We start from the raw sequence: 115,343 nt of genomic DNA on the forward strand, positions 1-115,343 counted from the left end.
ATCGAAAAGCTTTGCTACAAGGTCAACTTCCTTTGTGTTCTTCTTTCTTCCCTTGTTCTCCTGTGGAACATCAAGAACTGGGTAAAGAGTCTTAAGAAGCTGTCTTCTTGCGTGCATACGTGAAGGCATATCCTTCTTGATTTCCTTCTTAACAGTTGTATACTTAGTAACCTTCTTGCCGTCAACTACTTCCTTTACTCTCTTGCCATCTTTGTCCTTCTCAGGAACCTTGCAATCTACTGTAAGTGTCTCGTAGTTGTCCTTCTCCTTAGCTGCAAGAGTGATCATAGGCTCTACGATCTTCTTGATTTCCTTTGCTCTTGCCTCTGTAGTAACAATCTTTCCGTTGTAAAGAAGTGCTGTTACCTGGTTACGAAGAAGTGCTCTTCTAGGTTTTGTTGCTTTTCCAAGCTTTCTGTACATTGCCATGATATTAATTCCTTTCTCATCAGCAGGCTTCCCCTGCATGTTAACATAAGGAAATGCCCATCGGACTTACTCCCCAAATGCTGTTGATAATTACTATGAGAATCCGCATCGGTACACATCGGATTTACCCTCCGCGGATATTCATTTAAAGATATTACTTATTCGCCATCTGCTCTGAGTGAAAGTCCAAGCTCATCAAGCTTAGCAAGAACTTCCTCAAGTGACTTACGGCCGAGGTTACGAACCTTCATCATATCATCAGGAGTCTTGTTTGCAAGTTCCTGAACTGTATTGATTCCAGCTCTCTTGAGGCAGTTGAATGAACGAACTGAAAGTTCAAGTTCATCAATAGACATCTCAAGAACCTTACCCTTCTCATCATCTTCCTTCTCTACCATAACTTCTGCAGTCTTGGCATTTTCAGAAAGATCAATGAACAGGCTAAGATGCTCTGAAAGAACCTTTGCTGCAAGGCTCACAGCCTCGTCTGGAGCAAGTGTTCCATTTGTGTGAACATCAAGTGTAAGCTTATCAAAATCAGTAACCTGACCTACACGAGTATTCTCAACAGTTACGTTTACTCTCTCTACAGGTGTGTAGATAGAATCGATAGCGATCACTCCGATAGGAAGATCAGCACTCTTATTCTTGTCTGAGCTTACATAACCTCTTCCCTTAGTGATAGTAAGCTCCATGTAGAGCTTAGCATCCTTTCCAGAAAGTGTAGCGATTACCTGATCAGGATTCATGATCTCGATATCCTGATCTACCTGAATATCAGAAGCTCTGACAACACCCTCACCATTGAACTCGATATAAGCTGTCTTTGGTTCGTTAGTATCAGAAGAATTTCTAATAGAAAGATTCTTGATATTCATAATGATCTCAGTTACATCTTCCTTAACACCAGGAATTGAACTGAACTCATGCAGAACGCCTTCAATCTTAACCTGGCTAACTGCTGCACCAGGTAATGAAGAGAGCATAATCCTGCGAAGGGAATTGCCCAGTGTAATACCGTAACCTCTCTCAAGAGGCTCAACTACGAATTTACCATACTTCTTATCATCTGAGATTTCAGCAACTTCAATATTTGGTCTTTCAAAATCAAACACTGATATACCCTCCTTAAGTGGTTTGTTAACAAGTTAATTATATCATTATTTAGAATACAACTCGACGATAAGCATTTCGTCTACTGGCACGTCGATAACTTCTCTTGATGGAAGTTCCTTGATTGTACCCTTAAGGCCATCCTTGTTAACATCAAGCCATTCAGGAACAAGTCTACCTGCTGTGATCTCAGCGATATCCTTAAATCTCTGGATATTCTTAGCTGCTTCTTTAACTTCAACTACATCGCCAGCCTTGATAAGGTATGAAGGAACGTTGATTGCCTTTCCATTAACTGTGATGAACTTATGAAGAACGATCTGTCTAGCTTCTCTTCTTGTTCTTGCGAATCCCATTCTGAATACTACGTTGTCAAGTCTTGACTCAAGAATTGTCATAAGGTTTGCACCTGTCTGACCCTTCATTCTATCAGCTCTCTCATAGTAGTTTCTGAAAGGCTTCTCAAGAACGCCGTAGATGAACTTAGCCTTCTGCTTCTCGCGGAGCTGAAGTCCGTACTCGCTCATCTTCTTACCAGCTCTAGCTGATGTTCTCTTTGACTTCTTGTCATATCCAAGGAATGTTGGATCCAAATCAAGTGATCTGCATCTCTTTAATACTGGAACTCTGTTTACTGCCATTTTTTGGCTCCTTTCATTATTATCAGATAAATTTCATTCTGATGTTGTTTACAATGTTTGCTGAAACCTGTTCAGCATTTGCACCTTCGTCCAACGAGTTAAATTGAAAATTATATTAGCACATGTAACTCGCAACATATTGCGACAATATACTATCGCTCAAACTCTACGACGCTTAGGTGGTCTGCATCCGTTATGTGGTACAGGTGTTACGTCTGTGATAGATGTAACTGTAAGGCCACTTGCAGCAAGAGCTCTGATTGCAGCTTCTCTTCCTGATCCTGGTCCCTTAACGAATACATCAACAGTCTTAAGGCCGTGAATAAGTGCAGCCTTAGTTGCTGTCTCTGCAGCTACCTGTGCAGCATAAGGAGTAGATTTCCTTGAACCCTTAAATCCCAGACCGCCAGCACTTGCCCAGCTAAGAGCGTTACCTGCAGCATCTGTCAATGTAACGATTGTGTTATTGAAAGATGACTGGATGTGTGCCTGTCCGTGTTCAACGTTTTTCTTGACACGTTTCTTAGCAGCTGCCTTCTTTGCAGCTACTGCTGATTTCTGATTTGCCATTTTAAACTAACCTACTTTCTTCCTATTATTACTTTTAATATAGTTACTGTCTGAACCTGCCATGCCAGATTCAATTGGTCCCAATAGCTTAGCGGAAAGAATTACTTCTTCTTATTAGCGATTGTTCTCTTTGGTCCTTTTCTTGTTCTTGCATTTGTCTTAGTTCTCTGACCACGGCAAGGAAGTCCTCTTCTATGACGCATTCCTCTGAAACATCCGATCTCAGTGAGTCTCTTGATGTTCATAGCAACTTCTCTTCTGAGGTCACCTTCTACATCGTAGTCATTACCGATAATCTCGGCAATTCTCTTTACTTCTTCATCTGTAAGATCACGAACACGTGTGTCCGGATTTACTTTTGCTGCTTCAAGAATCTTGTTTGAGCTTGTTCTACCGATACCGTAGATATATGTCAAACCGATCTCTACTCGCTTATCTCTAGGTAAATCTACACCTGCAATACGAGCCATTCTAATTCCTCCATTTGAATAAAAATTAAATAATTATTTGTGAGAAGCTTTACTCCTCTTGCTCCTACCTATAAGTCGCGGGAGCTGTTACTTGTTTGATTGGGGTCACATCTCATCGACCCAATCGGACAAAGTATAATCCGATCTTTCCAATACACATTGGTATCAAAAAGTAATCCGAAACGGCTCGAATTATCCCTGTCTCTGTTTGTGCTTAGGGTTGTCACAGATTACTCTGATAACGCCCTTTCTCTTAATAACCTTGCACTTCTCGCACATAGGCTTAACAGAAGACCTAACTTTCATTGTTTCTCCTTTCCTGCATGGTAACAGAATAATGCCTGAAAAAGGGCATAATTACCCCTTTTCCTAAAAAGACCATTTAACATCATAGCACATGCCAAATCAATAATCAACAAGTTTTTGTAAAAAAATATCAGGATTTCGATAAATATTTTCACCAAAATCCTGATATCAAAAATCACTTATGAAATTATATTAAGATTACTCTTTAAAGAATGGATTAGCAAACATTGCAATGTCTGCAGGGGTTCCACTCATTCCAGAATAGAAGTCTTCTGTTCCAGAAAAGCTTGTTGCTGGATCTCCGCCATATCCCTGGGCGCATCCACATATATATCCATTTTCATCTACAGCGATGAGCCTTACAAAACCTAAGTCCATGCTTTTATCACCTGTAAGATTCCACTGAACTGCATAATTGCCATTGGCATCTGTTCCAAGCTGCCAATCGCCTTCCCAAGGTACATACTCTCTTTTTGCCTCTTTTACCTCGATTGTTTCCCAGTGAATCTCACCTGTTGGAGTTCCCTTACATTCAACATCGTAAAGAACTGAGTTACCAGAACCAATTGTGAGTTCATATCCACTTACACTACCAATCTTGTTTCCGTTTGCATCCACAGCATCTCCTCTGGCATTTACAAATATCTCTTCATTATATAGATTGGTAAAAGCTATAAGAAGACGAACTGTCTCGCCATCCATGTAAGGAGCAATTGAGATTGCAAATCCATCCATTCCATCAGGTGAATAAACAACGCCCCATTTGATCTTGTTATAATCTGACTCAAGGTTAGCAAGTACCTGCATAGCTTCATCTGTAACATAATAATCTGTGCCATCGATAGTTGTACTGTTTACAGCGCCTGTTCCATTTCCTTCTAATGAAAGTCCATCTTCAGAGCTAGCCTCTTCTACTGCCTCCTCTGAAGTAACCTCTGTAGCTTCCTCTTTTTCAGGTTCTTCTGTAGTAACCTCTTCATTAGTATCTTCTACTATTGTTTTTTTGCCACCCTTAAACTCTGAATCAGGTGATTCTGGATTCTTTGATGAGTTTGATCCGCATCCTGCAAGACATGTGACTGCAAGCAAAACACATAAAAGCTTTCCAATCTTCTTCATATTTCCACCTCTTTGTTAACAGATTCGTAATATTGTACTATCAAAAACATACTACACGCAACTGGATTTTAGATAAACCCAAGCCTTTGCAAAAAGCTTGCTGCTATTTCTCTGATTGTGGGAAATAAAAAAGACAGCCACCGGATATCAATAACCGGAGCTGCCCTTTTATTTTTAACTTATTATATGTAAACAATCAAACTGCCTCGTGGTTATTAAAACTTACACCTCTGTTGATGTCGCCCTTGTGATTCTCACCGAAGTTATAATCATTTCCTGGAAGGACTGCATTGAGCACGATACCAAGAAGAGCTGCTATAGCAAGTGATGTAAGAGTTACAGGTGTGTTACCGATTGTAAATGTGATACCGTCTGAGAAACCAAGACCTGAAACAAGGATAACAGCTGCAACTATGAGGTTTCTTGACTTTGTGAAGTCTACCTTATTTTCAACTACGTTTCTAACACCGATAGCTGAGATCATTCCGTAAAGCACGAAGCTGATACCACCGATGATGGCTGTTGGCATTGTTCCGATAACATCGGCAACCTTAGGAATGAAGCTTACTACGATTGCATATACAGCAGCAATCTCTACTACCTTAGGATCATAAACCTTTGAAAGTTCGAGAACGCCTGTATTTTCACCGTATGTTGTATTAGCAGGGCCTCCGAAGAGTCCGGCAAAAGCTGTTGCAAGTCCATCTCCGAAAAGTGTTCTGTGAAGACCTGGATCTTCAATGAAGTTCTTACCTGTTGTAGCTGAGATAGCTGAAATATCCCCAACATGCTCCATCATTGTTGCAATGGCGATAGGAGCCATAACAAGAATTGCTGTAATATCGAACTTAGCGATAACAAAAGGAGGAAGTCCTACCCAGCTTGCCTCTGCAACTGGTGCAAAGTTAAGTATTGGAGATCCATCTACATTTGTGATGCCTGCAGCATTCATGATGAGTGCTACTACATAAGAAATAACTACGCCCATGAGGATAGGAATGATCTTGAACATTCCTTTGCCCCAGATGTTAAATCCGATAACAACAGCAAGTGCTACGATAGCAAGTGGCCAGTTAGCAGATGCATTTGAAACTGCTGATGGTGCAAGTGAAAGACCGATGCAGATGATGATAGGTCCAGTTACTACTGGTGGAAGGAAGTGCATAACCTTCTTGACACCTACAAGCTTGATGATAACTGCAAGAACCAGATATAAAAGTCCAGCAACAACAATACCGCCGCACGCATATGGAAGCTTCTCTCCATAAGTCATGTCTGCATATTTACCAGTATTTAAATTAGCAACAGTGGCAAAACCACCAAGGAATGCGAATGATGAACCCAGAAATGCGGGAACCTTGAACTTAGAAAATAGATGAAATAGAAGTGTACCAACACCTGCAAAAAATAGTGTTACTTGGACTGAAAGTCCTTCCCCGTTAAAATAGCCGTTGACCAAAATTGGAACTAAAATAGTTGCTCCGAACATTGCAAACATATGCTGCAATCCCAGAAGCGCCATTTTAGGCTTGCCCAACGTTGTGGCATCATAAATAGCCTGTCTTTTCTCTCCCATGTCTCTCCTCCATATTTGATTTTCAAAAAAGATTAAAATGATTTTACGATTTTTTCCAAATCGCCATATGGATTATATCACAACCTACCTCGTCCGTCATGAATTTTTTCACTATTTTTTTGATTTATTTTTCGCTTTATTCTAGTACCATAACAATGTAAAATGTTGAAAAGATATTTCTTTTTGGAGGACTATTATGTATACCGCAAACGACAAAAGATACGACACTATGAAATACAATAGATGTGGCAAAAGCGGTCTTTTGCTGCCAGCTGTTTCTCTGGGACTATGGCACAACTTTGGTGACAATAGTGACTACGAGAACATGAAGGCTATGTGCTTCACAGCCTTCGACAACGGGATCACACATTTTGACCTTGCCAATAACTACGGCCCATCAGAGGGTGCCGCAGAGATAAACTTCGGCAAGATTCTTAGAGAGGAGCTTGCTCCTTACCGTGATGAAATGATCATTTCCACCAAGGCTGGTTACTACATGTGGCCAGGTCCTTATGGTGACTGGGGTAGCCGAAAATATCTCATCTCTAGTCTTGATCAGTCCCTTAAGAGGTTGAACCTTGATTACGTAGATATCTTCTATCATCACAGAATGGACCCTGACACTCCACTTGAAGAGACAATGGAAGCCCTTGATCAGATAGTTAAAAGCGGCAAAGCTCTTTATGTAGGTATTTCCAACTATGATGGTCCTACTCTTGAGAAAGCTACTGCCATATTAAAAGAGCTAAAGACTCCATTTATCATCAATCAGAACCGTTACAATATCTTTGATAGAACAATTGAAAAGAACGGACTCAAAGAAAAGGCAAAAGAGCTCGGAAAGGGTATTATCTGCTTCTCTCCTCTTGCTCAGGGTCTTTTAACAGACAGGTATTTAAATGGCATTCCAGAGGACAGCAGAATCCGTACAGATGGACGCTTCCTAAAGGAAAGTCAGCTTGATCCTCAAAAGCTCGAGAACATCAAGGCGCTTAATGAGATTGCCAAAAGACGTGGTCAGACACTTGCGGAGATGGCACTTGCATGGAACCTTAAGGATGACTATATTACTTCTGTTATCATAGGCGCTTCCAAGCCATCGCAGATCCTTGATAATGTCAAAGCTATCGAGAATATAAACTTCACAGAAGAAGAGATCAGGGAGATTGACAAATACTCTATCTGATACCCCAAAATAAAAACCTTAATTGCAGTATATTCGCACCTGCAATTAAGGTTTTCTTTTTTTACTGATCAAAGCTCGATCTCATCCACATATTTCATATCAAGCTTATCGCCGCTAAGTTCAAGTGGATACACAACGTATGACGATTCAAAATACTTTTCACCATCTCCGCCCCATCTATCACCAACGTAATAGTATTTACCATCTTTTTCCAGGATAAATGCTGCCTGGCTCTGGTAAGTTGTCTCATCGCCAATCTCCATAAGGTCACTCCATCTGCCCTCAATAGAATCAGCCACAGCGTACTTACACTGATTAGGCGCCCATCCTGTGCAGAAAGATGAGAGCATATAATATTTCCCACCCATCTTCATCACAGCAGGCGCTTCTCTGTATTCACCCTGCCACAGCTTATGAATAAGGCTATCAACATTCATATAATCTTCTGACAATCTGTACACATGGAGGTCTGCATTGTCTCTGGCTGCTGAAATAAAGTAAGCTGTGCCATCATCATCCTTAAACAGTGTACAGTCTCTTGACATATAGCCATATGGATTAAAGTGTCCGTGATATGTGAAGTCTCCATCAGGTGTATCGCAGCTTGCTATTCCAATTGCCGCATCATGATAGTTCTTTCCATTTTCAAAGTGCACCCAAAGGACAAATTTTCCTGTCTTTTCATTGTAAAGAACCTTCGGTCTTTCAAGATTGACCTTGCTTCCATCTTCATTTGAAAGCATCATCTTTGTTCTTACTCTGTAGCCTTCCATCTTGGAATCGGTAGTAAGCACATGGTTCCTAAATTCCCAATCGGTAAGGTTTGATGAGCGATAGCAACTTACATACTTGTTGTCTCTTCTGTCCTCGCCATACCAGTAGTAATAACCGTTATAAAAAATTATATATCCGCCGTGAGCATGAATAGGATTCCCCTTAATATCAAGCCACAACTCTCCGTTTTTTAATATGCTCATGTTTACTTCTCCAAAACAAATCTTTTTTCTAATCTGTATACCTTAGGTGAGATACCATACTTGTCTCTAAAGAGCTTTGAAAAATACTGATACTTGTGATAGCCAAGTCTTGTCACTATGTCTGCAACTTTCATATCAGTCTCCTCAAGGAGCTTAGCCGCTCTTTGCATCTTAGCATCAGTTATGTAAGAAAGCAGTCCAACTCCAGATACTTCTTTGAATATCTTGGACAGGTACGCTGGATGTAAATGTACTATTCCACTTAACATCTCAAGCGAGAGTTCTTCTTCACAATTATCAATTACATACTTTTGAACAAAAGAGACCACATCTTTCTTATCCTTCAAAACTCCGCTATTTTCACCTGTTTTGCATTCTTTTGAAAAATACTTTTCCATGATCCTGTTTATGGTCTCCTGAAAATCATCCTTCAAAATAGGCTTCACAAGATAATCTGTAACTCCTAAATGCACTGACTTTTGTGCATACTCAAAATCACTATAACCAGTAAGGATCACAACCTTGGTATTTAGCTTGTTCTCATCTATATACTCTGCAAGATCAAGCCCTGATATCCTCGGCATCTTGATGTCCGTTATCAAAAGTTCAGGGCTGTGCTGCTTGATAAGATCAAGAGCAAGAGACCCTCCTCCTGCAGTCAATACCTTATCAAAGCCAATCTGCTGCCAGTCCAGTAGACCTGCAATATAATCAACCATATATGGTTCATCATCCACTATAAGTAGTGTCATTTCCATCCTCCGGCCTAAATATGAAATAAACTCTGAGCCCGCCCCACTGACTCTTTGTAAACTGTAGTCTAGCGGTTTCATCATAATAGTTTATGAGACGCTGATTTACATTCCAAAGTCCAACGCTCTCTTCAGCATCCCGTGTTTTTTTGCTGATCTGCTTTTCAAGCTTTTCTATTGCTTCATCGCTCAGGCCATGACCGTCATCAGACACTTCTGTCCTGATCTCTCCGGTTCCCATCATATACATCTTGACCTGAATATGCTTGGCATACTCTCTTTCCTCTATACCATGCTCAATAGCATTTTCTATAAGAGGCTGCAAAATAAGTGGAATTATCCGCACATTGTAAAGACTCTCTGGAACATCCAGGTAATACTCAATATTTTTTCTCATGGCGATTATGGAAAGATATGACTTGGCATAGCCTATCTCTTCTCCGATGGTAGCCCTTGTCTTATTCTTAGTGCAGTATCTGTAGTAATTAGCCAGGTGTGCTGCCATTTCAGTCACTGCCTTTGGCTTATCTGCAACTGTCACAATATAGGACAAAGAGTTATACAAAAAATGTGGATTTATCTGAAGCTGCAGCTGTCTAACCTCTGCCTGATTTCTTAGCTGCTGCTCCTTGATACTGGAAGCAAGAAGCTCTCTTATCTTGTTTACCATGCTGTTAAACTGCTTAAACACATAGGAAAACTCATTATCCGGAAGCTTATCCTTATCTATCTGAACGGTTAGATCACCGCTTTCAAGCTGCTTTAACTTTTCAGTCATCATATTCAGCTGCAACAATATATGCCTATAGTACTGTAGCATGATGAAGGTTCCAACTATGAGCACTGCCAAAAGAGATATACCAATGATCCAGGTAATAGAATTGATAGGCTTATTCATTTCATTGATAGGATAATATGAAATAAGATATAGTCCATTAGCTGACTCTTTTGACTTAACTACTCTGTAATCCTGGCCATCAATTTTGATGATGTAGTACTGAATATCAAGTTTTTGATGAGAAAGCTCAGATAAAAGAGTCTTCTCTTTTTCTGAAGTTGAAAAGATGCTGTTATAATCGCCATAAAGCAGCATTGTTCCGCCATTACCAAGATTGACAGTCATGTTCTTTATCTTGTATAGGTAGTCACCATCCATCTTGATGATAAGATAAGGTTCATCATCATTCTTATCCCAGCTTGTAGTATATTTTCTAAAGTAATATATCTCATTTCCATATATTACCCACTTGTTATCCTCTAAATCATCAAAAAGGCCAGAGCTTATACTCGCCCCAGCCACATTTGAGATGATACGCCCTGAGCGAGGCCAATAAAGAACAAAGAATGCCATGCCAACATTACTTGACTGTCTGTCATTCAGATATCCTTTCATTGTCCTTGCTGCAGAGACGAAATCGTATACATCCGTTCCTTCTGTCAATGCAAGCTGCAGGTTCTTGAGATTTCCACTGTGTAAGATACCGTCAGCTTCAATCTCAATTTCTTTTACCTTGTTACCAATCAAGAGAGTAGAATGCTCCATCTGACTAATGGCAACGCTTGTAAGAGATTCCTGCAACGTGCTGGTGCTGTAGATATAGATAAAACTAAAGCTCAGCACCACCATCATTAAAAAAATAATGAAGGTTATATATATAGAACGAATCTTTTTTACTTCATGGTTTTGTACCATTCGTTTACTTCCTGTGTAATCTGTTCTCCGCCCTGAGCTTTCCAGTCTTCTACAAACTTATCAAATGACTCAATAGGCTCTTTTCCGTAGATTATATTAGTGTAAACCTGAGCCTCCATAGTCTGCAACTGTTCCCAGCACTTTTTCATAGTAGGTGTTGGTTCTGCATTGTAGAGGTTAGGAATGAGCTCTTCTCTGTTATCATTAGCAATTACATAGCCTTCTGCCATATCTGGAGCTGATTCGAAATCAGCAGCTGCTCTGATCTGTGCACCAGTCTCAGTCTTACCAGCCTTGGCATCAGCATACTCCTGCATTCTGTCGATCATAGGAGTGTTCTTAAGTACTGTTGATTTTCCTGGAAGGAATGGATCTGTAACTGCAGGGTCAAACTTAGATGTATCAAATACAACCTCGCCGTTTACTATATCATAATCATAATCTTCCATGAAGCCATACTGGAAATCACCTGTACCGAATGCTACATCATAGAGCCAGTCGTAATATGTGAAGAAGGCTTCCATATTGTCGAAATCCTTGTTGAACATAAGCCATCCATCAGTTGTCTGAGCTGACTGATATGTGCACTCTCCATTATCCTGCTTGATGTTAGGATAGCAAGCGATCACTGCGTTAGGATCAACTGATGTAACGTCTCTTACTGAGCCTACAGCCCATGGTCTTCCGATAAAGATACCAGCCTTACCTTCTGTGAACTGACCCATAGCATCCCAAGCGCCTGTTGCAGCAGCTTCCTGGAATGTCCATCCATTTGCATGCCACTTAGCAAGAAGCTCAAGAGTTTTTCTGTTACCCTCGTCGATTGAACCATAAACAAGGTTTCCGTTCTCATCTTCCTGCCAGCTTCCTGGAATGTGCTTACCAGAATTAGCTGAGAAAAGAGCTACTGGATCTGAAACCCATCCTGTGTTGTATACGCCAGATCCTGAATATGTGAATCCGTATGTATCCTTCTTACCGTTTCCATCTGGATCATCCTCTGTGAATGCCTTGATGACCGCTTCAAACTCCTCAAGATTTGTAGGTGCCTTAAGTCCAAGATTATCAAGCCAGTCCTGTCTGATGATCATGACCTGTCCCTCTGTAAGAGTTGGAGCACAAGCGATACCGTATGTCTTGCCATCCTTCATTACAGGGTAAAAAGTCTCTGGATACTTATCATAGATCTCTTTTAATCTCTCAGGCATGTATTTCTCGATATCTTCATCGATTGCCTTTACTCTTCCTGATTCGATCATATCTGCAATCATCTGTGTTCCATATACAGGGAATACATCTGGAAGCTCCTCAGAACCTGTAAGTGCAAGTCTGAGTTTTGTATCATAGTTGCCAGCATCTCCACCAAGAAGTGTTGTCTCAAGCTTGATTCCAAGCTTTTCTTCAGTAAGCTCTACCATAGGGTTCTTGTTGATATCATCACCCTCAGCATATTTACCAGCATTCTCATCAAGCTGTTTTGCGATTGTGATAGTAAGTGTTGGTTCGTACTTACCATCTGCATTCTTTGTGCTCTGCACACTGTTTTTCTTCTGATCTGCGCTTCCGCACGCAGCAAGAAGCATAGAAGCTGTCAGAAGTGTTGCAATTATTGCCCTTCTCTTTTTCATTGTTTCTTCCTCCGAAAACATTATATTATTCTTTTACTGCTCCAACTATCATTCCTTTTACAAAGTATTTTTGCAGGAAAGGATAAACAAGCAGAATAGGCAAAACGCCTATAAAGATCTGTGAAGCCTTGATGGTCCTCTCGGACATGGCTGCTGCCGATGTCGGATCAAGAGCTAGATCCTGCTGATTACCCTGAACTACGATTACCTGTAGAAATGAAGCCAATGGGTAGTTCTTGGTATCTGACATATATAGGATTCCAGTAAACCACTCATTCCAGTGACCTACCATTGTGAAAAGAGCCACAGTGGCAAGACCTGCCTTTGAAAGCGGTAAAAAAATCTTTAAAAGTACATCAAAAAAGCTGGCGCCGTCAATAAGTGCTGCCTCTTCAAGCGCCTTTGGGATTGACCTGAAAAAGTTCATGATAAGTATCAGATTGTAGCAGCTAAAAGCTCCTGGAAGAATATAAACCAGAAAGTTATTCTTAAGACCAAGAGATGTATTTACCATATATGAGGGGATAAGTCCACCTCCAAAGAGCATGGTAAACACGAAAAACCACATAAGAGGCGTTCTGCCTCTAAAATCCTTTGAAAGTGCGTAACCTGCTGTTGTGATCACGAACATAGAAAGCAGGGTTCCAAGAATTGTTCTTGCAAAAGAAATTTCAAGTGATCGTACAAAGTTACTGTTTTGAAGTGTCTTTTGATATGCCAGTATTGTTGGATCAACCGGCCAGAATGTTACGATTCCACTGTTAGCTGCTGCTTTTCCACTAAAAGAAATAGCAAGAAGGTTAATAAGTGGAAGTACGCACAAAAGCGCAAGTGAAACCAGAAAAATAGTATTTATTACAACAAATATCTTTCTACTGAATGAAACTCTCCTCATGATATTCTCCTTAGACCTTAGAAAATTCTGTAGCCAGCAAACTTATATGCCAGCTTATAAGCTATTACTGTCAGCATGAAGCTGATTCCTGACTTAAAAAGACCAACCGCTGTACCAAAGCTGTACTGGCCATTTATCAGAGACTGTCTGTACACATAAGTGTCAATGATATCTCCAGTACTGTAAGTCAGTGGAGAATATGTATTATAAATCTGATCAAATCCTGCATTAAGCACGTTTCCAAGACTAAGGGTTGCCATAACAATGATCATTGGCGCGATGCCAGGAAGTGTTATGTGAAGTGTCTGCTGAAATCTGTTGGCACCATCCATCTGTGCTGCCTCATAGAGACTCTGATCGATATTGGATATGGCTGCAAGATAAACGATCATTCCAAATCCGAAACCTTTCCAAAGGTCAGACAATACTATGATCTGTCTATACATACCTGCTTCACCAAGGAAGAAGATTGGCTCCATGCCAAGTCTCTGGATCGCTGAGTTTACGATACCATCAAGACCAAGAACATCTCTCATCATTCCGGCAACAGTTACCCATGACAGGAAATGAGGAAGATATACAAGAGTCTGAATGCCTTTCTTTAGTCCTACGTTACTTACCTCATTCAGCAAAAGAGCTATGACAATAGGAACAATGAGTCCTAATACGATCTTGCTGACCGCAATTATCAATGTATTGATTATTGCCTGATATGATTCCTGAAAAACAAAGATCTGTTTGAAATTCTCCATTCCGATAAACTCAGAACCTGTTATTCCAAGCCATGGCTTGTAGTTCTGGAATGCCATGATAAGCCCGCCCATAGGCACGTAGCAAAAGATGATTGCAAGAACAAAAGCTGGCATGATCAGAACATATAATGCCCAGTTCCTTTGAATTTCCTGCTTCCAGCTTCGTTTTGGCTGCAAATATTTTTCCTTATCTTTTTCGCCTTTCATCATTTGTTTCCTCTCTATCTATAGGTTTTGGTATATGTAAATCAATTGATATAGGAAAATTATAGGAAACATTATTTTGGCAAAACATACCCTGATTTTTGGAAAGTGTCCTCATTTTTAATTACTTTAGTAATCAATAAAAAAGGTGGTGATCCGAAGATCACCACCCTCTCTATATATATTTTCACATCACAGTTCGAATTTAGAAACAAACTTCTGAAGTTCCTGAGCGTTCTCAGCAAGCTTATCGGAAGCTTCGGCAACTTCGTGGGTAGAAGCTGTCTGCTGCTGGGATGCTGCCGATACGTTCTGAGTCTCATCTGCTACACTTGTACTCATATCTTCGATCATTCTGATGTTCTCGGCAATAGTGTCAGTACCAGCTGAAAGCTGACCAACAATCTCGCTCATTCTCTCTGACTGTTCTGAAATTGAGTAAACCATGTCAACGATGTTACTGAATGTATTACCAGCCTCGTTAACAGTCTCAGTTCCTTCTACTACGTTCTGAGCGCCTACTCTCATAGCTTCTACAGCTTCTTCAGAATTCTTCATGATATCTTCGATAAGTACTGTAATCTTTGCTGCAGCTTCATTTGACTGATCAGCAAGCTTGCTGATCTCGCTGGCAACAACTGCGAAGCCTTTACCCATCTCTCCTGCTCTTGCAGCCTCGATAGAAGCATTAAGTGAAAGAAGGTTGGTCTGGCTTGCGATCTCAGAAATAGTTTCAACAAAACTATCAATATTCTTGAGCTGTTCACCAAGCGCATCTACAACTGATGCTGTATTCTCAACAGACTCTTTGATAGATCCCATCATGTTAGTAGCATTAGTCATATCATCAGCGCCCTTGGTAGCTGCTTCGTTTGTATTCTTGATCATCTCAGTAGTTCTATTGATAGCATCCTTGAACTCCTGCATATTCTCGATAAAGTGCTTAGTCTCATCACTTGCTCCAGCAACTGCTGTTATCTGTCCATTGCATGAATCAGCAACACTTGTACAGGAGTTAGCTACCATCTCACTGGCATCTGCTGACTGAGAAGCACTAGCTGAAAGCTCTTCAGATGCAGATGCAACATATGATGTTGTATCAGAAATCTTCATCATAAGATCTCTGATACTTGTATGCATTGTATCAAGGGCTTCAGAAATCTGTCCGATCTCATTATTTTCATTTGAAAGCTTACGCACTTCTTCCATCTCTTCACTGTCAGTAAAATCGCTATTAGACATCTTGGTCATCTGATCAGTTACAAGAATGATAGGCTTAGTGATCCTCTTACCAATATAAATTGCAATTATAGTACCTGCTATGATTAGTATGATAACAACTACTAATGAATTCCAAATATTATATTTAAGTGCAAGGCTGGCTGCGTTACTATACTCTGCCTCAAGAGAGTCAATATAGTCTACCCATACACCTGTACCCATAACCCAATCAAAAGGCTCATAATATGCTGTATAATTTACCTTTGGAAGAGGCTCTGTTTCATTTGGCTTAGCAAACATGAGGTTCGTATATCCACCGCCATCCTGCATACCATTTTTTATCATTTCCTGAATGAAATATGTTCCATTAGGGTCCTTTGCGTCCCATCTGGACTGCCCCTCTGTATCTCTTCCAAGAAGCACTACGTTGATACCCTTAGAAGTATCGATCCAAAAATAGCCTGATCCCTCATTATATTTCATTTCTCTGATGATATTTGCTGCCTGCTCTTTTGCTTCATCCAGCGTAATCTCACCATTCTGGTATCTCGCATACATATAAGCACAGACACTCATAGCACACTGGGTCTCGTTCTTAAGCTCAGCCATGATATCTTCTTCAAGTCTGCTTCTATACTCATTGGCCCTCTTAGTATTAGTACTTACGGTACTATTGATTGAAAAGATTTCAATGGACAGCGTAGTTATAACTACTGCCAAAAGAATCGCTGCAACTATAACGGTCATCAAAGAACCACGTTTCTTAGCCATATATAAGCCTCCTTAATATATATATAGGAACATAAAAAATGCGCGTTCCATACATAAAATTGTAGACTAATACATGTGTCAAAACAAGCGTTATAACGTTATTTTATATTTTGTTTATTATTATAAAATATAGTTATTTTCTGAGTTAGTATTCCATGATCTTTTCTAAGATATCCATCTGATTTACGCAATATTTTTCATATACTGAAGACATTGCTTTTCTAAAGCGCTGCTTTTCTGCTGGTGTGATGGCAATAACTGTAACTCCGCTCTTTTCTGCGATCTCTCTGGATGTTTTTTCTCTTTCTTGCCAAAGCTGTCTTTCGTAAAGAGCTGACTCTTTTGCACAATCCATGATTATCTGCTGATCAGATTCACTTAGCTGATTCCATATCTCAGCTGAGCAGATCTGCATTTCAGGAACTCTGGTATGTTCATCTATAGTGTAGTATCTTGCTACATTGTAATGATCCATAGCTTCATATGATGGCCAGTTATTCTCAGCACAGTCTACGATTCCCTGCTCAAGTGCTGAGTATACATCAGAATACACGATCTTTACTGGATTTGCGCCAAGAGCTGATACCATATCTGCCATCATATCTGATTCCTGGATTCTGATATTCATTCCCTGAAGGTCCTCAAGGCATGTGATAGGCTTGGTGCTATAGAAGTTTCTGGCTCCAGCATCATACCAGGAAAGCCCAACAAGATTGTACTCAGAAGCTTTAGAAAGGAACTCATCTCCTATCTCTCCATCCAGGACTCTCCACATGTGGTCAGAGCTTGAATAAAGGTAAGGCATCTGGAGTATGTTCATATCAGGAACATACTCAGCAATCTGAGAAATAGATACTCTGGCAAAAGCAATACCGCCATATCGGAGCTGCTGAATGACTTCCATCTCGCTTCCAAGCTCAGCTCCGTGCTTTACCAATATCTTTATTCTTCCATCTGTGCGTTCATAGACAAGATCAGCAAATTTCTCTGCTCCTAACGTTGTTGGATAATCTGCCGTCTGGTTCTCAGCATAAAGAAACACAAAATCAGGAGACTCGTTCTTGGCATTGCTTGTTTTCCACATATATATCCTGTTTCCAACAACACAAAAAACGATCAAAGCTATTATGAAAATTATTCCATATGCCCATTTTTTTTTCATGATCCTAAAACTCCGATTCTGTATTCGCTAGGCGTCATGCCTACCATACGCTTAAAGACTCTTGTAAAATAATTAGCGTCTCTATAACCTGCTTTTTGGCCAACATCTTTAATGTTTATAAGTGGATTGGCAAGAAGCTCTTTGGCCTTCGCCATTCTATATTCATTCAGATATGTGATAAAGTTCTTTCCAAAATTCTGCTTAAAAAGCTTACAGAAATACACATCTGAATATCCGAGCACGCTTGCTATATCCTGAAGGGCAATATCTTCGCTGTAGTGCTCGTCAATAAACGTAGTGATATCACTTATCAGTTTGTTCGACATATTTCCGCTTCCGTAAACTTTACAATGTTCAATTTCCTTGTCATTAAAACTATTTACACTAGTTGAAATGCTGGCCTTTTTATCACAAATATCAAAAGCTTCTTCAAGAACATTTATAAGATCTTCATCTGCCCCTGGCTTTAGAATATAATCTAATGCTCTTACTCCGATAGCTTTTTTTGCATAACTAAATTCGTCAAAGGCAGTCAAAAAGATAATGCTACAGCCTCTGTCTTTTTTCCTGATCTCCTCAGCCGCTTCAAGGCCGTTCATTCCAGGCATCTCAATATCAAGTATAGCAATCTGGCATGAATTTTCCTCAAAGCTCTTAACAGCTTCCAAGCCATTTTCAGCCATAAATATTTCCACCTGTCCAGGGAAAAAGCCTGCTATCTTTTTATTTATAACCTGTCTCTCGATAGGTTCATCATCTGCTACTAGTATTCTGTACATATGCATTTCTCCTAGGCTACATCTCCCTGCATTGGAATATCAATGATAATTGTTGTACCAACATTTTTAGTGCTTTCAATTCTAAGGCTTCCGCCTTTGTACATGGTTCTGATCCTTCGGTTAATATTTCCAAGGCCTATTCCGATGACATCTTTGTCAATGACCTTCTCATTTCCAATCTCCAGCTGAGCCCTTACTTTTTCAAGGAGATCTTCATCCATGCCTTCTCCAGTATCAGATACTTCGATATGGAGCTTATCTTCATTTTGCCTGATCTTTATAAGTATCTTTCCACCCTCAACCTTACGGGAAATGCCATGAATAATTGCATTTTCAAGAAGTGGCTGGAATGTGAATGTAGGAACGATAACCTTGTTTTCATCCACATCAGAATCTACTTCAAAAGACACTCTGTCTCCAAATCTCATTTTCTGAAGATACATATAGTCTCTGGAAATCTTGAGTTCCTGGGCAAGAAGTGCCTCTTTTGCCTGATTCTTGAGATTGTATCTAAAGAGAGAGCTAAGGGCCTCTATCATCTGCTCAGTAGTTGGAGCATCCTCAAGATTTGCTGTACCTGCAATCACGTTCAAGGTATTAAAAAGGAAGTGTGGATTGATCTGGCTCTTTAAAAGCTCTAGGTTCATGGTCTCCATCTGCTTTTCAATCTCCAGATTTTCAAGTTCCTTTGCATGTAGCTGGTCAAGAACTATCCTCCTGTCTTCCATACCTCTGATATACTCGCCGGTAGCGTATTTCATCTTGTTAAAGGCGGTTACCAGCTCACCCATTTCATCCTTGTTATCAGCCTCAACATCGTCAATGAAAAAGTCATTGGCTGCAATCTTTCTGGAAGCATTGGCAAGCTTTAAAACTGGCACGCTGATAGAATTGTCCATGATCTTAGACATCTTGTAGATCACAAGAACAATAATGACTCCAAGAGCGGCTACGAGAAATGGCACACTAATGATAACAGGCATCAGCTTTTTATAACTAAAATTGCCCTCTCGCATGGTCTTATCCACAAGTCTCTGAGCATAGACATTTAGATACTTTTGCATGTTATAAACATCATAAAGCTTGTCTATATCAAGATGACCTGATTGATACTGTTCTATTACCTCGTTTCGCGCCTGACTATAGCTTAAATAAGCTGTCCGGAGCGATGATAAAAGAGCGTATCTCTCCTCTCCAAGTCGCTTATAGACCAAAGGATTCTTGTCAAAGGCCTTTTGGGTAGCAGCGACACTCTTTTCCCATTCAGTGGTATCTACAGGATCCGATCTGTGAATGTAAGAATCAAAAGTATCTATCTCGCTTGATATGGCTGCAACCAGCTCTCCGCTGTGGGAATTGTCCTCCATGATATCATTAAAGTCCATCATGAAGAGCTTAATGATCCACACATCAAACAAAAGAGCTGCCAAAATAGCGATAAATACACTACTGGTAAAGGCTCTGATCTTATTTTTAATTGTTAGGTTTTTCCAAAAATTTCGTATTTTTATCATATGCTTAAAAAAAAGAGGCCGCGTTTGTTATAGAAATAATTATAGCGCTGCCTCTTTTGAATTACTATTTGAAACTACCCTTTAATTTTGCTACAGAGATACTGATAAAAGCTCTCTTTCTGGTCTCCCAGGACTCTGTTTGTGAACATATAACCATGTCTGTCATCTGACATTACTATGATCATATTGCTACGTTTGATGGCGTTAGAGATCTTTTTCCATCTGATATCCTCAGATTTACCGCCTGTCTCAACATGTACTCCTCTGTCATCAAATGACAACTCCATGTCCTTTGGCATGTCCTCGAGCTGCTTGGCACTCTTGCCATATGTTGCCAGAGGCTGAATAACTGGAAAAAGAAGACATCCTATGACCATCACACTTCTCATAAATGAGGAGGCTTCTCCCCAAAATCTGATCACAAGGGCTATCATAGCAACTGTAAATACTACATTTACTACTCCAACGATTGACTTGTAAGTGCGCTTCATAGCCATTTTCCACAGGTCTGATGCTTTAACGTCACATTTAAACTTATAATCCATAAAAAGACCTTTCAGCAAATATTACTTCATAAGCAGGTTTGGAAGGAACATGCTTATTTCAGGTATAAATGTAAGCAGTAAAAGAACTAAGATCATGCAAAGATAAAATGGTAATGTTGCCTTTACTACTTTTTCCATCTTAACCTTACCAACTGCAGATCCAATGAAAAGAACTGCACCTACAGGAGGTGTAAGAAGTCCGATACCACAGTTAAGTATGATCATTATACCAAACTGAATTGGATTGATACCAATTGATGTTGCAATTGGAAGAAGGATAGGTGTTGCAATCAGGATGATTGGAGCCATATCCATGATACATCCAAGTACCAAAAGAATAAGGTTAAGTAAAAGTGCTATAAGAACTGGATTTCTTGTAAGTCCAATTATAGCATTAGCAGCAATATCTGGAACATGAAGTGTTGTAAGGCAATATCCAAAGATACTTGATGTAGAGATAAGAATAAGCACGATTGATAGTGTGTCAACGCATGACTCAAGTGTTTTCCATACACCTTTCCAATCAAGTCCCTTATAGATGAATACGCTTACGATAAGGCTATAGATAACGGCTACGGCAGCTGACTCAGTTGCTGTGAATACACCACCTACTACGCCTACTACTACGATGATAACTGCTGCAAGAGCCCAGAATGAAGTTCCAAGCTGCTTAACAAATGCTTTGATGCTGAATGGTTTTCCCTTAGGATAATTGCGCTTCTTGGAAATAATATAAGAGCCGACCATAAGAGAAAGTGCAAGGAGTGCTCCTGGAACATATCCAGCAAGGAACAGGCTTCCTACAGAAACTCCACCAGCACTCATAGCATAAATTACCATGTTATGAGAAGGAGGAACAAGGAGTCCTTCGCAAGAAGATGTAATTGTTACGGCTGTTGAGAAATCATCGTCGTAACCCTGCTCAACCATCATAGGAATAAGGATACTTCCAAGTGAAGCAGTATCTGCAGCTGCTGATCCTGAAATTCCACCAAAGAAGTAGGATGCCACAATGTTAACCATGGCCATACCACCTGTCATCCAACCTACACAAGCATCCGCCAATGCAATAAGTTTTTCAGAGATACCACCCTGTCCCATGAGGCATCCCATGGTAATAAAGAACGGAACGGCCATAAGAGAGAAAGAACTGATACCCTTAACCATCTGCTGACAAACTGTTGTAAGTGGAAGTCCCTGATAAAGAAGACAGAGGATAGATGATAAAGCAACCGCGTAAGCAATCTGGAATCTTAAAAATATCATTACTAAGAAGCTAATAAGCAAAATAGCAATAGCAGTAGAATTAACGGTCATTATTTATCCTCCTCCTTTATAAAGAAACCTTTGATGTGGTTATAGATTGCCTCAAGCTGAAAAACGATCATGGCAAATCCAGCCACAGGAATTGGAAAATACATCCAAAACCTTGATAACTTTGGAAGAGAAACGTAAGATCCCTTGCTACCGATTGTTGAAGCATACTTCCAACCAACAATGAGCATTACAAATGCAAGGAATAAAATACATAAGTCTGAAAGCAAATCTAAAATCTTAATTACTTGTTTAGGTAGATATCTATCAAATGCAGTCATACGAATATGAGCACCGCGTCTGATTGCAAGTGCAGCTGATATAACAGCCATGTAAGCCATAAGTGTAAGGACAACCTCTTCACTCCAAGATGGATCTGGAATGAAAGAAACATATCTTCCAAGAACACTCATGCTGGTGATCAGAATGTCTGTCACCAGCAAGAGTTTACATACAAATAGCATTACTTTATAAGTAATATCGTATACAGGTTTGATCTTATCTACCGCTTTGAAGAAAGAATTCATAGTACCTCTTTTCTATAAAACGGTTTGATAAAGTTTAATTATTTCATGTCAACGATCTTCTGGTAGTAATCCTCAAGGCCCTTAATGTTCTCTTCGATTACAGGCTTAACAGCTTCCTGCCAAGGTGTGATGTCATCAACTTCGATGATTGTTACACCGTCAGCCTTGAGCTGCTCAAGTACTTCGTTCTCTTTCTCTTCTGAGATTGAACGGTTGTACTCAGATGCTGCCTTACCAGCCTCAACGAGGATATCCTGCTGCTCAGGTGTGAGCTTGTTCCAAGCCTCATCTGTGATAACAACCTGGATAGCACCAAGTGTATGGCCATCAAGGATCATGTATGGAGCAACTTCTGGGAATGCGTTTGACTTATAGTTAGCGATTGGCTGCTCAGCTGCATCAACTACACCAGTCTGAAGTGCACTGTAAAGCTCACCGAAAGCAACTACTGTAGGGTTAGCGCCAAGGCCTTCAACAAGACCATTCATAACAGGGTCGTTAGATACACGGATCTTCATGCCCTTGAATGACTCAATACCTGTGATCTCGTTAACTGTGAAGAAATGACGGAAACCTTCCTCACCATAGAAGAGACCTCTTACACCACTACCATTTTCTGAAGATTCCTGAAGGAATTCCTGAGCAAGGTCTGATGTAGCGAAGTTCCAGAAATGATCACGGCTTGTGAAAATGTATGGAAGTGAAAGAAGCATTGACTTCTGTCCGCCGTATGGTGTAAGAGCGAAAGCAGAGATACGAGACATATCAATTGTTCCGCCACCACCAAGCATTGTGTCAAGTACGTCGTTCTCTGAACCAAGAACACCACTTGCCTGAAGGTCAATGGTGATAGATCCATTTGATCTAGCCTCAACTTCTTCCTTGAACTTCAGATCTGTCATACCAACAATAGTATCAAGAGGGTTAACCTCAGCCATTACAAGAGTAATAGCATCTGCTGCAGGAGTAACTGCCTCAGCTGAATCAGCTGCAGGAGCCTCTGCTGTCTCTTCCTGTGTCTCTGCTGCAGGTGTCTCTGCAGGAGCTTCAGGAGCCTGAACGCCACATGCTGTCATTGAAAGAACAACAGCTGCTGTCATTAATACTGATACAAATCTTTTTTTCATTTTTCAAATAACCTCCCTTTTGAATAAAAAAAAATAATGACAATTGTCTTATCGACAATGTCATTATAAATTAGCGTTAGGCCATATAAAATCGGACATATTTAGCATGGCATAGCACATTTTTAACACATAAAAAAGCATGAATCCGGAGGAATTTCCTAATATATTAAAAAAGACTGCCGTATGCTGTATACGACAGTCAGTAAGATCTTAATTACTTATCTCTCCAGATGATTCTACCCTTTGTGAGATCATAAGGTGAAAGTTCAAGAGTAACCTTATCTCCTGGTAAAATTCTAATAAAGTTCTGACGAAGCTTACCGCTGATATGAGCAAGTACAACGTGTCCGTTCTCAAGCTCTACCTGGAACATTGTGTTAGGAAGCTTCTCAATAACCTTTCCTTCAATTTCAATTACATCAGCCTTTGACATCTTTATCCTCCTACTTAACTATCAAATGATTGTCAATATTTCTGGTTCACCATCAGTTATGGCGATTGTATTTTCATAATGTGCGGCCAGGGAACCATCAACAGTTACCACTGTCCAGTCATCATCCAGCCAGCCAACATATCTTTGGCCCATTGCTATCATTGGTTCCACACAGATTGTCATTCCTTTTTGTAGTTTAACACCTCTGCGCCACTGTTTAAAGTTCGGAACCATGGGTTCTTCATGAAGGCTTGTGCCTATTCCATGACCTGTAAGCTCTCTTACTATACCATATCCATAGGGCTTAATATAATTATCTATCGCTTTGGATATATCGTAAAGTCTATTTCCAGCTTTGGCCATTTTAATGCCTTCAAAAAAGCTTTCTCTGGTTACATCGATCAGCTGCTGAGCTTCATCACTGATCTTACCAACGCCCCAAGTTCTTGCAGCGTCTGAATGATAACCCTTATATATCAGTCCTGTATCAAAGGTAACAATATCACCTTCTTTAAGGATCTTATCGGCACTTGGTATTCCGTGAACTACTTCATCATTAACTGATATGCACACAGAAGCAGGAAATCCTTCATAATTCTTACAATTTGGTATCCCGCCTAGAGCTCTAATAGTCTTTTCGCCAATCTCGTCAAGTTCTAAAGTAGAGATTCCAGGCCTGACCGCAGCATGTAGCTCGTCGTGAACCTTAGCTAAAAGATGCCCTGATTCTCTCATAAGATTTAATTCTTCATCTGTCTTAATTGAGATAACTTTACGCATTCAAAATACCTACAATATTATCAAATACTTCCTGCATATCCTTAGTACCGTCAACAGTCTTTAAGATATTCTTCTTATCATAATAATCGATAAGTGGCTGTGTCTGCTCATGATATACAGATAATCTATTCTGAACTGTTTCAGGCTTATCATCATCCCTAAGAACAAGTTCGCTTCCACATTTATCGCATATTCCCTCAGTCTTTGGTGGAATATGTTTGATATGATAAGTAGCACCACACTTAAGGCATGCTCTTCTTCCTGACATTCTGTTTACGATGTTCTCATCAGGAACGTCAACGTTGATAGCATAATCAACCTTATCCCCAAGCTTTGTAAGCTCGCTATCTAATACGTCTGCCTGTGGTATAGTACGTGGGAATCCGTCAAGAACATATCCATTCTTGCAATCTTCATTTGCAACTCTGTCCAAAAGAAGCTCAACTGTAAGTTCATCTGGAACAAGCTGTCCCTTATCCATGTACTCTTTTGCTTTCTTACCAAGTTCTGTACCATTCTTGATATTAGCTCTGAAAATATCTCCTGTAGAGATATGTGGGATATTATACTTATCCGCGATCATCTGTGCCTGTGTGCCTTTTCCAGCACCAGGTGCACCCAACATAATTATCTTCATACTTTGCTTCCCCTTTAAAAAATACACTTAAACTAGAAAGAAGAGGCTCCAGGGCTACTAGAAGCCCCGTAACCTCTTTTTTTCATAAAATCAATCTTCCAGGAAACCTTTGTAATTACGTACAAGCATCTGTGATTCGATCTGCTTGATTGTCTCAAGTATAACGCTTACCACGATGATAAGGCTGGTTCCACCGAATGAAACCTTCGCACCGAACAAACCATTGAATACGATAGGTAATACGCCAATAATGATAAGGCCGCATGCACCTATGAAAATGATGTAGTTCAAAATGCTTGTAAGGTATTCGCTAGTTGGCTTACCTGGTCTGATTCCAGGAATAAATCCGCCCTGCTTCTTCATATTGTCTGCAATCTCAATTGGATTAAATGTAATTGATGTGTAGAAATATGCGAAGAATATGAGCAAGAGTATGTATACAACCAAACCAAGTGTATATACAGGGTGATTTGGATTGCACCAGTTACTCTGATTTAAAAATGCAACTGCCTTGCCCCAGAATCCTGATCCATTATATCCAACAAGCTGGGTAATAATGATCGGGAACTGGAAAAGTGACATTGCAAAAATAATTGGCATAACGCCGGCTGTATTAACCTTGAGAGGAATTTCAGAATGGTTTCCACCGTATGTCTTTCTTCCCTGAATCTTCTTAGCATACTGAACAGGAATTCTACGCTCAGCGCCGTTAAGAAGAACTACCAATACAACCATAAAGATAATAACCGCAATAATAACTATTGCTGATACTACTCCCCTTGCAATAGGCTTTCCGCTCACAAACTGACCGAATAGTGAGCTGATATCTGACGGCATTCTTGAAAGAATGTTGATAGTCAGAACTATTGATATACCGTTTCCAACCCCATTTTCCGTGATTCTTTCACCAATCCACATCAGGAATGCACTACCAGCTGTGAGTGCTGCAACAATCTGAACTACAAGGAATGGATTCTGTGAAGTAAGGAATCCTGTGTTCCTGTAAAAGCCGACTGCCATGGCTATTGATTCGATAAGAGCTAAAGCTACAGTGATATATCTTGTAAGCTTTGTAAGCTTCTTTCTTCCATCTTCGCCATCCTTCTGCCACTCCTCAAACTTAGGAATAGCAATTGTAAGGAGCTGAATGATAATGGAAGAAGTGATATATGGTGTGATATTGAGTGCCAAGATTGACATGTTCTCAAATGATCCACCAGTGAATCGATTCATAAAACCAAATGCATCACTCTCTGTCAAACCCTGAAACCAGTTCTTAAAAACTGTTGTATTCATACCTGGAACTGGAATAGCAGATCCAAGTCTGATAAGGGCTAGCATCGCAAGAGTAAATAGAATCTTCATTCTAATTTCTTTGACTTTTAATGCATTCATTAGGGACTTAAACATTAGATCACCTCTGTTGTTCCACCAAGTGCCTCGATTTTCTCTTTAGCTGATGCGCTGAACGCATTTGCTTTAACCGTAAGCTTCTTAGTAAATTCGCCGTTTCCAAGAATCTTAACACCATCAAGCTCTTTCTTGATGATTCCAGCATCCTTAAGTGCCTGAACGTCAACAACTGCACCGTTGTCGAATGCTTCAAGTGAGCTTAAGTTGATACCAACAATGTTCTTGTGGTTGATGTTCTTGAAGCCTCTCTTAGGAAGTCTTCTGAACAATGGCATCTGACCACCTTCGAAACCAAGTCTTGGAGCTCCTGAACGAGCCTTCTGACCCTTGTGTCCCTTACCAGCAGTCTTGCCGTTTCCTGAACCATGTCCACGGCCTCTTCTAAAATTATCGCTCTGTACTGAACCTTCAGCAGGTCTTAAGTTGGATAATTCCATGATATTCCTCCTTATACATACTGGGGCTTATGCCGCTCAGCGCAGTACACAATATACATTATATACCACTCGCGTACACTTAGAACAGCCCCAGTTACAATTAATGTTTCAATTATGTCGAGATTAGATCTCTTCTACCTTAACAAGGTGTCTGATCTGCTGAATCTGTCCTCTTGTTGCTGAGTTATCAGGAAGTTCAACAGAACTGTTAAGTTTCTTGAATCCCATTGATTTTACTGTTGCTACCTGCTTAGGTACAGCGCCAATTGTGGACTTAACCAATGTGATCTTGAGTTTCTTTTCGCTTGCCATTGATAATATCCTCCTATTATGCTGTTACTTCTGCAACAGACTTGCCGCGCTTAGCAGCAACTTCTTCAGGTGTCTTTAACTGAGCAAGACCGTTGATTGTTGCATAAACAACGTTCTGCTTGTTGTTAGAACCAAGTGACTTTGTTCTGATGTTTCTGATACCTGCAAGCTCACATACTGAACGAGCAGGACCACCAGCGATGATACCAGTACCTTCTGGAGATCTCTTAAGTAATACTTCAGCAGAGCCAAACTTACCTACGAAATCATGTGTAATACTGTTATTCTCGTCAAGAGGTACAGTAATGAGGTTCTTAGTAGCATCCTCTTTACCCTTACGGATAGCATCTGGGATTTCTGTTGACTTGCCCAGACCAACACCAACGTGTCCGTTGTTATCACCTACTACAACAAGTGCTGTGAACTTCATGTTACGTCCACCCTTAACAACCTTAGTAACACGCTTGATGGTTACAACTTTATCTGTCAATTCGAGCTGACTAGCATCTACGATTGTACGCTTCATATTGTGTTTTCTCCCTTCTTAGAATTCCAAGCCAGCTTCTCTGGCAGCATCAGCAAGGGCTTTAACCTTACCGTGATAAATATAACCGCCTCTATCGAATACTACGGCCTTGATACCTTTTTCAATTGCTCTCTTAGCAACTACATCACCGATCTTTGAAGCTGCATCAATGTCATCTGTATTCTTAAGCTCAGCCTTGATATCTTTTTCAAGAGTTGAAGCAGATACAAGTGTCTTACCAGCTACATCATCAATAACCTGTGCATATACGTGATTATTGCTTCTAAATACTGCTAAACGTGGTCTCTCAGCTGTTCCGCTGAAACGATTACGAATCTTCATGTGCTTTTTAACACGAATTTTCTGTCTTGATTCCTTACTAACCATTTTGCACTCTCCTTCTTAATTATTTCTTACCAGTCTTACCAACTTTACGTCTGATAACCTCATCAGCATACTTGATACCCTTGCCCTTATATGGCTCTGGAGCTCTCTTTTCTCTGATGATTGCAGCGTGCTGTCCAACTGCTTCCTTATCAATTCCCTTAACTGTAATTACCTGACCCTCAACAACTGTCTCGATTCCTTCTGGATCAACAAGTTCTACTGGGTGAGAATAACCAAGTGTGAGAGAGAGTGTCTTACCATTCTTAGCAGCTCTGTAACCTACACCGTTAACCTCAAGCTTCTTTTCGTAGCCATCTGTAACACCAACAACCATGTTGTTAAGAAGGCTTCTTGAAAGACCATGTAAAGCCTTTGTCTTTTTCTGATCGTCAGGTCTTTTAACCTCGATCTGTCCGTCTTCCTGTGAGAAAGAAATCTCAGCTGGGAAAACTCTTGTAAGAGTACCCTTAGGTCCCTTTACAGTCACCTTATTATTTTCTGCAACTTCTACTGTTACACCAGCAGGAACTGCGATTGGCATTTTTCCAATTCGTGACATGCCCGTACCTCCAATTTACCAAATGAATGCAAGAACTTCGCCACCAACCTGGAGCTCTCTTGCTTTTTTATCAGTTACAACGCCCTGGTTTGTTGAAATAATTGCAATACCAAGTCCGCCTAATACTCTAGGAAGCTCATCCTTGCCTGCGTATACACGAAGACCAGGCTTTGAGATTCTCTTAAGACCAGTGATAACCTTATCATTTCTGTCAGCACCATACTTAAGAGTGATGTGAAGATTCTTAAATGCTCCATCTTCTACTACATCAAGCTTCTTAATATAACCTTCCTCAAGAAGAATGTTTGCGATAGCAAGCTTCATCTTTGAAGAAGGAACATCAACAGTGTCATGCTTAGCAGTATTTGCGTTACGAATTCTTGTAAGCATATCTGCAATAGGATCGTTCATTGCCATTTTAAAATTGCCTCCTTAATTATTATTGCTTCGCCTTACTACTCCCCGAATTGAGCAGAGACACGAAGCCGCAATGCGCATTTAATGTTTCTAAATTTCTGTGACCTCCATCCCAGGTCACAAGGAAGTTCTGCTCTCGGGCTACGCCCTCGCCAGAACAAACTAGTACGCTAAGCTCGTGAAAAACCTCGCTAAGCGATTAGTTTTACCAAGATGCTTTACGAACACCAGGAATCTCGCCCTTATATGCAAGTTCACGGAAGCAAATTCTGCAGATTCCGTACTTTCTAAGATATGCATGAGGACGACCGCAGATCTTACAACGATTATAAGCACGTGTAGAGAACTTTGGTTTCATCTGCTGTTTAACCTTCATGGATAATTTAGCCATGTGTCTTATTCCCTCCTATTACTTTGCAAAAGGCATATTGAACAGTGTAAGAAGCTCACGAGCCTCTTCATCTGTCTTAGCTGTTGTTGTGAAAATGATGTCCATACCTCTTGTTTTGTCAATCTTATCGTACTCGATCTCAGGGAAGATAAGCTGCTCTTTGATACCAAGAGCGTAGTTACCTCTACCATCGAATGAGTTAGGATTGATTCCTCTGAAGTCACGTACACGAGGAAGAGCAAGGTTTACAAGACGATCAAGGAAATCGTACATCTTGTCACCACGGAGTGTTACTTTACATCCAATTGGCATACCCTCTCTTAACTTGAAGTTAGCGATTGACTTCTTAGCCTTTGTGTAAACAGGCTTCTGGCCTGAAATAATAGCCATATCGTTTGCAGCGTTCTCAAGAAGCTTTGCGTTCTCCTTAGCTTCTCCTACTGCCATATTGATAACGATCTTGTCGAGCTTTGGAACTTCCATTACGTTCTTGTAACCGAACTTCTTTGTCATAGCATCAACGATCTCGTTTTTGTATAAATCCTTATATCTACTCAACGCTTAATACCTCCTTCCTAAATTAGTCGATAACCTCACCAGTCTTTTTAGCGATGCGGTTCTTCTTTACAACCTTACCATTATCATCCTTTTCAACCTTGAAACCGATTTTAGTAGGCTGTCCGTTATGAAGATACACAACGTTTGAGATATCAAGAGCAGCTTCGCGCTCTACAATACCGCCATTAGGATTCTTTGCAGAAGGCTTCTCGTGCTTTGTAACCTTGTTAAGGCCCTCAACAACTACCTTTCCGTTCTTTACATCAACAGAAAGAACTTTTCCTTCTTTATCGATTTCTCTTCCGGCGATAACTCTTACCATATCACCCTTCTTAATCTTACTAGTTGACATCTGGGCGCCTCCTTATAATACTTCAGGAGCAAGAGAAAGAATCTTCATGAATTTCTTCTCACGAAGCTCTCTAGCTACTGGTCCAAAAATACGTGTTCCCTTAGGCGTACCATCTTCATTGATAACAACAGCAGCGTTCTCATCAAATCTGATGTAGGAACCGTCCTTACGACGTGTCTCTTTAACAGTACGAACGACAACAGCCTTAACAACGTCACCCTTCTTTACAACTCCACCGGGTGTTGCTTCTTTAACTGAAGCAACGATTGTGTCGCCGATTCTCGCATATCTTCTTGTAGATCCACCCATAACACGGATTGTAAGAAGCTCTTTAGCACCTGTGTTATCAGCGACTCTAAGTCTACTTTCCTGCTGAATCATGATATTTCTCCTTTTTTTGTATTACTTTGCACGTTCAATTATGGATACAAGTCTCCATCTCTTATCCTTGGAGATAGGCTTTGTCTCCATTACCTTAACTGTGTCACCAATACGGCACTCATTGTTCTCGTCATGAGCCTTAAGCTTGTAAGTTCTCTTTACGATCTTCTTGTAAAGAGGATGCTTAACATGGTCCTCAATGGAAACTGTGATGGTTTTGTCCATCTTATCGCTTGTTACTTTTCCAACACGCGTTTTTCTTAAATTTCTTTCCACGATCTTTTCTCCTTTTAGATTAGACAAAGGTATTAGTTAGCTGCCTTTGCGTTCTGTGTGATTACAGTCTGGATTCTTGCAATATTTCTTCTTACTTCTTTAATTCTTGCTGTATTATCCAACTGGTTTGTAGCGTTCTGGAATTTTAAGTTGAAAAGTTCCTTCTTAGCTGATACAAGCTCAGTCTGAAGCTCATCAGCTGACTTAGCCTTCAACTCATCTACATACTTATTAGTTTTCATTAGATACACCGCCTTCCAAATCAGCCTTTGAAACGATCTTGCACTTACAAGGAAGCTTATGCATAGCAAGACGAAGAGCTTCTCTTGCGTCGTCCTCGGCAACACCGCCGATTTCGAACATTACACGACCAGGCTTAACAACAGCTACCCATCTATCTACGGCACCCTTACCAGAACCCATACGAGTTCCAAGAGGCTTCAATGTGATAGGCTTGTCAGGGAAAATTTTGATCCAAACCTGACCACCACGCTTGATGAAACGTGTCATAGCAACACGGGCTGCCTCAATCTGATTTGAATTGATCCAGCAAGGCTCAAGCGCAACAATACCGAACTCACCATAAGTGATTGTAGTACCACGAGTAATTTTATGAGCCATTGAACCGCGGAACTGCTTGCGGTGCTTAACTCTCTTTGGCATTAACATTATTTATCGCTCCCTTCCTTATCTGAATTCTCACCTGCTTTAGTTGGAAGTACTTCACCCTTATAGATCCATACCTTTACACCAACCTTACCATAGGTTGTATCTGCTTCAGCAAAACCATAATCGATGTCTGCTCTAAGAGTCTGAAGAGGAATTGTTCCCTCGCTGTAGAACTCTGAACGAGCGATATCAGCACCGCCAAGACGGCCTGAGCAGCATGCCTTGATACCAAGTGCATCTGTCTTCATTGTTCTGCTCATGCATGACTTCATTGCTCTTCTGAATGATACACGGTTCTCGAGCTGCTGAGCGATATTCTCTGCAACAAGCTGTGCATCCTTATCAGGCTTCTTGATTTCTTTGATATCAACAAGAACTTTCTTGTCTGTGAGCTTTGAAAGCTCCTTCTTGGTTACTTCGATTTCAGCACCGCCCTTACCGATTACGACACCAGGCTTAGCTGTATAAACTATAACCTTAACTCTATCTGATGCTCTCTCGATCTCGATCTTAGAAACACCAGCTGCATATAACTTCTTCTTCAGAAATTTTCTGATATTATAATCTTCTACAAGATTATTGGCGAAATCGCCAGATTCAGCATACCACTTGGAATCCCAGTCAGCGATAACACCGACTCTGAGGCCATGAGGATTAACTTTCTGTCCCATTCTTAGGTTCTCCTTTCAATTATCTCTCGTCCAAAATAACAGTGAGATGGCTCATTCTCTTATTGATTCTGTATGCTCTACCCTGTGCTCTAGGCTGAATTCTCTTCATGATAGGGCCGTTGCTAGCAGTGCACTCAGCAATATAGAGATTTGATCTGTTCATACCCTTGTTGTTCTCAGCGTTAGCTACAGCGCTTGCAAGAAGCTTGTAGATTACGCTTGAAGCATATCTAGGATTGTACTGAAGGATTGCAAGTGCAGTCTCAACGTCCTTTCCTCTGATAGCATCCATGACAAAGCATGCCTTCTGAACTGGTATTCTTGCGTAAGATAACTTTGCAAAAGGTCTTGTTTCTTTATTGTCACGATTTCTTTCTCTTTTGATTTTTGATCTATGCTTGATCTCCATTTCCATGGATATAACCTCCTTTCGTTAAAACACTTCTTAGTTTACGCTGCTCTTTCTCTCTGCAGGAGAGTTTCCAGCATGTCCTCTGAATGTTCTTGTAGGAACAAACTCACCAAGCTTGTGTCCAACCATATCTTCAGTAACATATACAGGAATATGCTTTCTTCCATCATGAACAGCAATTGTGTGTCCAACAAAAGATGGGAAAATTGTAGAACGACGTGACCATGTCTTAACAATCTGCTTCTGGCCCTCTGCGTTCATAGCATCTATCTTCTTAAGCAGGCTTGCGTCTGCAAAAGGTCCCTTTTTAAGTGATCTAGACATTTTATTCCTCCTTATTTGATGGCTTTACCGTTTCTTCTTCTTACGATGAGCTTGTTAGAAGCCTTCTTAGCCTTACGTGTCTTATAACCAAGAGCTGGCTTGCCCCAAGGTGTGCTAGGACCAGAACGTCCGATAGGAGCTCTACCTTCACCACCACCGTGTGGATGGTCGTTAGGGTTCATAACAGAACCACGAACTGTAGGTCTGATGCCCATGTGACGAATTCTTCCGGCTTTACCATAGTTGATAAGGTTGTGATCACCATTTCCAACAACACCGATTGTAGCTCTGCACTCGATAGGAACCATTCTCATCTCACCTGAAGGAAGACGAAGTGTAGCGTACTTACCTTCTTTAGCCATGAGCTGTGCAGCGTTTCCTGCTGAACGAACCATCTGTCCGCCCTTACCAGGATAAAGCTCAATGTTGTGTACGTTTTCACCGACAGGAATCTGTGAAAGTGGGAGGCAGTTACCAACACGGATCTCAGCGTTAGCACCGTTCATAACTGTCATGCCATCTGTTAAACCGTTAGGTGCAAGGATATAAGCCTTTGTGCCATCCTCGTACTGGATAAGTGCGATATTTGCTGATCTGTTAGGATCATACTCAATTCCGATAACCTTTGCAGGCATATCATCCTTGTTTCTTCTGAAATCGATAATTCTGTACTTAACTCTGCCGCCGCATCCGCGATGTCTTACTGTGATCTTACCCTGGTTGTTACGACCAGCCTTGCTGTTCTTAGAAACAACGAGTGACTTCTCTGGTGTAGACTTTGTAATCTCTGAGAAATCTGATCCAGTCATGTTTCTTCTGGATGGGGTATATGGGCCGTATTTCTTAATTCCCATGATATTTTCTCCTTTTGTTTTATCACGCGTCTAGTGATTACTCACTTGAATCCCGGGCTCTTCTTGGATTCGCACGTATAATTATTAGTTATAAATTAGAGTCCCTGGAAAATCTCGATGTCCTTGCTATCAGCTGTAAGCTGAACGATTGCTTTCTTAGTCTTAGCTGTGAAACCAACAGTCATGCCACGTCTCTTCATCTTGCCGTTTGCATTAACTGTGTTAACCTTAGCAACCTTAGCTCCCTCGAACATCTTCTCTACAGCTTCCTTGATCTGAGTCTTGTTAGCTTCTGGATTAACAAGGAAAGTGTACTTCTTCTCGCTCATGCCAGCCATGCTCTTCTCTGTAAGAACTGGCTTAAGGATTACGTCATAATACTGTAATGCTGCCATTAGCAATACACCTCCTCTATCTTAGCAACTGCATCCTTTGTAAGGACGAGTGTTCTAGCGTTTACGATATCATACACATTAAGTGTGTTTGTAAGTGTTGTGTTTGCTTCAGCAAGGTTTCTAGCTGAAAGAACAACATTCTTATCATTATCTGCAAGTACTACAAGAGCCTTACGAGTAGCCTTGAGGTTGTTCATAACCTCTGCAAATCTCTTTGTCTTGATCTCGTCGAACTTAAGCTCGTCAACAACGATGATGTTGTTGTTCTGAACCTTATCTGTAAGAGCAGACTTAAGAGCAGCTCTCTTCTCTTTCTTGTTCATCTTGAAAGAATAATCTCTTGGAACTGGAGCGAATACAACTCCGCCGCCCTTCCACTGAGGAGCTCTGATAGATCCCTGTCTTGCATGACCTGTTCCCTTCTGTCTCCAAGGCTTTCTTCCGCCTCCTGAAACTTCAGAACGTGTCTTAGCTTTCTGTGTACCCTGGCGCTTGTCAGCGAGCTGCTGAAGAACTGCCATGTGCACAAGATGTTCATTTACTTCAACTCCGAAGATAGCATCGTTTAAATCGATCTTGCCAACTTCTTTGCCTTCCATATTGTAAACAGATACATTAGCCATCTGTATGGTCCTCCTTTCGCGTTCTTATTAGCCTATTGCCTTAACTGTTTCTTTGATAGCAACAAGTCCCTTCTTAGGTCCTGGAATAGCACCCTTAACAAGAATAAGATTCTTGTCAGCATCTACTCTAACAACCTCAAGATTCTGAACTGTTACTTTTACACTGCCCATGTGACCAGGCATTCCCTTGCCCTTGAATACACGGCTAGGATCTGAACTTGAACCATTAGAACCCTGATGACGGTGGAACTTGGAACCGTGTGCCATAGGTCCTCTGTGCTGACCATTCTTCTTAATAGCACCCTGGAATCCTTTTCCCTTTGAAACTGCTGTAGCATCAATCTTGTCGCCTTCTGCGAAGATATCAGCCTTGATCTCAGCGCCAAGAGCATACTCTGCAGCATTCTCAAGCTTGAACTCTCTTACATATCTCTTGCAAGAAACTCCAGCCTTCTTGAAATGTCCCTGCTCAGCCTTTGTAGCGCCATGACGGTGGTAGATTGTCTTGCTACCGTTCTTGTCCTTGTTAACAACTTTTTCCTTCTTGTCAACATATCCAACCTGAACAGCGCTATAACCGTCGTTCTCTACAGTTTTGATCTGTGTTACTACACATGGTCCTGCCTGAAGAACAGTTACAGGAACAAGTGAACCATCTTCTTTGAAGATCTGAGTCATTCCGACTTTAGTAGCTAAAATAGCCTTCTTCATGTTTTTTACCTCCTATTACGTCTACAGCGGATGCTTGGTTCGTTCGCAATGTCGCTTTAATTGTCTGCAACGTGACAATTCTCCAGTTTTCACGGCATCATGCGTCTCGCATCATACTAGTAGAGGTCAATGTTACTTAAATTATTTCATCTTGATGTTTATGTTTACACCAGCTGGCATCTCGAGTCTCTGAAGAGCCTCAACTGTCTTTGATGTAGGTGTGATGATATCGATAAGTCTCTTATGTGTTCTCTGCTCGAACTGTTCTCTAGAATCTTTGTACTTGTGAACCGCTCTTAAGATAGTAACAACTTCCTTCTTAGTAGGAAGAGGTACTGGTCCACTTACCTGAGAACCGTTCTTCTTGACTGTCTCGATAATCTTCTTGGCAGATGCATCAACAAGCTGATGATCATAAGCCTTAAGTGTAATTCTCATTACCTGATTTGCCATAAAAAAAGTCGCCTCCTTTTCGCACTTTTAATGAAGTACGACAAGCGGTGACTGTACACTCTCCCGTGTGTGTCCTAAACCTTAATACACAATAAGATCATGGATTTACTACACGTCGTTTCTGCCTTGGGTTAGTCGGCAGACTCTTTAATTACTGTACAGTGACTTGTCGTCAGTTTGGTTGGCCTTGGTTCGGCCTCTAGACATTCGCTCCACGGAAAACCTGCTTAACTGGATAAAGCAGCAACCTCACGCTTCATAGCTATCATGTCACAGCGTTTATGAGTATAAAACATTTTGTTATTTAATGCAACACCTTTTTAAAAATTAATCTCTTTTATGGTAAAATCAGCCTTTTTTGACTATTTTTCTTGATCAAAATTAATCTTTTTATTCATTTAGGTGACTATAAACAGGTGCTGTAGTACAATGTGACCTGCACATTATCGCAAATCATAACATTTATTAATAGAAAAAACTATTATCAGAGTTTAAACTATTATAAAGAATACATTATATGGAAGGAATTAGATCTATGTGGATTGCAGACGGATGGAAAGACTATGAAGTATTAGACACCTCAAGCGGTGAGAAGCTTGAACGTTGGGGCGACTATTTACTCGTAAGACCGGACCCGCAGGTTATTTGGAATACAGAAAAGAAACATTACGGATGGAAGAAATTCAACGGCCATTACCATCGTAGCAATAAAGGCGGCGGTGAATGGGAATTCCATAAGCTTCCAGAAGAATGGACTATTAATTATAAGGAACTTACATTTAATCTTAAGCCTTTTAGCTTCAAGCACACAGGTCTTTTCCCTGAACAGGCAGCTAACTGGGATTGGTTTTCTTCATTAATAAAGGAAGCCGGTCGTCCAATTAAAGTTCTTAACCTCTTTGCTTATACAGGTGGCGCTACTGTTTCTGCCGCCAAGGCTGGGGCAAGCGTAACTCACGTTGATGCCGCCAAGGGTATGGTCGCTTGGGCAAAAGAGAATGCGGCTTCATCAGGACTTGCTGATGCACCTATCAGATATCTCGTTGATGACTGTGTTAAGTTTGTTGAAAGAGAAATAAGACGCGGCAACAAATATGACGCCATCATCATGGATCCTCCTTCATATGGAAGAGGTCCTAAGGGTGAGATCTGGAAAATCGAAGAATCTGTTTTCCCATTTATTCAGTTATCTGCTAAGCTCCTTTCAGATAACCCACTGTTCTTCCTTATTAACTCATACACAACAGGTTTACAGCCAGCAGTTCTTTCTTATATGCTTCATACAGTCCTCGATCCTATTCACGAAGGAACTGTAGAGGCTAATGAGATCGGACTTCCTGTAAAAGGAAATGGTCTTGTACTTCCATGCGGAGCAAGTGGACGCTGGACAGCAAAATAAAAATCATATTTCTACATATAAAAAATGAAGCTTGGAAAAATCCAAGCTTCATTTTATTTGTCACATATTAGTTAAGACTTACTGATACTGCATGATAGTACTCATCAGAGCCACGCTCGATCACCACTGAAATATTCTTGTCCTGAAGGATTACAGGGCATCTTGAGAAGTTTGTAGCTGCATCAAGTTTGATCTGCATTGTTCCGCCGCTTGTTTCCAGATAAAGTGTATTCTCTGTTGTGCTTGAATTAACCTTACCTGAAACTGTAGTCTTGGATGAAGCATCCAGTGTTACTTCAGAAGCTGCACTAGCTGAGTTATTAACAAGCTTGGATGTATGATTCCATGCATCACTTCCTCTGTAGAAGTTAACTGTAATACTTTCGCCTGGCATAAGTACGCGGCAAGCACTTGCATCTGTTGCAAGATCAAGGACAAACTCCATTGTTCCTGCTGATGTTGAAAGATAAAGAATCGAAGAAGTAGTACCCTTCTCTACTGTTCCAGTTACACCGCTTCCTGAAGAAGTACCAGCTGCTGAACTTGATGTAGCAGAGGCTCCGCCATTACTTGAAATTGAAAGAGCATGCATATATGCATCTGATCCTCTTGCAACTACAACCTGAACGCTCTTACCGATGATGAGCATTGTAACACCTGAAAGATCTGTCTCATCATCCATCTTGATCTGCATTGTTCCGTTGTCTGTATTTAAATATAGAAGTTCTTCTGATGTACCTTTAGCAATAGTACCTTTTACTGTTGCTTTGTTGTTGGTATCAATTGTAACCTTACCAACCTTTGCTGTTCCAGTAAGAGTAGATGCATGCCAGTATTCATCACTTCCTCTATAGCATGAAGCTGTAATACTGCTTCCTGGAAGAATAAGCTTGGTTCCACTTACCTGAGTTGAACTGTCGATTTTGATTTCCATTGTTCCACCGCTTGTGGATAGATACAGGATATCTGAAGTTGTTTTATCAGAAACCGTTCCTGAGAATGTGGTCTCTGCTGCCTTTGTCTTTACAGGATATGTGAATGCTGTAGTCAATATCAGTATAAGCGTAAGCAGTACGCTTAATATCATCGATATTCGTTTTTTCATAATGTTTTTACCCCTTTCATACAACATCTTCCTTTTTCCATACTCTATTATACATCATATGGTATATGTTGCAAAGCATGTTAGTGTCCAGACCGGCGAAATAAGAAGAAGCTCGCACAAAAGTGCGAGCTTCTGATCACCATGGATGTTCTGGTCCTGAACCACCTGCGGTTTCTTCACCATTTTCATCATATTGGCCGTAATATTCCTGCTCCTCAGCTCTTTCATTAGCTGATTTAGTTCTGTTATCCTGAATCTCTTGAATCTCTTCCTGTGTCATAGGCTGAGGCTGATCCTGATTTTGGTTCTGTTCTTGCTCCTTTTCTTTCTCCTGCTCCTGCTGTTGTTGCTCCTGATCATTAGAATCATCATTACTATTTTGCTGTTGCTGGAGCTTCTCGATCATCTTATCGATATCTTCCTTGAGTTGCTGAGCAGTCGCATCAGTTCCAGTACCTTCATCATTGGCATATCCTTTTTCCATAAGGATATCTCTTGCTGTGTATAATACCTGCAGCGCACTCTGTATATCTGTATCAGATTTAAGATTATCAAAATCGATACTATAGCAAAGCGCCAATGCCAGATTTATTCTGATAGGGATATCCCTGTCTTGTGGAATATCTTCATATGAAAGAGCCTGATAATAATATGCCGCTGCAGTAGAATAGTCTCCCCCCTGGTAATAGCAATTACCAAGGTTGTAATACGGAAGATAGCTTTCAGGATGATTGAACATAGTCTCAAACTCCTGCACTGGCGCAGCATAAGTTTCGGAAGCATATGCCACAACAAAGAAATGGTTTAAAAGCACCTTCAACATAAAAAGGCCTGTGATCACAACAAGTACAATAGAAATAATAAAGGGTATCATAACCTTTAAAGGTTTCTTCTTCATAAATTACAATCTCCCCTTTCTTATTATTATGTACAATTCAAGTAACATCATAAGAGCCAAAGGAATAGCAAAGTAATAGTACATGTCTATATATCTCTCAGCACCTGTCTCTTTATCCATAACAGTCTTGCACTGATTCTTGACTTCTTCAATGATTCCCTTGATAGGACCATGTCCTGAGTTCATGTTAAAATAGCTGATATTAAGATCTGTAGCTACCTGCTGAAGATTTGCTTCATCGATCACAGAAACAGCATCCTTATGGGTAGAGCTGTCATATACATATCCCCAGCTGCCATCCTTCATCTTACCACCTTTTTCTGTACCATAGCCCAAAACAGCACCAGTATCCACAAATTCTGCAAGTTCTGCATAGGACTGGAGTTCTTCTCCATTAGTGATCTCACCATCACTGATGTAGAAAACCACTGTCTTTCTATTCTCTTTTTTTCTAGAAGAAGAAAGAAGCGATCTCATATCGTAGTATGGAAGATTAAGACTACTTCCAGCTGCATCATATGAATCAATCTGAGTAATAGTAGCCATAAGATCTTCGATATATCTAACATCCTGAGTAAATGGGCTTACTACCTTTGACTTGTTATCAAAAGTAACAATAGCAAAGTTACTTCCTGCAAGTTCATCGATAATATACTGGACATCCTTGAGCGCTCCGCTCATTCTAGTGTTTTTGCCACTGTAGTCTTCTGCCCACATACTAAGAGTAGTATCTACAACAAAGAGAACATCCAGATTCTTAGTAGCAAATTCTACATTATCGTCTACTGTAACAGGTCTAAGGCCAATGCACAGTACGAGAATATAGATAATGGATAATCTTGCTATAGAAAAAATCTTTTCTTTTAGTTTTAACTGATTCCTACAGATTATGATCACTGTTGCAGTCATCAAAATGACAAATATGGCAAGCAGCGAAAATATAGGTATAATAGGTAATATTCTCATCTTTGTAACACCAATCCTGCCGTTATTGAAGCCACAAAGCACATAAGCAATGTGACAAATGGTATAAACGGCATGTCTGTATATTCTTTGGAAGCAACAGTCTTAACAAGGAGTGCATCCTCCTTCTGAATGCTTCCAACAATATCTTTTACTGAATTATCAGCAGTTCTGATATAAAGCTTACCGCCTGTTATCTTGATAGCATTCTCAAACTCGCTCTTACATTCTTCGTAATCATAGAGATCTGGCATGTAGAAAACCTCTTCTCTAGGATAGATGCCATAAACAGTTACATCATTAACAGCGCAAGCCTCTGCTGCCTTCTCCACATCAACAACCTGTGGAGCAATGTTGCTAAGTTCATTGTCAGTACACATGATGATAACTCTTGTTCGCTCTGATTCTCCAAGGTATGGGAATGAATAAAGAGCTGTAGCAAGTCCTTCACCAATAAGTGATGAGCCCTTAACATCAGAGTTATATACTGTACCAGCATCATAATATGACAGTTTGATCGCCATCTTCTCATACTCTTCATATTCTTCATCAGTAAGATCAGAGTATTTCTTGCCATTATAGGTCTCCATGAACTCTTTTTGCAAAACAAAGTACTGCTCAAGTTCATCAAGCTTGTCTATAACATAATCATAATCGTCAGTAAGAGGTACATAGGTAACTGTTGAGGTATTGAATATGTTGATTCCAATCCTGTCTCCCTCAAGCCCTCTGACAAGTTCCTCAAGGTAATCTGTAACCTCGTAGTTAAGGTCATACAGTGAATATGAAACATCCAAACAGATGATGATATCTCTTTTCTTTATAGTGCTCTCGATCTCTTTTGTTTCAAAAGGTCTGGCTATAAGGAAAAGTGATGATAAGATACTTCCCACAAGTGAAGCAACCAAAATGCATCTAAGGATCTTGTATCTTTTCTCAAGCTTTTTATAAATAGCTGATTGCCTGATCCTTGATGTGTTCGCTGCCTTTATGCCTGTGGAATATGAATTTGCCTTGTGGCGCTGCACACCAAGTAGTGCAAACAGTACCACAGCAATAATAATGCCGCCGATAATGACAACACTTTTGTGCATCAATTCCATGTTTTTATCACTCCCATAGCGCTATTGCATGAAGCTTCAAAGCTCATCCTAGTAGCTCTGTTATCCTCAGCAAATTCAGGTACATAGTATTCCTCGATCAGCTTATTGAGCTTCTCAATCCCAAGTCCCTTGATCTCATAGAGAGTATAGTTTTCCACATTGATACCTGTAGTTTCCTGTACAAATCCTCTAATAATGATACTAAGCTTCTGATAGCCATCTCTTTTTGTAATTTTCTTTGCATTATAATCCGCTAGAACAGCCTGGATCATTCCAACATATCTGCCCTTTGCGTTTGTGACAACTCTCTGTGAAGGTTGGATGAAAACTGGGCCTTCCTTTGTAGCTTCTACCTGTGACTGAGCCTTTTTATAGAAATGTCTCATTATCAAAAGAAAAGCCACAGATAAGAGCAGCGCTGAAATAGCAAAAAGCCATACCCACAGATAAAATTCAAACGGTGGTTGTAATGTAACCGTAGTTTCCATGTCTGTACCTTTCTAGCAGAAGGATAATGTTATCAATGATCTCGCTTTCCTTTTTGATGGAAACGACAGATGCCCTACCCTGTCTGCAGTTCTCGTTTATAATATCAGCTTCCTCGGTCCTGATGTTCTGTTCAAGCTCTCTTAATTTAGCATTATGTGAAAAGAAAAATCTCTCATACCTTCCAATATCTAAATCGAATACGCTCTGGCCAGTAAGACCTGCATCCTGAATGCCAATAGCCACAAGGTCGTGGTCACTGGTAATAGCTCTGATGAGATTCTTATCAATTGTCGCCAAAGTGCTGACATCAGTAATAAGGAAAATGATCATTCTCTTATGAACATTGTTGATAACATCCTTAAGAGTCTTGGAAATATCCTGAGCTCCGTCAGTTGTGACGCATTTCTGATACTCGTAAAGCAGTTTTTCAAGATGATCAGCTCCTGATTTGAACATGCTCATAAATGCTCCACCTGCATTTGGAAAAGACAAAGCATAATCCGCGCCGTTTCTACCGGCAATATAAGCCATTGTTCCAAATGTCATAAGAGCAAGATCTTTCTTGGCTTCACCTGAAGGAGTATCACCAGTCATCTTGGTACCGCAGTCGCACACAAACATCATGTTGTGTCTTCTGTCAGTCATGTAACGTCTGACCAGGATAGTTCCCATTCTGGAAGAAGACTTCCAGTCAATATCATGGACCTCATCACCAGGAGTGTATTCCTTGAGATCCTCGAAATCCATACTCCTACCCTTGTGGATAGAATGGAAATCGCCCTCTAAGATGTTAGAGGTCTTTCTAGTTGTATAAAGAGTCACCGCTCTTCTAATTCTTGATAAATACTCATAATCTATGTTCATAGCTTCATCTCATCATGGTGTCTTAACAGAGTTTACGATTCCGTCAATTACCTGTTCAATGGTGATGTTGTCAGCAACTGCAGAATAATTAAGACCGATCCTGTGTCTGAGAACCTGATGTCTTACGAGCTTAACATCCTCTGGAGTAGCATAAGTTCTACCCTGCATAAGAGCTGCTGCCTTAGCCATCTTGAGGAATGCAATAGATGCACGAGGTGAAACACCGATACGAACATACTTGCCAAGTTCAAATCCAGGAATCTGGTTTGCTCTTCTGCTGGCAACTACGATACTTGAGATGTACCACTTAACAGCTTCATCTACATAAACCTGATCAACGATATCCTGAACCTTATCAACGTCCTTGATAGTAAGAACAGGATCATCAACTCTTGAGATAACACCTGACTCGATACGACTTAAGATTTCAACTTCTTCAGCAGCTGTAGGATATGTTATAACCTCTTTTACAAGGAATCTATCTGTCTGAGCCTCTGAAAGAGGATATGTGCCTTCCTGCTCGATAGGATTCTGAGTAGCGATTACTATGAAGATATCTTCTGGCATGCGATATGTCTCGCCGCCGATAGTAACCTGCTTTTCCTGCATTGCCTCAAGCATGGCAGCCTGAGTCTTGGCAGAGGAACGGTTAACCTCATCAAGGAGTACAAAGTTAGCAAATACAGGTCCTAGAATTGTCTCGAACTTGTTAGTTGCCTGATTATAGATCTGTGTACCTACTATATCACCAGGTAAAAGATCTGGTGTACACTGAATTCTTGCAAACTTTCCGTCTACAGCATCTGAAATAGCCTTAGCGGCTGTTGTCTTAGCAAGTCCTGGAACAGACTCTACCAAGATATGGCCATCAGCAATGATAGAAGCAATAAGTGAGAATTTAAGCTGCTTCTGTCCTACTACTTTGGCATCGAAGTAATCTGATAACTTTTTGATTACTTCCTGTGAGTAATTAAAATCTTCCTGACTAATGTTATTTTTTGCGTCCATTTTCTCTTTCCCTTTACTTTATTATTGTAGCCAGGTTGCGCATGATTCCTGCGGCAATTTCCGGCTTATTCATAGAATAAACGTGTATGTGGCTTACTCCATTTGAAATCAGATCAATGATCTGATCACTTGCATATATGATTCCAGCTTCCCTAAGCTTGTCAGGATCATCCGCAAATCTATCCACCATGATCTTCATCTTCTGAGGAATGGTTGAACCAGAAAGAGCCACACTTCGTGAAACCTGCTTCACATTTGTGATAGGCATGATACCTGGAAGAACAGGGACATCAATTCCTTTTTCTCTGATTCGATACAGGAACTGGTATAATGTTGAATTATCAAAAAACATCTGAGTTGTAAGGAAGTCACAGCCTGCATCCACTTTTTCTTTGAGATGAACGATATCTTCTGACTGACGGGCACATTCAACGTGTCCCTCTGGATAACAAGCTCCACCGATACAGCAATCGCTGTACTTAGATTTAATATCATAGATCAGCTGGTATGCATGATCATAGTCATAGCATACTCTACCTTCTTTTGGAATATCTCCCCTAAGTGCCATGATATTTTCAATTCTTTTTTCTTTGTATGCGTCGATCATTGAATCTACGTACTCTTTAGTAGAAGAAACGCAGGTAAGATGAGCAATCACATCCACACCATATTTGTTCTGCAGATCAGCCGCAATATTAGCTGTATTCTGGCTTGTTCCGCCGCCAGCTCCATAAGTAACACTCATGAAATCAGGCTTCAGAGCAGCGATTTCTGCTGCCGCCTTCTCAACTGCTGCATATCCGGCATCCGTTTTAGGTGGAAAAACTTCGAATGACAATGTGACATCTTTGCTATTTAGAATATCTATGATTTTCATACCGGTAGCCTCCTAAAAAATCCTCTTCGCTAGTCTATCAAATATACAAAAATGACGCAAGTTATCACCTGCGCCATTTAATGTCCTGTAATTTATATTATTTTGCAAAATCAAACATTGATCTCAGCCTTTACTCCAAGGTCATCCTTATTGGCATCAAGGATAGGATCAACAACCTCTGATAAGAACTTTTCAACCTGATGAGCACTGCATCCAACGTACTTCTTTGGATCCATAGAAGCCTTAAGTTCCTCAAGTGAAAGAGGAAATGCTGGATCTTCAGCTATAAGCTCAAGAAGGTTATTGTCCTTACCTTCAACCTTAACTGTCTTGCCAGCTTCCATTGAAAGCTCTCTGATCCTCTCATGAAGTTCCTGTCTATCTCCGCCGGCCTTTACTGCATCCATCATGATGTTCTCTGTAGCCATAAATGGAAGCTCAGACATAAGTCTCTTTTCAATAACCTTAGGATATACAACAAGTCCGTCTACAACGTTGAGACATAGATCAAGGATACCATCTGTTGCAAGGAAGCCTTCAGGGATTGAAAGTCTCTTGTTAGCAGAATCATCAAGTGTTCTCTCAAACCACTGTGATACCTCAGTAATAGCAGGATTAAGTGTATCGATGATGACATATCTTGCTAGAGAGCAGATACGCTCACTTCTCATAGGATTTCTCTTGTAAGCCATAGCTGATGAACCGATCTGGCTCTTTTCAAATGGCTCTTCAACTTCCTTAAGATGCTGGAGAAGTCTGATATCCTGAGCCATCTTAGTTGCTGATGATGCGATGCCTGCAAGAACGTTGATAACCTTCATGTCGATCTTACGGCTGTAGGTCTGACCTGAAACAGCCATGCATCCTTTGAAGCCAAGCTTTTCAGCAAGCATTGGATCAAGCTTATCAACCTTTGAAAGGTCTCCATCAAAAAGCTCAAGGAATGAAGCCTGTGTTCCTGTAGTTCCCTTTGAACCAAGAAGCTTCATATTATCAAGGACATAATCAAGGTCCTCAAGATCAATGGTGAAATCCTGAAGCCAGAGTGTAGCTCTTTTACCAACTGTTGTTGGCTGTGCTGGCTGGAAATGTGTAAATCCAAGTGTTGGCTGATCCTTGTACTTGTCAGCAAACTTAGAAAGCTCGTAGATAACATTAACAAGCTTCTTACGAACAAGCTTAAGACCTTCTGTCATGATGATGATATCTGTGTTATCGCCAACGTAGCAGCTGGTTGCACCAAGGTGGATGATACCCTTAGCCTTTGGGCACTGCTGGCCATATGCATATACATGGCTCATTACGTCATGACGAACTTCTTTTTCTCTAGCCTTGGCAACATCATAGTTGATGTCATCCTGATGAGCCTTAAGCTCATCGATCTGCTCCTGAGTTATATTAAGACCAAGCTCTTTTTCTATTTCTGCAAGAGCGATCCACAGCTTTCTCCAAGTCTTGAACTTCATGTCCTGGGAAAAGATGTACTGCATCTCTTTACTTGCATATCGCTCTGATAATGGGCTTGTATAACGATCTGTACTCATACTGTTCTCCTTTTATTCCAATTCACATAACTTCAGCAATACGGATTGCTCCGCTTCGCTCTCGCAATCCTACGGCCATTCGGAATCCGCACTATCGTGCTACTTCCTCATGTCCATTGTGTCTTCAAAACCAATTTTGTTTTTCTGCAAGCAGAAACAAAAATTGGTTTTTCATCCACTTATTGCTCAAACTCTCCTCTAATATCACCCTTAGGTGGATCTACCGGATATTTGCCTGTAAAGCATCCCTTACAGATTCCAAGCTTGCCGCCAACCATCTCTTCAAGTCTGTCGATTCCAAGATAAGCAAGTGAATCAGCACCAATGATCTTGCAGATATCTTCTACATTTCTGTTGTAGGCAATAAGCTGATCTCTAGCTGGAACGTCTGTACCAAAGTAGCAAGGCCACAAGAATGGTGGTGAACTTACTCTCATGTGGACCTCCTTGGCTCCGGCATCTCTAAGCATTCTAACAATCCTGTCAGAAGTTGTACCTCTTACGATAGAGTCATCGATCATGATGATCCTCTTACCTTCAACTGCGCTCTTTAATGCATTGAGCTTGACCTGAACGCTTGATTCTCTATTCTTTTGCTTGGGCTTAATGAAAGTTCTGCCGATATATGAATTCTTGACGAATGCCTGACCATAAGGAATTCCTGATTCCATAGCATAGCCAAGGGCTGCTACGTTACCCGACTCTGGAACACCTACTACAAGATCTGCATCAACCGGCGAATCCTTGGCAAGGAATCTACCTGCAGCAATTCTTGCATCATACACGCTTACGCCGTCAATATTACTGTCTGGTCTGGCAAAATAGATATATTCAAAGATGCATCTTGCATGCTCTTCCTTAGGAAGGCAAAGACTCTTATTGGACTGAATACCATACTCAGGTGAAATAGTAACGATCTCACCCGGTTCAACATCACGGATAAATGTTGCTCCGATAGTATCAAGAGCACATGTCTCAGAAGCAAGAACGTAGCAGTTCTCTCTTCGCCCGATCACAAGTGGTTTGAATCCATAAGGATCTCTTGCTCCAATAAGCTTTCTTGGTGACATGATAACAAGTGAATATGCACCCTTGATCTTGAGCATTGCTCTTCCAACAGCTTCTTCTACCGAAGTAGAAACAAGTCTTTCTCTGGCAATATGATATGCAATTACTTCTGAATCAATTGTAGTCTGGAAAATCGCACCAGTATAAGCAAGCTCCTGTCTGAGCTCTGGCGCATTGACAAGGTTACCATTATGGGCAAGTGCCAAGGTTCCCTTAACATAGTTTAGAACAAGTGGCTGAGCATTCTCTCTGGTACTGCTGCCAGCCGTAGAATAACGAACGTGACCTACACCGATGTCGCCCTTAAGCTTATCAAGTGTATCTGGTGTAAAAGCTTCATTTACAAGTCCCATGTCCTTGTAACTTACGATCTTACCTTTAGGCCCACTAGTATCACTTACAGCGATACCGCAGCTCTCCTGACCTCTGTGCTGCAAAGAGACAAGTCCATAGTAAATGGAACCTGCAACGTCTCCTCCATCAAAATCATACATTCCGAAAACACCGCACTCTTCCCCAAGATGCTTGTAGTTTTCCGTTCTGATATCGTTTCCCATCTAATCTCCTCAATTAATGAAAAGTTATGATTTCCACAAACAAAGAAATAATATCATCAACCGCATTTTCTGACAATGGAAAAATTGTATATATAATAAAAAAATCCAGACATGTTTTTTACATGTCTGGATATCTTTCTTCATATCTTGATACCATATCAAGTATCTCCTGAGCATATTGAGGATAAAGACGAGCTGTATCTTCAATCTCTCTCTTGGCATTACCGGCTACAACATCTTTGTTGTACTCCATTCTCTTTCTAAGAGACTGCCTGCGAACATTTAAGTTGTGCCTGATCTCAACCTCTTCATTGTGACTAAGAAGTGCTTCCGGCTGATGGATCCAGATCTCTGGATCTCTTACCCTAAAGTGTCTTAGCATATAGATCAGATCCTTCTGGTTTGAATCAAGAAGCTTTCTGGCATCCTCGTACCTTGCACGCTCCCTCTTTTCCCTGCTGTATCTCTCAAAAAGATCTGTAAGCTCACCCGAACTCATAACTCTGTACTTAAGGCACAGATAATCAATAAGGTTAGTATTGTTGACGTAACGGATCTTAACCTGATTCTGAAGCATTATAAGCCTTGAAATAGACTTTTTTACCGTCTTCATCTCAACTACAGCGTTAGTACTTTGGACATACAGCACAGTTATAGATATAGCCGCCAGTAGGATCGCCACCATGTAACCATATACTACATTGAGCTTAAGTCCAAACTGCAGTACCAGTAAAACAAATATTGCAAAAACAAGAGCTGTTCCTATGGCAATGATAAGCTTCTTGGAATTCTCCATAGTGTTCTCAAGCTCTTCCTCTCTAAAGAAGTAAGCTTCAAGTTCCCCATCAAGGCGCTTAAGATCGTTTCTTATCTTCCTCTGGAAATCTTCAGCTTCCATAAGTTTTTTCGAACCAGCCTGAGCTTCCGACTGAAGTCTTTCCATTCTTTCAAACTCCTCATCAGTCATCTTGCTCTTTCTCTTGCTGAACTTTTCCTGCTGATCCTGAGAATCAAGGATCTTCTGGGCACATTCATTGATCTCAGCTCTCTGTTCAGGTGGCAGCGCATCGATCTCTTCCATATCCCTTAAGTGGCTTGTAACATCGTTATACTCAAACTCCAGGGCATCAAGCTCCTTGGCTGCCTCCTCCATCTGTTGAAGGCAGCTTCCTATATATTCTCTTCTTTGAACAGGATCATCCATATCAAGAGACTTTCTGGTATAGACAATGTCATTCCAGTTTTCAAGTTCTACCTGCTGTTCCCATTCATCATCTCTTGAATTTCTAAAAATATTATCAAGAATCCCCATATCTTACTCCCTAAGACAAACCTTAGTTTTTGTGCTTCACAAGACTTCTGTATTCCTCTTTAAGTTCCTCAGCCATCTCACCAGCCATTGCGTAGTACTCGTGCATCCTGCCTTCAGCCTTGTATACTGAAAGAGTTCCAAGATCATGATTCTCCTTGGTGGCTCCATACAGCTCATTCGCTTCATTCATGCGCTTTTCAAGTTCAAGGGAAGCCTCATAGGCCTCTTCATTTTCTGCAATAAAAGAAACATATTCCTTGTCAGAAAGCTTCATCCTAACTGCTGCAAGATACTGCAGGTAAGACTCCCTGTCTCCGCCATCCTCATAAGCTCTAAGAAACATGTTAGAAGCCTTATCAAACAGGAACAGTTTTGCATACATAACACCTTCATTGTGCTCGATCCTTGCTCTCATGGACTTATCCAGGTCAGGAGTATTATTCAAAAGAAATTCATATTCCTTAAAAGCAAGACTGTACTTGTTATTTTTAATAAGAAACTCTGCTCTTGCAAGCTTCTTCATGTATACATCCATTCCAGCATTGGCTCTAAGGATTTCTTCAGTTCTATCTATCTCCTTGCGGCTGTTATAGCCAACGTAATCAAGTATAGTACCTGCAAGTGAAGCAATAGAACACCTTTTCAGATACATGCCACGAAGCTCATCTGCCAGTTTTTCCAGGGAACATTCCTTATCGATCCAGTCAAAAAGCTCATTGCCAAAAGAGTCCTCATCCAAAAGAAATGCATTATTAACAAGGCAGTAGCAAAGTTCTTCAATACAAAACACGTTTCTGCCCACTTTTTCTAAATGATATGGAGTTTTTGCATAAGTTCCGATACAAAGAATCGGTCTGCTCATAACTCTATCCTCTCATGTTACAATTCAATAACCTGCTCCCAAACCTTTCCTGTTGAAGGGAACAGTTCTCCAAAGCCAAGGTCTTGGACCTTGACTGCAACTTCGCTCACAGAATTCATAAACAGCGTGATCCGAAGTCTCGTGGTGCCTTCAGGTCTTTTCTCAAGGCCATCAAGATATAACTGCACCATCTTGGGCATCTTGCCCGTAAGAGGGGTAACCTCTATATTAAGGATGCCGCTTGGATCCATGATGATCTCAAGCTGTGCTCCAGCTTCATACCAGTTAGCACCTGCATCCAAAAGAGCGTAGTAAACTTCTGTGCCGCACTTTAAAAGTTTCATTCCAAGATTGGCCTTAAGCTTGTCTTCCCCAAGAAATACGTACTTCTTGGAATTGTCAGAAGGGTTGATCCTCTCTCTTGCTGCTATGCTGGCGCCCTTACTAAACATATTGTTTCCCTGAAACACACGCCTTGTCCTGCACAGGAACTCCAGCGAACGCTTTGGCCACTTCTCCTTGAAGCCATCTCCCAAAAGAAATACCGTAGAAACGATCCTATCCTCGCAGACCTTCTGCATGATGGTCAGGAATTCATCATCAAGCCTCTCACAGGTCTTGTGGAAAAGAGGTGCCTCCTTTGGAAATTCCTCGTTAGGAAGCCTTAGGTCGTCAAAGCTCTTTACATCTATAGTTGCAACAACCGGCGTAGTATTGTGATTAAGGTTCATCTCGTAAACATGAAGGTCATCAAGATCATAATCACAGGCCAGTATCGAATGATGCATCAGATCCTCCGGCTGATAGAGCATGTAGTTGTAAAAACTTTCCTCATGGCTCTGATAAAAGACATTCTGAGTCTTGAGCTCTAACGCTGATGTCACCGCATTTAAGACCTGAACCATTCTGTGATCAAGGCTCTTTGTGGTGAACATGATAGCGTCAACATTATCAAGTGACAGTTCCATTGCCAACAAGGACAAGCTCCTCTTGATAAACAGTGTCAAAAGAGCTATTGGATCATATTCAGCATCTCCAACTACCACTGCTTTTCCAGTTCTGGCCGCAGCAACAAGACCGGTAACAGCCACGCCATCACCATCTTCAATATGTCTCACAGCTTCTTTGCCGTAAAACCACTGGTTTACCTCATTTCTTTTGCAAAGAACTGTTGGGATATTATATAGTTCTGCTCCCGCAAGCACTGACAATGTCTCAGGCATATCCGCATCTGAAGCCAAATAGCTTATCTGCGAAACCTTATCCCCAAGATCATATCCCAGTACAAAGCGCTTTTCATCCGAACTTCCAAAAAGCATTAGTATCTTCCTTCTGTATTATCCAGTATTGGAGTAAAAAGTTTGTCACTTATAAATCTCTTTTTGTAGAACTCTGACATAAGCTTGTATGCAGTGTCATAATCCTGCAAAGTCTCACCGATCATAATGTCATTGATAATGCTGTATCTGCTGCTGCCCTGAATCTTGATGATATCACTCTTTTGGATAGTTCCGCTCTCAGTAAGAGCAGGCTCCTCAGCTCCTGTATCCTCAGTAATGTAGTACTGAAGCTGTTCCCCAAAGAAAAGGATAAATGAGCACACATAGATTCCATCGTACATTTCACGCATTTCCATGCTCTTGTACTCAGCATCAGGGTCATTATCAACTCTGTAGTTGATCACACATTTCCTTCCAGGTAAAGTCCTGTATTCCAACATAGTCTTGTCTGTAAACTGCACCATATCTGGAACCAGATCCTCATACTCTGTAAAGAATGGGAAATATACATTTTCATTCAAAAGCTTCTTGAGGAATGATGTCGCAACTTCTTCGTTGTATTCTTCCTCAGTTCTCTTCTCAGTTGCGTAATATCTAAGGTATGCAAGCCTTGACACATCCTGAAGCGGAACTCCTGTAAGGGCTAGCGCTTCAACTCTTTCGTAGATAAAGCTATCTGTAACCTTGCCTCTTACAAAGTAGTCATAGGAGCACATTGCAAGGAACGCAGTCTCCACATCAGTTCCCGCACCGCTTGAAACGTAAGACCTGAATATATCTATCTTTTCTCCTACATAGGAACCGCTGTACATCATCTGTATCAGCATCCTCTCAGAAAGAGCATAGGTATCAAGCTTAAAGGACTCAGCAGCCTTCCACACATCTCTCATTTCCTTGATGGTACCGTTAAAGTTCTCTACAAGATAAGCCAGGATCTGCTCATCATACTTGCTCTGAGAAAATGCGCAGTAAGCAATCTCAACTTCCTGCTCTCCATTTTCATAGATGCCTCTATCCAGCATTCTGCCACACATACGCATCAAAATCTTGGCATCGATAGAATGGGTGCCATAAGCCTTAACCCACTCAAGAGCCTTCTCATAAAGCCCTGCCATTACCATGAGTTCCAAAAGCTCATTTCTCTCAGTGCTGGTAATATTCAGCGGATCAACGTTAACCAGATACTCTGTCAGCTGCCTTGTAAAATCATTATCATAATAAAACTTGATGAGATTGCTGCGGATATCATTCCTATACTTTGCCCTAACAAGCTCAGACTCTGCAAGGTCTCTATATCTGCCCACATTCTCCATATCAATGTTATATGCATTTTTGCCAAGATCACTAAGGAAGAGGTCCAGATTCTCCTGTCCCTTCTGGATATAGGGGACAGCATAGCTTGTGAGCTTTCCAGGTACCATCATCTTCACATTAGAATATGGGATGCTGGCAGCATATCTGTTATCATCTCTATCTGTCAAAAGAACTGTGTAATCCGTTCCGTATAATGGCACATAGCATTTACCATCAACTACCGGATAACGCATCTCTTTTTCACACTTATCATAAACTACGCAAACACTGTTAACACGCTTGTCTGAAGTCTTGATCTCAGCAGTTGATACCACATACAGAACCTTGGCTGCATTGGCGGCATCCACCATCTGCTTGGTCAAAAGATTTCTGTAAAGATAGCCAAGATCCTTGTTGATCCTGCCCTTATCAAGCTGAGCCATAAGAAATTTCTCTATCTGAGGTACATAGGATTCGTAAAGCTCAGGGTATTCCTCTCTCTTTTCGTGAATATATCTGTAAAGGATGGCATTCTGCTCATAATCAAGGTCACTCTGATATGAAAAGTACATAAGTACCATCTTGTTGATCTCACAAGGTAAAAGTCCCTCGTCGTCAACATAGATTGACATCATGTAATACTCATAGAGTCTTGTGATCCTAAGCGCTCTCTCAACGCCCTTGGCATACCACTCAAAGGCCATTCTTGAAGTCTTTCCACCTTTTATCAAAAGAGCTACTATCTGCTCAAGTACTTCATCGCTGTCCTTGATCTCATAGGCTGCTCTAAGGATTCTAAAGAGTCTTTCATCGTAATTTCTTGCCCTGGCCGCAAGGTAAACGATCTGGTCTATAAGATTAAGACTGATGATCTGCTTTTTGGCACCGTATTCAAGAATATAAAGCTCGTAGTCATCAAGCCTTGTAAGGATAGATGGCGTCTCATTTAAAAGATTCATAGCTTCCAGGTACAGGATTGGACTTCTGCAGCCAAATGAAAACTGCTCTTCCAGAGACATCCATTTTCTAGGGCTGGATGAAACTGAATCATCTGATACATATTGAAGAATCCATGCAATTCGCCAGTTATCAGGATTTCTTCTGAATATTCCTTCAAGTCTCTCAGAAATATCGTTTATGACACTGTCCTCTTTACTGCAGAGGCTGGAAAGATACAGATAATAACTATAGATAGTATCTCCAGGAGCATCCAGTGCCTCTTTGGCCGCATGATCAAGGATCCACTTTCCCTCATTGACTCTGCCTACAGTTATGTAGTAGTGAGCCGTATAAAGCCTGAACTCAAGGTCCTTGTCATCTATAGCATTCATTCTTGATATGATCTTGCCTGTCTCAGAAAGCCATACCCTGGATGTGATCTTCTTACATCTATAACCCTCATAGACCTTAACAAGCTGGACTTTAAGGTTTTTCTTTTCCTGATAATCTGCAGTTGGATGCCTGTCATTAAGCTCAACTGATACAGTTACAGGAATCTCAGTTTTGACGAAAGCATTGCTAAATACGATCCTGCCAAAGTTATTGCCCTCGTGAAGCTTCTCTGTGCGAAGTCTCACCTTCATGTGGCAGGAACTTCCGCTAAAGCTCTCTTCACTTAGTTCATACTTATCAAGAGCTATGAAATCGCCGTCAACTTCGGCCTTCAAACGTGAATATCCCCAGCCATTTCTAGTGATAAGTAAACCATTATCATGGGTAAGCCCCGTGAAATCTATATGGATCTCATCCTGATCAACAAGAAACGCCATAGGCTGCTTCTTGTTAATGGCGATCAGGAATTCCTCAACATTCTGCTCATTATCAGGCACAGCAGCAAGGCCTCTGTAAAGGCTCTCGTACTGAGTATCATTTCCTTGAAATAAATTGATGAAATCCTTTGAATAAAAAAGACGTATAGCTTCCTGCCAATCAGTTTTGGCAAGGTTTGCAAAATGGAAAAGATTCTTGATATCACCAAGACTTGACGCAATGTGATCATGCCTTACAGTGACAACAAACGGAAGGCTATACTCACCCTGATTGGACACAATCCTGAAGGTACCCTGGATTACATCACCTTTAGAAAGTCCGTGGGCATCATATCTAAAAGAAACCTCATAAGGTGCTCCTGAAAACTCCTTGGTCAGGATCTCCATTCTAAGGTCACTTGAACTTACAACTCCAACAACAAGCCTGTTGTCAGGCCCAAAAATAGTAAAAGAACCTTCGACAGTCTCATCCGGCCCCAGCAGAAGTTCCACTCTGGGCGTAGAAAAATCAAGGCTCTTCTCGTCATATTCAAATTGTCCCTTCAACAGCCTGTCAACAATTTCTCTCACAACTCACCCCAAAAAACAATTATTCCATATTAGTATACCATAAAATCCCCAAATTTCTTTAACAAATCCACACCCGTTTCCATCATAAAAAAAGCCCGCATAAAGCGGGCTTGGATTACTCTGTTCTGAGGGCTTCGATTGGATCTAGCTTGGCTGCACGTCTGGCAGGGTAGATTCCAAAGAAAAGTCCTATGGCTGTTGAGATTGCTACTACTATTGCTATGAGTAGTGGGTTGACTACGAAAGCAAAATCGATCAGTTTGCAGATGAGGAAGGCCAGGGAAAGGCCTAGGGCTATGCCGATAAGTCCACCTGTGAATGTAAGAATAGCGGCTTCTGCAAGGAACTGAACAAGGATTGATGATGTTCTGGCTCCAAGTGACTTTCTGATACCGATCTCGCGGGTTCTCTCTGTAACTGATACGGTCATGATGTTCATAACGCCGATACCACCTACAAGGAGGGATATTGCGGCGATGATAGCTACTACTGAAGTGATGATGTTAAGGATCGTCTCTGTGGTCTGATCTGTACCATAGCCGGATGATACCTTAACAGCGTTCTCTCCTCTGATACCCAAAACGTTTTCTACAACTGATCTGGTCTGTTTGAGGACATCATTTTTGTATTCACTATCAAGATAGATAGTGATACTTGTAAACTCATCTATATTCCAGTTAAAGGCTGTAGCAAAAGATGTATAAGGTGCGCTTCCGATAAAATAAGGATCTCCGCCGTAACCAGCATAAGAAATATCCTGAGGAGTGTTTTCCGTCACGCCAACAATTGTAAACTCAGCTGTTCTATCGTCAAAAGTAAGTTCTATATTCTGCCCAACTACATCCTCATATCCAAAGATCTTTTCAGCAGCAATCTGACTTATGACGCACACAGGCTTACGGTCTTCCACATCGCCCCTAGTAAAGAATCTTCCATGAGCCAGCTTAACAGAGCCGCCCTCTTTAGCGGCTTCGGAAGTACCCTGCACCATCATCTCATACTGTGTGTGCTTTCCCTTGACATATCCCCAGGCAGTAAAGCTTGGCGCTACTCCGTATATATTCTTTAAGTTTTCTTCAACCTGATTTATTGCTTCCTGATCAAATGTCTTGTCAGTTTTTGTATTATCAAGATTTACTGAAATAGTGGTTGCTCCCATGGCATCAATCTCACCATTTACAGTCTCCTTCATTCCATCACCCAGCACTAGAACCGTAAGTACGGCTGATATACCGATGATGATGCCAAGCATAGTCAAAAAAGATCTGCCTTTATTGTTCTTTATGCTTGATAATGCACTTTTTATATATTCTCCAAAGGTTCCCATCTAGTTCCTCTTTCTTACAGTCTAAGAGCATCAATAGGCTTCATCTTGGCAGCTTTTCTTGCTGGATAAAGTCCAAAGAAAATACCTACCAGGATTGAGAAAAATGCTGCTCCAAGAACCGATGTTGGTGTAATGATTACCTTAAAGCCTATAACAGTACAGATAATGTGTGCTGCAACAATGCCCAGGATTATGCCAAGTACTCCGCCCAAAAAAGTAAGAATACACGCCTCAAACAAAAACTGTGACATAATTGCACCAGTCTTGGCTCCAATGGACTTTCTGATACCGATCTCTCTTGTTCTTTCTGTAACTGATACCAGCATGATATTCATAACGCCGATACCACCTACCACAAGTGATATTACAGACACCAGCAAAAGAAATGTGGATGCATATCCAAGGATGGTATCCAGTTGTTTTGAAAGATCAGCCATACTATAAGCAGTAATGGCATTATTAACACCTCTTAATCCATGCCTGTTTGTGAGAATGTCCTGAGCTTCTTTAACTTTTTTAGCAAGAACACCCTGATCTGCAAAAAGAACTACCATATCGTATCTGTCTGTATAATAGCCGAAATTCCCTGCCATTGCAGTATATGGAACTTCTATCTGGGCATAGTAATCTTGACCAGCCATAATGAACTCATACATTTCATTCATGTGGTCACGAAGGCCAACAATAGTATATGTTGCAGTCCTTCCCCAGCATGTGATCTCTACTTCTCTTCCGATACACTCCTCTGTTCCAAAGAGTTTTTTGGCATCATCAAGGAGCATAACGCAGACTCTCTGTCCACTTTCAACCTGCTGCCTGGTAAAATACTGTCCCTTTACCACCTCATTACCAAAGGCTCGTTCAAAAGATTCAGAGCCGCCCATAAGGTCGCATTCATAGGTTCCTCTTGTTCCTTTAACTTTTCCGCTGCCGCTATAGAAAGGAGACACACCTTTTATATCAGTGAGTTTTTCCTCTAAGATAGCAACATCATCTGGTCCTAGGTTATCTGATGTCTTTGTTCTATTAATACTGATTGTACCGTAATTACCTGCGATTCCATTGAGCTGACTCTGAACGAACTCAGTCATTCCGTTACCAAGAGCAACTACAGCGATTACCGCAGCAATACCTATGACGATACCAAGCATTGTCATAAGAGTTCGGTACCCATTACCTATTATCTGTTTAATCGCACTTTTAAAATATTCTTTAATCTGTCCCATGTTGTTACCGATTCATTACATGTTAACTACAGCTACAGCCATTCCTTCTGTAAGTAAAGAAGTATCTGATGTAATGATCTCATCTCCTTCATTAAGACCTGCTACGACCTGAGCATCTGTACTCGTTGTGATACCAAGCTCTACATCTCTTCTTGCAACTACGCCGTTATCAACTACATAAACATAATCACCAGTTTCATCTGTAAGAATGTACTCATAAGGAAGTACGATAGTGTTCTCAGCCTTTTCAGCGTGGATCTTGTTGTTTGCTTCTACTCCAAGGATAATGTCTGAATCTGGGTTTGTAACCTTAATGATAGTATCTACTACAGCAACGCCGTTGTTATTCTTGGTTGCTGCACCTGAGATCTTAGAAACCTCTCCAGCATATGCCTTGCCATTTATAGTGATATCAACCTTCTGTCCAACAGATATCTTAGGAAGGTCGCTCTTTGAAACCTGAATCGTGATCTCTACATTATCAAGATTTGCCATTGTAACAGTCTTAGTTCCAGCAGCAAGTGTTGCTCCCTCAACTACAGCGACCTCAGTTACAACACCATTGAACTCAGCCTTGATGCCTTCTTTTGCTTCCTGGATCTTGCTGATAGCATCTTCCTGTGTAAGCTGTGTTGACTCATACTGAGCCTTTGAAGCCTGAGCCTGTCCGCCATTGATCGTAGCAGCCTTAGCACTCTGAAGATGTGACTGTTCTTCCTGAAGTGATGTGATCTGTCTCTTCCATCCCTGAATCTCAGGATCATTTGCAAGAGCGTACTGAACGTCAGCAATAGACTCCTGTACTGCAAGTGACATCTGCTTGTTGCTCTCAGATATGTCACTATTGTTGTTATCATTTTCTCTTCTTGTGATATAGCCATCATTGCCATCAAGATATGACTCTGCTGAACCATCAGCGATACCATTCTGGTTGATATCAAGAGCTGTCTTCTGAAGGTCAGTAAGTGTCTGATTCATACGGCTTGTCTTATCTGTGATCTTGTTGTTAAGAGCATTGATCTCAGCTGTGATAGCATCAAGCCTTGCATTGATCTGATCTGGTGTCATTCCTTCAGCATACTTTCTGTCTGCTGCGCCTGTTCCAGAATATAAGCTGCTGTAAGAACCTTTAGCCTGTGTGATCGCAAGCTGTGCATTCTTCTCAGCAAGATCAAGACTGTCAGCGTCGTAAGTAAAGATAACATCTCCGCTCTTTACCTTGTCTCCAACCTTAACATTTACTTCATCAACTGGAGCTGCTACTTCAGAAAAATAAGTCTTTGTCTCTGCGCTCTGTACTGTTCCTGAGATAGAAAGGATATTTTCGATATCACTCTTTGCTACCTCTGTAGTCTGAACAGGCATTACCTGATTCTTTCCGCCAAATACAGTTTTTACAATAAAGAAAAGAACTATAAGCGCTACAACTCCGATGATCACATGCTTTTTCTTAAGCTTGAACTTCTTCTTTGCAGGCTTTCCCGCCTTTTCCTCATTTTCTTCCACTTCATCATAGATTTCCACGCCAGATCCTGTGGTTTCCTTTATTTCATTACTTACTTCTTTGATCTCTTCAAGTTTCTTATTATCAGCCATTTCATCCTCCATTTTTAAGCATACTGAATATCAGATAAACTTAATCCACATAATTTTCATTTATAATGTCACTCTTTATCTCTCCATCTGAGATAGTTATGATCCTTTTAGCCTGCTGGGCAATTCCAGGATCATGTGTGATAATGATCACTGTTCTTCCTTCTTTATAAAGTCTCTTTATAATACTGATGATCTCTTTGGTGGAGCCTGTATCCAGGTTACCAGTAGGCTCATCTGCCAAAAGAATCGGTGGCGCCTGAGCAATTGCTCTTGCAATAGCCACACGCTGCTGCTGACCACCAGACATCTCATTTGGTCTGTGGGTCTTTCTCTTCTCAAGACCAACACTGTTAAGAGCTGCATGTGCAAGTCTGTCTCTTTCTTTTTTGCTGACTCCTCTATATATAAGAGGAAGCTCAACATTTTCTAAAGCCGTAAGAGATGGGATCAGGTTAAAGCCCTGGAAAATAAATCCAATCTCCCTGTTTCTGACATCTGACTGCTCATCATCTGTCATATATGATACATCCTGACCATGCAGGTAATATTTACCGCTTGTAGGTGTATCAAGGCAGCCTAGCATATTCATAAGTGTAGACTTACCTGATCCTGACTGTCCGATGATGGCTACAAATTCGCCTTCACCTATAGTCAGGTTTACGTGATTTAATGCACGTACTTCATTTTCTCCCGGATTGTATATCTTACACACATCCTTAATTTCAACTAGTTTCTTCATAACCAACCTCTAACGTCGCATAAACCAAGTTATTTAGCCCAATATTTATGCGGAAACTCTTTCCTTTCGCTGTTCTTTTTACTATATGCTTTGCCGCAATAATAAATCAAGTACAATTCGTTCTGAAAAAATAAAATTTCTATGAAATCATAGAACTTATCAGCCAGTGAAATATATTTCACATCATAATTCACATTTTCTAGCTTTTACTTAATACACTCCTTTTACCTTCTTTTACACTTAAAATGCTACAGCACGATCGCCTACAGTAATATAAACGAATCTGCCAGTAGAAAATCTTCAAAATTTGTATTATAATTTTTCACTGCGTCTATATCTTGTATATTATGTCGTATTGTCATACAATATACAGTATAAATATGTTTTTTATTTCGAAAGGAGCAGTGTATGAAATCACCTGCAGAAATCGCAAAAAAATACGAATCAATTGGAGAATCTAAGGCAAATGCCCCTGTTGGCAAGACCTTTCTTTTAGCTATTCTGGCTGGAGCATTTATCGCTCTTGGTGGACTAGGAAGTCAGATCGCATCTCTTTGCTCTCCTGATCCATCATCAGCAAGAGTTATCAGCTCAGTAATATTCCCAATTGGACTTTTCATGGTACTTGTTGGAGGAGCAGAGCTCTTTACCGGCAACTGTCTTATAACGATCCCAGTTCTCTCTGGCAAAGCAAAGGTATCAGGAATGCTCAAAAACTGGGTTGTTGTATATTTCGGAAATATGGTTGGAGGCTTTATCATTGCAGCTCTCGCCGCTATTTCTCACATCTATTCATTTAATGGAGATGCGCTTGCCACTTCCGTAATAAACACAGCCATCACAAAATCAACTATTTCATTTAGTGATGCCCTTCTTCGCGGAATCTTATGTAACATTTTGGTATGCATGGCAGTATGGTGTTCTTTTGCTGCTGATGAACTTGCAGGAAAAGTACTTGCTCTTTGGCTCCCAGTAATGCTCTTTATCGTTTGCGGTTTTGAACACTGCATTGCAAATATGTATTTCATTCCTGCAGGAATGCTTGCATCTTTCGTTCATGGCATTCCAGCTGAAGGTCTTTCACTTTTTAATTTCTTTGTTACTAACCTTATTCCAGTAACTATCGGAAATATAATTGGTGGTGGCATCTGCGTTGGATCTATGTACTATGCGATCTATCTGAAAAACAAATAATGAAATTATATTTTTCTATATAAAACACAAAAGCCTTGCGCCATTACTAGCGCAAGGCTTTTGTCCCCTCTATACATAAACAAAAAAACCGCATAACACCCTATTTATTGAACAACGCTAAAATCAATGATATCTGCATCTTCTGTCTCAGCATAAAGTGAAGCCATAAATGAATCAGATTCGACCTGACCATTTTCATCAGCTTCTACTTCTCTGTAATCAGATCTATGGTAATACTTGGCATCTCCATTCGACTGATACTCAACGAAAGCCTCTTCGTCTATCTCAAAATAACCTGCTTTCATGGTATATTTCTTGATAAAATGATTACCTCCCACATAGAGGAAATCATCCTTTACTGACAGTGGATAAGCTGTTCCTCCTGCAGTTATATATCCTACGTATTCAGGAGCGCCAGCTTCATTGTACTTGTAGATCTCAGCATCGATAGCTGCCATATTCCCTGAATTATCCATCTTATAATCGTAGGTATACTCTGTAACCAGAAGTACATCTGTATCACCTATCCTGACATTAGCATAGGCCATGCCCGGGCTAAGTTTATTGACTATCTGTGTAAAGGTGTCACATCCTGAAATATCCATTGGGACATGCTCCTTTAACATCTCATTATATGCGCTGGCTTCTGTAGCAGAAGCTTCCTCCTTCGCTTCTACAATGGCCTGAGAAGTAAGAGTTGTAGCTTCCAGATCAGACACATCATAAGTTTCTTTTTTGCGTTCCCCGCATGCAGCAACAATTACAGCAAATACACTTACAACAAAAAAAGTAATAAAAATCTTGTTCCTCATACTCCCCTCCCTTATGTAAAATTGAATATGCACAATGTAAATTCTACAACAGTTTTTTCTCATAAAATCTAAAATAAGGATAAAGTAAATATAACCAAAAAAGAAACTCCACTAAAAAAGTGGAGTTTCTTGGCTTTGTACTATTGAAATAAAATTACTTAAGAATATTCATCATGATCTCGTTGCTGCGAGCCACGAACTTAGTCATAGCCTCACCTTCAAGAGGTGCATTCTGAATACGCGCAAGATCATAAAGCTGTTCACAGATAAGCTTGGTGTTATCATCATCACCATGCTCCATTATGTACTCAACAAGAGGATGGTTTGCATTTAAGATAAGTGTCTGACCTTCTGCACCGAAATCGCCCATGTTCATGCCATTCATAGCATACATCTTCATCATCTCGGCCATACGTCTTGACTCTTCTGAAACAGTGAGCATTGAAGACATCTTCTTATCCTTTAACTTTTCAAGTTTAACAGTAAGCTTGTCGTTCTTGAGAGCCTTCTTGATCTTCTCTGAAAGTTCTTTTTCCTTTTCCTCGAGCTCAGCTGCTACCTTCTTGGAAGTTTTGGACTTAAATGTATCTGTAAGGTCAGCATCGATTCTTGCAAAGCGGATACCTTCGTTCTTGGACTCAAGCTGCTGCATAAAAGGAACATCGATGTTGTGATTCATGATGAAAGCATCCATCTTCTGAGCCTTAAACATCTTAATGTACTGGCTCTGCTGCTGTTCATCTGTTACATAATAGATAGTACGTGGCTCTTTGTCCTCGTCCTTCTTATTATCTGCAGCATCCTTCTTGTCGTCTACTACTTCAGCCTCTACCTTGTTGCCGTTTTCATCAACTGCATCTTCCTTTGCAGCTGCATCCTCAGCCTCTTTGTTGATCTGAAGAGCTTCAGGAGTTGTAAGGTACTTGCCATCAAGATTCTTGAAGAGGATAAAGTCTGTCATCTTCTCGCAGAACTTGTCATCCCTAAGGCAACCATATTTAATAAATGGACTGATGTCATCCCAGTACTTGTCATAATTCTCTTTGTCTGTTTTGCAAAGACCTGCAAGCTTCTCTGCAACCTTTTTAGAAATGTACTCAGAGATCTTCTTGACGAAGCCATCATTCTGAAGTGCAGATCTTGATACATTAAGCGGAAGGTCTGGACAATCAATAACACCCTTAAGGAGCATCAGATACTCAGGAATAACTTCCTTGATGTTATCAGCAATAAATACCTGGTTATTATAGAGCTTGATAGTTCCCTCAATTGACTCAAATTCCATGTTGATCTTAGGGAAGTATAGGATTCCCTTTAAGTTAAATGGGTAATCCATATTGAGGTGGATCCAGAATAAAGGCTCCTTGTAATCGCGGAATACCTTTCTGTAAAACTCCTTGTATTCCTCATCTGTACAATCCTTAGGAGTTTTTGCCCAGAGAGGATGTGTATCATTAAGGAGCTGAGGTCTTCTCTTGATCTTGTACTCAAGCTCTGGCTCTTTATCCTCGCCCTCTTTCTTTTCAGGATGAACTTCTTCGATAACTGTATCAGAATCAAGCTTCTCACTTGCCTTGATAGTTTCTGTTCCTTCCTCGTTTTCTTTTGAAAGATAGATCTCGTAAGGCATGAATGAGCAATACTTCTCAATAACTTCTCTTGCCTTGTACTCATTGCAGAACTCAAGGCAATCCTCTGAGAGGTGAAGTGTAATTGTAGTACCAACTGTAGTCTTGCTGCCATCTGACATCTCGAAATCCGAACCGCCATCGCATGTCCAGTGAACAGATGCTGCATCTGACTTGTATGAAAGTGTATCGATATCTACTGAATCAGATACCATGAAGGTTGAATAAAATCCAAGTCCGAAATGGCCGATGATCTGATCTGCATTAGCCTTATCCTTATACTTGTTAAGGAAATCTGTAGCTCCTGAAAAAGCTACCTGGTTGATATATTCCTCAACCTCTTCTGCTGTCATACCAATACCGTTATCTGTGATCTTGATCGTCTTTTCTTTATCATTGAGTACAACGTCCACACGAGGCTTGAAACCATCTGGAAGTGTGTACTCACCCATCATATCCATCTTACGGATCTTGGTGATTGCATCGCATGCATTAGATATTACTTCTCTGTAAAAAATATCATGATCCGAATATAACCACTTCTTGATTATAGGGAACATGTTCTCGCTGTTGATTGAAAGATTACCTTTTTTTGAAGCCATGATTCTCACTCCTTTTATTTAAATAATCTACGGAAGCCACTAATTCCGTACAAAAGAAATTGTAAGACCGTCATGACTAAAAGTCAATAAAAAATTAGCACTCACAACTAATGAGTGCTAACAATTTCATCCAACCATGAATGGTAACTTTCTATTTTCTTTTTGGTCTAATCATGAGAAAATAGAAGAAATATAATCATGACATACGGAGCGATATTATGGCAAAAATAGCAAATCCAGAACAGTATGAGACATCAAAAGAAGCAAAGGGAGAGCTTAAGTACAGAGAACGTGGACGCATTCTCTTTTTTGGACTTCCCTGGACATTTACAACTTATGAGATCAGAGAAAATGATTTCACTATTATCAAAGGCTTTTTGACAGTTCGTGAAAACGACTGCTACATGTACAAGATCAGCGACGTTGAGATCACAAGAACATTTATGCAGCGTCTTGTAGGTCTTTCTACTATTACTCTTTACACATCAGATGTTACTGACCGTACTATCATCATGAAGAACATCAAACACGGACGTGAGATCAAGGATTTCCTTCTTCAGGCTTCAGAAGCAGCAAGAATCCGTCGTAGAACAGTCAGCATGCAGAATATCGGATTCGGAGCTGATGATATTCACGACGTTGATGATCTTGATAACTAATTAGTTCTATATTATTGGTATTTCTAGTAGCAGATGGTATTTAGTCTAAGTTCATATGGAGGTAGGTATGAAGGAACAGATGAAAAAAATCAGTTTTCACATGGCTATCAGAATGAGTATCCTTATGAGTCTTTGTCTTGCACTTGTTGGAACTCTTTCATCAGGTCACTTTACTATTCCAGGTTTCCTTTTAAGCTTTGTAGCAAGCACCATAATCAGCCTTTTGATAGGCCTCGTCATTCCAGTTGGCAAGATATCTAGTGATGTATGCAAAAAGATGAAAATGAAACCTCACTCTCTTCCAGAGAGATGCATGAGCAGTCTCATCTCAAATCTTATCTATACTCCGCTCATGACACTTATAATGGTATCACTTGCTTACACCATGGCTATAAAACAAAGTGGCGGCATGGCACAACTTTCATTCCTGCCAATGTTTTTAAAGTCACTAATTCTAACCTTCATCGTAGGTTACATTCTGATCTTCATCTTCATGCCTATGTTCCTTGGTCAGCTCATGAAAAAATACGGGCCAGGCAATGCACATTCTTGAAGTCAGGACGGTAAAGTGAAGGATAGGGAGTTTTCTGAGCTAATTATTTTTTCAGTGATACATAAGACAATCTAAAAACCTCAAATGAGAAGTTTCACCTCGTTCAGAACACTTCTCATTTGAGGTTTTTTTCTTGCCATGTATCATCTTCCAAAAATAAAATCGCTCAGAAAACTTCCTATCCTTTCACTTTACCTGTCTATGAAATTAAGATTGTTACCTGTTCCTCACCTTCATTACCTGCATCTAATCCAAAACTTAAATTGCAGGTAACGTTCTTAACTTGCTATTAAGTAAACTTCCTGAATCCATTACCTGCATCAACTTCAAAGCATGTATTGCAGGTAATACTTTTCCCAGCAAATCTTTAAATTCCTCGTATTCGTTACCTGCAATCCTTCAACTAGATGTAATGCAGGTAATCCCCCTTTCAGCAAGTTTAAAAAATCCTCCATTTTGTTACCTGCATTTCCTCTTATTCATAACTTTCAGGTAACAACTACCTCAACACTACAATAAAATTTGCTCAATTCTTTACCTGCATTCCCTTACTTTCTTGAATTGCAGGTAATCCCACACATTATTTACCTACAACATTTATCAAAAGTCCTACATCCCAGCCACATTCTATGATCTTAAGGCCAGCTAAAGAAGTAAAAACATAAGTTTTTTGATCGATTTATTTTTCGAAGTAGATACATGGCAATAAAAATGCTGAGCTGATAAGTGCTTTGAACAAGGTGAAACTTATCAGCTCAGCGCTTTTTATTGTCTTATGTATCTCTGAGAAAAATACGAGAGCAAAAAACTTATGTTTTACTCTTTGGCGTCCTCAACTCACAGAAGTTCCGGGTTGCACACACTTTTCAGCAACAAACTCAGAGTAGCTCATGCCAGCGTATTTTTTAAAACACCTGCTGAAGTAGTTTGGATCAGGTATCCCTACTTCAGAAGCTGTTTGATACATCTTGTAGCCGTTCTCTGCGTATTTGATAGCCTTCTTCATGCGAAGATCAGTCAGATATTCCACAAAGTTCTTGCCAGTGTCCTGCTTGAATTTCCTGGATAAATAGCTGGAACTAAATCCAAAGTTCTGAGCAATAAAGGCAAGATTAAGCTTAGAATCAGTGAAATTCTCTTTTACATACTTCTTGATAACCTCAGTAGCATTAGCTTCTCCAAGATTCCCCTCTTCGGAAATCTCTTCCTCAGACTCACCAGCAGACTTCAGTTCTTCAGAATAGGCTGTCTCACTACTTTCAAGTTTTTCTTTTGCCCTCTCCAAAACCTTGGTAACCTCAGCTCTCACCATAGGCTTTAACATATAGTCAAAAACAGGCAGACTTACGCACTTTCTGGCATATTCAAACTGGTCAACCGCCGTCATGATGATAATTATCAGATTAGGATAGCGGCCGGTTGCTACTGTTGTAAATTCAATTCCATCCATAAATGGCATATTGATATCAACAAAGGCTATATCAGGCCTTAGCTCATCAATAGTATTGATAGCCTCAATCCCGCTGGCAGCTTCGCCAACTACCTGCATGCCCAGGCTCTCATAATCAATTGATGCCCTCATGAGCTTTCTTGCAGACTCCTCGTCATCAATTATCATGACCCTATACGTTCTTCCCATAACCTTATTCACCCCTTGATGCCAATGCCGACTTGTTTGGAATGATAAACTCGATCTCAGTAAATTCCCCAATTTCACTTGCAATCCTAACTACGTCATCCCTGCCGGCATAATATCTTATTCTCTCAATAGTTCCCCAAAGGCCAAAACTCTCTGAGTCATTTGAATCCATCTCTTCCCTTTTTGAACAAAGGATCTTGTCTATATCCTCCTGCTTCATTCCAACTCCAGTATCCTTGACTGTCAGATGAAGTTCTCCATCCACAAGCTTACTGGTTATCTCTATTTTACCCTTTTCCCCCTTCATTCGTATACCATGGTAGATGCAATTTTCCACAAGCGGCTGCAGGATAAGCTTTGGTACCACAAAGTCCTGAGTTTTCTCGTCAATATGGTACTCATCCTCCAGGATATCGCCATATCGCAGCTTCTGAAGAGACAGGTAATCCTTAACTATCCATATCTCCCTTGAAAGAGGTATCTCCCTGTCTCCCTTACTAAGGAAGTTTCTGTAAAAGCTGCCCAGGGTTTCCAGAGCATCATGAACCTTCTCAGCTCCGGAATCCATGGCCATATATCCTATGGTCTCTATCGAATTATACAAAAAGTGCGGTTTTATCTGCTCCTGCAAAACTCTAAGCTCCGCCCTTTGCAGTGTCTGTTCCTTCTCAACAAGCTCATCAAACAGCTCATTTACATGGTCGATCATGCTGTTGTAGTCGCCCTCTAGCATTTCAAGTTCGCTGTAGGGCACCTCTACGTCAATCTTCCTTAGCTCACCCGACTTCTTATTATTCTCCATTGACGCAGACAGCTCATATATTGGATTGGTGATGGTCTGTCTTATGAAAAGAACTACATATACCGCAATGATCATAAATACAGTCAAAAGAAACAGTAGTACATACAGCATTCTAAAAGGAATGCCCTCCATACCGTAGGGTGATACCCTAAGTATCACTATAGGCAGGTTTGGCACCTGACAGCCAGACAAAAGCTGACTCTCGCCCCCGATCTTGATATTCCTGTACTTTATCTTTTCACTTAGAAAATAATCATCAAAATACTGCGCATAGCCCTTATTTCCTGCGATATAAGTGCCGTCATCTCCAAGGATACAGATATTATTGTATCGTATTCTAACGAGCATCCTCTCAAAGACGTTATTTGAAATATTCATCAGAAGAATTCCGGTTCTCTTCTGAGAGGATGTATCATAAATAGCTCTACCCACAGTAACTACAGCCTTTGAATCCTTTCTGGCAGCTATACCAAAGGTATCAAGGGACACCACAGTACTTCCAAAACCATCATAGATTTCCTGTTTCCACTCATTGCCATCCATGCGGTCATAGTCATAAATATACATAAAGTTCCTGGTGGCAAGCATTATCATATCTTCTCTAAATACCATGACAGTATCGACACCCTCAGTAACATTGAGAATATCCATAATACCGTACCTGGCATCATTTATCATACCTATATCAACGGAAAGTGTGGATGCTCTAAGGAAGGTCACAAGCCTGTCTTCAGTCATGATAAGTCTTGAAAGAGACATGTACTTTTCCATTTCAGAGCTGATATTACTTGAAAGAGTCCTAAGAACATTCTCCGAATCCCTCATTCCGTAATCTATCTGCTCTCTCTTGGTAATGACATAGGTTGCCAGCATAAATGCTGCAACAGTAGAAAGAACTATGCCCAGGATCACCTTCTTTAGGCTAGATGAAAGAGTCTTTTTCTCATTAAGTTCGTTAACACGCCGCCACAAAAACTTTCTCATATTCCCCCACAAACTAAAAAACGTTTATCCTATTATACAACAAATTTCAGCAGTACCCTCACAAAAAGGATACTGCTGAAAAAAAATCAACATTATTATGATCAGCCCTTAACAGCTCCGGCAATGAAACTTGAGGTGATCTTGCCACTTAAGAAGATGTAAACGATAAGTGTTGGGAATGTAGCAATTACAAGGGCTGCACCGATTGGTCCCCAGTCAGTTGTGTAGGCTCCGGAAAGTGCTTTGATACCTACAGGAAGTGTCCTGTGGAAGGAATCGGAAATAAAAACATTTGCAAACATAAACTCATTCCAGCACTGAAGGTATGAATAAACACCAACAGTAGAAAAAGCAGGCTTCATAAGCGGCAGAATGATCTTGAAGAATGTGCCAAACAGTCCGCATCCATCTATCCTGGCTGCTTCATCAAGGGCCATTGGAATCTCTGACATAAATCCTGTACAGATGAGGATTCCCATTGAAAGAGCAAATGCTGAATAAGGAACAATAAGTGTTGAATACTTATTGAGCCAATGTGCCTTGGACAAGATTACATATACAGGAACGATTGAGGCCTGAATAGGAATCGTAAGTCCCAGCATAAAGAATGCATTGGCAAGGCCGCTTAGTTTCCACCTGATCCTCGTGATAGCGTAGCATGCCATCAGAGCTGCCATGAGCGATATGCCAATGGCAAGAGTAGTTACAAGTAAACTGTTAAAGAAATACAGTCCCATGTTTCCTGTCTTCATAGCGGATGTGAAGTTAGACCACAACCAGTGCTTTGGAAGACCTATAATATTGGATCCAAATATCTCCTCATTTGACTTAAGTGAAAAAGTAAACATGAAGTATATTGGAAATAGATTTATGATAGCCCATATACCAAGGAATATGTATACAAAGACCTTGAGTATAGGCTTAGATTCTTTTAATGTATAGCTCTCCATATTTAATCATCCTTTTCCTTAAATGCTGCTGTGATAAGTAGTGCAAAGGCAAAGCACAATATGATCAGCATAACTGATATGGTACTTCCCATTCCGTATCTGTTTCTAAGAAACAGCATGTTCTCAAGAAGTGTACTTGGAACTTCAGTAGACTGGAATGGTCCGCCCTCTGTCAAAATACGAACAAGGTCATAGGTCTTAAGAGAACCTGTTACAGCAAAGATAACGCTTACCCTGAGAATTGGCTTGATTATTGGGATGATAATATATTTATCTACCTGCCACTTTGTAGCACCATCCAGCATTGCAGCTTCTCTAAGGTCGATGTCTACCCCTTTGACACCAGCGTACATAAGAAGCATGTGGTATCCAACATATTGCCAAACAGTTGGAACGATGATACTTCCAAGAGCAGTCTTAACATCTCCTACCCATACATGTTTTAAATGTCCCAGATTAACGGCATCAAGGAATCTGTTCAAAAGGCCGTAATCAGGGTTGTAGATCTTGAGCCAGAGCTGACCGATAACTACTGTTGAGATCAGAACCGGCATAAAGAATATTGATAAAAATGTCTTTTCTCTTTTAACACCTCTTCCAAGCAAAAGAGCCAGTAAAAGAGCCAGCGGTAACTGGATAAACACTGAAAAGAACGCCAAAATAAGTGAATTCTTGAGTGATGTTATAAACTTGATAGAACCGTTTGTGAAAAGCTCTATGTAGTTGTTAAATCCAATGAATGTCCCTTCTGAAAATCCATTCCAATCATACAAGCTTCTATACAAAGAAACAGCGATAGGTGCGATCAGAATGCTGATAAACAAAAGCAGACCAGGAAGTAAAAAGACGAAAATAGCAAGCCCCTTCTCTATATCTCTTTTTCTTCTTTGTTTTTTTATGTTTTTAATTTCTTCCATACACTAACTACCTTCCCAAAGCCTAAAAATGGTCCTTCCTGCTACAAAGGAGGAAGCGCAGGAAGGACCAAATATTCTAGTTAATTACTGAATGTCCTTAGATAATCCTTCGATAAACTGCTTGCCATCGAGGAGGCATCCATAAACCTGATCAACATATGAAAGATATGTGTTAGCTGAATCAGCGTTCATAGCTGTATCACCAAAGAGTACGTATGTGTCAGCCTTTGAGCAGATCTCTGCAACTGCCTTTGTAAGCTCGTTAACTGAGCTTGTGTCACCATAAGGTGTCCATGCAGGAAGTCCGCATCCATCAAGGTATCCATAGTGGCAGATAAGCTTACCAAGCTCGAAAGCGTAGTCAGCAGCTTTCTCAGCGTTAGGTGAAGAAGCTGAAACTGCAAGTGTATCTGAAGGTCCACCGATGAGCTGTCCAAGCTTAGCCTTGTCAGCGTTGATTACTGGGAACTCACTTACTCTTACCTTAGGGAAGAACTCTTCGTTTGCAGCGAAGTCTGCGCAGTTCCATGTACCATTCATGTAGAATGCATACTTACCAGCCATGAAGTTGTTCTTAACTTCGTCGTTTGTAAGACCGATTCCTGAAGGATCGAAGTAACCGTTAGTTACAAGTGCCTGGAATGTGTCAACAGCATCAGCTACGTCCTGGTTGTTCCATGTAGCTCTTCCAAGGAAGATGTCGTTAAGTGTATCTGCGCCAGCACTCTTCTCGATAACTGACTCAAGGTACTCAGTAACGCACCATGTCTCTTTTCCTGCACATCCGAAAGGAATGATTCCCTTAGCCTTAAGCGCATCACAGCAAGCGATGAACTCATCATATGTTCCAGGAATCTCGTCGTATCCTGCTTCCTTAAGAAGATCCATATTAGCGAAGAGACCAACGATGTTCATTGTTGTAGGAACACCATAGTGCTTTCCGTTATATGTTGTATTTCCAAGCATAACTTCTGGAAGTTCATCCTTGTAGTTCTGATAAGCATCATCAAGGCAATAAACCTTACCAGCATCTACGAAGTCACCAAGGAATGCACATGACCATGTAAAGAAGATATCAGGTAACTCGTTAGCAGAAACAGCAGCTTTGATCTTTGTCTTGTAAGACTGGTTCTCAAATGCTTCCCAAGTAAAGTTTACTTCAGGATGTGCTGCCTGCATGTCAGCGATTGCTGCTTCATAAGCGTGACGGTTAGAATCACTCTCTGTAGCAATACACCACATAGTAAGATCGATCTGCTCGCCACTATCTGTAGTAGCTGTAGCAGTGTCTGTTGTTGTCTCAGCTGGAGCCTCTGTAGCTGCTGCAGTAGCATTTGTGTCTGTTCCTGCATCAGATGAAGCTGGTGCACTGGTGCTGCCGCATCCAGCTATGGACAGAGCCATTACACCCGTCAACAACATTGAAACAAAACGTCTCATTTTCATAACTCACCTCTCCTTTTTTCATAAAAAAATGTGTGTGTGTTTATCTAAAGCGTTTGCCGCTTTGGAACTAATTAAGAGCTATTTTTGTCATAGGCCATGGATAGTCGATCGTAAGCTCATCCCCGTTTAATGTGTAGTAAAGATATGCATCTTCTATAGGATCATCATACATAAGTCTGATGCAGGAATTTTCTTCATCAACACTGTAATGTCCGTTAAAGAAGCCTTCTTCACTAAATTTCCCATCTTCTGTAAATACATATGACCAGCCGTTATCCTGAAGCCATGTTCCAACAATGCTGCCCTCAGTTTCTTTTCCGGAAAGCTTATATGTTGACTTCTCATAAAGAAGCATCGTGTCGCCTTCCATCTCATATCTGAGCTTTTCTTCTGAACCATCTTTGGCCTTCAGAGTGATATATGTATCATCCTTGGAATAAGAATAATCATTGCCCTTATATACTGCTTTACCATTATCATAAAAAGATACGACTTCTTCAGTAGGTTCGTAGGCATATGCCCAGCTTTCAGTTTTTTTGCCGCATCCCGTAGGAATGATCAGGAGTAGTAAAAAAGCGACTGCCAAAAATGTTCTCTTTGCTGCTCTCATTTTTTGTCACCTTCTTCTCACTTATTTTATAAATTAACTATAAACAAAGGGAGCAAAAGAATTAATGTAATTCTTTTACTTCATTAAGCACAATTTTTACTTTTTATCGTATACTTTTTTGTGCAATTTTTCACCAATTTAAATAAGTTTAGATGAGGCTATACAAAAGCGCATAAAAAATGCAGCAGATAATCTTACTTATCTGCTGCATTCTTTGTACATATTAACTATTACGATCTATCACATATTGTAATTGTCTTCTAAAGCCTTATTTCTTACATCAACGTAGTACTTTTTGTAGTTGTCCTGATCTACATATACGTCAATATATGAACCAAGCTCATAGAACTCATTTGGGTTAAAGTAAAGATTGTTACTCTTAAATTCAATCTTTTCTCCAGTTGCAGGATCAACATATCCGCAAAATACATTGTATGGATTCATACCATTTACTGTAATGAAGGTGTTAAGCTCAATGCCTTCAACTACAGCGTGGACAAGTCTTCCATTTTCCATAAGGCGTTTCTTTTTGCCCTCTCCTGAGGCTGTAACTCCAAGGATCGTAAAGCCAATGCTTCCAAATACAAGGAAGAAGAATCCAAATATAAGAAGGAAGAATATTGCTTCGCCCTTTTTCAAAACCTTTGTAGGATTTTTAGGGTCAACTACAAGGGTGATGGTGTTTCCCTCATAAGTTGATGAATCATAAAAATCAAGTCTGATGTCCTCGTAAAGTGTTCCGTTGTAAGTATAAGAAACAAATACTCTATAGTTTCTATCGCCATCACTATCCCTATATTCTTCAATCCTAGTTACTGTAGCTTCTATTTCATCGCCGCTATTTTCTGCTTTTGTAGTTGCTACAAATGCAATTATACCAATCAGTAAAAACACTACTGACAGTACTGCAAACACAGCTCCAACAATCCTTACTGTGTTAGCATTATTTGCTCTAGTTCTTATAACTCCTGAATTTCTCATGGTTACTCCTCTTTCCTTAGCGTATTTATCTATTAAGCAGTTCTTTTACCATCAAGACATTTTCCATGTCTTTCTTTTTATAGTCCACATCTATTCCTGTCACACTGCTTTCAAGCTTTGATAACTCATCAAGCTCATCCCAGCTTACAAGGCAGGCATGAAGCTTATTTTCTGTATCTTTAGTGATTCTGCTAATGCCCCCATTCGCATATAGCTCAGCTCTTTTCTTAAGTTCATCTTTTTCCATCTTCCTGTAGCCACAAGCATGATGGAATGCGTTCCATCTAAGGTGCTCTGATTTAGCAAGATTTAGTAGCATCTCCTCTGGTATGGTGTCCATCTTATCTACGCCAATCCTCTTAAGAAGGCTGCTAAGATAATCCGCACTTGCTCTAGAACTCATTCGATCAAAATATCTGCAATCTGCCCAGTTCTTTTTGGCCGATGCATCATTATGACAATACTGATGATTGAGCATTTTAGCAAAATCATCCATATGACCACCATACATGATATCTGCGTCATATAGTCCTGAACACTCGGTAACCTGGCCACTTTGGTATCTGACAACGCTGTCATTATTGCACTGATAAACTGGAATATCAATCTTACTACCTGACATAAGTTCCAGAATATTCATGGCAATCTCTCTGCCAACTCCGGAATCGCCTACTGCCACAACTATGTACTTAAGAGCCTTAAGCTCATTGCTTAGATACTCTGCAAACTGTCTGCTACGACCATCATATGGTTCAAAGGTAATATCATAATTTTCCAAAAGAGACTCATGTCTCATTCTAAAAAATCCGTCAGTATTTTTACCATTTGAGTCAAAGACCTTGATCCTGAAGGAGCTGCCTTCAAACTGGCCATTTTCTACGATCTTCTCAAGAATCTCCTGGCCTTTTCTTCCAAATCCAACAAGGAGCACATCTGTATCCTCAGTAGCTCTACCCTTCTCGTCAAAAGAAATTGCATCGCACAAAGGATACTTCTGTATAAGGAGTCTCGCCACAAGCTCAGCCTTATCAAATACCCTTACTGTACCATAACCATATTTTTCGCCATGAGCCTGAAGCGGTTCGCCATTATGTTCCTCATGTCCATAAAGAACCACCTCTGTCTGCTGAGGATCAATATCTGCATCCTTAAGGCATTTAAGAAGCTTCTGGGCATATTCGTAGTTAGCATCAATGTTGCGGGAAAGAGCACTGAGTCTTATCTTGCCTTTTCCTTTTTTAACAGAAAGTCTCTCTAGAAGCTTTCTATCCGGATTTAGAGCAACATTATCAGTATATAATAATCCTCCCATCTTGCTGATGTCAGACTCTTTTCCTGCGCTGCTTGTTCCGACAAACACTACAGACGCATGCTTGTTTTCAGCAAGATTTCTACCATAGGCTATGGAGTTACCTGTAATTCCATAGATAAGCTCTACGTCATTCACCTTAAGAAACCATGATCTTAATCTCTTCAAAGTTCCCTTGGCAACTGCCATGATGATAGCACTGGCCATTGAATAGTAGGCAAGGAAGTGAATAGCCCAGAACAGGACCATCCATGGTGAATCTTCCCCCGCAAACTTCTGAAAAGCAGCCACATCATTGATTCCGGCAAACATTCTGCCCACATCAACAATAGTCTCAAATACATCTGCAAAAAACGAGCCACTTCCATAGGCATTTGCTGCACCATACAAGCAAAAGCCACCTGTAGAAGCTATGAGAAAAGTGATCCCAAGCCACTTTTCTCTATTGTCCTGATTAACCGCCAAATACAAGATCACTGCAGTAAAAATAGCTGCAGCCACCACAATTACCGCTACATACCCCATGTTTTTAATCTCCAGTATCAGTCTCCAAAATACTTCTGATAAACATCCATAAGACTCTTAGTAGTTACATTCTCATCCGCTACCAAGGATACAGAGTCCCATAGCTTCTCGTTTAACTGCTTGTTCAAAGTAGAAACAAAGGCATCGTACTGTTCTCCAAAAACTTCTCTTTTTCTTTGAGCAACAATCTTGATCTTGTTGGCCTCAGTCTCTTCTCTGTTAAAGGTAGTTATGCACTTTATGATGGCAAAACCATCCTCTGTTTCCACAATATCACTGATCTCACCTGTTCCCAGATTGAATGCAGCTTCTTCATATACAGAATCTACTTCATGCTTGCCAAATGACATGGTTCCCTCATCCGCTTCGTTGTACTCAGACATAAGTTCTTCAAAGCTATTGCCCTCCTTAAGAAGCGAAAGAACTGTCCTTGCAGTTGCATAGACCTGCCTCTTGTCCACATCATTTAACGGAACCTTTTCGCCGGTGGCATCCAGTGTATAAGTCTTTAAAAAGATCTGCTCAACTGTGATCGTTCTTGCTTCATCATCACTGATCTCAGGATTGATATCCCTTATGATATACTCATATAACTTGTCCGCAAGAGCCTGCTGACAGTATATTGAGTTTATCTCAGCCTCTGTCACATTGTTCATTGCAGCAATATCTGCATCAGACAAAGAGCTATAGTATTCCTTAGCTGCAGTTTCAGCCAGTTCAAGCTCTTTCTCCGTAAGACTTATGCCTGTATCCTGCGCCAAAAGATTCATAGCCTTTATCTGGGCAATCTTGGCCAGCACTGAATCTTTTAGCCTCTGCTCAACCGTTCCTGAATCAGTCTCTTCCTGCCAGATTCCAAGACCAAAGGTATCCTCATAACCCTCCTGAGTATTAACAAGGTATACCATAGCCTCAGATAAGGTACATATGGAATCTTCTATTCTAAAGACCTCATCATTAGAAAAGCCCGTAGTAAATACAACTCTGGTATTCTCAATTTCATTACCACAGCCGGTGAGCGTGAATGAAGCCATCATAAATGTTGTCAAAAAGCATGTAAGTAGTCTGTGTCTTTTCATAGTTTGCTCATAATACTACGTGCGACAGAAATACCGTTGGCACTTGCCTGCTGAAGTCCTCTAGTTACGCCAGCTCCATCTCCGATAGCACGAAGTCCCTTGATACTAGTCTCAAAATCCTTATTTACGATTACTTTATTTGAATAGAACTTAACTTCAACGCCATAAAGAAGTGTCTCATCAGAAGCAATTCCTGGTGTTACCTTATCAAGCGCCTGGATCATCTCATCAAGATCCACCATGATCCTGTGAGGGAATACCAGTGAAAGATCTCCAGGTACCGCATCCTTAAGAGTTGGGATAAGGTTGTTTCTGCAAAGTCTCTCTTCTGTAGTTCTACGACCTCTTCTAAAGTCACCGTAGGTCTGAACTAAGATCTTTCCTCCGCAAAGCATGTTTGAAAGCTCTGCAATCTTCTTACCGTATTCAATAGGTGTCTTGAAAGGCTTAGTGAAATTCTTGGATACAAGAAGCGCAAAGTTTGTATTGTTTGTCTTAAGCTCTTTTCCCTTGTAAGCATGTCCGTTTACTACTGCAAGACCGTTCTCATAGTACTCAGTTGCAACCTCACCTGATGGATTAGTACAGAATGTACGAACCTTGTCATCAAATGTAGGTGTGTGATAGATGAGCTTAGCCTCATAGAGGTTCTCGTTAAGGAACTGCATAACTTCATCTCTTACCTCAACACGAACACCAACGTCAACTGTACCAGGCTTAGTCTCAATTCCGATCTCTTCACACTTGTCCTTGAACCAGTCAGCACCTTCTCTACCAACAGCACTTACGATCTCAGGTGCAGTGAATACATCACCCTTATCAGTCTTAATACCTGTTGCAGTTCCATCTTCTACAATGATATCTGTAACCATAGTATTGAACTGGATCTCTACTCCCTTATCAAGGATATGCTGCTGAAGCTTGGAATAGATCTTGTAACCTTCCTCTGTTCCAAGGTGTCTGATAGGGCACTCAACAAGCTTTAAGTTAGCATTGATAGCTTTTCTACGGATCTCACGGATCTCAGCTTCCTTGTCCACACCGTAAACGCTCTTGTCTGCACCAAACTTAAGGTAGATCTCATCTGACTCGTGAATGAGCTGTGTAGCAACATCATAGCCAAGGATCTCTGGGAGATTTCCTCCAACATCAGGAGAAAGAGAGAGCTTACCATCTGAAAAAGCTCCTGCCCCTGCAAATCCTGTTGTGATAGAACAAGGCTTACAACCAGCACATGTCTTTGTCACTCTCTTAGGACAATTTCTCTTTTCGATTGAACGTCCCTTCTCTACAATAAGAACCTTAAGATCAGGTCTCTTTTCCATAAGTTCATAGGCGCAGAATATACCACCTGGGCCCGCACCAATAATGATTACGTCATATTTATTTGCCATAAGAATAAATCCTCCTATTTCTATGTAAGCAACTCATTATAACATATATGAAATCAAATTTAAAAAGCATGGATCATAGGATGTATCACCATGATCCATGCTGGTTTTAGTTAGCTGTTTTCAAGTATCATCTGCTGCTTCTATACTGTACAGGCGTCATTCCATATTTCTTTTTAAAGAGTCTGTTGAAATGCTCAACATTCTGATAACCCGCAGCCTCTGCAACCTTCTCGACCTTCATGTTTCCATTTCTAAGAAGAGTGCTGGCCTTGTTAAGTCTGATCCTCTTTACATTTTCGCCAAAGGTCATGCCTGACTTTTCCTTAATATATTTAGAAAGGTAAGGCTTGGACAGATAGAACTGATTGGACAGATCATCAAGTGTTACAGTCAGGTAGTTCTCCTGAATGTAATTGATGATGGAGTTGATCCTCTCATCTTTGCTGTTCTTGATATCTCTAACGGTATCGATCTGGTTTACTGCTATTACAAGAGCGTTGATAGAAGATCTGATGATATCTTCATCAATACCTACCCCCCAGAACTTCTTGCCATTGTAGGTGATTCCTACATATGTGCAAGCCTTAGAAGATGATCCTCTTGAAAGAGCGTGCTCTTCATAAGTAGAAAGCTCATAGCTCACGTTAAAGTACTGCTTGATAGCGTTGCTGACAGCATCAAGACGACCATTACCATTAGCTTCAACAGTGTGATCCTTATCTGCATGACTTATAGTGATCTCTGCAAGAATACCATCTATCTGCTTGAAGTGGCACTCTGTGATCTTAAATATATTGTCATTGTGAATGTATTTATCTTCAAAGATCTGATAAATACGTGCTGGTGAAAGCTCAGCATGCTCTCTGTCAGAGATATCCTTGATGGTGTAGCTGACATCTGCCTGCATTTCTTTAGGAACCATCATGCCATAGTTAGTCTTTAAGATGTAGCTTACACCGCCCTTACCAGACTGGCTGTTGATCCTGATAACATCTCCGTCGTACTCTCTTCCAAGATCCTTTGGATCGATAGGAAGGTAAGGAACTGACCAGATTCCGCCGTCCTTCTTTTGCTCGTGCCATACAAAGCCCTTGGAGATAGCATCCTGATGTGATCCGGAAAAAGCAGTAAATACAAGCTGTCCAGCATATGGCTGCCTCTCGTAGATACGCATTCTGGTAAGTCTCTCATAGGTCTCACCAATCTCCGTGATATGGCTAAAATCAAGTCCTGGATCTACTCCATGAGAATACATATTGATTGCAAGAGTTACAATATCGACATTACCTGTTCTCTCACCATTTCCAAAAAGTGTACCCTCAATTCTATCAGCTCCAGCAAGGCATCCAAGTTCTGCGTCGCTGACACCAGTTCCTCTGTCATTATGTGGATGAAGAGAAAGAGTTACAGCATCGCGGTACTTAAGATTCTTGCTAATGTACTCAACCTGAGTTGCAAAAACGTGTGGCATTGCAATCTCTACAGTTGTAGGAATATTGATGACAACCTTGTTGTCCTTCTTTGGCTTCCATACGTCAAGAACTGCATTGCAGACTTCTACAGCATAGTCCACCTCTGTTCCAGGGAAGCTTTCTGGAGAATATTCAAAAGAAAAATTACCAGTAGTCTCTTTTGCAAGCTTATCAAGAAGCTTAGCGCCTTCAACAGCAATCTTCTTAACCTCTTCTTTGCTCTTTTTAAACACCTGCTCACGCTGAGCTACAGATGTGGAATTGTAAAGATGGATGATAGCTCTTGGCGCTCCCTTAACAGCTTCAAAAGTTCTTTTGATAATATGCTCTCTTGCCTGTGTCAGAACCTGAACTGTTACGTCATCAGGGATCATATTCTTCTCAATAAGTGTTCTTGCGAACTCAAACTCAGTCTCAGAAGCTGCAGGAAATCCAATCTCGATCTCCTTGAATCCAAGTTTTACAAGCATGGTAAAGAACTCCAGCTTCTCATCAAGGCTCATAGGCTCAATAAGTGCCTGGTTGCCATCTCTTAAATCAACGCTGCACCAGATAGGTGGATGATCAATATAGTCCTTAGTGACCCAGTCGTAGGTTACCTTTGGTGGCATGAAATACTGACGTTGATACTTCTCTACATTCCTCATAACTCACTCCTCTTGATGTTTTTTAACATGTGAATATTAATTTTGCTCTTGTTTGTTGATTATATTTATAATACTCACATTAATTTCGCACATATTAGTTGATAAATATTATGATACCACAAATTTGCGCAATTACATCATGGCAAACTTAATCTCTTTTATTGATAAAAATTAATATAAACGATTATTCGGTTCGCAAAAAGCGATATAAAATCAGCAATAAATTCAGAGAAAAGAGATACCCTCAAAATCTATAATTATTTTCAGAATAAAATGAAAGGTTTATACTTATGAATCCAATAAATCCATTGATTCCATTGGACTATCCAGATCCAGATGTTATCCGCGTTGAAAATACTTTCTATATGGTCAGTACAACAATGTATTTCATGCCAGGGTGTGAAATACTGCGTTCCTTTGACCTTCTTCACTGGGAGCATGCTTCATACGTATATGAAACCCTTGACTCCACTCCTGCTCAGCGCCTTAACGGTAAGGAAAATATCTACGGACAGGGCATGTGGGCTGCCAGCATCAGATACCATCAGGGTACTTTTTACATCATCTTTGTGGCTAATGACACCCACAAAACATATCTTTTCAAGTCCAAAACAATAGAAGGCCCATGGAAAAAAAGTGAAATCAGCGGTTTCTATCACGATAACTCCCTCCTTTTTGATGATGACGGGCGTATTTTCATATTATCCGGAAACAGAGACATCTATTTAACTGAATTAAACGCTGATCTAACTGGTCCAAAGGAAGGTACGGACAGCATGATCATAATCAGAGATAAGTTAGATGCTTATCTTGGCTACGAAGGTGCTCACTTCTACAAAATCAACGGCTACTACTACATCTTCCTTATACATATGCCAAGAACAACCGGCAAAAGAACTGAGAGCTGTTTCTACGCCAGATCTCTTGATGACGAATTTGTCGGCCTTGACGTAATGGATGATGATAGAGGATTTAGAGGAATGGGCGTAGCTCAGGGCGGTATCGTTGATACTCCAGACGGAAAGTGGTATTCCATTTTATTTCAGGATAGCGGCGCTGTAGGTCGTCTTCCTATCCTGATGCCGATCACCTGGTCAAAAGACTCACCATCTATCCCTATATTTGGTGATAAGGGCGTAATACCTGAAGAGTTTTCCACACCAGACCTTAATCCCGGCTATAGTTATGCACCTCTTTTTGGAGATGATGATTTTAAGGGTGAGTTAAAGAGCTTTTGGCAGTACAATCATGAGCCAGACAAAGCACTTATTTCACATAATAAGAATAATGGAACTTTCTCTATCACGACTGATAAGCTATGTAACAATATAACTCAGGCCAAGAATACCCTGACACAGAGATGTCTTTTCCCTAAATCCAAAGCTTCTGTAATGCTTGATGCTTCTAAAATCAACGAGGGCGATTACGCGGGGCTTTGCATACTCCAGAGTAACTACGCATTTGTTGCTGTCACCAAAAGAAATGGTGAATACTATCTTATTATGGGCAATCACGTTGTTACTGTACCAGGAATCTGGGGTGAAAGGAATGATGACTCCTTTGCTCTTGAACTATTCAAAGTAAAGCTCTCCTCTCCTAAAGTACGCCTTGCATCAGAAGCAAGCTTTGATCCTCAAAGATACACTGCTTCAAGCAGCGTTTGCCCTGATAAAGTAAGCTTTAGCTATGATATAGGGGATGGTTTTATAAGAATACTTCAGACTTCATCCCTTTCATTTAAACTCGATCACTTTACCGGAGCCAGATATGGACTCTTCAACTTCAGTACAGCTGAAGCCGGCGGAACTGCAGCCTTCTCAGAATTCAGATATGAAGAGGCTTAAGCGGATTTATAGAATAAAAAATTAATTATTTTTTCAAAAAAGCAACATTTTTAAAAAAAATGTTGTATAGTATATGAGTTATTCATTTAAAGATTATTTTTTTTGGAGGTTTTTTCAAATGAAAAAGGTCAATGACGCAGACAAGAACGCTATGCTTGATGCACTTCTTGCTGAGGGAGAGCAGTACACAGCAACAGCATTCATGAACACAATTCCATCAAGCATCGATTTCTTCAGCTTCTTCGGAGCAATCGGAGCAATTATCGGAAGCTTCTTCCCAGATGACGGATTCTCAAGACGCCACAACGGATATGTTGGTGTAACAAACAACAGCATCAACTTCGCTATCCTTAACATGTACAACGTAACAAAGCTTCAGAATACAGTAAAGATCAACTTCTCAGATATCACAAACATCAAGGTTAATGACAAGAAGACATATGCAAACGTAAATATCTGGGTTGGCAAAAAGAAATACTTCATTCAGCTTCCTAAAAAGCTTCTTGGTGCAAAGCTTGAGAACCAGGCTGAAAATGCTTCAGCAGTTGCAGCAGCACTTAGCAGACTTACAGCTTCAAGCGTAGCTTAATCATAGGGCATAACAAAACCCTGACAAAGGAAAACTCCTTGCCAGGGTTTATTTTTGCCCTTTTATAATGTTACCATTCACAGTTTTGGAGAATCCGCAAACTGGTTTCCCGGGGCCATGCCCTGCCTCTGCCCAGTAAACTACGGTGGGGCCGCCAGCCTGAAGTTTGTTTTTGTGAATCTCTAAGGATTTTTCTATGTTCATGAGCGTTATATTTCTTACTTTAAATTCTGTTTTGAAACACTGTCTGAGTCTTTGATGCCATTTTTGCTGTAAAGTTTTGTTTTGCCCTAATCAAAAAAACGGTACTTTTCTATATGCTCATGCAGCTTTTGTTTTAATACGCATGCTCTTGCTACATACTTGCAGGGCGGAATTTATAATAAGTGGTCATTGGAGCTACGCTCCACAAACAGAAAAAGAGACGACTCTCCAAGCTAGCTTGAGAGATCGTCTCTTTATTCTGTTGAAGAGCCCGCCTAAAGCGGGCGTGACCACTTATTATAAATTCTTATCGCCCTGCTTCAGACAACGCAAACCGCATGCGTTTCAAAAGCTGCTTATGAGCATAAGAAAATGGCGTTTTTTTGAAATCGTTCAAACCCAAAACTTTACATGCAAAAAATGGCAATCAAAGGCGACGCCACATTCACTTAGCGAAGAATGAGCTTAGTGAATGACGCACAGAGTGTTTTGTTTCAAAGAATTTAAAGTAAGAAATATAATGCCATGAACATAAAAATCCGAAGGATGAACAAAAACAAACTTCAGGCTGACGGCCCTACCGCAGTTTACTGGGCAGAGGCAGGGCACGGCCCTGGGGAACCAGTTTGCGGATTCTCCATACGTTGTGAATGGTAACTTTATAATATATCAATATGTTCGCCGGCAAGAGCCTTGTTCATACTACGGACTGCACAGAACTTGCCGCACATAGAACAGGTATCGTCAAATTCTGGTGCTCTGTCTGCACGGATTGCTTTGGCTGTCTCAGGGTCAATGGCGCATTCCCACTGTCCTTCCCAGTCAAATACCCTTCTGGCATCTGCCATTTTGTTATCAATATCCATGGCGTGAGGGATCTTTTTGGCTATATCAGCTGCGTGAGCTGCGATCTTGGAAGCGATGATTCCCTGCTTAACATCATCTACGTTAGGGAGAGCAAGATGCTCAGCTGGTGTTACATAGCACAGGAAAGCTGCACCTGCTGCCGCTGCCATAGCTCCACCAATTGCAGATGTAATGTGGTCATAGCCAGGAGCAATATCTGTGACAAGAGGTCCCAATACATAGAAAGGCGCTCCCATACAGATAGTCTGCTGTATCTTCATATTTGCTGCAATCTGATCCATTGGCACATGGCCAGGTCCCTCAACCATTACCTGTACATCTTTTTCCCAGGCTCTCTTAGTGAGCTCTCCAAGGCGCACCAACTCTTCAATCTGGCATACATCGCTGGCATCAGCAAGGCAACCTGGTCTGCAGGCATCTCCAAGAGAAATTGTAACGTCGTGCTCTCTGCAGATTTCAAGGATCTCATCATAATACTCGTAGAATGGGTTCTCTTCTCCAGTCATACTCATCCAGGCAAATACAAGGGAACCGCCTCTTGATACAATGTTCATCTTTCTCTTATGGTTCTTTATCTGATCTATTGTCTTTCTAGTAATTCCACAGTGAAGAGTTACAAAATCAACGCCATCCTCAGCATGAAGTCTTATAACATCAATAAAGTCCTTGGCTGTAAGCTCAGAAAGATCTCTCTGATAGTGGATAACGCTGTCATATACAGGAACTGTTCCCAGCATTACAGGACACTCCTCCACAAGCTTTTTTCTAAAGGGCTGTGTATTTCCATGAGATGAAAGATCCATGATAGCGTCAGCTCCCATATTTACTGCTGCCATAACCTTTTCCATCTCTACGTTGTAATCCTTACAATCCCTGGAAACGCCAAGGTTTACATTAATCTTGGTCTTAAGCATAGAGCCAACGCCCTTTGCCTTAATGCATTTGTGATTCTTGTTAGCACAGATAACAACCTGTCCTTTGGCCACAAGGTCTCTGATCTCCTCCGGTGTCCTGTATTCATCCCTTGCCACCTCTTCCATCTGAGGTGTGATGATACCTTTTCTTGCAGCATCCATCTGTGTTGTGTAGTTAGTCATTTTTGTTCTCCTTTATGTAATCTTTTGTTTTCCTATCTACCTTTATTTCTACTTTAAACTCTGTGAAGCAGTGGTCCTCTTCCATGTCCAAGATCCAGTCCCGCTCTGATACATTTTTCGAGGTATCTCTTGGCTTTTCTTACCGCTTCTTCAAGGTCATACCCAAGAGCAAGATTGCTTGCTATGGCACTAGATAAAGTGCATCCGGTACCATGGGTATTAGGATTATCTAATCTCCCACCTTCAAGCCAGATACCCTCCTTTTTATCTGGTAAATACAGATAATCCATTGATTTCTTTACAGCAAAAGAGCTGTGGCCGCCTTTTATAAGTACATTGCAGCCACAGGTCTCTCCAATTTTCTTACCTGCTTCTTCAATTTTTTCCCTAGAATCAAGGCTTTCATGAGGATTATTTCCCCCGCCTGATCCATCTTCTAATATGCCCAATATTGCTTCCGCTTCAGGGATATTTGGCGTCACCAGAGCGCACCTTGGAAAAAGCTCTTCTATCATGTATTTCCTTGAGTCTTTCCTTGATAGTTCCGTTCCCGATGTTGAGCTCATGACAGGGTCCAGCACTATGTTAAGAGCTTTATATCTGTCAATGCTCATTACTACTGCCTTCATGACCTCTAAGTTCGGCAACATTCCTATTTTCACGGCATTTGGATATATATCGTCAAACACTGATGTAATCTGGCTTTTAACATAATCTGCCGGTACTTCCATGACTCCCTGGACTCCCAGAGTATTCTGAGCAGTAAGAGCAGTTATAACGCTCATTCCATATACTCCATGAGCTTCCATAGTCTTTAGATCTGCCTGTATTCCAGCTCCCCCGGATGGGTCAGATCCCGCTATCGATAAAACTGTTTTCATACCATTCCCCTTAAATTGTTTTTGCCGCCTCAAGTAAGTCCCTTGCAGCCTTCTCAGGATCCTCAGATTTCATGATCGCTGATACCACGCAAATACCTGCTATTGGCGCCCCTTTCAATATCTGAAGGTTACTGCTATTAAGTCCTCCTATGGCATTTGCAGGAATTGGTACTGCTCTGCAAATATCTTTTAATGTATCAACAGAAGTCAGCACTGTCTTAACCTTAGTGGTTGTTGGATAGATTGCTCCAACTCCCAGATAATCTGCTCCCTGCTCGTAGGCTATTTTTGCCTGTTCCACAGTCTTTGTGGTTGCTCCGATTATCATCTTGTCGCCGACAATCTTTCTTGCTATATCTACAGGCATATCACTCTGTCCCAGATGAACTCCCTCCGCACCTATGGCCATAGCCACGTCCACGCGGTCATCTACCATAAGGGGAACGCCATACTTTTTAGTTACTTCATGAACCTTTTGTCCAAGCTCCATGTACTCTCTGGTGCTCTTATCCTTTTCCCTTATCTGCACCATAGTTACGCCGCCCTTTAATGCCCTCTCTATCTTTTCTAGGAAAAGAGCTTCTGTAAGGCCTGTACTATCTGTTACAAGGTAAAGTTTCATGCTGTCTTTATCTAGTCTCTCCATTTTCCCGTCCTACTCTTTTCTTATCTTTGCTAGTTTTCTTATATCCTCATCCTGCAAAAGGCTTACTTCATCTAAAAGCTTTACTAAGAATGTTCCGCTTCCGACAGGTTCTTTAGCCGCTCTTTCTCCAGCAATTCCAAGGAACGCACAGGCTTCTGCCACAGCTTCAATATCTTCCTGGGCCGCTAAAAAGCTCGCACATATAGCACCTAACATACAGCCAGTACCAGTGATCATTCCTAGTTCTTTGACACCGTTAGCTACAGCATAAGTCCTCTCTGTGTCAGTAACTATGTCAGTTTTGCCGCTAGCAAGGATCACCGCATCAAGGTCCTTAGCTAGCTTTTTTGCTACGCTAGCGATATCTTCTGTATTTAAGGAAGCGTCGCCATCAACGCCGCTTCCCTTGTAGTTATCATCATATAAAGCCTTTATCTCGGAGTAATTTCCCTTTATCACCAGAAATGGCTTGGATTCCTGAGTAGTGCATATGCAATCCATCGCTGTGATCAGTTTCTTGTAAAAGAACTCTTTTCTAATGTCAGAGCAAGCCACTCCCACAGCATCCACAACTATTGGAATCCTTTTATAGAGCGCTGTCTCAAAGGACTTTCTCATGGCTTCCATTCTTACATCCGATATGTTTCCAAGATTTATCAAAAGAGCATCTGCGGAATTTGTGATCTCTACAACCTCTGCCGGATGCTCAGCCATGATAGGCCTTGCTCCAAGTCCCAGAACCGAATTTGCACATTGCATAATGGATATTGGATTTGTTATGCAGTGGATCAGCTTATTACTGCACTTTAGCTTTTTTATGATTTCCATTTAAGCCGCCTTATCTTCGCTTCTTGGTACGTCTTTTAATGCATCCTGAATCTTCTTGAGCTGGCCTGTAGCCTTAAGTCTTAAAAGAAGCACAAATGCAATGCTTCCGCCGATCAAAGTTCCCATGATAAAGGATGGAACGTAAAAGAACCATGTAAGGCCTTCTTTACCCCAAAGGTAGGTCATTACAGGATATGAAACGATTGCTCCGATGATACCTGTTCCAATGATCTCACCAAGAACTGCAGCTATTATCTTGCCTTTTGATAATTTGTAGAAAATACCTGAAAGCGTAGCGCCAAACACTGCCCCAGTAAGCGCAAGGGGAGGAATCCCCATGATCATCATCCTGATAACACCTATCAGAACTGCGCAAAGAAATGCATAGGCAGGGCCCATAAACACTGCACATGTGACGTTGATAAGATGCGCCATAGGGCACATTCCCTCAACTCTTAGGATTGGTGATATTACAACTCCCAAAGCAACAAACATTGCAAGCATCACCATTCGTAGTAAGTAGTTACTTTTTTTCATAGCCATATCTCCTTGTGTTGTAGTGAGTGTGATAAGCAGACACAAACTCGAAAATACTTTGTATTTTCTCGTTCGTGTTGCTCGTCGTATACATGCATATACTTTTTCATGCAAGCATGAAAGTATATGCATGTGCACGACTCTGCTTATCACGGAAAACGGAAGCCACCATCTGGATAGCTTCCGCATAAATTCACTCCTACTAAAACAAGGCATCCCTACGTTGGCATTATCCAAATCAGGTTCTCGGTCGAAGGTCACACCTTCCTCTCAGCCTGTACTACAAGCTCCCGTTTCTTTAGTTGTCTTATTTGTTATACACCAACCACAGCCCAGATGCAATAGTCTTTATTACTTTTTTATCACCATTCGCAGCTTCAAGCTTTGGAGGGTGGTATAAATTCAAGGCTTTTGATGTTCGCGGTGGGCGAAGTATAGAGGGATCAGCGTAAGGAGCACTACTATGAGTCCTGCGATGAAAACTGCGTTTGTAGGCAGGTACTCTGTGAAGCCGAACTCATCTACGAATTCTCCACTGTTTTTGATGACAGGATTGGAAATGAGGGGTGCGATCACCATAGGTATCAATACGTAAAAGACGATTCGGATACCCTCAAACTGACCTCTTGAGTCCTCCGGATACAAGCGCTTGGACCACACTGTGATGGTCTGTAAAAAGAGGATATATCCGATACCTACAAACAACATTCCTGCCATAAGGTTAGGATTCCATACAGTGCTTGGATCAACATTTGTAGGTGATACCAAAAGTCCGATAATAAGAAGACCAATGGAATTAAGAATTATAGCTGCAAATATAAGTAGTGATGACCTATCAGCCTTTATAAGCTTAATAGCTGGAATTGTAACAAACATGGCTACAATAAGTCCCACACCCTCTATAAGTCCCATGGTATCAGCTGTAAAACCAAGGTAATAGATCATGAAGTTACCAAGATGTGAGAAATATACATTAAAAGAGATGAAGTATACCGCAAGCATCAGGTTTACAAATACAAGTTCTCTGTGCTGTAGATATGCTTTTAAGTTAAATATTGAAAAGAACTGCTCTGAGAAAGAACCCTTTATAGAAGGCTTTAGGTTATCCACATCCTTCATTCCAAACAGTGATATTATCCCCAAAAGAATCACACTTCCACCAATAACAGTAAAGAGTCTCATGTAGTTATCATCTGCGCCAACAAGAAGTCCACCAACTATAGTTCCTACAATTGTTCCTATTACAGGCTGAACTGCAAGTGCAGCTCCAAGTGCTCCCGAATTGTCAGGAGTCATATGATCATTGATCCAGGCATTAAAACCTATATCATTTCCCATAGATCCAAAGAAGCTCATGATGGCGTCTGCTGCCACAACAGCAAATGCGATTCCAATAAGCGCAGAATTGCTGCCCTTATTCATAAACTCTGTTGTTCCAAAGAGGATAGTGAAGATTCCCCAGAGAATGTAACCAACAGATACAAGCGTCTTTCTATTACCCTTTCTGTCAGATACACATCCAAAAAGAAATGTAGAAACTGTAGTTGCCGCCGCAGATATAGCCAGCATCCACGAAATGATAGTTGGGTCCTTGGCAATCTTGGCATACACAAAGGTATTAAACCATTGATTCTCCATGTTCCAACACAGCTGTCCCGCAAGACCAAGGAGCCATATCAAAGCCCAAAATCCAATACTGCTTTTTGCATTATTTTTCCCCATATTAGTTACCCCCTTTTAATAAAAGATAAGCTTTCTGCCCTTCCTTCATCTAATATCTCGAGTAATCGATACGCCGGTCCAGTAGGATGTGTTCTGCCAAGCTCCCAAGCCTCAACCGTTTTCTTGGATATCCCCATATAACTAGCAAAAACGCTCTGGGTCATACCTGCTCTATTTCTTATCTCTTTTATATCCTCATTTGAGTACTTTTTAACCGGCTCAATAACATATGTCGTAGTCTTTGCCTTCCCCAGACCTTTCTCATATGCTATCGCCTCTTGTAACCCTTCTTGCAAATCGTCAAATAGTGAGCTCATATTCACCTCCTATTTCTGGCTGCCTCTTCTTTCAAGGATTTAACAAGTTTCTTATAAATATCCCCCTCATATTTTATGGTATACCCTACATTGTAGGGTGTCAATCAAATATCTCTTTCCACAAAAATACCTTAAACAGTACAAACGCTACAACAGTGGTGAATATATCCGATACAAACTGAGCGGATATAACACCGTTTAATCCCATTGCCATAGAGAGAATTATCATAACCGGTAAGAACACAATTCCCTGCCTGCATGCAGACAACACAAATGCTCCAGTAGCCTTGCCTGTTGCCTGGAAGGAACATATTACAATAAGACATACGCCCATAAGAGGCATTCCTAGAAGCTGCATTCTGAGCATCATTACGCCCATCTTTATCATCTCAGGGTCAGTCAGGAATCTAGCGATAAGCCCATTTGCAAATGCAGATAAAAGAACCAAGAACACAATTCCAGTTCCGCCAGTAACAGCCATTCCGAAAGCCAATATCTTTTTTAATCTATCCTTAAGCCCAGCACCGTAGTTGTAGCCAATAAGTGGCTGTCCACCAAAAGCAAGACCTACGATCACCAGAAGCGCTATATTAACGATCTTGAGCACAATTCCCATTATAGCTATATTGTCATCACCGTATGGCTGAAGGAATCTGTTAGTAAGTGTAATACCTACTGTCTGCATAAGGTTTGTGATACTTGAAGGAAGCCCGATAGCAAGTATACTTCCAAAGGATACCGCATCAATACTAAACTGCCTAAAATCCATAGAAAGAACATTGCTCTTCTTTACAATAATTACCACAAAGAAGATACATGTCACGATATATCCAATAACTGTAGCAATAGCTGCACCTGCTGCCCCCATTCCAAGTCCAAAGATAAATATTGGATCAAGGATCATGTTTACAACTGTTCCAACGATGGAACCGATCATGGACTGTAGTGACATTCCCTCTGCTCTTAATAGGTTAGATGGAACAAGTGAAAAGATAACAAAGGTTGATCCAAGTATAAGCCATGAATAGTACTGATCAGCGTAAGTATAAGTCTGAGCGGTAGAACCTAATACCATAAGTATCTGCTTTTTAAAAGCAAGCATGATTACTGTAAATACTAAACCTGTAATGATCGCACTATAAAAGCACAGAACACTCTTCTTTCTAGCATCATCTGTATCGTGAGCTCCAAGAATTCTAGATATAACAGAGCTTCCACCAATACCAAATATATCTCCTATTGCCAAAAGAAGTGTGAAAAGTGGCGCACATAGTGATATTCCTGCAATTAAATTAGTATTTCCTGTAAGGGCAATGAAATAGGTGTCCACTAGATTGTAAACAAGGGTCACAACCATTCCCATTACTACAGGAAGTGCCATTTTCATATAGGCCTTTGGAATAGCTTCTTTTTCAAATAAATCGTTTTGCATAACTGACCTCACTAAAACATATTATTAAAACAAAAAATCCATAACCCGCTAGGATTATGGATTTCCGTACCGTGGCAGAATCTCTTCCGCCCTACTAACAATATTTTCAACGGGGTTTATGCTACCATTACAATTTTTAATTGTCAAACCTTTTATCTTAGGATCTCATCAATCCTTGCTTTTTCTTTGTAGTCCTTGTCAAATTGAGCCACCTCCGTTATCTATAATTATACCTATATATGCTATAATATAGAATATAAACTATCGTTTTTTCACAGTTTCTTTTTCCAATACGAGGGTACGAATATGTTGATGAAGATACCTGAAGGTACTGTCATAATCCGCGAAGGCGAAGTAAATATGGACATGTACAAGATAATAAGTGGAAATGCAGAAGTATACACAGGTTATGGTACAGATAAAGAGGCCATTCTTGGTATTCTTTCAAAAGACGATTATTTTGGAGAGATGGGGCTTTTGACTCAGAAGCCAGCAATATACACTGTTGTGGCATTCAATGACATGGCGGTCATGAGGATTACTCTTGCAGATATCGACGAATACATTAAGAGTAATCATCACGACACCTTCGTCATCATGAAGAAAATGGCTGAATCCATGTACAACATGAAATACAGCATGGATATGTTCGTAAAAGACGTGGCTGAGGGCCGCGTGGATGTTAGAGAAAAGAACTATCAAGGGTTCTTTTCAAATCAATTTGCCAAGTACAATGTTCGCGGCGAAGTCGCCGGAACAAAGTACGAGAAAAAGAAATAAGATCTATCAAGTAAGCTCATAAACAAGGTTTCTAAGCTCCTGCTTTCTGTCATTAAGAAGCAGGAGCTTATTATAATTGTAATAAGCTTCATTACCTGTATCCTTAACAAATTTAAGGCTATAATATGCGTTAGAAAGCTCAGTGATGAAGATTACCATCTCCTGGCTGCCAGTCAGAGACTCTGGATTGCCAAAAGTCTCTTCAACAAATTCAAAGCTGTGTGTCAGGTGAGTGTCTGTAGCCTTGATCCTGGCCTGGCGGGCATCTTCTCTTTCAGTGAACCATTTCTTGGCATAGTCTATGACACTGCTTCCACCAGAAGCCTCGCGTTCCAGCAATTCAGACAGTTCTCTGATCAGACTAATTGCAAGCCTTCTTACCTTCTCATCATCCCTGCTGATCATGTCTGCTTCTGCCTCTGCATCCAAGGCACTTTCCATATCACCTGCAACAGCGCCAAAATCAACTACATCACTTTCAGAAGCCATTTCTTTTATCTTCTCAAATAATATCTTCTGAACAGCCTGATCTTTAGCATAATCTCTAAACTCATCCATGAGCTTATCTGTAAGAAGCCCCAGGATACTTAGTTTTTCATCAAAAGAGCCATTTCTTAAAGCTTCTTTATTTTCAGGGAATCTTCCTTCCAGGATATCAGGAATCTTGTAAAGCTCATTGTACCTGCGATACAGTTCATAGTAATCAGCAAAATCCCTTGCTATCTCTGTGTTTTGAAGATACTGACTTGTAAGATTCTCATTAACTTCAATGCCAAGCTTTTCGTTAACCTTGATGATCCTTGAAAGATCCTCCCAGCCTCTTGCTGTAACAAAACTTCTGCCGTTTACATCAGTCTTTATGCTGTAGAAATTCTCTTTTTTGATTTCAAGGTATGACAAAATAGAGCCGTGAACACCTGCCTTGTAGGCATATTCCTTCCAGGCATCAAAATCCTCATCGATATTGATCTGGCGCACTCTATCAAGAGTTACGATATCAAAATCCCTTACAGACTTATTGTACTGAGGAGGGTTTCCGGCTGTTACAATGATGTAACCTTCAGGAAGCTTATGACTTCCAAAGGTCTTGTACTGTAAAAATTGCAGCATGGTTGGAGCAAGAGTCTCAGATACGCAGTTGATCTCATCAAGGAAAAGAATTCCTTCTTTTACCTTAGACTTCTCGATCTGCTCGTAAACAGCTCCAATTATCTCACTCATGGTGTACTCAGTAACAGAATACTCTTTTCCTCCATAGCTCTTTTCAGAGATCTTTGGAAGACCAATGGCACTCTGCCTTGTGTGATGGGTTATAGTATAGGACACAAGTCCTATACCAAGCTCGTGGGCAATCTGCTCCATAACGGCTGTTTTACCGATTCCGGGAGGTCCCATGAGAAGGATTGGTCTTTGTTTTTCAACAGGAATCTCATACTGACCTGCTTCATCCTTTAAAAGGTATGCCCTGACGGCGTTTTTTACCTCGTTTTTGGCTTCATCGATATTCATAACAAATATTCTCCATCTGATAATGATCTTGCTGATATATCATTTCAAACATATAGTTTAAGGGCCCAGGCAGGGACCTTTTCATCATTATAATCCCCATCCTTTGGAAAAAGAAATGCTGTATCATAATCTGTTGGTCTGTCAGGATAGACTCCGTAACCATCTGTAAAATATATCAGTCCCTTTAGATTACCAATGTCTCCAGATGACCTCAGGCTCTCAACCTTCTCAAAAACAGGCCTAAAGTCTGTTCCATATCCGCCCTCTACATGAATTTCTTCCGAGTAGCGTCTCATATCATCAACAGATTCTATGACATCATCCTTCTGAATCTGATCATCGCACTGCAAGACATGTATTCTGATCCTCTGAAAGAAATTGTCCTTGTTCAAAAGTATTGCTGCGGTCTCATTCAAAAATCTCTGCACCAGCTCATCCTTACAGGAAGCAGAAGTGTCAATTGCTATTACAAGCTCTTGGATCTTTTTAACTTCCCTAAATTCATTTTCTTCAATAAGAGGCATATTTCCATAGTGATCAAGGCCAAAGGCGTACATACCATAGTCAAAGGTATCCATGTCTATGCCGCCTTCTTCCCTTATGACCATGAACCTTTGCAAAAATTCTTTGTAATCAGTTCTTGAAGTATTGTGAAACTTCAGTATCCATGATAGTTTTCCAAGTCTGTCGCTGGCATTTTTACCAATAGTCTCTATCTCAGTCTGAAGTCTTTTTGCTTCCTTATCCCAATCCTTTTCCTTATCCTGGATCTGCTTAAGGATAATAGGATTTATATGCTTCTTTTGCTCATTTTCAGAGTCATCATTTTCTGGAGGATCATCAGGGAGCCTTTGCCAAAAGCCGTGATCATCAAGCTTAAACTCCCGTTCAAGCTTTTCAATCTCAAATATGTCTATAGTTTCTTCATTATCCTTGAAATACTTATAGAGCTTCTCTACTGTTAAGACCTTTAATTCTTTCTCCAGCTGAGAATACCATCTGTCTCTATAGTCCGAGGACACTCTGTAAATACACTGATAGTCCATGCCATCAAGGATCGACTCTACAACTATATCCGCACAAAGGTCATAAATTTGCACGTCTGTGTATCTGGCAGAGGTATACATATGTCTAAAGATGCAATGAAGTATCATATGAAGGTAAGTTCTATTAAGCTTACCTGGTTCCTCCAAAAAAAGTTTACATACATAGGAGGGATTAAACCTGATATTAACTGCATCTGTACCTACGCTGGTAGTTGAAAGATCCATTTCATAGGACAGACTGGATAAGGCTGCCCCCATGAAACGCATAGCAATATAAAGTTCTGTTCTTGAAGCATTTAAGACTTCTCTGCCTGCTGCCTCAAGCTCTATTCTCCTGCTACTTGCCATACTAACCTCTCACTTGTGATAGATACCCCTATTATACAATCCAGATAGCAAACTCTGCTAGCACTCCTTTAGATATATTCCGGCATTCTGATGTGTATTTTCCATGATGAGTACCTTTCCAAAGTACTCTTTTGCCTTGTCCTTATCCCCAATTCCAAGGCTTCCAAGCCCCATGAGATAATAGCAATGTGCCTTGTTTTTAAGGTCCATATCTGCGTCAAACACAGACATATCAGGCATTGAAACTGCAAAATAATCCATCTTGAACTTGTCATCAAGATGCTGCTGACCATAGTCAAGAAGCTTATAGAATCTGGAGTTTGCTTCCTTAACATTTCCAAGCTTCTCAAATGCTCGTCCCTGATAAAGGATCATGTCAGCAGGTTGGTCATAATAGTACATCATGCCTGCAACTTCCATGGCTCCCAGCGTTGCCTTCTCATAGTTTTCTCTTGCCCTTTCTTCGTCTCCAAGCTTCTCGTATGCAAGTCCCAGATGATAGTAAACATGGTTGTCCTTAGTTCCTTCAAGTCTTCCCTCTCCAAGGTTTTCAGGATAGCTCACTGCCTCTTTTAAGAGCCCCACTGCTTTCTTGCAGGACTTAGTATCATCCTTTGTCAAAAGAGCCTTCGCCTGCTCTAGGAGACTAACCTTAAACTGAGTTGTTATCTTGCCCTCAGCGCCTTCCCAGGTCCTGAAAAGGTGGCTCTTAGTTCTTTTGATAGCTTCGTCGTACTTACCAAGACTATTAAGAAGTGTCACATATTCAACATAGAGATCATCGCGCTTTTCAATGAGCCCGATATTTTCTTCAAACCTTGCAAGTCTCTCTCCAAGTGGGACATTTAGCTTTTGATAGAGCTGATCAAGTTCAAGGAACACCCTTGCATCGCTCTTATCAAGGTTAAAAGCCTTCTCCATAAGCTCTTTTGCCCTGTTCTTGTCATCACGCTTATTGTAATAAGCAATAGCAAGGTTCCTGCAAACAGTTGGGAATGTGTCATCAAGCGCTAGTGACTTCTCCCAATATTCAATAGCAAGGTCATACTGAAGCTTATCGTAGTACAGGCATCCAAGGTAGTAGCATGCCTTAGAAGGATTCTTAGACACCTTAATAGCAGTCTTCAAAACCGCTATATCCTCAAGCTTATTAGGGAAGCAATAATCTGATGGCATGTTCTGTGCAGTCTCAAACTGGCGAAGTGGCTCGTCCATGTAGTGGTAAGTCCTGATATCGCAGGCACCTCTATAATAGCGAAGCATAGGGTGATGATCTTCCTCGCCCATTACGCCAGTGGCACCTGAGGCCTCTGAGTACATGCCCCACTCCATAAAATCTCTTGCAACCTGGAGGCAGATCTCATGATTACTTCTGATAAAGGACATATAGTCAAGCCAAGCACTCTCTCTGCTTCTTCCCTTATGGAACTGAATGCTGATATATCTTGATAAATAGTCAAATTCATCAAGTTCAAGGTTTTCCTTGACCATATTCATGGCATCTTTTTCTCTTTCAAGCTTAAGTAAAAGAAATGCCTTAAGGCCCCTTGCCTTGATACTGTGCGCGTTCTTAACAAGAGCTCTCTCCACGTGCTCAAGAGCTTCCTCATAGTCTCCTCTTCTGGTATCAATTGTAGCTAGATAGTAATAGCCCATCTCCTGAAGCTCATTAACCCAGGTTGCCTTATAGAATGCCTCATAGGCTTCGTCATACTTTTCCTGGTAAAAAAGTGCCAGGCCCAAATTGTAATAGGGCTCGCTGTCATATGGATTTGGATGCATGACAGTAAGTCTTTCCAGAGCCTTTCTAAAGTACTTCTCTGCAATCTCAAATCTGCCTCTTCTAAACATTAAAAGGCCATAAGCATTATTAAGCCTTGTGTCACCCTCATCCCTCTTAAGTCCCTCAAGATAATAATCATCAGGAAGAAATGTAGCGTGCCTGTACTGCTCGATATGCTGCCCCGTAAGGTAGAGCTCTTCATTAGTCTTTATCTCTTCTGGCAAAAGAGCTGCTTTAGCAGGTTCAGCAGCCTTTGGGATTCCCTGATCCTTTGGCTCGTAGGATACAAGCTCTTTGAAGCCGTCATATACACAAACCTTTAATTTGTACTGATCGATATCTCCAGGGATCAGTTTCTTGAGAGAAATTGTCTTTTCATAAATATCAACCGGTGAGAGCTTTGTTTCTTCTGAGTAAATTTCTTTTCTGTCGTAGTAAACAACTACTCTTGCACTTTCTCTAGGACTTGTACCATATACGCAAAGGTACAGCTTGCCGCCATCTCTAAGCTCCATATTGAGAGCTGCGTGGATGCTGGCATTCTTAACCTGTCCCACTTTCTTGTATGGCATAAAGTACTGCTTGAACACCTTCTCCTCGAAAGGCTTAAGCCACGAGAAATCAGGCTGGTTGTCACAGTACATACCTGTCATAAGCTCGATGTATGGGCCATCTTCATCTGTAAGGTTCCTGTCCCATGCTTTTCCAAAGTCGCCGCATCCCCAAGTCCACTGCTTTTTACCTGGAGATACGTGGTGATCTGCTACATGAAGAAGTCCTGCTTGCTTTTGGTAGTCATAGCCACCAACGAAGTTATAATCTGACTTTTCAGCCATATAAGAAGTTGGAACAGGGATGTTTTTGTATCTTGAAATATCTACACCTTCGCTATAGTCATGCTTGTAGTACTCTCCTGTTGCAATTGGAAATCTTGAAACAGCTCTTTTACCATGGTCATATACGTTATGAACATCAGGAGGAAAAATAGACTGTGTGTGATCATTAACTGCAACAGCAGGATTAGCCCACCACAGGAAAGTCTGTGGAAGAGGTGTCTTGTTATAGAGCTGACCTGTGATCTCGATGTAGGCCTTATCCGGATACAAGGTAAACTTAGTCATTTCCTTGGTTCCATACATCTGGTCCACATCACCTGTTAACAGAGTAACGCTTCCATCCTTGTTTTCTTTTATAGAATATCGAACTGGCATATATGTAGTTGGGCGATGATGCTGAGGCCAGTTAAACTCAATACCTCCTGAGATCCATGGGCCTGTAAGTCCCACAAGAGCAGGCTTGATGACCTTGTTGTAATAAACAAAATCATAGTCATTGGTCTTGTCATAGGCTCTCTGGATCCTGCCTCCAAGCTCAGGAAGGATCATGATCTTAATATAATCATTCTCAAGATAGACAGCTTTCCACTTCTTGTCTGTCTTTTTTGTGCTTATATCATTAGTTGATGGATATGGATAGATCTTGCCTGAACTTCCCTGATATACCCTCTTTTCCAGGAACATAGGGTTCTTGTCAGGTGCTCCAACTTCATATGTTGGAATAACTACCCATTCTTCCCATATCTTTGCTTTTTTCATTCTTGCCTCCATATAGCTTGACCACTTATTTATTATTGCTTTAGATTGCTTTTTTATATAATATGATAATATCCATGTTTTACTAGATTTTCATTATATCAGCTTGCTATAAGATATCAAAATCTTGCTCATAATATTTTATGTGAAAGGATCCGGATATGTTATCCAAGGAAAAATACGTCACCCCAAAATCTGATTACTATATCCACACTCCAAGTGCTTTAGCCAAAGAGCTTTTTCTCTATCCAACTGTCATTGGCAATTTCAGATACGAAGCAGGGTACGAACTCTATAGAAACAACTATACCAGTTTTCTTTGCATGTACATAAAACAAGGTGATTGTGAGATCACTACAGGCTCAATAAAATTGGCTGCAAAGGCCGGTCAAATTGTTCTGATCGACTGCTATAAGCCCCATTCCTACAGATCGGATAATGGCTGGGAGGCTGTGTGGTTTCACTATGATGGCAAGCTTGCCAGAGGCTACTATGACGCCATCACTAACAAGCAGGGAAATGTCATAAGTCTTGCTTCGGACTATAGATTCAAAAAATATCTTGATAAGCTCTATTTTTCATACAAAAATACAGCCCCAATAAATGAGACTGTAATAAATAACTGGATCATAAATATAATGACTGAGCTCATGGTCTCCAATCAGCTGACTGCCTCTATAGAGTCGGCTTCAGAGCCTGTTGAAGATGTTATTGCTTTTATTTCTGACAACCTGGATAAAGAGCTTTCTATTGAGGAGCTCGCCAAAAAGGCTAACCTCAGCCCGTTTTACTTTTCCAGGATCTTTAAGAAAGAAACAGGCTTTACTCCTCACGATTACATAATCACATCAAAGATTGACCATGCCAAATACCTGCTGCTTAACACTTCTTTATCCAGCAAGGACATCTGCTACCAGCTTGGTTTTGGAAATGAAAGCTCTTTTTGTGCAACCTTCAAAAAGAAAACCGGTAAGACGCCCAGGGAATACAGAACTAATTTTTAAATTTGCTCCTGACTCTAAGCAAGTGGATCAGCTCAAAGACTGCATCTAAGAGAACAAATATCCCGCAGCTCATGGTGTACCACTCAAGTCCTACTTCAGGGCCGACCATAAGGTAGCCTCCATACAAAGTCAAAAGGATTCCCTGAAATGAATATCTTACAACTCTTAGTTTGTCATCCCAGCTAACCTTGATGTTGATAAAGCACTGATAGGCGCTCACAAGGAATATTACTCCAAATAAGATGCTGGCAAAAAGAAACATCGCATCATCCTTAACTATCAGCACTACATAGGCAACAATAAGGACTATGCTGACATTGACTCTGATCCTCTCTTTACTGATATCCCAGTTTGATTTTCTAAGATGGTGGATTGTCAGATATACCTGATAAGCCACAATAGCAAAAATAGTAACTGCAAAGGCTGTCTTTATGAATGCATCCGGAATAAGGAAGCACAGAATTGCAAAAGCCACGCAGAATGCTATCCTGAATATCTTCTTTTTATCTTTCTTTTCCTCCATGACCTTTCCAATAGAGGAATTCTTGATATCTGAAACCACGTTATCCTTAACGCTCTTTAGAGGATTTAGACCCTCCGCATTGTCACCAAGTACAGTAAAGATAAGATTTTCAAAGGCCTTAGGACCTTCCTTGGTAAACTCCTCTACAGTGACAGCGCCATTTTCACCCATGGTATCAAAGATAGAATTGACAAATGCCTGCCTGTCCTTTAGATCATCCATCTTTTCAATGAATTTATCAAAAAGAGTATTTATCTGCTCACTGGCTGAATCGTGCTCAGTAGTCGTCACCAGTCCATCGCCACTAACCTGCCAGGTTAAGAGACTATGCTGCATCATCTGCGTGCCACTACTCTTAACTATGTAGTTTTCTGTTATCTTAGGCTCAAAAATCCCACCTACAATGCAGAATTCAGGGGTAATCCTCACGCATTTATGATCAATCTTACTGACAAGCTCTGTATCAAGAACTTCATTGCAAAAACCAGGTCCATCATTTAGATAAACCTTTGCAACCTTATCAAGTTCTTCTTTTTCAAGATGTGCTACCGCAAAAAGAGCCAGATTCGCGCCTTTAGAGTGACCGGCCACATGACACTTTTCATTCCTAGCCAAAGTTCTTTTCAGATAGCTGTAGGCCTTCTCCTGGGCAGGAACCTTGGTATAACTGATCATAAAGTCTTCCTTCCAGCCCACGATGGTGTCGTCAGTTCCTCTAAAAACTACAACAACCTCGTTATCAGAAACGTGGTAGGTCAAGGCTGCAAACTGCATGTTTGCTATAACACTGGTTTCGTCCACATAGTTTGATATGACAACGCTGCCAAATCTCTTGGACTTTGCGCACTGCTCCAGAAGCTTTCTGTCATTCCTTCCGGAAGTTATGAGCCTGAACTTTACATTTTCTCCAAGTTCATCCCACACCTCTTTTATTGTGCGCTCTCTTTTTGATCCAATTCCTGTAAATGCCGGCGTCATATCTGCATAACCAAGGTGACAAAGGACCATTACATCAATTTCATTTAATGGTCTTTCGTCAAAAGAGATATCTCCACGCCAATTAACATAATCAATAATATTTGCCATTTTCTTCACCTGTCCCTGTCACAACTGATGAATAAAACTACAGCTATTGTTAAAATTTAAATTCCAGTGCGCTACTATTATCCTGGTGCTTATCCATAAGAGCTGCGCTTACAAGGGTAAGCCCCTTTTCTGTCGCAAGCTTAAGCCCATGATCTAAAGCTTCGTCTGACACCAGATCTTTACCATACTGGTTAAGTGCTCTTATGACACCTGTTGTATCAATCTCCTGGGAAGCTCTTTGCACAAGCCTCTCCAGAATATCCTTCATGTTGGCTCTGGCATAGTCTTCATAGATGGTTCTAAAAGAGTCATCAAGTTCATGAGGATAGATGAGTCTTCCCACTGCTATATCTTCGGAAATCATGTTTCCATCTATAAGCGCCTTCTCAAAGAGCTTGTCATATTCCCTATAGTTTATTTTACGCCTGTCTACGCATTCTCTGTAGGCATAGCCCGATCCGCTGATAGAAAACTGTATAGTCCTTGCCATGGTATTATCTGCAAAATCATAGACATACTCAGGGAAAGTCAGCTGCGAGGTTTCCTGCTGCCTATGAATAGTAAATCTCAAAGTCTTGTCGTTATCCGCAAGGAAATTCCTGATGACTTCATACCAGTCTCTTTTAATAGTAATATCAATGTCCGTCAGGCTGTCACACTGCCTGCAAACACCGTCGTAATAGTCATCAATGCTGTCGTATAGTGATATCTTGCATAAATTTCTGCAATTGTGAAAAGAAAAACCGTAAAGAGTCTTCACTGTCTCCGGAATCTGAGCTGTCCTGATATCATTTCTTCCAGAAAAGGCGTGATTCCCTATCGCCTCAACGCTCTTTCCATCTATTTCTGCAGGGATTACCAGGTCTCTTACTTCACCTTCAAAGCCTGTGATCTGTATAAATTCGTGATTATCTTTTTTGTGCTGTACTACTTCGTATGTAAATGGCATATCATACCCTATTTTCTTCATGTTTATAGTATACAGTTAATTGTACATCTTATTGAAAATATGTTAAACTACCACCGAAATCATAGTCCAGGAGATTCCTATGTTTGAACCAGTTTCAGTAGAAAAATGCAGTTCCTACGAACAGCTCGAAATAAATAAAGCCATTGATAACGCCATTGACGCAATTGGCGGTCTTGGCTTTGTCAAAGAAGGCATGACTATCGGCATCAAGGCTAACCTTGTAGCAGCCATGAATCCAGATAAAGCTGTCACTACTCACCCAGCTCTTTTGAAGAGACTCTGTGAGCGCATTGTGGAACTTGGCGCTAGTGTAATTGTCGGCGATAGTCCAGGAGGTCTTTTCACACCTGCATTTGTAAAAAACGTATACAAGACCTGCGGTCTATATGAGTTAGAAGAGGCTTTCCCAGGGAAGGTAAAGCTTAATACAAACCTAGAAATAAAAGATGCTGAATTTCCTGAAGCAATCAGCATCAAGACATTTATCTATACTGCATGGCTTGATGATGTGGACTTTATTATCAATTTTTCCAAGCTCAAGACCCACGCTATGATGGGTATGAGCTGCGCAGTCAAGAACATGTTCGGCACAATTCCAGGCACCACCAAGCCTGAGTATCATATGCGTTTCCCTGAAGAGAACGCCTTTGCAAATCTTATGGTGGACCTGAATGAGTATTTTAAACCGGCTTTGTACGTAGTAGACGCCATCGATGGTATGGAGGGCAATGGACCAACTGCAGGTGAAAAGAGACATATCGGTCTTGTACTTGCATCCAAAAATCCCTATGCCCTTGATATGGTCTGTGCTGACATAATAGGTCTTGGAATCAATGATGTTCAGACTATGAAGGCAGCCTATGAAAGAGGTCTTGGTCCTAAGTCTGTAGATGAAGTAGAAGTTGTAGGTAGTGCTTTACTTCAAGATGTTAAGATCTCAGATTACAAAAAAGCCACCATCCATCAAAGTATCACCTTTGAAGGTGGCAGCACCTTTAACGCTATAAAAGCTAGTGTTGTAAAATTCCTGTTCTCAACAAAGCCTTTAGTTAAGCCTTCTGAATGTATTGGCTGCAAGAAGTGCTACGAGACCTGCCCAGCTCACGCTATTACCATGGTTACCAAGAAGGTTAAGGGGAAAGAAGCTCTTTTACCAGAGATTGACAGAAATAAATGTATCAAATGCTTCTGCTGTCAGGAATTCTGCCCTAAGGGAGCCATGAAGGTCCATGAAAATCCTATAGGAAAAATGATAAATCGAAAGTGATTAATACCGCCAGCTCTAAGTTCATAGAGACTGGCGGTATTTTATTTAACCATTATTGATACTGCTTTATTTACTACTTCTATTGTGGTTTTCTTAAAGGCTCCGCCAAACTCACCATCTAGTGTCCACTCAATCTTTTCATCTGAAACAAGTTTAACATTTTTTACCTGCTTATAAGTAAGATATGGATTGTCTGGCTCTTTGGTTGCTAGAGCAGCAATGATAGCATTGAACTCTGCCAGATTCTTTGGCGCTCTTATGAGCAGTAGTTCCATCTGTCCGTCATCCTGCTTGATATCTGTATCTGCAAAGAGTGTCATACCTGCAACTGACGCTGAATTACTAACTGCTCCAAAGATATAATCTCCCTCTTCCATAAGGCCATCTGCCTCAATCTTCATGTGGCAGCTATATCCTAAACTCTGTGGAATCTCAGCCATAGCACTGAGTACATAGGCTGCATAGCCAAGTACGTTTTTTAGCTCCTGATCTGTCGCATAGCTTACCTTTGAAAAAGCTCCAAATGCCGCCACATAGTTAAAGTAGTGGTCGTTCATCTTACCTACATCGTATGTGTAAGGTCTTCCATTTACTGCAATGTCGATTGCTTTGGATCTAACACTCGGAATACCAAGTCCTTTTGCAAAGTCGTTGGTACTTCCTGATGGTATATAAGCTAAGATCGGCTTTTCTTTTAACAGCATGATCTGATTCATAACGTGATTGAGAGTTCCGTCGCCTCCACTGCAAAGGATCATGTCAAGCTGGCCTTCATATTCAGGTATTATGGTCTCAGAGGTAAGGCCACTTCCCGGAAGTATCGGATATACTACTGGCTCATATCCTCTTTCTGCAAGCTTTGTGACTATTTCCAAAGTATCGTTGCCAGCCTTACCTGTTCCTGATGTTTTGTTTATCAGTACTAATGCTTTTTTCTTTTTCATTTTCATACAACCTTATTATTCATTATTGAATAAATATATTCATATCTATTGCTCCAACTATCATTATCTTTCGCTGTCTGATAGCCATTGTAAGCAATTGTTTCAAGTTCTTCTTCATTTTCTAGAAGACTTTTTACTTTTCCAGCCATCTGCTCTGGATTTCTTAGATCAAAGTAGATAATGTTCTGTCCATCCTTATATCTCTCATCAAGATAGTCAGATTCATCTGTAACACATAATGCTCCATTTATCATAGAATCAAAATTTTTTTCGCTACATCCATCCTTAAACCATGGAATAAAACATAATGAGATTTTGGATTCTACTACTTTATGAAGTAATTTTTCTGAAGGAATCCTTTCATGAATAACGATATTATCTGAAAATGGCATATTGCTATCTTCCCATCCATCGCCATATACTTCTACATGTATCCCCTCATTATCAAGCGCGTGCATTGCTTGAAGCTGAAATCTTCTTCGAACACAATGCTCTATATCATGGGATGCAGTCCTATACACATCCAGTAATTCCAGTTCTGTCGCATGGATATTATTTGAGAGAAAAAACTCATTTATTACATATTCCGTGGTTTGTCGTGGATCTGATAAAAGCTGACTGATGCAGAAAGAATAAAACTCTTTTTCTCTACCAAAAATAACTGAAGGAACTGAAAAGCTTGAAATCTCTTCCTTGCAATTTCCCATATATATTACGTCATTTTTTCTTTTGGCCATCGGTATCTGTAACTCAACCTCTTCTCCTCCTTGCGGAACAAAGAATACTCTCGATACCTTTGAATAAAATATCTCACAGAAACCCACATGATTTCGGTCACAGCAAATTACACTCAATTCGCATTTAGGCTCAAACAATTCATCAAAGTAATACCTGGGATGATCAACTAAATATGTATAAACTGGAATGTTATTCTTCTTCCAAACATTTTCACCATTTTCAGATAAACTTATCCCAATATCATTGTAAGTAAACATTACACAGCCCTGTTGTCTGATATAGTCATCAAACTCTTTGCAACTATAGGACTCTGAATTTCTCGTGTCTACTATATAGAAATCAACTCCTATTGACTTTAAGTAATCAATAAATCTATCAATCTTAAAATCTAGTTCATGATATCTTCCTTTAAATAAGATTATGTGCTGTGCTGTGCTGTGCTGTGCTGTGCTGTGCTGTGCTGTGCTGTGCTGTGCTGTGCTGTTAAGAATTGTGTTCTTCTTACACATAGACGTCAAGCCTTTCTTAATAATTTTCCTTTTCGCTTATAAGTCCTATATGTATAAGTAATATCAAAGTAAACCTGCTCTTCACTCTCATCAACGAGTTCCCACTCAGGGTTCTTATCAAGATTTGGGAAGTAAGCATCTGCTTCATATTCCTTGTCGATCATTGTAACGATTGCTGTATCGCACAGATCAAGGAAATCCGCGTATACTCTCTCTCCTCCGATGATGAATACATCATTGGTATCAAGATCTTCAACAAGGCTTAATAATTCTTCTCTGCTGTGGGCTACGGCTGCATCTTTTACCTTGTAGTCTTCTCTTGTTGAGAGAATGATATTATCTCTTCCTGGAAGAACAACCTGTCTAGGGAAAGTTTCAAGAGTCTTTCTTCCATAAACGATTGTCTTGCCCATTGTAATATTTCTAAAGTTCTTTTGGTCAGCAGGAATGCTTACAAGAAGCTGTCCTTTGTTACCAATTGCCCAATTGCTGTCTACTGCTACGATTGCCTGCATAAAATCCTCCTGTGTACTGATTATTAGCGATATCAGGATTTCTTCGCCTTGCTCTCGAAATCCTGCAGACATTTCATAAACACATTGCTTTGTGCAAGCACAGCAATGTGTTTACTCATTCCTTATATCGCTCAAATGGCGATTGGAATATCTTTAAACTGTTCTCCAGCGACTTCATAGCCCTCAAGTGAAACGTCATCACGAGTGAACTTGTAGAAGTCCTTAACATCTGGATTTAAATGGAACTTAGGTGCTGGGAGAGGCTTTCTCTCAATAAGTTCCTTAATAAGTGGCACATGTCTGTCATAGATGTGAGCATCAGCAATTACATGCACAAGCTCACCAACATTCATATCACAAGCCTGCGCAAGCATATGCACAAGGACTGCGTACTGTACTACATTCCAGTTGTTGGCTGCCAGAACGTCCTGTGATCTCTGGTTTAATACTGCGTTAAGTGTAAGTCTGTCCTCGCCTTTTTTCTGTGTAACATTGTAAGTTACGCTGTATGCGCAAGGATAAAGATTCATCTCATGAAGATCACTAAATACATAAGTATTTGTCATGATACGTCTGCTAAATGGGTTGTTCTTAAGGTCATAGATAACTCTGTCCATCTGGTCGAACTCGCCCTCTTTATAGATGCTCTTTTGACCAATCTGATAACCATAAGCCTTACCAATTGAACCTGTCTCATCAGCCCACTCATCCCAGATATGGCTGTGAAGGTCATGGATATTATTACTCTTTTGCTGATAGATCCAAAGGACCTCATCAGTTGCGCTCTTAAGGGCAGTCTTTCTAAGAGTCATGATTGGGAACTCTTTTGACAGATCATATCTGTTGACTACGCCGAATTTCTTAATGGTATAAGCCGGCGTTCCGTCAGGCCAGTGTGGTCTTACTTTTTCCCCTTCTGTTGATGTTCCATTTTCTAAGATATCTTTACACATGTCGATAAAGATCTCGTCTGCTCTACTCATGTTTGCTCCTCCCTTATTTGCTCCACTTGTCACAGAGTGAATTGATCTGATCGGCGAATTTTGCCTTGTCTTTATTGGTCATGCCCTCGCTCCTTGCGATGATGCCCATGAGTCTTGCACCTGCTGCCTTAAGTCTTGCATAAACGTCAGATACAAGAGCTGATTCTTTCTTCTTAATAGGAATCGGCTTACCTTCAACCAGGATGTTTCCTGATATAAGGTCAACTTCAGTTCCGCTATATGGTGCGTAGGTATCGTATCCATGCTCTTTTCTAAGATACTCCGCAAAAGAGGTACAAACACTATCTTCACCATGAACAATAAATACCTTTTTTGGTCTCTTAGTGGTAAAGCCATCTATCCACTCGACAAGTCCGTTTTTATCAGCATGTCCTGATAATCCCTCAAGCTTGCAGATATCTGCCTTAACATCGATAGTCTCGCCAAAGAGCTTGACCTGCTCTGCTCCATCTATGATTGCTCGTCCTGTGGTACCGATCGACTGATATCCTACAAAAAGGATCGTGCAGTCTTCTCTCCAAAGATTGTGTTTTAAATGATGTCTGATCCTACCAGCTTCGCACATGCCCGAAGCTGAGATGATCACCTTTGGCTCAGGATCTTCGTTTATGGCTCTTGATTCTTCTGTAGTAATAGCCAGGTTAAGTCCCGGGAAAGTTATTGGATTTATGTGGTTCTTAACAAGCTCCATGGCTTCTTCATCGTAGCAGTCTGATTGATTAGCTCTGAATATTTCAGTTGCTTCAACAGCAAGGGGACTATCTACGAACACAGGGAAGTTTGGTAGTGACTTTACAAGGCCATCTTTTTTGATCTTTCTTATAAAGTACAGCATCTCCTGAGTCCTTCCTACTGCAAAAGAAGGAATGACCACGTTTCCGCCTCTTTTAAAAGTTCTCTCCAGGATTTCCGCCAACTCTTTTATATAATCAGGTCTTGTCTCGCTATGAAGCCTATCTCCGTAGGTTGACTCCATGACTACATAGTCAGCATCTGGAGTCTTCTGAGGATCTCTAATTAGTGGCTGATGCTTGTTTCCTATATCTCCAGAAAAAACGATCTTCTTTGTGACATTCTTTTCAGTGAGCCAAACTTCTATGCTGGCTGAACCTAATAGATGTCCTATATCAGTAAAGCGTATCTTGACGCCTTCGCAGATCTCTATTTCTTTATTGTACTCACATGGAATGAAGCTCTTTATGGTCTTCTCAGCATCTTCCATGGTATAGGAAGGCTCCATAAGATCTAAGTCCTTAGTTCTTTTGGCCTTTCTGTTGCGCCACTCAGCTTCCTGCATCTGAATATGCGCGCAGTCTCTAAGCATGATATCGCAGAGATCTACCGTAGCTTCTGTTGCATATATCTTGCCTCTAAAGCCCTTAGCATATAGAAGTGGAAGATTTCCTGAGTGATCCACATGAGCATGTGTCAGGAAAACATAATCTATTTCTGGCGCTGACACTGGAAGTGGAACGTTTTCAAAATAGTCCTTGCCCTGCTCCATTCCGTAGTCAACTAAAATGTTCTTGCCGCATGCCTCAATAAAATGGCAACTGCCTGTAACTTCATGATCTGCCCCAATAAATTTCAGTCTCATATTTTTGTCACCTCATGCTTCTAAGTATACCATATCTTGTATTATATAGCAGGTTAGAATACTATAAAATCCATTTTAAAATCGCGGGGAAATAATAGAAATTGGCATTTTCTATGGATATTTGGTACAATAGTTACTGATTTGATTTTATAAGGGAGATTATTTTTATGTTTAATAAAACACACGGAAAAAAAGCCCTTGCTGCACTTCTTAGCATGACTATGATTCTTTCAGTTGCAGCTTGTGGTAAGACAGACGGTAATACAAATGATGGCGCTCAGTCCGAAGTTTCTTACGAAAAGCTTGAAGCTAATGACGCAGCTACAGAGAGCACTACAGCAGAAGCAGTTTCTGCTGATGAAGCTTATGTTCTTCCAGATGACATGTACTACAGCGAGCTTACTGGTGAGCCTATCAGCAAAGATATCCAGGATCAGCGTCCTATCGCTGCAATGGTAGATAACGAGATTACAGCTCTTCCACACTATGGTACAGCTCAGGCAGACGTAGTATACGAGCTTATGAACAGCACCAAGAATGACCGTATCACAAGACTTATGTGCGTCGTTAAGGATTGGAACAATGTAGAGCAGCTCGGAAGTATCCGTAGTACACGTCCTACAAACATCCTTCTTGCTTCAGAATGGAACGCAATTCTTTGCCACGATGGTGGCCCATACCACAACGATGCTTACTTCGCAAAAGATTGGGCTAAGGACCATCTTTCAGGAGTATTCTCAAGAGTAAACAATGGTAAGAAGAGAGAGTTTACAGAGTACATCTTAAGCGGCGATATGAATTCTCAGATTGAGAAGTATAATATCTCAGCTACTTACAATGAGTTTGCTAATGAAGGTTCACACTTCAACTTCGTACCTTATGGAACTGAAATTAACCTCGATGAGAAGTATGACAGATCATACACAGCAAATAAGGTTTCTCTTCCTTTCAAGCACAACGGTTCAACTCTTACATACAACGCTGAAACAGGCATGTATGAGTACTCAGAATATGGCGAGCCTCACGAAGACGAAGATTCAGGTGAAGTTCTTGCATTCAAGAACGTAATCCTTCAGAAATGTACTTTCACTCAGCTTGATGAAAACGGTTACCTCATCTACAACTGTATTGGTTCAGGTGAGAATGCTTGGTACCTCACAAATGGTGTAGCTAAGGATATCACATGGGTTAAGTCAAGCGAGACTGCTGTAACAAAGTTCTACGATGAGAACGGTGAGGAGCTTCAGATCAACACTGGTAAAACTTACATCGCTCTTATCCCTGATGACACTTGGGATAAAGTAATCTTCGAATAATACGAGGTCAAACAAATGCCTATAGATCTTAAACCTTATCGCAAAATTAATGGCAATGTTTTAAAGATTATCGCTTGTATTACGATGCTCATTGATCACATAGGCGCAGCTATCATTATTCCAGTTAATCAGGCAGGTCTTATTCCTGACCATGAAACATTTGAAAAGATCAAAACTATATACAAAGCATGCAGATGGATTGGAAGGTCTGCCTTCCCCATCTTCTGCTTCCTTCTTGTAGAAGGTTTCATTCATACAAAAAGCAGACTAAGATACGCTCTTAGTCTGCTTTGTTTTGCTCTTCTATCTGAACTTCCTTATGACTACGCATTTGACACAGGATCTGATCAGTGTAACGTAATGTGGACTTTATTCATTGCATTTATTACGCTGTGGGGAATTGAATTTATCAAGAAATGGTTAGAAGATAAGAAACTTCCAACAGTCTTGTACTATATGTTGTCTGGAATCTTGATGATACCTGCAATTCTATTAGCAGAATACATTCATTGTGACTACCGCGGCTATGGAATTGCTTTGGTGATCATCTTCTATTTCCTACGACCATTTGATTATGTGAATCTCATAGCAGGATTTCTCTTTATCTCACTCATGCCAAATGAATCCCATGCTTTCCCGGCATTTATTCTGATGGCATTCTATAGCGGTTTACAGGGTAAGAAACTTGGCAATCTCAAGTATCTTTTCTACGCATATTATCCTGTGCATCTGACGATACTGTATCTGATAAGATATGCGCTGTGTAATTAGTTTGTGGAGGAACCAGCGACAACGGAAAGTGTTTTCAGGCAGGTCCTTGCTCGGCGGGAACTACTGTATTAGAAATAAAAGGCTTGTAAACTCTGCGGCATACGCACTGCTTCGCAGCTACGGAGTTGACAAGCCTTTTCTTTCTAATGCTAAGTAGTTAAGCCGAGCAAGGAGAGGTGAGCGTCACGCCGCCACGGGGTAAGGAAAGGGCATTGACACGCCTAAACGCACTCTCTCCCTGCAAATTTTACCTGCATTTTCTCTTTTACTTAGCTTGCAGGTAATATTCTCAGCCTTCCGGCTCTCTCCACCCGCAAATCTTTACCTGCATTCACTCTTTTCCTTAGCTTGCAGGTAACTTTCTCAGCCTTCCGGCTCTATCCACCCGCAAATCTTTACCTGCATTTACTCTTTTCCCTAGCTTGCAGGTAACTTTCTCGGCATCCAGGCTACATCCACCCGCAAATCTTTACCTGCATTTACTCTTTTCCCTAGCTTGCAGGTAACAGAGCCTCGCCGCCAAGGCACTCCTACTCCTTAATTGGCTTAACTACCGGATATTTAAAAGGCTAGGGCTGTCAATCCTGTGCGAAGCACACCGCTTTGCGGCTTGGGATTGACTGTCCTAGCCTTTTAAATAAAATCCCCAGAGCCAACTAAGGATAGCGGGGCAAACAAAAACTCCAGAACAAGTTCATCACCTGCTCTGGAGCAAATATCTAAAACCTTCACTTGATCACTCAGTTACATACTCTGCCATAGCGGCCTGTGCACTACTGATATCAGTTGTTGAAAGAGTATAGTTCTGAAGTATGTTTGTCTCAAACTCTACGCTACCAACTTCTGAAACTGTCACTTCAGCATACTCCTTGTAACCAACTTCCTTGTTACCTGTAAGAACGTATACGCTATCCCCCGGATTAACGTCCATGGTAACTAAAATAGTTGCTGTTGTACTTAGTATTGCATTATTACTGAATTTGATCTTATATGTTCCAGGATAAAATGCATCCTGAATCTTTGATAAAGTCCCACTATATGGGAGTATTCCGTTTTCGTCGTAAACCGTAACTCTTTGTGTAAGCCTAACTAAATCTTCATCTTCCCCTGAAGATTCTGTAGAAGAACCGCTATCGCCATTCTCATCCTGTGCCAAAAAGTCTTTGAAGTTCTCTTCGGCGCTCTCACAATAGACGCTCTTAGAGTCTTCCGCGTTGACATTTGAATCAGTCTTTGCATATATCACCGTTGCTGCAAAGAAACCTACCCCAAATAAGACGGTAGTAAGGACGATAAGCGCTAATTTTCTAGCTTTTGTCATCTTTTACCCACCTGTATAATATTTTATTTTCACAAAGCCCACTAAATATTATCACACTTTGGACACATTTTTCAACAGAAAAAGTTATAAAAATTTTATATTTATTTTAGATTTTTATTTACTCCAAGTCTTTGGTTTTATCATTATGTAAATTGGCAAGAGCTCAAGTCTTCCGGCAAGCATATCAAACATAAGGACAATCTTGGACAAATAAGAGAACTCTGAGTAATTTCCCATAGGTCCTACCATTCCAAGACCAGGCCCGATATTGTTAAGTGTAGCTGCAACTGATGTAACTGTTGTCTGGAAATCAAAGTTATCAAGTGCTACAACCAAAGTTGAAGCGATAAATGTTACAACATAAAGTCCAAGATAAGCTGAAACAGATTTAACTGTTGTTCCCTCTACTGTATGTCCGTCCATATATACTCTTTTAACAGCCTTAGGATGAACAAGGTAGTTAAGTTCATTTCTAGCATTTCTGACTACAATGATGACTCTTGAGAACTTAAATCCACCACCTGTTGATCCGGCGCAGGCACCTATCAAAGACAAGATACAAAGTATCATTTTGGAAAGCATAGGCCATTTATCAAAGTCCAAAGTTCCAAAACCAGTTGTAGTCATTACTGATGTAACTGCAAATAAAGCATGATGGAATGATAATCCAGCGCTGTCAAGCACACCAGCTCTATAGATATTAAGCGAAATAATTGCTGCAGCAATGAACATTACTCCAAAGTAGTACTTAACTTCATCAATAGCAAAAGCTTCCTTTGGCTTTCTGTTTAAAAGGAAATAGTAAACAGTAAAGTTAACACCGCAAAGCGCCATAAATACTATGATGATCGCCTGGCTAATAGTTGAATATCCGCCAATACCAGCATTGTTAATAGCAAATCCACCAGTTCCTACTGTAGAAAAAGAAATAGTGACTGCATCATAGATTGGAAGTCCTGAGATAAAGAGGCAGATGATCTCTGCCAATGTGATTCCAAGATAAATAAGGTAAAGGATCTTGGCTGTGTCTTTTACCTTAGGAACGATCTTACCTACTACTGGTCCAGGGCTCTCTGCTCTCATAAGATGCATGCTATATCCATCAGCCATAGGTACTACAGCAAGAAGGAATACCAGAACGCCCATTCCTCCGATCCAGTGAGTGAAGGTTCTCCAGAACTGTACACTCTTCTCGATTCCATCCATAGAAGTAAGGATACTACCTCCAGTTGTGGTGAAACCTGAGATTGTCTCAAAAAGAGCATCAATATAATTAGGAATAGTTCCTGTCATAACAAATGGAACTGCACCAAGTAAACTTATAAGTATCCAGGCAAGAGCAGTGATAGTAAAGCCTTCTTTGGCATAAATAACTTTACTCTTTGGCTTTATATGTGATCCCACTATGCCTATGATCAAGGTTACTACTATAAGCAGGAAGAATGACTCAGCACTGTCATATTCCCTGTAAACAAGGGCCACCAGAAATGGTAGCATCAAAAGACATCCCATTACCCTGATGATTCTAAATAAGATGTATCTGACCATCGAATAGTTCATTTTTTTAGCTCTCCAGTATATCGCTTATATCTTTCAATCCTGTATTAGTTGTTACAACGATTACAGAATCTCTTTCTCTGATAACGCTTTCTCCAGTAGGAGATATAAGTTCACCATAGTGATTTATAGCAGCGATCAGGATGCCCTTCTTGAGCTTCATCTGTGCAAGAGGAATACCGATAACTGGGCTGTCCTTGCTAACGATGAATTCAAGTGCCTCAACCTTATCATCGTTAAGTCTGTAGAGAGCTTCAATATTGCCGTCCTGAGAAGCTGATCTGCCACGAACAAACTGAACAATCCTATCTGCTGTGATGTTCTTTGGATATATAATACTTCCTATTCCAAGAGAACCGATTATATCGCCATAATTAACTCTATGAACCTTTGTGATGAGCTTAGCCTTAGGATTTATGCTCTTAACGTACATAGAAAGCATGATGTTCTCTTCATCAAGATTAGTAAGAGCAACAAAAGACTCTACGCTTGTAACTCCCTCTTCCATGAGCATATCCTTGTCAGTACCATCACCATTAATGATGAGTGCCTGTGGAAGAAGCTCTGAAAGCTCTTTGCATCTAGCTGCATCTCTTTCAAAGATTGTAACCTTGATACCAAGGGAAAGAAGATGGCCTGCAAGATAGTAGCTGGTCTCTCCACCACCAACAATGATTGTTGAATGAACCTTGGCTGTTGGAAGACCAAGTTTTCTAAAGAAGTGCATTGTATTGCGGCTTGCTCCGATGATAGTAATCTCATCGCCTGCGCGCAGGATAAAGTTACCATCAGGAATATAAACTTCACTTCCTCTGGAAACTGCAGTAATTACGACCTGTTTTTTTAGTTCAGGAGGAATATCTCTAAGAGCCTTGTCACAAAGCTTTGATTCCTCATCAATTACAAGTTTTACAAGCTCTGCCTTACCCCTAAAGAAAGTCTCAACTTTTGTAGCAGATGGGAATTTGAGAAGTCGCTCTGCCTCATTTGCTGCTGCCTCTTCTGGGTTGATGACCATAGAAAGACCAAGTTCTTCTTTGATGAAGTTGATCTCTTTCTTATAAATAGGGTTTCGAACTCTGGCAATAGTGTGGCAATTACCAGCTTTTTTGGCTATAAGACAGCACAAAAGATTGAGCTCGTCAGAATTAGTAACAGCTATCATAAGATCAGCTGTCTCAATACCAGCATCCTTCATCATGGAGTAACTGGCACCATTTCCAACTAATCCCATTACATCGTAGCTATTAACTACATTCTGGACTACACTGCTCTTTTCTTCTATGACAGTGATATCATGTCCCTCTTTGCTAAGCTGCTGTGTTATTGTTTGTCCTACATTTCCGCAGCCCACAACGATAATCTGCATAACTTTCCTCCAAAAAACACATAAAATACTAATTAATTATATTGACATAAATTGTTTTAATCAACTTTTTATACTTCTTTATCGGCATTTCATTGCAATAAATCCAGCATCTACCTACAATTAGAGTGTCGGAGGTGAAAATGATCACTAATCTCGTAGTGTATTCCAGCGAGACTGGAAACACAAAACTCCTTGCAGAGGAGATATACTATTATCTTCCTGATTCTATGGGCACTAAAGATATTGTCAATATTCGCTCATGGAATGGTACTCTTTTTGCCGAAAACTACTTTATCGGCTTCTGGATCAACCGCGGTTCCTGCTCTCTTGAGATCATCGACCTGATTTCCTCTATCAAAGAATCAAATGTTGCTTTCTTTGGCACCTGTGGCCTCGGAAGCACCGATGATTATTACAAGATGATCGAGCAAAATACCAAAGTCTGGCTTCCTGACAGCAACACCTTCCTGGGCTCATATTTCTGCCAAGGCAGAATGCCTATGGAAATTCGTGACAGATATGAAGCCTGCAGAGGT

Annotated in this window: 112 protein-coding genes and 1 riboswitch (2 of these 113 cut by a window edge); of the genes, 13 read left to right on the forward strand and 99 right to left on the reverse strand. The window is 40.7% G+C overall.

Going from position 1 to position 115,343, the window contains the following annotated elements; genetic code table 11:
* From BUA02_RS01880 to BUA02_RS01915, 8 genes are all read right to left on the reverse strand, one after another.
* A protein-coding gene (locus BUA02_RS01880) for a bL17 family ribosomal protein (RefSeq protein WP_071177509.1) crosses the window boundary here: on the reverse strand, positions 1-429 show its 5' portion. It extends 108 nt beyond the left edge of the window; 429 of the gene's 537 nt are visible here — the first part of the coding sequence; the start codon lies at positions 427-429; its stop codon lies beyond the left edge, outside the window.
* Between the two features lie 158 nt (positions 430-587).
* Entirely contained in the window at positions 588-1,544 is a 957-nt protein-coding gene (locus BUA02_RS01885) for a DNA-directed RNA polymerase subunit alpha (protein WP_071176700.1), read from the reverse strand.
* A 45-nt stretch (positions 1,545-1,589) separates the two neighbouring features.
* A complete protein-coding gene (gene rpsD, locus BUA02_RS01890) occupies positions 1,590-2,183 on the reverse strand; it encodes a 30S ribosomal protein S4 (protein ID WP_071176701.1) in 594 nt (197 codons plus the stop codon).
* A gap of 159 nt (positions 2,184-2,342) precedes the next feature.
* Complete coding sequence (rpsK, locus tag BUA02_RS01895; RefSeq protein WP_071176702.1) at positions 2,343-2,753, reverse strand: 30S ribosomal protein S11; 411 nt, start codon at positions 2,751-2,753, stop codon at positions 2,343-2,345.
* A gap of 101 nt (positions 2,754-2,854) precedes the next feature.
* Positions 2,855-3,223, reverse strand: coding sequence for a 30S ribosomal protein S13 (gene rpsM / locus BUA02_RS01900; protein WP_071176703.1), 369 nt, complete (start codon positions 3,221-3,223; stop codon positions 2,855-2,857).
* A 192-nt stretch (positions 3,224-3,415) separates the two neighbouring features.
* Positions 3,416-3,529 (reverse strand): 50S ribosomal protein L36, encoded by a 114-nt coding sequence (gene rpmJ, locus BUA02_RS01905; protein WP_013280022.1) that lies wholly within the window; start codon positions 3,527-3,529, stop codon positions 3,416-3,418.
* A 198-nt stretch (positions 3,530-3,727) separates the two neighbouring features.
* The gene (locus tag BUA02_RS01910) at positions 3,728-4,648 is read right to left on the reverse strand and encodes a hypothetical protein (RefSeq protein WP_072700531.1); all 921 of its coding nucleotides are present in this window, start codon (positions 4,646-4,648) and stop codon (positions 3,728-3,730) included.
* 196 nt (positions 4,649-4,844) lie between these two features.
* Entirely contained in the window at positions 4,845-6,224 is a 1,380-nt protein-coding gene (locus BUA02_RS01915; RefSeq protein ID WP_072700533.1) for a uracil-xanthine permease family protein, read from the reverse strand.
* Positions 6,225-6,420: 196 nt separating this feature from the next.
* Between BUA02_RS01915 and BUA02_RS01920 the strand changes: the two genes are divergently transcribed.
* Positions 6,421-7,410 (forward strand): aldo/keto reductase, encoded by a 990-nt coding sequence (locus tag BUA02_RS01920; RefSeq protein WP_072700535.1) that lies wholly within the window; start codon positions 6,421-6,423, stop codon positions 7,408-7,410.
* Between the two features lie 68 nt (positions 7,411-7,478).
* Here BUA02_RS01920 and BUA02_RS01925 read toward each other — a convergent pair whose 3' ends face one another.
* The 39 genes from BUA02_RS01925 to rpsJ form a co-directional block, all read right to left on the reverse strand.
* The gene (locus BUA02_RS01925; RefSeq protein WP_072700537.1) at positions 7,479-8,387 is read right to left on the reverse strand and encodes a family 43 glycosylhydrolase; all 909 of its coding nucleotides are present in this window, start codon (positions 8,385-8,387) and stop codon (positions 7,479-7,481) included.
* Positions 8,388-8,389: 2 nt separating this feature from the next.
* The gene (locus BUA02_RS01930) at positions 8,390-9,139 is read right to left on the reverse strand and encodes a response regulator transcription factor (RefSeq protein ID WP_071176708.1); all 750 of its coding nucleotides are present in this window, start codon (positions 9,137-9,139) and stop codon (positions 8,390-8,392) included.
* Positions 9,117-10,832, reverse strand: coding sequence for a sensor histidine kinase (locus BUA02_RS01935; protein ID WP_072700538.1), 1,716 nt, complete (start codon positions 10,830-10,832; stop codon positions 9,117-9,119). Before BUA02_RS01935 ends, BUA02_RS01930 begins: the two co-directional genes overlap by 23 nt.
* The gene (locus BUA02_RS01940) at positions 10,811-12,460 is read right to left on the reverse strand and encodes a type 2 periplasmic-binding domain-containing protein (RefSeq protein ID WP_072700541.1); all 1,650 of its coding nucleotides are present in this window, start codon (positions 12,458-12,460) and stop codon (positions 10,811-10,813) included. Before BUA02_RS01940 ends, BUA02_RS01935 begins: the two co-directional genes overlap by 22 nt.
* A gap of 25 nt (positions 12,461-12,485) precedes the next feature.
* Positions 12,486-13,355, reverse strand: a complete 870-nt coding sequence (locus BUA02_RS01945) for a carbohydrate ABC transporter permease (protein WP_071176711.1) — start codon at positions 13,353-13,355, stop codon at positions 12,486-12,488.
* 17 nt (positions 13,356-13,372) lie between these two features.
* Positions 13,373-14,317 carry an ABC transporter permease gene (locus tag BUA02_RS01950; protein WP_083385928.1) on the reverse strand — a complete coding sequence of 315 codons (945 nt, stop codon included), beginning with the start codon at positions 14,315-14,317 and terminating at the stop codon, positions 13,373-13,375.
* 186 nt (positions 14,318-14,503) lie between these two features.
* Complete coding sequence (locus BUA02_RS01955; protein WP_072700544.1) at positions 14,504-16,303, reverse strand: methyl-accepting chemotaxis protein; 1,800 nt, start codon at positions 16,301-16,303, stop codon at positions 14,504-14,506.
* Between the two features lie 145 nt (positions 16,304-16,448).
* Positions 16,449-17,465, reverse strand: a complete 1,017-nt coding sequence (locus BUA02_RS01960; protein WP_072700546.1) for a TRAP transporter substrate-binding protein — start codon at positions 17,463-17,465, stop codon at positions 16,449-16,451.
* On the reverse strand, positions 17,462-18,244 hold the full coding sequence (locus BUA02_RS01965; RefSeq protein ID WP_072700548.1) for a response regulator transcription factor: 783 nt from the start codon (positions 18,242-18,244) through the stop codon (positions 17,462-17,464). The genes BUA02_RS01960 and BUA02_RS01965 overlap by 4 nt, the downstream gene beginning before the upstream one ends.
* A gap of 11 nt (positions 18,245-18,255) precedes the next feature.
* Complete coding sequence (locus BUA02_RS01970) at positions 18,256-19,758, reverse strand: sensor histidine kinase (RefSeq protein WP_083572608.1); 1,503 nt, start codon at positions 19,756-19,758, stop codon at positions 18,256-18,258.
* A 74-nt stretch (positions 19,759-19,832) separates the two neighbouring features.
* Entirely contained in the window at positions 19,833-20,303 is a 471-nt protein-coding gene (locus BUA02_RS01975) for a YcxB family protein (protein ID WP_072700550.1), read from the reverse strand.
* A 21-nt stretch (positions 20,304-20,324) separates the two neighbouring features.
* A complete protein-coding gene (locus BUA02_RS01980) occupies positions 20,325-21,620 on the reverse strand; it encodes a TRAP transporter large permease (RefSeq protein ID WP_071176716.1) in 1,296 nt (431 codons plus the stop codon).
* The gene (locus BUA02_RS01985) at positions 21,620-22,144 is read right to left on the reverse strand and encodes a TRAP transporter small permease (RefSeq protein WP_071176717.1); all 525 of its coding nucleotides are present in this window, start codon (positions 22,142-22,144) and stop codon (positions 21,620-21,622) included. Before BUA02_RS01985 ends, BUA02_RS01980 begins: the two co-directional genes overlap by 1 nt.
* 38 nt (positions 22,145-22,182) lie before the next feature.
* Positions 22,183-23,271: a TRAP transporter substrate-binding protein gene (locus BUA02_RS01990; protein WP_072700551.1), complete on the reverse strand. Its 1,089-nt coding sequence runs from the start codon at positions 23,269-23,271 to the stop codon at positions 22,183-22,185.
* A gap of 214 nt (positions 23,272-23,485) precedes the next feature.
* On the reverse strand, positions 23,486-23,704 hold the full coding sequence (gene infA / locus BUA02_RS01995; RefSeq protein WP_013280019.1) for a translation initiation factor IF-1: 219 nt from the start codon (positions 23,702-23,704) through the stop codon (positions 23,486-23,488).
* 21 nt (positions 23,705-23,725) lie between these two features.
* Complete coding sequence (gene map / locus BUA02_RS02000) at positions 23,726-24,484, reverse strand: type I methionyl aminopeptidase (RefSeq protein ID WP_071176719.1); 759 nt, start codon at positions 24,482-24,484, stop codon at positions 23,726-23,728.
* Positions 24,477-25,121, reverse strand: a complete 645-nt coding sequence (locus BUA02_RS02005; protein ID WP_071176720.1) for an adenylate kinase — start codon at positions 25,119-25,121, stop codon at positions 24,477-24,479. Before BUA02_RS02005 ends, map begins: the two co-directional genes overlap by 8 nt.
* A gap of 90 nt (positions 25,122-25,211) precedes the next feature.
* Positions 25,212-26,531, reverse strand: a complete 1,320-nt coding sequence (gene secY, locus BUA02_RS02010) for a preprotein translocase subunit SecY (RefSeq protein WP_072700553.1) — start codon at positions 26,529-26,531, stop codon at positions 25,212-25,214.
* The gene (gene rplO / locus BUA02_RS02015; RefSeq protein WP_071176722.1) at positions 26,531-26,971 is read right to left on the reverse strand and encodes a 50S ribosomal protein L15; all 441 of its coding nucleotides are present in this window, start codon (positions 26,969-26,971) and stop codon (positions 26,531-26,533) included. Before rplO ends, secY begins: the two co-directional genes overlap by 1 nt.
* Positions 26,972-27,094: 123 nt before the next feature.
* Positions 27,095-27,283, reverse strand: a complete 189-nt coding sequence (gene rpmD / locus BUA02_RS02020; RefSeq protein ID WP_022764368.1) for a 50S ribosomal protein L30 — start codon at positions 27,281-27,283, stop codon at positions 27,095-27,097.
* Between the two features lie 16 nt (positions 27,284-27,299).
* Entirely contained in the window at positions 27,300-27,809 is a 510-nt protein-coding gene (gene rpsE, locus BUA02_RS02025; RefSeq protein WP_026515602.1) for a 30S ribosomal protein S5, read from the reverse strand.
* 18 nt (positions 27,810-27,827) lie between these two features.
* Positions 27,828-28,196 carry a 50S ribosomal protein L18 gene (rplR, locus tag BUA02_RS02030; protein WP_071176723.1) on the reverse strand — a complete coding sequence of 123 codons (369 nt, stop codon included), beginning with the start codon at positions 28,194-28,196 and terminating at the stop codon, positions 27,828-27,830.
* A 19-nt stretch (positions 28,197-28,215) separates the two neighbouring features.
* Positions 28,216-28,755, reverse strand: coding sequence for a 50S ribosomal protein L6 (gene rplF, locus BUA02_RS02035; protein WP_071176724.1), 540 nt, complete (start codon positions 28,753-28,755; stop codon positions 28,216-28,218).
* Positions 28,756-28,770: 15 nt separating this feature from the next.
* The gene (gene rpsH, locus BUA02_RS02040; RefSeq protein WP_013280010.1) at positions 28,771-29,172 is read right to left on the reverse strand and encodes a 30S ribosomal protein S8; all 402 of its coding nucleotides are present in this window, start codon (positions 29,170-29,172) and stop codon (positions 28,771-28,773) included.
* A 205-nt stretch (positions 29,173-29,377) separates the two neighbouring features.
* Complete coding sequence (locus BUA02_RS02045; protein WP_071176725.1) at positions 29,378-29,563, reverse strand: type Z 30S ribosomal protein S14; 186 nt, start codon at positions 29,561-29,563, stop codon at positions 29,378-29,380.
* Positions 29,564-29,581: 18 nt separating this feature from the next.
* Entirely contained in the window at positions 29,582-30,121 is a 540-nt protein-coding gene (gene rplE / locus BUA02_RS02050; protein WP_022772938.1) for a 50S ribosomal protein L5, read from the reverse strand.
* A 22-nt stretch (positions 30,122-30,143) separates the two neighbouring features.
* Positions 30,144-30,473, reverse strand: a complete 330-nt coding sequence (gene rplX / locus BUA02_RS02055; protein ID WP_071176726.1) for a 50S ribosomal protein L24 — start codon at positions 30,471-30,473, stop codon at positions 30,144-30,146.
* 12 nt (positions 30,474-30,485) lie between these two features.
* A complete protein-coding gene (gene rplN, locus BUA02_RS02060; RefSeq protein ID WP_022764361.1) occupies positions 30,486-30,854 on the reverse strand; it encodes a 50S ribosomal protein L14 in 369 nt (122 codons plus the stop codon).
* Positions 30,855-30,875: 21 nt separating this feature from the next.
* Complete coding sequence (rpsQ, locus tag BUA02_RS02065; RefSeq protein ID WP_013280005.1) at positions 30,876-31,130, reverse strand: 30S ribosomal protein S17; 255 nt, start codon at positions 31,128-31,130, stop codon at positions 30,876-30,878.
* A 32-nt stretch (positions 31,131-31,162) separates the two neighbouring features.
* Entirely contained in the window at positions 31,163-31,372 is a 210-nt protein-coding gene (gene rpmC, locus BUA02_RS02070; protein WP_024865221.1) for a 50S ribosomal protein L29, read from the reverse strand.
* On the reverse strand, positions 31,362-31,799 hold the full coding sequence (rplP, locus tag BUA02_RS02075; RefSeq protein WP_072700556.1) for a 50S ribosomal protein L16: 438 nt from the start codon (positions 31,797-31,799) through the stop codon (positions 31,362-31,364). Before rplP ends, rpmC begins: the two co-directional genes overlap by 11 nt.
* Positions 31,799-32,470, reverse strand: coding sequence for a 30S ribosomal protein S3 (gene rpsC / locus BUA02_RS02080; protein WP_022778093.1), 672 nt, complete (start codon positions 32,468-32,470; stop codon positions 31,799-31,801). Before rpsC ends, rplP begins: the two co-directional genes overlap by 1 nt.
* A 19-nt stretch (positions 32,471-32,489) precedes the next feature.
* Positions 32,490-32,879: a 50S ribosomal protein L22 gene (rplV, locus tag BUA02_RS02085; protein WP_071177512.1), complete on the reverse strand. Its 390-nt coding sequence runs from the start codon at positions 32,877-32,879 to the stop codon at positions 32,490-32,492.
* 36 nt (positions 32,880-32,915) lie between these two features.
* The gene (rpsS, locus tag BUA02_RS02090; protein WP_013280000.1) at positions 32,916-33,206 is read right to left on the reverse strand and encodes a 30S ribosomal protein S19; all 291 of its coding nucleotides are present in this window, start codon (positions 33,204-33,206) and stop codon (positions 32,916-32,918) included.
* An 11-nt stretch (positions 33,207-33,217) separates the two neighbouring features.
* Positions 33,218-34,060 (reverse strand): 50S ribosomal protein L2, encoded by an 843-nt coding sequence (rplB, locus tag BUA02_RS02095; RefSeq protein ID WP_071176728.1) that lies wholly within the window; start codon positions 34,058-34,060, stop codon positions 33,218-33,220.
* A gap of 95 nt (positions 34,061-34,155) precedes the next feature.
* A complete protein-coding gene (rplW, locus tag BUA02_RS02100) occupies positions 34,156-34,455 on the reverse strand; it encodes a 50S ribosomal protein L23 (protein WP_071176729.1) in 300 nt (99 codons plus the stop codon).
* On the reverse strand, positions 34,455-35,078 hold the full coding sequence (gene rplD / locus BUA02_RS02105) for a 50S ribosomal protein L4 (RefSeq protein ID WP_072700559.1): 624 nt from the start codon (positions 35,076-35,078) through the stop codon (positions 34,455-34,457). The genes rplW and rplD overlap by 1 nt, the downstream gene beginning before the upstream one ends.
* A gap of 27 nt (positions 35,079-35,105) precedes the next feature.
* On the reverse strand, positions 35,106-35,789 hold the full coding sequence (gene rplC / locus BUA02_RS02110; RefSeq protein WP_071176731.1) for a 50S ribosomal protein L3: 684 nt from the start codon (positions 35,787-35,789) through the stop codon (positions 35,106-35,108).
* Positions 35,790-35,930: 141 nt separating this feature from the next.
* Entirely contained in the window at positions 35,931-36,242 is a 312-nt protein-coding gene (gene rpsJ, locus BUA02_RS02115) for a 30S ribosomal protein S10 (RefSeq protein WP_013279995.1), read from the reverse strand.
* A gap of 535 nt (positions 36,243-36,777) precedes the next feature.
* On the opposite strand from rpsJ, the gene BUA02_RS02120 reads away from it, so the two are divergent.
* On the forward strand, positions 36,778-37,641 hold the full coding sequence (locus BUA02_RS02120) for a class I SAM-dependent methyltransferase (protein WP_071176732.1): 864 nt from the start codon (positions 36,778-36,780) through the stop codon (positions 37,639-37,641).
* A 67-nt stretch (positions 37,642-37,708) separates the two neighbouring features.
* On the opposite strand, the gene BUA02_RS02125 is transcribed toward BUA02_RS02120, so the two are convergent.
* The 18 genes from BUA02_RS02125 to BUA02_RS02210 all read right to left on the reverse strand — a co-directional run bounded on the left by BUA02_RS02125 (position 37,709) and on the right by BUA02_RS02210 (position 60,091).
* The gene (locus BUA02_RS02125) at positions 37,709-38,746 is read right to left on the reverse strand and encodes a hypothetical protein (protein ID WP_072700561.1); all 1,038 of its coding nucleotides are present in this window, start codon (positions 38,744-38,746) and stop codon (positions 37,709-37,711) included.
* Positions 38,747-38,882: 136 nt separating this feature from the next.
* The gene (locus BUA02_RS15765; RefSeq protein ID WP_071176734.1) at positions 38,883-39,644 is read right to left on the reverse strand and encodes a tetratricopeptide repeat protein; all 762 of its coding nucleotides are present in this window, start codon (positions 39,642-39,644) and stop codon (positions 38,883-38,885) included.
* Positions 39,645-39,647: 3 nt separating this feature from the next.
* Entirely contained in the window at positions 39,648-40,610 is a 963-nt protein-coding gene (locus BUA02_RS02135) for a vWA domain-containing protein (protein WP_072700563.1), read from the reverse strand.
* Positions 40,607-41,710 (reverse strand): vWA domain-containing protein, encoded by a 1,104-nt coding sequence (locus BUA02_RS02140; protein ID WP_072700565.1) that lies wholly within the window; start codon positions 41,708-41,710, stop codon positions 40,607-40,609. Before BUA02_RS02140 ends, BUA02_RS02135 begins: the two co-directional genes overlap by 4 nt.
* Positions 41,701-42,198, reverse strand: a complete 498-nt coding sequence (locus BUA02_RS02145) for a hypothetical protein (RefSeq protein ID WP_072700567.1) — start codon at positions 42,196-42,198, stop codon at positions 41,701-41,703. The genes BUA02_RS02140 and BUA02_RS02145 overlap by 10 nt, the downstream gene beginning before the upstream one ends.
* On the reverse strand, positions 42,164-43,063 hold the full coding sequence (locus BUA02_RS02150; protein WP_072700569.1) for a DUF58 domain-containing protein: 900 nt from the start codon (positions 43,061-43,063) through the stop codon (positions 42,164-42,166). Before BUA02_RS02150 ends, BUA02_RS02145 begins: the two co-directional genes overlap by 35 nt.
* Positions 43,064-43,075: 12 nt before the next feature.
* A complete protein-coding gene (locus BUA02_RS02155; RefSeq protein WP_072700571.1) occupies positions 43,076-44,071 on the reverse strand; it encodes an AAA family ATPase in 996 nt (331 codons plus the stop codon).
* A gap of 13 nt (positions 44,072-44,084) precedes the next feature.
* Positions 44,085-44,948: a methylenetetrahydrofolate reductase [NAD(P)H] gene (gene metF, locus BUA02_RS02160; RefSeq protein WP_072700573.1), complete on the reverse strand. Its 864-nt coding sequence runs from the start codon at positions 44,946-44,948 to the stop codon at positions 44,085-44,087.
* A 110-nt stretch (positions 44,949-45,058) separates the two neighbouring features.
* Positions 45,059-46,492: an adenylosuccinate lyase gene (purB, locus tag BUA02_RS02165; protein WP_071176741.1), complete on the reverse strand. Its 1,434-nt coding sequence runs from the start codon at positions 46,490-46,492 to the stop codon at positions 45,059-45,061.
* A 179-nt stretch (positions 46,493-46,671) separates the two neighbouring features.
* Positions 46,672-48,117 (reverse strand): amidophosphoribosyltransferase, encoded by a 1,446-nt coding sequence (gene purF / locus BUA02_RS02170; protein WP_071176742.1) that lies wholly within the window; start codon positions 48,115-48,117, stop codon positions 46,672-46,674.
* 118 nt (positions 48,118-48,235) lie between these two features.
* Positions 48,236-49,429: an AAA family ATPase gene (locus BUA02_RS02175; protein ID WP_071176743.1), complete on the reverse strand. Its 1,194-nt coding sequence runs from the start codon at positions 49,427-49,429 to the stop codon at positions 48,236-48,238.
* A gap of 22 nt (positions 49,430-49,451) precedes the next feature.
* Positions 49,452-50,291, reverse strand: a complete 840-nt coding sequence (locus BUA02_RS02180) for a hypothetical protein (protein WP_072700576.1) — start codon at positions 50,289-50,291, stop codon at positions 49,452-49,454.
* A gap of 17 nt (positions 50,292-50,308) precedes the next feature.
* On the reverse strand, positions 50,309-51,610 hold the full coding sequence (locus BUA02_RS02185; protein WP_072700578.1) for a DUF5716 family protein: 1,302 nt from the start codon (positions 51,608-51,610) through the stop codon (positions 50,309-50,311).
* Positions 51,610-55,203 (reverse strand): DUF5717 family protein, encoded by a 3,594-nt coding sequence (locus tag BUA02_RS02190; protein ID WP_072700580.1) that lies wholly within the window; start codon positions 55,201-55,203, stop codon positions 51,610-51,612. Before BUA02_RS02190 ends, BUA02_RS02185 begins: the two co-directional genes overlap by 1 nt.
* 115 nt (positions 55,204-55,318) lie before the next feature.
* Positions 55,319-56,530, reverse strand: a complete 1,212-nt coding sequence (locus BUA02_RS02195; RefSeq protein WP_072700582.1) for an ABC transporter permease — start codon at positions 56,528-56,530, stop codon at positions 55,319-55,321.
* Between the two features lie 14 nt (positions 56,531-56,544).
* On the reverse strand, positions 56,545-57,756 hold the full coding sequence (locus tag BUA02_RS02200) for an ABC transporter permease (RefSeq protein WP_072700585.1): 1,212 nt from the start codon (positions 57,754-57,756) through the stop codon (positions 56,545-56,547).
* A 15-nt stretch (positions 57,757-57,771) separates the two neighbouring features.
* Entirely contained in the window at positions 57,772-59,352 is a 1,581-nt protein-coding gene (locus tag BUA02_RS02205) for an efflux RND transporter periplasmic adaptor subunit (RefSeq protein ID WP_072700587.1), read from the reverse strand.
* 40 nt (positions 59,353-59,392) lie between these two features.
* Complete coding sequence (locus tag BUA02_RS02210) at positions 59,393-60,091, reverse strand: ABC transporter ATP-binding protein (protein WP_072700589.1); 699 nt, start codon at positions 60,089-60,091, stop codon at positions 59,393-59,395.
* Positions 60,092-60,499: 408 nt separating this feature from the next.
* Between BUA02_RS02210 and BUA02_RS02215 the strand changes: the two genes are divergently transcribed.
* Positions 60,500-61,285, forward strand: a complete 786-nt coding sequence (locus tag BUA02_RS02215; RefSeq protein WP_072700591.1) for a formate/nitrite transporter family protein — start codon at positions 60,500-60,502, stop codon at positions 61,283-61,285.
* A 104-nt stretch (positions 61,286-61,389) separates the two neighbouring features.
* Here the strand turns inward: BUA02_RS02215 and BUA02_RS02220 are convergent, their stop codons facing one another.
* Both BUA02_RS02220 and htpG read right to left on the reverse strand, forming a co-directional pair.
* The gene (locus BUA02_RS02220; protein ID WP_071176752.1) at positions 61,390-62,097 is read right to left on the reverse strand and encodes a hypothetical protein; all 708 of its coding nucleotides are present in this window, start codon (positions 62,095-62,097) and stop codon (positions 61,390-61,392) included.
* A 154-nt stretch (positions 62,098-62,251) separates the two neighbouring features.
* Positions 62,252-64,327 carry a molecular chaperone HtpG gene (gene htpG, locus BUA02_RS02225; RefSeq protein WP_072700593.1) on the reverse strand — a complete coding sequence of 692 codons (2,076 nt, stop codon included), beginning with the start codon at positions 64,325-64,327 and terminating at the stop codon, positions 62,252-62,254.
* Between the two features lie 218 nt (positions 64,328-64,545).
* Here htpG and BUA02_RS02230 point away from each other — a divergent pair, with 218 nt between their 5' ends.
* Entirely contained in the window at positions 64,546-64,986 is a 441-nt protein-coding gene (locus BUA02_RS02230; protein ID WP_072700595.1) for a PH domain-containing protein, read from the forward strand.
* A gap of 67 nt (positions 64,987-65,053) precedes the next feature.
* The gene (locus tag BUA02_RS02235; RefSeq protein WP_083572611.1) at positions 65,054-65,539 is read left to right on the forward strand and encodes a hypothetical protein; all 486 of its coding nucleotides are present in this window, start codon (positions 65,054-65,056) and stop codon (positions 65,537-65,539) included.
* Between the two features lie 832 nt (positions 65,540-66,371).
* Here BUA02_RS02235 and BUA02_RS02240 read toward each other — a convergent pair.
* The 11 genes from BUA02_RS02240 to BUA02_RS02290 all read right to left on the reverse strand — a co-directional run bounded on the left by BUA02_RS02240 (position 66,372) and on the right by BUA02_RS02290 (position 80,294).
* A complete protein-coding gene (locus BUA02_RS02240; RefSeq protein ID WP_072700598.1) occupies positions 66,372-67,178 on the reverse strand; it encodes a response regulator transcription factor in 807 nt (268 codons plus the stop codon).
* A gap of 4 nt (positions 67,179-67,182) precedes the next feature.
* Positions 67,183-68,964 carry a sensor histidine kinase gene (locus BUA02_RS02245; protein ID WP_072700601.1) on the reverse strand — a complete coding sequence of 594 codons (1,782 nt, stop codon included), beginning with the start codon at positions 68,962-68,964 and terminating at the stop codon, positions 67,183-67,185.
* A gap of 101 nt (positions 68,965-69,065) precedes the next feature.
* A complete protein-coding gene (locus BUA02_RS02250; RefSeq protein WP_072700603.1) occupies positions 69,066-69,914 on the reverse strand; it encodes a carbohydrate ABC transporter permease in 849 nt (282 codons plus the stop codon).
* 2 nt (positions 69,915-69,916) lie between these two features.
* Entirely contained in the window at positions 69,917-70,831 is a 915-nt protein-coding gene (locus BUA02_RS02255; protein ID WP_072700605.1) for a carbohydrate ABC transporter permease, read from the reverse strand.
* Between the two features lie 84 nt (positions 70,832-70,915).
* Positions 70,916-72,277: an ABC transporter substrate-binding protein gene (locus BUA02_RS02260; RefSeq protein ID WP_072700607.1), complete on the reverse strand. Its 1,362-nt coding sequence runs from the start codon at positions 72,275-72,277 to the stop codon at positions 70,916-70,918.
* Between the two features lie 67 nt (positions 72,278-72,344).
* Positions 72,345-72,887: a hypothetical protein gene (locus BUA02_RS02265; RefSeq protein WP_071176759.1), complete on the reverse strand. Its 543-nt coding sequence runs from the start codon at positions 72,885-72,887 to the stop codon at positions 72,345-72,347.
* 240 nt (positions 72,888-73,127) lie between these two features.
* Positions 73,128-73,868, reverse strand: coding sequence for a DUF3592 domain-containing protein (locus tag BUA02_RS02270; protein ID WP_072700609.1), 741 nt, complete (start codon positions 73,866-73,868; stop codon positions 73,128-73,130).
* Between the two features lie 25 nt (positions 73,869-73,893).
* Positions 73,894-75,702 (reverse strand): hypothetical protein, encoded by a 1,809-nt coding sequence (locus BUA02_RS02275; protein WP_072700611.1) that lies wholly within the window; start codon positions 75,700-75,702, stop codon positions 73,894-73,896.
* Between the two features lie 17 nt (positions 75,703-75,719).
* Complete coding sequence (locus tag BUA02_RS02280) at positions 75,720-76,781, reverse strand: peptidylprolyl isomerase (RefSeq protein WP_072700614.1); 1,062 nt, start codon at positions 76,779-76,781, stop codon at positions 75,720-75,722.
* Positions 76,778-78,175, reverse strand: a complete 1,398-nt coding sequence (locus BUA02_RS02285) for an NAD(P)/FAD-dependent oxidoreductase (protein WP_071176763.1) — start codon at positions 78,173-78,175, stop codon at positions 76,778-76,780. The genes BUA02_RS02280 and BUA02_RS02285 overlap by 4 nt, the downstream gene beginning before the upstream one ends.
* Positions 78,176-78,302: 127 nt before the next feature.
* On the reverse strand, positions 78,303-80,294 hold the full coding sequence (locus tag BUA02_RS02290; RefSeq protein ID WP_071176764.1) for a 2-isopropylmalate synthase: 1,992 nt from the start codon (positions 80,292-80,294) through the stop codon (positions 78,303-78,305).
* Between the two features lie 290 nt (positions 80,295-80,584).
* Here BUA02_RS02290 and BUA02_RS02295 point away from each other — a divergent pair, with 290 nt between their 5' ends.
* Together BUA02_RS02295 and BUA02_RS02300 are read left to right on the forward strand one after the other, a co-directional pair.
* On the forward strand, positions 80,585-82,138 hold the full coding sequence (locus tag BUA02_RS02295; RefSeq protein WP_072700616.1) for a glycoside hydrolase family 43 protein: 1,554 nt from the start codon (positions 80,585-80,587) through the stop codon (positions 82,136-82,138).
* A gap of 118 nt (positions 82,139-82,256) precedes the next feature.
* Positions 82,257-82,727: a hypothetical protein gene (locus tag BUA02_RS02300; RefSeq protein WP_072700619.1), complete on the forward strand. Its 471-nt coding sequence runs from the start codon at positions 82,257-82,259 to the stop codon at positions 82,725-82,727.
* Positions 82,728-83,590: 863 nt separating this feature from the next.
* Here BUA02_RS02300 and thiC read toward each other — a convergent pair.
* The 8 genes from thiC to BUA02_RS02340 all read right to left on the reverse strand — a co-directional run bounded on the left by thiC (position 83,591) and on the right by BUA02_RS02340 (position 91,258).
* The gene (thiC, locus tag BUA02_RS02305) at positions 83,591-84,895 is read right to left on the reverse strand and encodes a phosphomethylpyrimidine synthase ThiC (RefSeq protein ID WP_072700622.1); all 1,305 of its coding nucleotides are present in this window, start codon (positions 84,893-84,895) and stop codon (positions 83,591-83,593) included.
* A gap of 53 nt (positions 84,896-84,948) precedes the next feature.
* Entirely contained in the window at positions 84,949-85,776 is an 828-nt protein-coding gene (gene thiD / locus BUA02_RS02310; protein WP_072700624.1) for a bifunctional hydroxymethylpyrimidine kinase/phosphomethylpyrimidine kinase, read from the reverse strand.
* 10 nt (positions 85,777-85,786) lie between these two features.
* Positions 85,787-86,422 (reverse strand): thiamine phosphate synthase, encoded by a 636-nt coding sequence (thiE, locus tag BUA02_RS02315; RefSeq protein WP_072700626.1) that lies wholly within the window; start codon positions 86,420-86,422, stop codon positions 85,787-85,789.
* A gap of 9 nt (positions 86,423-86,431) precedes the next feature.
* Positions 86,432-87,250, reverse strand: coding sequence for a hydroxyethylthiazole kinase (thiM, locus tag BUA02_RS02320; RefSeq protein ID WP_072700629.1), 819 nt, complete (start codon positions 87,248-87,250; stop codon positions 86,432-86,434).
* Positions 87,251-87,787 carry an energy coupling factor transporter S component ThiW gene (thiW, locus tag BUA02_RS02325; RefSeq protein WP_071176771.1) on the reverse strand — a complete coding sequence of 179 codons (537 nt, stop codon included), beginning with the start codon at positions 87,785-87,787 and terminating at the stop codon, positions 87,251-87,253.
* A gap of 198 nt (positions 87,788-87,985) precedes the next feature.
* Positions 87,986-88,091, reverse strand: a riboswitch (TPP riboswitch).
* A 98-nt stretch (positions 88,092-88,189) separates the two neighbouring features.
* Complete coding sequence (locus BUA02_RS02330; protein WP_072700631.1) at positions 88,190-89,509, reverse strand: MFS transporter; 1,320 nt, start codon at positions 89,507-89,509, stop codon at positions 88,190-88,192.
* Between the two features lie 5 nt (positions 89,510-89,514).
* The gene (locus BUA02_RS02335; protein WP_072700633.1) at positions 89,515-89,826 is read right to left on the reverse strand and encodes a helix-turn-helix domain-containing protein; all 312 of its coding nucleotides are present in this window, start codon (positions 89,824-89,826) and stop codon (positions 89,515-89,517) included.
* Between the two features lie 100 nt (positions 89,827-89,926).
* Positions 89,927-91,258 (reverse strand): MATE family efflux transporter, encoded by a 1,332-nt coding sequence (locus tag BUA02_RS02340; RefSeq protein ID WP_072700635.1) that lies wholly within the window; start codon positions 91,256-91,258, stop codon positions 89,927-89,929.
* Between the two features lie 306 nt (positions 91,259-91,564).
* Between BUA02_RS02340 and BUA02_RS02345 the strand changes: the two genes are divergently transcribed.
* Positions 91,565-92,038 (forward strand): Crp/Fnr family transcriptional regulator, encoded by a 474-nt coding sequence (locus BUA02_RS02345; protein ID WP_072700637.1) that lies wholly within the window; start codon positions 91,565-91,567, stop codon positions 92,036-92,038.
* A gap of 6 nt (positions 92,039-92,044) precedes the next feature.
* On the opposite strand, the gene BUA02_RS02350 is transcribed toward BUA02_RS02345, so the two are convergent.
* Genes BUA02_RS02350 through BUA02_RS02360 form a run of 3 tightly spaced genes read right to left on the reverse strand, consistent with a single transcriptional unit; the run spans position 92,045 to position 98,319 of the window.
* Positions 92,045-93,547, reverse strand: coding sequence for an ATP-binding protein (locus BUA02_RS02350; RefSeq protein ID WP_072700639.1), 1,503 nt, complete (start codon positions 93,545-93,547; stop codon positions 92,045-92,047).
* A gap of 44 nt (positions 93,548-93,591) precedes the next feature.
* Positions 93,592-94,941 carry a vWA domain-containing protein gene (locus BUA02_RS02355; RefSeq protein WP_072700641.1) on the reverse strand — a complete coding sequence of 450 codons (1,350 nt, stop codon included), beginning with the start codon at positions 94,939-94,941 and terminating at the stop codon, positions 93,592-93,594.
* Between the two features lie 57 nt (positions 94,942-94,998).
* Entirely contained in the window at positions 94,999-98,319 is a 3,321-nt protein-coding gene (locus BUA02_RS02360; protein ID WP_072700643.1) for a DUF5107 domain-containing protein, read from the reverse strand.
* A gap of 158 nt (positions 98,320-98,477) precedes the next feature.
* On the opposite strand from BUA02_RS02360, the gene BUA02_RS02365 reads away from it, so the two are divergent.
* Entirely contained in the window at positions 98,478-99,320 is an 843-nt protein-coding gene (locus BUA02_RS02365) for an AraC family transcriptional regulator (RefSeq protein ID WP_072700645.1), read from the forward strand.
* On the opposite strand, the gene BUA02_RS02370 is transcribed toward BUA02_RS02365, so the two are convergent.
* The gene (locus BUA02_RS02370) at positions 99,310-100,929 is read right to left on the reverse strand and encodes an Mbeg1-like protein (RefSeq protein ID WP_072700647.1); all 1,620 of its coding nucleotides are present in this window, start codon (positions 100,927-100,929) and stop codon (positions 99,310-99,312) included. The two genes, BUA02_RS02365 and BUA02_RS02370, sit on opposite strands and share 11 nt — an antisense overlap.
* A gap of 49 nt (positions 100,930-100,978) precedes the next feature.
* Positions 100,979-101,878 (reverse strand): leucine-rich repeat protein, encoded by a 900-nt coding sequence (locus tag BUA02_RS02375; RefSeq protein ID WP_072700649.1) that lies wholly within the window; start codon positions 101,876-101,878, stop codon positions 100,979-100,981.
* A gap of 100 nt (positions 101,879-101,978) precedes the next feature.
* Here BUA02_RS02375 and BUA02_RS02380 point away from each other — a divergent pair, with 100 nt between their 5' ends.
* A complete protein-coding gene (locus BUA02_RS02380) occupies positions 101,979-103,166 on the forward strand; it encodes a DUF362 domain-containing protein (RefSeq protein ID WP_072700651.1) in 1,188 nt (395 codons plus the stop codon).
* Positions 103,167-103,207: 41 nt separating this feature from the next.
* Here BUA02_RS02380 and BUA02_RS02385 read toward each other — a convergent pair whose 3' ends face one another.
* From BUA02_RS02385 to BUA02_RS02405, 5 genes are all read right to left on the reverse strand, one after another.
* Positions 103,208-104,110, reverse strand: a complete 903-nt coding sequence (locus BUA02_RS02385) for a diacylglycerol/lipid kinase family protein (RefSeq protein WP_072701209.1) — start codon at positions 104,108-104,110, stop codon at positions 103,208-103,210.
* A 2-nt stretch (positions 104,111-104,112) separates the two neighbouring features.
* Entirely contained in the window at positions 104,113-105,357 is a 1,245-nt protein-coding gene (locus BUA02_RS02390) for a glycosyltransferase family protein (protein ID WP_083572614.1), read from the reverse strand.
* A gap of 5 nt (positions 105,358-105,362) precedes the next feature.
* Positions 105,363-105,872 carry a dihydrofolate reductase gene (locus tag BUA02_RS02395; protein ID WP_072700655.1) on the reverse strand — a complete coding sequence of 170 codons (510 nt, stop codon included), beginning with the start codon at positions 105,870-105,872 and terminating at the stop codon, positions 105,363-105,365.
* Positions 105,873-106,003: 131 nt separating this feature from the next.
* Positions 106,004-106,855, reverse strand: a complete 852-nt coding sequence (thyA, locus tag BUA02_RS02400; RefSeq protein WP_072700657.1) for a thymidylate synthase — start codon at positions 106,853-106,855, stop codon at positions 106,004-106,006.
* A 13-nt stretch (positions 106,856-106,868) separates the two neighbouring features.
* Positions 106,869-108,473, reverse strand: a complete 1,605-nt coding sequence (locus tag BUA02_RS02405; protein ID WP_072700659.1) for an MBL fold metallo-hydrolase RNA specificity domain-containing protein — start codon at positions 108,471-108,473, stop codon at positions 106,869-106,871.
* A 167-nt stretch (positions 108,474-108,640) separates the two neighbouring features.
* On the opposite strand from BUA02_RS02405, the gene BUA02_RS02410 reads away from it, so the two are divergent.
* Together BUA02_RS02410 and BUA02_RS02415 are read left to right on the forward strand one after the other, a co-directional pair.
* Entirely contained in the window at positions 108,641-109,789 is a 1,149-nt protein-coding gene (locus BUA02_RS02410) for a DUF3048 domain-containing protein (protein WP_072700661.1), read from the forward strand.
* 15 nt (positions 109,790-109,804) lie between these two features.
* Complete coding sequence (locus BUA02_RS02415; RefSeq protein WP_072700663.1) at positions 109,805-110,560, forward strand: TraX family protein; 756 nt, start codon at positions 109,805-109,807, stop codon at positions 110,558-110,560.
* A gap of 736 nt (positions 110,561-111,296) precedes the next feature.
* Here the strand turns inward: BUA02_RS02415 and BUA02_RS02420 are convergent.
* The 3 genes from BUA02_RS02420 to trkA form a co-directional block, all read right to left on the reverse strand.
* Positions 111,297-111,881: a hypothetical protein gene (locus BUA02_RS02420; RefSeq protein WP_072700665.1), complete on the reverse strand. Its 585-nt coding sequence runs from the start codon at positions 111,879-111,881 to the stop codon at positions 111,297-111,299.
* A gap of 114 nt (positions 111,882-111,995) precedes the next feature.
* Positions 111,996-113,441 (reverse strand): TrkH family potassium uptake protein, encoded by a 1,446-nt coding sequence (locus tag BUA02_RS02425; protein WP_072700667.1) that lies wholly within the window; start codon positions 113,439-113,441, stop codon positions 111,996-111,998.
* A 4-nt stretch (positions 113,442-113,445) separates the two neighbouring features.
* Positions 113,446-114,807, reverse strand: coding sequence for a Trk system potassium transporter TrkA (trkA, locus tag BUA02_RS02430; protein WP_072700669.1), 1,362 nt, complete (start codon positions 114,805-114,807; stop codon positions 113,446-113,448).
* Between the two features lie 140 nt (positions 114,808-114,947).
* On the opposite strand from trkA, the gene bilS reads away from it, so the two are divergent.
* Positions 114,948-115,343: the 5' portion of a flavodoxin family protein BilS gene (bilS, locus tag BUA02_RS02435; protein WP_072700671.1), read on the forward strand. Its footprint extends 147 nt past the window's final position; only the first 396 of its 543 coding nucleotides appear in the window; it begins with the start codon at positions 114,948-114,950; its stop codon lies beyond the right edge, outside the window.

The sequence above is a fragment of the Butyrivibrio hungatei DSM 14810 genome, from assembly GCF_900143205.1.
Classification (GTDB): Bacteria; Bacillota; Clostridia; order Lachnospirales; family Lachnospiraceae; genus Butyrivibrio; species Butyrivibrio hungatei.

Bases quoted from the DNA above. Each gene is read 5' to 3' on its own strand.
- BUA02_RS02140 (WP_072700565.1), bottom strand. From the start codon at position 41,710: ATGGAATTGATGCACAAAAGTGTTGTCATTATCGGCGGCATTATTATT.
- rplC (WP_071176731.1), bottom strand. From the start codon at position 35,789: ATGAAGAAGGCTATTTTAGCTACTAAAGTCGGAATGACTCAGATCTTC.
- BUA02_RS02235 (WP_083572611.1), top strand. From the start codon at position 65,054: ATGAAGGAACAGATGAAAAAAATCAGTTTTCACATGGCTATCAGAATG.
- thiD (WP_072700624.1), bottom strand. From the start codon at position 85,776: ATGAAAACAGTTTTATCGATAGCGGGATCTGACCCATCCGGGGGAGCT.
- BUA02_RS02415 (WP_072700663.1), top strand. From the start codon at position 109,805: ATGCCTATAGATCTTAAACCTTATCGCAAAATTAATGGCAATGTTTTA.
- BUA02_RS02275 (WP_072700611.1), bottom strand. From the start codon at position 75,702: ATGGGGTATGTAGCGGTAATTGTGGTGGCTGCAGCTATTTTTACTGCA.
- purF (WP_071176742.1), bottom strand. From the start codon at position 48,117: ATGGGAAACGATATCAGAACGGAAAACTACAAGCATCTTGGGGAAGAG.
- BUA02_RS02350 (WP_072700639.1), bottom strand. From the start codon at position 93,547: ATGAATATCGATGAAGCCAAAAACGAGGTAAAAAACGCCGTCAGGGCA.
- rpsC (WP_022778093.1), bottom strand. From the start codon at position 32,470: ATGGGACAGAAAGTTAATCCTCATGGCCTCAGAGTCGGTGTTATCGCT.
- BUA02_RS02345 (WP_072700637.1), top strand. From the start codon at position 91,565: ATGTTGATGAAGATACCTGAAGGTACTGTCATAATCCGCGAAGGCGAA.
- BUA02_RS02290 (WP_071176764.1), bottom strand. From the start codon at position 80,294: ATGAGGAATGTAGAGAAGTATCAACGTCAGTATTTCATGCCACCAAAG.
- BUA02_RS02425 (WP_072700667.1), bottom strand. From the start codon at position 113,441: ATGAACTATTCGATGGTCAGATACATCTTATTTAGAATCATCAGGGTA.
- BUA02_RS01945 (WP_071176711.1), bottom strand. From the start codon at position 13,355: ATGAGGAGAGTTTCATTCAGTAGAAAGATATTTGTTGTAATAAATACT.
- rplD (WP_072700559.1), bottom strand. From the start codon at position 35,078: ATGGCTAATGTATCTGTTTACAATATGGAAGGCAAAGAAGTTGGCAAG.
- rpsH (WP_013280010.1), bottom strand. From the start codon at position 29,172: ATGGCAATGAACGATCCTATTGCAGATATGCTTACAAGAATTCGTAAC.
- BUA02_RS02260 (WP_072700607.1), bottom strand. From the start codon at position 72,277: ATGAAAATGAGACGTTTTGTTTCAATGTTGTTGACGGGTGTAATGGCT.
- rpsJ (WP_013279995.1), bottom strand. From the start codon at position 36,242: ATGGCAAATCAGGTAATGAGAATTACACTTAAGGCTTATGATCATCAG.
- BUA02_RS02150 (WP_072700569.1), bottom strand. From the start codon at position 43,063: ATGAACATAGATTATGAGTATTTATCAAGAATTAGAAGAGCGGTGACT.
- BUA02_RS02405 (WP_072700659.1), bottom strand. From the start codon at position 108,473: ATGAGACTGAAATTTATTGGGGCAGATCATGAAGTTACAGGCAGTTGC.
- rplX (WP_071176726.1), bottom strand. From the start codon at position 30,473: ATGTCAACTAGTAAGATTAAGAAGGGTGATATGGTAAGAGTTATCGCC.
- BUA02_RS02410 (WP_072700661.1), top strand. From the start codon at position 108,641: ATGTTTAATAAAACACACGGAAAAAAAGCCCTTGCTGCACTTCTTAGC.
- BUA02_RS01930 (WP_071176708.1), bottom strand. From the start codon at position 9,139: ATGACACTACTTATAGTGGATGATGAACCATATATGGTTGATTATATT.
- BUA02_RS01940 (WP_072700541.1), bottom strand. From the start codon at position 12,460: ATGAAAAAGAGAAGGGCAATAATTGCAACACTTCTGACAGCTTCTATG.
- thiW (WP_071176771.1), bottom strand. From the start codon at position 87,787: ATGAAAAAAAGTAACTACTTACTACGAATGGTGATGCTTGCAATGTTT.
- map (WP_071176719.1), bottom strand. From the start codon at position 24,484: ATGCGTAAAGTTATCTCAATTAAGACAGATGAAGAATTAAATCTTATG.
- BUA02_RS02300 (WP_072700619.1), top strand. From the start codon at position 82,257: ATGAAAAAGGTCAATGACGCAGACAAGAACGCTATGCTTGATGCACTT.
- BUA02_RS01965 (WP_072700548.1), bottom strand. From the start codon at position 18,244: ATGTACAGAATACTAGTAGCAGATGATGAACCTATCGAGAGACAGGTT.
- BUA02_RS01975 (WP_072700550.1), bottom strand. From the start codon at position 20,303: ATGGATTATAAGTTTAAATGTGACGTTAAAGCATCAGACCTGTGGAAA.
- BUA02_RS02385 (WP_072701209.1), bottom strand. From the start codon at position 104,110: ATGAAAAAGAAAAAAGCATTAGTACTGATAAACAAAACATCAGGAACA.
- BUA02_RS02210 (WP_072700589.1), bottom strand. From the start codon at position 60,091: ATGAAGAAACTAGTTGAAATTAAGGATGTGTGTAAGATATACAATCCG.
- rpsK (WP_071176702.1), bottom strand. From the start codon at position 2,753: ATGGCAAATCAGAAATCAGCAGTAGCTGCAAAGAAGGCAGCTGCTAAG.
- infA (WP_013280019.1), bottom strand. From the start codon at position 23,704: ATGTCAAAGGCTGATGTAATTGAAATTGAAGGAAAGGTTATTGAGAAG.
- rpsS (WP_013280000.1), bottom strand. From the start codon at position 33,206: ATGTCTAGATCACTTAAAAAGGGACCTTTTGCAGACGCAAGCCTGCTT.
- rplV (WP_071177512.1), bottom strand. From the start codon at position 32,879: ATGGAGATCAAGCATAGATCAAAAATCAAAAGAGAAAGAAATCGTGAC.
- BUA02_RS15765 (WP_071176734.1), bottom strand. From the start codon at position 39,644: ATGAAGAAGAAACCTTTAAAGGTTATGATACCCTTTATTATTTCTATT.
- rplW (WP_071176729.1), bottom strand. From the start codon at position 34,455: ATGGCAGCATTACAGTATTATGACGTAATCCTTAAGCCAGTTCTTACA.
- BUA02_RS02045 (WP_071176725.1), bottom strand. From the start codon at position 29,563: ATGGCTAAATTATCCATGAAGGTTAAACAGCAGATGAAACCAAAGTTC.
- BUA02_RS01920 (WP_072700535.1), top strand. From the start codon at position 6,421: ATGTATACCGCAAACGACAAAAGATACGACACTATGAAATACAATAGA.
- BUA02_RS01985 (WP_071176717.1), bottom strand. From the start codon at position 22,144: ATGAATTCTTTCTTCAAAGCGGTAGATAAGATCAAACCTGTATACGAT.
- BUA02_RS01935 (WP_072700538.1), bottom strand. From the start codon at position 10,832: ATGGTACAAAACCATGAAGTAAAAAAGATTCGTTCTATATATATAACC.
- BUA02_RS01910 (WP_072700531.1), bottom strand. From the start codon at position 4,648: ATGAAGAAGATTGGAAAGCTTTTATGTGTTTTGCTTGCAGTCACATGT.
- BUA02_RS02390 (WP_083572614.1), bottom strand. From the start codon at position 105,357: ATGTGTAAGAAGAACACAATTCTTAACAGCACAGCACAGCACAGCACA.
- rpsE (WP_026515602.1), bottom strand. From the start codon at position 27,809: ATGAAGCGTACAATCGTAGATGCTAGTCAGCTCGAATTGACAGATAAA.
- BUA02_RS02215 (WP_072700591.1), top strand. From the start codon at position 60,500: ATGAAATCACCTGCAGAAATCGCAAAAAAATACGAATCAATTGGAGAA.
- BUA02_RS02180 (WP_072700576.1), bottom strand. From the start codon at position 50,291: ATGAGCAGACCGATTCTTTGTATCGGAACTTATGCAAAAACTCCATAT.
- BUA02_RS01970 (WP_083572608.1), bottom strand. From the start codon at position 19,758: ATGATAAAAATACGAAATTTTTGGAAAAACCTAACAATTAAAAATAAG.
- thiE (WP_072700626.1), bottom strand. From the start codon at position 86,422: ATGGAGAGACTAGATAAAGACAGCATGAAACTTTACCTTGTAACAGAT.
- BUA02_RS01980 (WP_071176716.1), bottom strand. From the start codon at position 21,620: ATGACCGTTAATTCTACTGCTATTGCTATTTTGCTTATTAGCTTCTTA.
- BUA02_RS02375 (WP_072700649.1), bottom strand. From the start codon at position 101,878: ATGCCATTTACATACGAAGTAGTACAGCACAAAAAAGATAATCACGAA.
- BUA02_RS02255 (WP_072700605.1), bottom strand. From the start codon at position 70,831: ATGGAAGAAATTAAAAACATAAAAAAACAAAGAAGAAAAAGAGATATA.
- BUA02_RS02240 (WP_072700598.1), bottom strand. From the start codon at position 67,178: ATGGGAAGAACGTATAGGGTCATGATAATTGATGACGAGGAGTCTGCA.
- BUA02_RS02195 (WP_072700582.1), bottom strand. From the start codon at position 56,530: ATGGGAACCTTTGGAGAATATATAAAAAGTGCATTATCAAGCATAAAG.
- BUA02_RS02135 (WP_072700563.1), bottom strand. From the start codon at position 40,610: ATGAGAATATTACCTATTATACCTATATTTTCGCTGCTTGCCATATTT.
- BUA02_RS01955 (WP_072700544.1), bottom strand. From the start codon at position 16,303: ATGGCTAAGAAACGTGGTTCTTTGATGACCGTTATAGTTGCAGCGATT.
- BUA02_RS02200 (WP_072700585.1), bottom strand. From the start codon at position 57,756: ATGGGACAGATTAAAGAATATTTTAAAAGTGCGATTAAACAGATAATA.
- thiC (WP_072700622.1), bottom strand. From the start codon at position 84,895: ATGACTAACTACACAACACAGATGGATGCTGCAAGAAAAGGTATCATC.
- rpmD (WP_022764368.1), bottom strand. From the start codon at position 27,283: ATGGCAAGCGAAAAGAAACTCAAGATCACATTGGTTAAGTCCACAATT.
- BUA02_RS02395 (WP_072700655.1), bottom strand. From the start codon at position 105,872: ATGCAGGCAATCGTAGCAGTAGACAGCAATTGGGCAATTGGTAACAAA.
- rplP (WP_072700556.1), bottom strand. From the start codon at position 31,799: ATGTTAATGCCAAAGAGAGTTAAGCACCGCAAGCAGTTCCGCGGTTCA.
- rplF (WP_071176724.1), bottom strand. From the start codon at position 28,755: ATGTCACGAATTGGAAAAATGCCAATCGCAGTTCCTGCTGGTGTAACA.
- BUA02_RS02380 (WP_072700651.1), top strand. From the start codon at position 101,979: ATGTTTGAACCAGTTTCAGTAGAAAAATGCAGTTCCTACGAACAGCTC.
- trkA (WP_072700669.1), bottom strand. From the start codon at position 114,807: ATGCAGATTATCGTTGTGGGCTGCGGAAATGTAGGACAAACAATAACA.
- metF (WP_072700573.1), bottom strand. From the start codon at position 44,948: ATGAAAATCATAGATATTCTAAATAGCAAAGATGTCACATTGTCATTC.
- rpsM (WP_071176703.1), bottom strand. From the start codon at position 3,223: ATGGCTCGTATTGCAGGTGTAGATTTACCTAGAGATAAGCGAGTAGAG.
- thyA (WP_072700657.1), bottom strand. From the start codon at position 106,855: ATGAGTAGAGCAGACGAGATCTTTATCGACATGTGTAAAGATATCTTA.
- BUA02_RS02230 (WP_072700595.1), top strand. From the start codon at position 64,546: ATGGCAAAAATAGCAAATCCAGAACAGTATGAGACATCAAAAGAAGCA.
- BUA02_RS02270 (WP_072700609.1), bottom strand. From the start codon at position 73,868: ATGAGAAATTCAGGAGTTATAAGAACTAGAGCAAATAATGCTAACACA.
- BUA02_RS01990 (WP_072700551.1), bottom strand. From the start codon at position 23,271: ATGAAAAAAAGATTTGTATCAGTATTAATGACAGCAGCTGTTGTTCTT.
- htpG (WP_072700593.1), bottom strand. From the start codon at position 64,327: ATGGCTTCAAAAAAAGGTAATCTTTCAATCAACAGCGAGAACATGTTC.
- rplB (WP_071176728.1), bottom strand. From the start codon at position 34,060: ATGGGAATTAAGAAATACGGCCCATATACCCCATCCAGAAGAAACATG.
- rplO (WP_071176722.1), bottom strand. From the start codon at position 26,971: ATGGAATTATCCAACTTAAGACCTGCTGAAGGTTCAGTACAGAGCGAT.
- secY (WP_072700553.1), bottom strand. From the start codon at position 26,531: ATGTTTAAGTCCCTAATGAATGCATTAAAAGTCAAAGAAATTAGAATG.
- rplN (WP_022764361.1), bottom strand. From the start codon at position 30,854: ATGATTCAGCAGGAAAGTAGACTTAGAGTCGCTGATAACACAGGTGCT.
- BUA02_RS01950 (WP_083385928.1), bottom strand. From the start codon at position 14,317: ATGATGAAAGGCGAAAAAGATAAGGAAAAATATTTGCAGCCAAAACGA.
- BUA02_RS02185 (WP_072700578.1), bottom strand. From the start codon at position 51,610: ATGCTTTTTGGAAGTTCGGATGAAAAGCGCTTTGTACTGGGATATGAT.
- BUA02_RS02340 (WP_072700635.1), bottom strand. From the start codon at position 91,258: ATGCAAAACGATTTATTTGAAAAAGAAGCTATTCCAAAGGCCTATATG.
- BUA02_RS02420 (WP_072700665.1), bottom strand. From the start codon at position 111,881: ATGACAAAAGCTAGAAAATTAGCGCTTATCGTCCTTACTACCGTCTTA.
- BUA02_RS02155 (WP_072700571.1), bottom strand. From the start codon at position 44,071: ATGGACGCAAAAAATAACATTAGTCAGGAAGATTTTAATTACTCACAG.
- BUA02_RS02220 (WP_071176752.1), bottom strand. From the start codon at position 62,097: ATGAGGAACAAGATTTTTATTACTTTTTTTGTTGTAAGTGTATTTGCT.
- BUA02_RS02145 (WP_072700567.1), bottom strand. From the start codon at position 42,198: ATGGAAACTACGGTTACATTACAACCACCGTTTGAATTTTATCTGTGG.
- BUA02_RS02280 (WP_072700614.1), bottom strand. From the start codon at position 76,781: ATGAAAAGACACAGACTACTTACATGCTTTTTGACAACATTTATGATG.
- BUA02_RS02360 (WP_072700643.1), bottom strand. From the start codon at position 98,319: ATGAAAAAAGCAAAGATATGGGAAGAATGGGTAGTTATTCCAACATAT.
- rpmJ (WP_013280022.1), bottom strand. From the start codon at position 3,529: ATGAAAGTTAGGTCTTCTGTTAAGCCTATGTGCGAGAAGTGCAAGGTT.
- BUA02_RS01960 (WP_072700546.1), bottom strand. From the start codon at position 17,465: ATGAAAAAAAAATGGGCATATGGAATAATTTTCATAATAGCTTTGATC.
- BUA02_RS02355 (WP_072700641.1), bottom strand. From the start codon at position 94,941: ATGGCAAGTAGCAGGAGAATAGAGCTTGAGGCAGCAGGCAGAGAAGTC.
- BUA02_RS02250 (WP_072700603.1), bottom strand. From the start codon at position 69,914: ATGGAGAGCTATACATTAAAAGAATCTAAGCCTATACTCAAGGTCTTT.
- BUA02_RS02285 (WP_071176763.1), bottom strand. From the start codon at position 78,175: ATGGCAAATAAATATGACGTAATCATTATTGGTGCGGGCCCAGGTGGT.
- BUA02_RS02265 (WP_071176759.1), bottom strand. From the start codon at position 72,887: ATGAGAGCAGCAAAGAGAACATTTTTGGCAGTCGCTTTTTTACTACTC.
- BUA02_RS02295 (WP_072700616.1), top strand. From the start codon at position 80,585: ATGAATCCAATAAATCCATTGATTCCATTGGACTATCCAGATCCAGAT.
- BUA02_RS02125 (WP_072700561.1), bottom strand. From the start codon at position 38,746: ATGAAAAAACGAATATCGATGATATTAAGCGTACTGCTTACGCTTATA.
- BUA02_RS02365 (WP_072700645.1), top strand. From the start codon at position 98,478: ATGTTATCCAAGGAAAAATACGTCACCCCAAAATCTGATTACTATATC.
- BUA02_RS02370 (WP_072700647.1), bottom strand. From the start codon at position 100,929: ATGGCAAATATTATTGATTATGTTAATTGGCGTGGAGATATCTCTTTT.
- BUA02_RS02005 (WP_071176720.1), bottom strand. From the start codon at position 25,121: ATGAAGATAATTATGTTGGGTGCACCTGGTGCTGGAAAAGGCACACAG.
- BUA02_RS02335 (WP_072700633.1), bottom strand. From the start codon at position 89,826: ATGAGCTCACTATTTGACGATTTGCAAGAAGGGTTACAAGAGGCGATA.
- BUA02_RS02120 (WP_071176732.1), top strand. From the start codon at position 36,778: ATGTGGATTGCAGACGGATGGAAAGACTATGAAGTATTAGACACCTCA.
- BUA02_RS01925 (WP_072700537.1), bottom strand. From the start codon at position 8,387: ATGAGCATATTAAAAAACGGAGAGTTGTGGCTTGATATTAAGGGGAAT.
- BUA02_RS02205 (WP_072700587.1), bottom strand. From the start codon at position 59,352: ATGGCTGATAATAAGAAACTTGAAGAGATCAAAGAAGTAAGTAATGAA.
- rpmC (WP_024865221.1), bottom strand. From the start codon at position 31,372: ATGAAAACTAATAAGTATGTAGATGAGTTGAAGGCTAAGTCAGCTGAT.
- rpsD (WP_071176701.1), bottom strand. From the start codon at position 2,183: ATGGCAGTAAACAGAGTTCCAGTATTAAAGAGATGCAGATCACTTGAT.
- thiM (WP_072700629.1), bottom strand. From the start codon at position 87,250: ATGGAAATCATAAAAAAGCTAAAGTGCAGTAATAAGCTGATCCACTGC.
- BUA02_RS02245 (WP_072700601.1), bottom strand. From the start codon at position 68,964: ATGAGAAAGTTTTTGTGGCGGCGTGTTAACGAACTTAATGAGAAAAAG.
- BUA02_RS02175 (WP_071176743.1), bottom strand. From the start codon at position 49,429: ATGGGGATTCTTGATAATATTTTTAGAAATTCAAGAGATGATGAATGG.
- purB (WP_071176741.1), bottom strand. From the start codon at position 46,492: ATGAGTACAGATCGTTATACAAGCCCATTATCAGAGCGATATGCAAGT.
- BUA02_RS02330 (WP_072700631.1), bottom strand. From the start codon at position 89,509: ATGGGGAAAAATAATGCAAAAAGCAGTATTGGATTTTGGGCTTTGATA.
- rplR (WP_071176723.1), bottom strand. From the start codon at position 28,196: ATGGTTAGTAAGGAATCAAGACAGAAAATTCGTGTTAAAAAGCACATG.
- BUA02_RS01915 (WP_072700533.1), bottom strand. From the start codon at position 6,224: ATGGGAGAGAAAAGACAGGCTATTTATGATGCCACAACGTTGGGCAAG.